Raw genomic sequence first — 104,843 nt, 5'->3', positions numbered from 1 at the left:
GGATAGCGCCGTCCATTTGAGCCGCACCAGTGATCATGTTTTTAACATAGTCAGCATGTCCCGGACAGTCAACGTGTGCATAGTGGCGAGTTGGTGTGTCGTATTCAACGTGTGAAGTGTTGATGGTGATACCACGTGCTTTTTCTTCAGGTGCGTTATCGATTTGATCGAATGCACGAGCTTGACCGCCGAATTTTTTAGCAAGTACAGAAGTAATTGCAGCAGTTAAAGTTGTTTTACCGTGGTCAACGTGGCCGATTGTACCAACGTTAACGTGGGGTTTTGTACGTTCAAATTTTTCTTTAGACATTGATAGTCCCTCAAATGTAATACAAATCGGTGGCAATTCACCACATTAACCAAGTATTATATTTAATATCAATATAATACTAACTTAAAATTAGCTCTGAATGATAACAGATAAAGCTATCGAGTGACAAGCTTTAAAGCAGCCAAATTCGATATTTTTAGAAGTTTAGGAGATTAACAAGAATGGTGCTGATAGGCAGATTTGAACTGCCGACCTCACCCTTACCAAGGGTGCGCTCTACCAACTGAGCTATATCAGCAATTGGAGCGGGCAGCGGGAATCGAACCCGCATCATCAGCTTGGAAGGCTGAGGTAATAGCCATTATACGATGCCCGCATGTTCAAACTCGGCTACCTAAATGCTTCAATTAGCAATTGCTAATGTTAGATGATGGTGGTGGGGGAAGGATTCGAACCTTCGAAGTGTGACACGGCAGATTTACAGTCTGCTCCCTTTGGCCGCTCGGGAACCCCACCCCGAATCTTTTTTAAATTTGTCTACTTAGGAAAATGGTGCCGGCTGCCGGAATCGAACTGGCGACCTACTGATTACAAGTCAGTTGCTCTACCTACTGAGCTAAGCCGGCCTAAGTGCTGCGCATTATGTACTAGAACATTTAAGCTTGCAAGCAAAAAAAACAAATTTTATTTTGTTTGATTAAAAAAAAATCAAAAATATAAAAAAAACCTGAAATATAGACTATTTCAGGTTTTTATTTAATCACATTAATGATTTTAGATTATTTTTTCTTAGTGGCTTTTTTCTTCGGTGCCGCTACACCTTTAGCCGCAGTGTGAATAGCAACATCTTCACTGATATCACCATGGTCTTTATAAGCACGGCCATAATAAGTATCGAGAAGAATTTGTTTTAACTCTGCAATTAATGGATAACGAGGATTTGCCCCAGTACATTGGTCATCGAAAGCATCTACGGCAAGTTGGTCTACTTGTGCTAAGAAAGCTTTCTCATCAATACCAAACTCTTTAATAGAGAATGGAATTTCAAGATCTTTTCTAAGTTGATCTAACCAACCAATTAATTTTTCAACTTTCTTCTCGTCGTTATCCGTTGCGGCAGTTAAACATAGATGATCAGCAATTTCGGCATAACGTCTAACCGCTTGTGGGTAACCATATTGGCTGAAGGTACCTTGTTTAGTCGGTTTATCTGTTGCATTAAAGCGAACAACGTTACTAATTAACATTGCATTAGCCACACCATGCGGAATATGGAAAGCCGCACCAATTTTATGCGCCATTGAGTGACATACACCTAAGAATGATTGAGCAAATGCTACACCCGCTAATGTTGCTGCACTATGGACTTTCTCACGAGCGAGAGGGTTTTTAGCGCCATCTCGATAGCTCGCCGGTAAATAGGCTTTTAATAAGCTTAATGCTTGTAACGCTTGACCGTCAGAAAACTCACTTGCCATGATTGATACATAAGCTTCTAATGCATGGGTAACAGCATCATAACCACCTGCTGCACAAAGCGATTTTGGCATATTCATCACTAAATTAGCATCTACAATTGCCATATTAGGCGTAATAGCATAATCAGCTAATGGATATTTTTGACCAGTTGCATCGTCGGTTACCACCGCAAATGGTGTTACTTCAGAACCGGTACCGGATGTCGTTGTCACACAGATTAATTTAGCTTTTTTACCCATGTTAGGGAAATGACAAGTACGTTTACGAATATCCATAAAACGCAATGCTAATTCATCAAATTTAGTTTCCGGATGCTCATAAAGTACCCACATGATTTTAGCCGCATCCATTGGCGAACCACCACCTAAAGCAATAACCGTATCCGGTTGGAAAGCAGTCATTGATTCGGTACCTTTACGCACAACACTTAACGTTGGGTCTGCTTCAACATCAAAGAATGTTTCACAAATTACGCCATGTTCTTCAAGTTGGTCGGTAATTTGTTTAGAGTAACCATTGTTAAATAAGAATTTATCAGTGACTAAAAAGACGCGTTTAGCACCTTGCTCAATCACTTCATTTAAAGCAACTGGAAGTGATCCACGTTTAAAATAGATAGAACTTGGTAATTTATGCCATAACATGTTTTCTGCTCTCTTAGCGATTGTTTTCTTGTTGATTAAGTGTTTCGGACCGACATTCTCAGATACCGAGTTACCTCCCCAAGAACCACATCCTAGCGTTAAAGATGGCGCTAAATCAAAGTTATATAAATCACCAATACCACCATGAGCCGCAGGTTGATTGATCAAAATACGACATGTTTTCATTTTGCTGCCGAAGTAAGCAACACGATCACGATTGCTGTCTTGGTCAGTATAAAGCACAGAGGTGTGACCCATACCGCCCATTTCAACTAATTTTTCGGCCTTTTCAACCGCTTCAGTAAAGTCTTTTGCTCTAAACATTGCTAACGTTGGCGATAGTTTTTCATGCGCAAATGGTTCAGATAGATCAACTTTGCTCACTTCACCAACCAGTACTTTGGAGCCAGCAGGAACTTTGATTCCAGCCATTTCAGCAATTTTTGTTGCAGGCTGACCAACGATATTGGCATTTAATGCACCTTTATCATTTAAGATAATGCCTTGTACCGCTTTTGTTTCTTTAGCATTTAAAACATAAGCACCATACTGAGTTAATAAATCACGGACTTGATCATATACTGAATCAACAACAACGATTGCTTGTTCAGAAGCACAAATCATACCGTTATCAAACGTTTTAGACATTAATACAGACGCTACCGCACGTTTTAAATCAGCAGTTTCATCAATAATTACTGGTGTATTACCGGCACCCACACCTAAAGCAGGTTTTCCTGAGCTGTAGGCAGCTTTAACCATACCCGGACCACCTGTGGCCAAAATGGCTGCAACATCGTCATGATGCATAAGTGCATTAGATAATTCGATAGAAGGCTCATCAATCCAACCGATAATATCTTTTGGCGCACCAGCTTTAATTGCTGCATTTAATACAATTCGAGCTGCTTCAATGGTAGATTTTTTTGCGCGAGGGTGAGGGGAAAAGACAATTGCATTACGGGTTTTTAAACTAATTAATGATTTAAAAATTGCCGTTGAAGTTGGGTTAGTCGTTGGTACAATACCACAAATTATCCCTAAAGGTTCGGCTAAAGTGATTGTTCCATACGGTTCATTTTCAGCCACAACACCACAAGTCTTGTCATGTCGATATTTATTTAGAATGTACTCAGCAGCAAATAAGTTTTTGATGACTTTATCTTCTACAATCCCCATGCCTGATTCTTCAACTGCTTGTTGGGCTAAAGGGATTCGAGCTGCGGCTGCGGCTGTCGCTGCGGCGACGAAGATTTTGTCCACTTGCTCTTGAGTATAAGTTGAATAAGTTTCTTGTGCTTTTTTCACACGTACCATTAACTCATTTAACTCATTCATGTTGGTTACTGCCATAGATTTCTCCTTGAAATTAAAAAAATAAATCTGGATCGTTTGGCGTCTTCCTTGAATTTAATGCCTAAGCATAACAACAAAACGAAATTGACGTTATCGTAAATCAGTTTATTACTTTATACAATAAGATAATGCACAAAAAACGAATGTTTTTAGCCGAAAAATCATAGCTATTATTAAGTAACCCTATCGAGAAAATAAACTGACACTTTATACCGACGATATTCAAATACTAATTATATTAATCATGGACTTATCGTTTTCACGCAACACCGGCTAACCACTATCAAAAAAGCGCCACTCACATTATGCAAACTAAGATGACTTAGGCTTGCATAACTTATCTAATACATAACTTACTGCCACAAAACCAAAAGTCGCTGTCACGGTAGTAATAGCGCCAAATCCGGACTGACAATCCATTTTTTTGCTACCTTCAGCTTGGCTTTTAGTGGAACAAACCTGACCATTTTGAGCTGGATAAGTTAACTGCTCAGTCGAAAAGACACACGCAATGGCATACTTACCTTTGCTATCTTTATTGAGTTTATAATCATTTTTTAAGCGCTCACGCAATTTAGCCGCTAACGGGTCTTGAACGGTTTTGGCTAAATCAGCAATTTTAATTTTGGTCGGATCTTTTTGCCCGCCTGCGCCACCAATGGTGATAACTTTTAATTTATTTCGCTTGCAGTGCGCTAAAAGCGCAGCTTTATCACGCACGCTATCAATGGCATCAATAATAAAGTTGAAGCGAGGATTTTGTTTCGACCCTAAATAATTTGCAACATTATCCGGACTGATAAAATCATCGATGACATTGACGATGCATTGAGGATTGATCTGTAAAATTCGTTCAGCCATAACAGCAGTTTTAGCTTTACCAATATTGGTATTTAACGCATGAATTTGCCGATTAGTATTGGTGATACACACATCATCCATATCAATTAAGGTAATTTGCCCAATACCACTACGGGCAAGGGATTCGGCCACCCATGACCCAACACCACCAATACCAATGACACAAATATGAGCTTGTGAAAATTGCGTTAATGCCGCTTCACCATAAAGTCTTGCAATACCGCTAAAACGTTGAAAGTAGGATTCTGATTTCATAATTGATTATCGAAGGTGCTTATCGTTAAACACCCAACACTCCAAAAACTTGTTTACCAATAATAAAGATAATTTGCTTTGCTAACTAATTTATACATAAATAATGTCGATATATTCGTTTTCAAGGATTCAAGTTGCAATATATGCTTTGCAAGGCACTTTAAATTTACATCCCGATGATGCGCAACCAGTGGGATATTATTTGTCATTAATTGTATTCGTTTCAATTATTTGTTTTTCCTAAAATATCGCTGGTTAATTATGCTTAAAAAAGAGGAAAAGCAAATGCGCAAACCTAAAAAATTACTCAACGATCCTAACAATGTCAGGCAAGAAGTGATGCAAGGCTTAGTATATGGATATAATGGCAAACTCACTGCAATTCCAAACTACTTTGCCGTTTATGGTAATCACATCACAGATGATCAAGTTGTGGTTATTTCCGGTGGCGGTAGCGGTCACGAGCCAACTTTTGCCGGCTTTATCGGTGAAGGTAGCATTGACGGCTGTGCACTTGGCGAAGTGTTTACCTCGCCCTCGCCTGATCAAATAATCGAAGTGACCAAAGCCACTCATCAAGGTCATGGCGCACTATTTTTATATGGTAACTATTCCGGGGACGGGATGAATTTTGATATTGCTGCCGAAATTTTAGCCGAAGAAAATATTACCACCAAAACCATTCGCGCAACCGATGATATTGCTTCTGCTCCGCTTTCTAAAATCTCAGATCGTCGGGGCGTTGCCGGTATTATGTTTCTTTATAAAATAGCCGGTGCAGCGGCGCAATTGGAAAAATATGATCTTGACCAGCTTTATCAAGTCGTAGCAAAAGCCAATAATAACGTACGCACTATCGGTGTAGCGCTCAATGGTTGTGCTTTGCCTCAGTCGAATAACTTTAACTTTGAACTGGCAGATAACGAAATTGAAATTGGTATCGGTATTCATGGTGAAGCCGGTTTACGCCGTCAAACAATGACCTCCACCGACGATGTGGTTAAAGAGATGATAGATAGATTGTGTGACGATTTACCTTTTGTGCGAGCCGATCGGGTATGCGTACTGATTAATAACTTAGGTGCGATGAGTAATACCGAACTTTTAATTATTGCCAGAAAAGTTGGTATTGAACTCAATTCACGAGGCATAATCAGCCATGATATTGCCATTGGCCATTTTTGTACCTCATTGGAAATGTCCGGCTTTTCGATCACCTTAATGAGATTAGATCAGCAGTTACAACACCTTTATGACTTACCTTGCCAAACCTTAGGATGGAGAAAATAGAATGAACTTGTCACAACTACGTAAAATGATGTTATTTGTCGCCGAAAAAATGGTGGAAAGTGAGCCAACATTAACCGCTTTAGATCAAATTGTTGGCGACGGCGATCATGGTATTGGTATGAAGCGAGGATTTGCGACATTAATAGTACTGTTACAACATGATCAGTTTAAGCCAAATGATATTGGTGATTTTTTCAATCAAGTTGGTACAAAATTAATGACCAGTATGGGCGGGGCTTCCGGCGCAATATTTGGCACTTTATTTAGAGCTGGCGGTAAAAGTATTACTGGTGAGGCAGAATTTAATACCAGCACATTAGCAACACTACTTAATCAAGGTTGGCAAGCTGTCTATCAACGAGGCAATGCTAAACCGGGTGATAAGACCATGGTTGATGCTTTAGCGACTGCGGCAACCAGCGCAAATGAATTATGCCAATTACCCTTGAAAGAGGCGTTACCTAAAATTGCCCAATCAGCAATGGAAGGCGCAGAGCAAACCAAACAGATGATAGCGGTATTTGGTCGAGCTAAAAACTTAGGTGAACGTGCTATTGGTCATATGGATCCGGGCGCTGTTTCAATGGCTTATATTTTAAAATATATGAATGAATATATTCAGATCTCTTAAAAAATAAATCCGCTAACAGTGTTGGCGGATTTATTAACTTATTTGTTTCTGTCATTTAAGCGTGACTTTTCCTCTCTTTCATTATCCATCTACCCTATTGTTTAAATTTTATTTGGGAAGGATATGCCCAACTTTGTAACTCTTGTGGCGGGAATCCACCCGGATCTTTACCACCATTAATCAACAATGCGTGATAATAAATCTCTGCCATTTCTTCAATGTAGGCCGCTTTTAATACCGCTTCATAAGGATCTTTATCCACCGCAATGGCGCCATGTTTTTCCATTAAAATGGCATCGGCTCGCTTAATTGGCTCAATGACACTAGTTGACAGTTCCGGCGTACCAGGGCGACCATATGGCGCAACCGGAATTACGCTGTCTTTTAAATTCAAAATAGCACACTCATAAACAACTGCCGGAATGGGCTTTGCTAATACCGCAAATGCCGTTGCAAAAATTGAGTGGGTGTGTGAAACGGCAAACACATCCGGACGAGCCTTATAAATTTCCAAATGCATCAAACATTCACTAGTCGGTCTTAATCCGGATTGCGCTTCAATCACATTAGCATCTAGATCCATAACCACAATATCACGTGCGGTTAATAGCTGTTTATCAATGGTTGTTGGGGTAACTAGCACATAGCCGGTCTGTTTGTCCCGAACACTTGAATTACCTGCTTTATGTTTACAAAGTCCCCATTCACTAGATTTCTTAGCCATATCGACAACATATTGTTTTTGAATCTCTAACATTTTAACACTCCTTTTTAGGCAAAATATTCATTGATAGCGGGCAAATAATTCCCAAATTTCTTGATTATTTTTGGCTTGGCGTAAATGGGTTGAACCGTCATGAAGTTCTAATAACTCATTTAATTGCGCCAATGCTTTAAGATGTTTTTGTGGATTGTTGGTCGCTAGCACTACAATTAAATCGGCTTGCATATAGCCACCAATATCGATTTTGTCGGGTAACCTAAGTAGCGACATGGCAACTTGATTGACACCATCATCAATACCGGCATGCGCAATAATTAACCCTTCAACCAGCATAATGTAGGGCTGTTCAAATTGGATTTTATTGATCATTCGTTCCAGATAATAACGTTCAATAAATTGCCCGTTTAATAGTGGTTTAGCCGCTAATTCCAGCGCCTGTTGCCATGAGATATCGGCTGTTTGGGCAAGGTAGATATGCTCTTTTTGCATTAAATCCGCCAGCGAAGGGATCTCTTGTTGGTTGATTCGTAGCGGATTGTCATTGAGTTCATCATTATACAGGTAGGCGGTAAGCTCTTTTTGTAGCGCCTTTCTGTCTTTTATATGGGTGAACTTTTCGACAATTAACATCAGTTCTTCAACTTGGATAATGCTTGGGTCAATCCCTTGTAATGTGCCAATAACTTGGTTACGCAATGCGTTTTTATGCAAATTATTCAACGAAGGGTTAACGATAAAGAGCAGTTTATCGGTGGATAAATGGGAGGTTGAAAAAACAATGTCATAATAGTGTTTATACTTTTCAAACTCTCGTTTAGACATGGCATCAGAAAAGTGAAGTTCCGGAAGCAACACCTGTAAAGTCAAATATAAGTAAGTAGAGACTGTGGCGCTATTTTCACAAACAACTATGGCAATTTTCTTTGTTTTAATTTGGTTAATTAGCCCTTCTCGTGTTAACCAGCCGCCTAATAAAACGGTAATAAACGCCACTTCCTCATCCGGCATATTACAATGCAGTATTTTTTCAAATGGCGCTATGGCTTTACGTACCATTTCATGTAAATGCCCGAACTCTTGCAAAACAATATCGTAAACACTGTTGATGTTGGTGATATGGTAACGGATGCGATAATAGGCCGGTTTCCAGTGTTGATAAATACGTTCAATTAATTCACTTTTGTCCTGAAAGGTAATACAGCTGATCTGTTCAAAATTATCGATAACTTCAACTGCACTCTCTAATAACACGGCATCGAGATGAAAATATTTGTCTGATAATGTTTGGATATTGGAACTTTGTACCAATACCGTTAAAAAAATCTGCTCATTCAGATCGGTAATGCCAAAGCGTTCAATTAATTTTTTCATTAATTGAAAATCACGACTGTTTGCTACATCGGTATAGTTTTCCGGCAATAACTCTATTTTTTTGTTGGTTTCAATTCGGTGTAGCATAAAACCAATAAAATAGGTTAATTCTTGCAGTTGTTCATCGGTAAAAACAATTTTTAATTTTCGTTCAATTTCACTAAACACTTGTCCGACTTGTTCTAATCGGCCTTGAGTAATAATCTTATTGTGCCGAAAAATTTTATCGGCTATTGGCATATTAATGATGCGATGAATTAACTTTAATAATAAATAGCGCTTATTAATTTCTGTGCCAACAATGCGATAACCATTTTCACGATCATAAGTTACCTGCATATGGTATTGATCGAGCAGGGTTTGCACTTTTTTAATGTCATTAATCACCGTATTTTGGCTAACGGTCAGCGCTGAGGAGAGATGAATTAATGACAAGCGCTCAGTTCTGGTTAATAAAAAAAATAGCAGCAGATGTACTCTTTCATCTTCTGAATAGATATATCGACCAATAGAAAGCGAGACGGGTTCGTCTCTAAAGGTTTCAATCACGACTTTAGGAATGCTAAATTTTCCGGTTTTAAATCGTTTAATTAATTCAAGATTTGATGACTCAAGAAAATCATTAATCTTTTTTAAGGTATAACTAAGCTGTTTACGGGTTAACCCAAATTTATTTTGCAGCTCTACGCCACTGACACTTGGATTTTGAATTAATGCATTTAAAACAGCATGAATTCTTTTATCAACAACCATATAATTATTAGCCTCTTGCTCGTTATCTGATGATAACGAGCATTACCATCAGTTTGTACTAATTACCTGTTTACAAATAGTCCAGTTTTACTCATCTATTTTCAGATCAACACTATCTTGTTGTGCCTCTTTTTTGAGTTCACGTGCATAAAAGAAATAGCCAGTGCACCAATAAATAGCCAATATCAATGGAACAAAATAGCCTTGTAAACATTGCCATATAAATGAAAATGCATAAGTAAAGACAGGTGCATCAATAGAGCTGTTAGAAATAAGTTGGTTGTTTGGAATATCAATCGCCTTAGTGGCTAAGCCTAAATCGGTAATAATTGGCGCAAATTGCGTTCCGACAAACAGAAAAAATGGCACACCGATGATAGCTAAAATCACCATTCTTAATGTATTGCCTTTGGTTAAAATATAAGCTGGCACAACCAGTGCGATATTAATAATGCCGGCAAATGGTAAGATTTTATTGCCGGGTAAAATTACTGCCCAAATTAAGGTGATAGGAATGGCGACAATTAAAGTAAACCAGATTTCACTTGCTCCACCCATAAACGGCCAATCAAGACCAACAAACAGTTTACGACCGGCAAAGCGTTTATTCATATAATCGCTGATCGCTTCGGATATCGGGGATAGCGCCTGCATAAATAATTTTGAGATCATCGGGAACAGCATTAAAGCGGTCGCCGCTTGTACTCCTAGCATTAAAATGGCCGCCACATCATAACCAGCAATAATCCCAAAAATGACACCTAATAAAAATCCGATTACGTGATTTTCAGCAAATACCCCTAGTTTAGAACGCAAGGTTGCTGCATCCATTGGCTTATTCAAAGCGGGGATTTTGCGTAGTAGAAGATCAAAAGGATAATAAATAGCACTGAAAAATAGCATTCGGTGCGTACAAGTTACGCCCGGAATACCGGTTAACTTTTCGATTCGATGCTGATTAATATCACCGGAATTGAGCTCTAAAATAATTTGCAACGTTGCAACAACAAAAGCCAATATCAGCGCAATTATTCCGCCCACAAGTGGCGTTGCTACGGCAACAACAATAAAGGCAGTAAAAATTTTACCCCATACATTCCATAAATCAGCATTAAACGTATCGGTCTTTTTCAATACCAACATTAAGATATTGACGCCTACTTGCAGTGGAAACATTAAAAAAGCATATGGCCAAGCCCACGAAACATTTGCCATTGTTGTCCAACCACCGTCAACAATACTAAGCTCAATACCAGTTCGCTCCATCATGGTTTGTGCAGCAGCGCCTATTGCGCCAACCATAAAACCAATCAGCATACTCATTCCAACAAACGCAACACCTAGCGTAATGGCAGCCGATGCCCCGTCTCGAAATTTCATACGGACAATTAAGCCGGCAATAAGCATAATGATAGGCACAAATACCGGCGCCCCTAAATTCAAAATATAATTTATAACTGTTCCAAGAAAGTCCATAATTACACTCCTATTTGCAGGCATCGATAATTTTTTGCAGTTCTGCATCCATATTTATTCCGGTTAAAAAAGCAATGCCATTAATAACCGGGATAGGATATGTTTTCTCAATTTTGGTAATGGCAATGTATGCCGCACTGTTTTTAATGTGAGAATCAACCGACTTAAGATCGACAACTTCCACTTTAATATCATTAAGATTTCTCTCTTTTAATAAGCGTGTCACCTTACTTGCAACCGTTTGTGATGTGGCCACTCCACTCCCACATGCAACAATAACCTTTTTCATAATGCCTCCTTATAAATGGATATTTGACGTCAATAAGTTAAAAACTTCATGTTCTGTTTTTGCCTGATATAGCGCCTCTAAAAAACATGAATTTACCAAGCAGGACATCAATTTTTGTAATAAATCAATATGTCCATCTTTTTGGTTAAATCCCAATAGAAAGATAAAATTAGCATCTAAAACATGATCATTATTTGCCATTTCACACCAAGGGATTGTTCCTTTCACTCGAGTAAAGAAAATGAATGGTCTAATAACATGTTCGATATCGGTATGTGGCATTGCCACCACATAAGGTTTGGTCGGTAAAGCGGTCGGAAATAAAGACTCTCGGTGTTTAATCGCTTCTAAGAATGTTGGATTAACATAACCACCACGTTGTAGAATTGAAAAAGTAAAATCAAAAAATTGATTTGAATTTTGGAAGTCTCTATCTAACACAATCAGATCGTTACAAAACAGCTGGTTATTAGATTCATTTTCCATTTCATCCTCCATCATTATGTCGTTAGTCATTTTTAAATCGGGCTGATTTTGATGACTAACTCATACAGTAATTATTTGATGTCATTGATTTTAGGAAATTAAAACAGCGCAGACTATTGGATTTGATACCAAAAAATATCCATAAAATTGCACATCATAGGGATAAAAGTTATCGCTAAAAAAATGCGGGAAATATCTGAAAATAGTTATACCAAGTTAGATAGTTAGATAGTTAGATAGTTAGATAGTTAGATAGTTAGGCAATTGTGATTCTGCTATTAGCAATTTAATAGACAGAATCACAATAAGTATTGAAGGTTATTTAATTTTTGAAAGAGTGAATTGGTGCCGGAATTCGTCCGCCACGATGAATGAAATCAAATGAACTGAATTTACTCAACGGCATCACAGGAGCATGACCGAGTAATCCACCAAACTCAATATTATCACCCACCTTTAATCCCGCAGCCGGAATAATCCGCACGGCAGTGGTTTTGTGGTTAATGACACCGATTGCCGCTTCATCAGCAATAATAGCAGAAATCGTTTCAGCGGAGGTATCACCCGGTATGGCTATCATATCAAGACCAACTGAACACACACAGGTCATGGCTTCGAGTTTTTCCAGATTAAGTGCCCCGCAATTAACCGCATCAATCATGCCGGCATCTTCGGAAACGGGTATAAAGGCGCCACTTAAACCACCAACATGACCACACGCCATTACGCCGCCTTTTTTAACGGCATCATTTAACATTGCCAAAGCTGCCGTTGTGCCATGTGTGCCGACAACTTCCAGTCCCATTTCTTCTAAAATATGCGCAACCGAATCACCAATTGCCGGCGTCGGTGCGAGCGATAAATCTACGATACCAAATTTCACACCTAAGCGCTCTGATGCTTCTTTTCCAACTAATTGCCCCATACGGGTAATTTTAAAAGCAGTTTTTTTAATCGTTTCGGCAACCACATCAAAAGGTTGACCTTTTACTTTCTCAAGCGCACGTTTAACAACGCCCGGTCCACTAACGCCGACATTGATCACACAATCGGCTTCACCAACACCATGAAATGCGCCAGCCATAAAAGGGTTGTCTTCAACGGCATTGGCAAATACAACTAATTTTGCACATGCCATACTGCTATTATCAGCGGTTAATTCCGCCGCTTGTTTGATAATTTGCCCCATTTGCTTAACCGCATCCATATTGATACCGGTTTGAGTTGAGCCAACATTGACCGATGCACACACTCGCTCAGTTTCAGCCAGCGCTTGCGGAATGGATTTAATTAAAATCTCATCCCCTTTGTGATAGCCTTTTTGTACTAAGGCAGAAAACCCACCAATAAAATTAACACCAACGGCTTTCGCTGCACTATCAAGGGTTTTAGCAAAGGCAACATAATCTTTATCATCACTGGCGCCGGCAATTAAAGATATTGGCGTGACGGAAATACGTTTATTGATAATAGGGATGCCAAATTCGGAAGTGATTTGATCCCCAACTTTGACAAGATCTTTAGCTAATGTCGTTATTTTGTCATAAATTTTTTGGCGAGCTTTCTCACCATTACTATCGATACAATCAAGGAGAGAAATACCCATGGTTATTGTGCGGATATCAAGTTTTTCTTCCTCAATCATTTTAATTGTTTCGAGGATCTGTTTTGTTTCCATTAGTCCTATCCTTAAGTAAGAAATGTAGAATTAGAATTGAAATTACAAACGATGCATAGCATCGAAAATCTCTTCTCGCTGAATATTTACTTTTACCTTGAGTCTGTCGCCTGTTTGCGTTAGCGAAGTTTTAACTTCATCAAACGAGACTTTTATTTTGGATAAATCAAGCAACATAATCATGGTAAAATATTCATCCATGATCGTCTGGCTCACATCTAAGATATTGATATCTAATTCAAACAGCTTTTGACTAATTCCCGCAATTATTCCGGTTTGGTCTTTTCCAATGACAGTTAAGATCGTTTTCATCACATACTCCGCACAAAATTCACACAATTAAAAGATATTTATCGAGTTGGTTATAATAACATCTTCAAAAATTATCGAAATAGGAGTAGATTGTTTTTTTCAACAAAAATAAAAATATCATTAGAATAAACTGAAAGGGCGAAGTTATGATAAATTTCCAAAAATCCAATAAATTGGATCATGTCTGTTACGACATTCGTGGACCTATCTTAGATCATGCAAAACGACTTGAAGAAGAAGGTCAAACTATCCTTAAACTCAATATTGGAAATCCCGCCCCTTTTGGTTTTGCCGCCCCTGATGAATTATTGGTTGATGTCATTCGTAATTTACCTTCTGCGCAAGGATATTGCGATTCAAAAGGGCTTTACTCAGCTCGTAAAGCCATTATGCAACACTATCAAGCCAGAGGAATTACCAATTTAGATATTGAAGATATCTATATCGGCAATGGTGTGTCGGAACTGATTGTGCAATCGATGCAAGCACTACTTAATAGCGGAGATGAAGTTTTAGTGCCTATGCCTGATTACCCATTATGGACAGCGGCAATTAGTTTATCCGGTGGCAATGCCGTTCACTATTTATGTGACGAAGAGGCCAACTGGTCACCGGATTTAGAGGATATAAAACGAAAAATCACCCCCAAAACCAAAGGGATTGTGATCATTAATCCTAATAATCCAACCGGCGCAGTTTATAGCAAAGAAGTGTTACTTGAGATTGCCGAAATTGCTCGCCAACATAATTTGCTTATTTTTGCAGACGAGATTTACGATAAGATTTTATATGATGATGCCGTGCATCATTCGATTGCCGCCCTTGCTCCTGACTTATTTGTTGTTACCATGAGCGGCTTATCAAAAACCTATCGAGTAGCAGGCTTCAGACAAGGTTGGATGGCGCTTTGTGGACCTAAACAGCATGTAAAAGGCTATATTGAAGGATTAAATATGCTCGCCTCGATGCGTTTATGCGCCAATGTGCCATTACAACATGCTATTCAAGGTGCACTGGGTGGGTATCAAAGTATAAATGAATTTATTGTGCCGGGCGGTCGTTTATATGATCAATGTATGTTAGCTTGGCGGTTGTTAAATGAGATTCCGGGCGTTTCATGCACCAGACCACAAGGCGCGTTATACCTGTTTCCAAAGCTGGATCAACAAAAGTTTAATATTCACAATGACCAAAAATTAGTATTAGACTTTTTATTACAAGAAAAAGTATTGTTAGTGCAAGGCAGTGGCTTTAATTGGCACAAACCCGATCATGTAAGAATTGTTGCACTGCCACATACCGGTGATCTTGAAGATGCCATTAACCGCTTTGGTAACTTTTTATCTCGCTATAAACAATAAAAAGGTTGCTATGAGTTCCCCCCGCCTAATGCTGGGGATATTTACTTGACTAAATTATAATTTATAAAACGATATCTGTATCTTCTTTACAAAAAAGCGCCAAATATGGCGCTTTTATACATTCCTAAAAAAGAATTATTTTTTCGATTTAGCAATTCTATTACGGATGTTATCAATACGATCTTGATTAGACGGATGGGTACTTAAAATCGAAGCGTTACCACCACCTAATTTTTCAAACGCAGTTGCTAGACCAATTGGGTTAATTTTTCTTTCAGTTAAATAATCAAATGAAAAATTATCAGCATCTTTCTCTTGTTTTTGTGAGAATTGTGAATTAACTACAGCTGCAGCTAAAGCACCAATTTCTGATTGAGAGATTGCTGCTACAGTTGAATTTCCTGAAGATGATGCTGCTTCAAGAGCAATTTCTGTTGCATAAGCAACTTGTAATGCTTTTTTACTATGACCTAAAGCAACGTGACCTAATTCGTGACCTAATACGCCTTGAATTTCGTTATCAGTCATTTTATCCATTAAACCACTGTATACACGCACACAACCGTTAGCCATTGCCCATGCATTTACATCTTTAGTGATATAAACTTTGTAGTTGATTGGCGTACCGTTTACGTTGTTACCTAGTGCTTTAACAATTTTATTTAAACGTTTGGTATAAGCGCTTTTAGCTGGTGCGATTTTAGCTTTCGCATCCATTTGGGCGCAACCTTTTTGGCTCAATGTTCTGACATCATCATCACTAAGTGTTGCTGCGCTTAAACCTTTCATGCCGAGACTAGCGATACTGTCAGCACTCATAGACTTACAGCCAACTAGTGACATTGCTGCTACTAAAGGAAGTGCTACAAGCAATGTTTTTTGATGTGTTTTCATAACCTTATCCTTATATTGTTGTAAATTACATTTGTCTAACTTTAAGTTAGATTTGCAGAATTTTAACGTAATTGTCATAATAATCAACAAATAATTACTTGAATAGTCACAATTTGAGATTTAGACTAATGCCTCTTTTTTTGAGGTACCGACAATGCAACTATCCGATTTTGATTTCACCCTGCCCAAAGAGCTGATTGCCAAACACCCTGCAACAACCAGAAGTGCGTGTCGCCTTTTATCGCTTGATAGTTATACTGGTCAAATTGAAGATAAGGTATTTACGGATATCACGGATATGATTAATGCCGGTGATTTACTTATTTTTAATAACACCAAAGTGATTCCTGCACGCATATATGGCAAAAAGGCATCTGGCGGAAAAATCGAAATATTGATAGAAAGAATTTTAGATGACAACCGTGCGCTCGCCCATGTTAAAGCATCAAAATCGCCTAAAGCGGGAGCACAATTAATCTTAGGGGAAGATGAATCTGTTGGCGTCACCATGCTTGCAAGACATGATGCTCTATTTGAATTGCAATTTCCTGATGATGTTCTATCAATTTTAAACAAAATTGGACATATTCCATTACCGCCGTATATTGATCGTCCTGATGAAGAACAAGATCGCACAGTTTATCAAACGGTTTACAACAAAGTGCCCGGAGCCGTTGCAGCACCAACCGCTGGACTGCACTTTGATGAGCCATTGCTTGAAAAGTTAAAGCAAAAAGGCGTAGAGATGCAATTTGTCACTTTACATGTCGGTGCTGGCACCTTCCAACCGGTAAGAGTTGAAAATATTGAAACTCATGTTATGCATTCAGAGTATGCCGAAGTGCCTGAATCGGTTGTTAATGCGGTATTGGCTTGTAAAGCAAGAGGCAATAAAGTGATTGCAGTCGGTACAACATCTGTTCGAGCCTTAGAAAGCGCAGCGCTAAAAACCGGTCAAATCGCCCCATTTTTCGCTGACACCCAAATCTTTATTTATCCGGGCTATAAGTTTAATGTCATCGATTCACTTATTACTAACTTTCATCTACCCGAATCGACTTTAATTATGCTTGTTTCAGCATTTGCCGGATACCAAAATACCATGCACGCCTATCAACACGCCGTTGACCAGCAGTACCGTTTCTTTAGTTATGGCGATGCTATGTTCATCCATGCAAGCAATAATAAATCGTGATGCGCAGCACTAAGTAAATAGCCAATAGTCTCAATTCGAATAAGACACGTTGGCTATTTAGATAACTTTTCTATCAGCTTACTTAGCGTTTAACTTATTGACAATATTACTTATCCGTTTTGATCTTGAAGGATGAGTCGTTGATCCGGTTACTGAATGAAACGGGATCTTTAAAAGCATATTCACTAAACCTTGCGGATCTATATTTTCATTTACTAATAGCTGTAAAGCATAATTATCCGCTTCGATCTCGTGCTGTTGAGCCGTCTCTTCTTTTGTGAGAATGACCAGCTCATTGGCTTTATTGGTAAACTCAATATAGGGCGCCTGACGAATTAAACTAATGGTATGCTTAAGGGCAACATGCGCTTGTTCATGCGCCAAAACAGCTTGCAACTCGTTATCATCTAACAATTTCATTAACCCACTGTTCACCCGGATGCAACCATTAGCTGTTGACCATGCATTAGGCTGAGTGTCGATATAAACCTTGTAATTTAATGCAATATTGTTGGCTTTTTGCGGTAAGGTCTTAGCCACTGCGTTTAACCGTTTAGTTAACTTGTGATTATCTGCCGCTATAATAGCGCGGTCATCTATCTCAATACACGCTAGTGTAGTTATCGCAAACAGATCATTTTCAGATAATGCCTTAATTTGTTCGGCAGTAATAATCTTAGGCAATTTAGTTTGATCAGTTTGGCATCCAAACAAAAAAAACGTCAATAAAGATAAAAATAGTAAAATTATTGGTTTCAAAAGTGTCTAATTCCTTTCAAATATTGTTTATTCAACCTAAGCACGATAAACTACGCACCGCAAAATAATACGATAACGTATTATATCAATAATTAGCGCCAAACTGTTTATTTGGTCGCAAGAGGTTAACACAAAAAAATGAAATTTGAACTCGATAATACTGACGGCTTAGCTCGCCGTGGACGAATGAAGTTCGATCGCCGTGGCGTCGAATATACTGTTGAAACACCCGCATTTATGCCTGTTGGTACCTATGGCACCGTTAAAGGGATGACGCCTGAAGAAGTTGCTGCAACCGGCGCACAAATCCTATTGGGTAATACTTTCCATTTATGGCTAAGACCCGGACAAGAGATTATGCGTAAACATGGTGACTTGCATGATTTTATGCAGTGGCATGGTCCAATTTTAACCGATTCGGGCGGATTCCAAGTGTTTAGCCTTGGTGATATTCGCAAAATTAAAGAAGAAGGGGTCTATTTCCGCAACCCAATTAATGGTGATTCAATCTTTTTATCGCCTGAAATTTCAATGGAAATTCAATATGATCTTGGTTCTGATATCGTCATGATTTTTGATGAATGTGCACCGTTTCCTGCCGAGTGGGACTATGTCAAAAAATCAATGGAAATGTCCCTACGCTGGGCAAAACGTAGTCGCCAACGTTTTGATGAATTAGGCAATAAAAATGCCTTATTTGGTATAGTACAAGGCGGTATACATCAAGAATTACGTGATATCTCTATTAAAGGATTAACCGAAATTGGTTTTGACGGCTATGCCGTTGGTGGATTAGCAGTTGGCGAACCTAAAGCCGATATGCATCGTATCTTAGAAGGCACCTGTCCACAGTTACCTGCTGATAAACCACGTTATTTAATGGGTGTAGGCAAGCCCGAAGATTTAGTAGAAGGCGTTCGTCGTGGTATTGATATGTTTGATTGCGTGATGCCAACTCGTAATGCACGTAACGGGCATCTGTTTGTCACTAATGGGGTCATTAAAATTCGTAATGCCAAATATAAAGATGACACAACCCCGCTCGATCCTGAGTGTGATTGTTATACCTGTAAAAATTACACGAAATCGTATCTTCATCATTTAGATAAATGTGGAGAAATATTAGGGGCACGGCTCAATACCATTCATAATTTACGTTATTATCAACGCTTAATGGCTGAAATTCGTGAAGCGGTTGCTAATCAACGTTACGAAGAATTTGTTGCTGAGTTTTACCAAAGAATCGGCAAAACCCCCGCCCCTTTCATAAAATAAAAAATTATCATCATAATTTTTAGGGGTAACTATTGACACATCGAGGTTAGCGCAGTATTATGCGCATCCTAACGGCGAGTAGCGCAGCTTGGTAGCGCAACTGGTTTGGGACCAGTGGGTCGGAGGTTCGAATCCTCTCTCGCCGACCAATTTTATATAAAAAGCCTGCTCATTGAGTAGGCTTTTTTGCTATCCGCTTCAGTTTAGAGGATGAGAACCGACGGAGGTTCGAGCCGAGCGCAGCGAGACAACGTTGCTTTAGCAACGGCCCGAAGGGCGAGCATGAAATGCGAGTAATCCTCTCTCGCCGACCAATTTTATATAAAAAAGCCTGCTCATTGAGTAGGCTTTTTTATTTCTGGGGTTTGATAATAAAATTTATCCCATTAATTCTCTTTTTCATTTAACATATATTTTAAATAGCGATAAACTTCACTCTAGCTTGAATCATCAGCTCTAATTGGAGTAATGTAGGTTCGATCAAATCCGTTTTGTTATTTAATTTATGTAATATTAAAGTCTCCATATATCCTCCAATTTGTTTGAAAATAATGTGACAGTCGTTAATGGCGAAAAGCCCACTTCACTAAATTAATTGTTATTTCCATTTTTTCTTTTTTAAATACTCTTTTGGGCTTTCTAACCATGATATTGGAAAAGTATAAATAATTAGAAAAATATATGCTGATAATAAAAGAGGACCATAATCTGGATTAGAACGAACGATACGTTCAAGTTCACATGCAATTATTATTTGAACAGCTAAAGCAACATAATTGAAAACCAACATAATGCGCCTTTGCCATTTCAAACGTTTATTATAGTGATAATCACTTATTGTATATTTTCTAAAGCGATAAGAAATCATAATAGGCATAATTGAGAAAAAGTAATACGTAATGTAAATCAATATAATCATGTGTGTTATTCCTTTTACTTAATAGATCCGTCTTGAATATGGACATCAAAATATTGCCGATATGTAGTACCATCCAGGTGTGCACAATGAATAATTAGGTTGGTCATCTACATTATTTAACATACTTCACTAAATTTATTCTTATTTCCATTTTTTCTTTTTTAAATACTCTTTTGGACTTTCTAAGCAGGATATTGAAAAAAAATTATAAATAATTATAAACATAAATCCCGATAATAAAAGAGGATAATAATCTTGATTAGAACGAACTAAAATTTTAAGTTTACATACAATTATAATTTGAACAGCTAAAGCAATATAATGTAAAACCAACATAATGCGCCTTTGCCATGTCAAACGTTTATTATAATGATAATCACTTATTGTATATTTTCTAAAACGATAAGAAATGATAATAGGTAAAATTGAGAAAAAGTAATACGTAATGTAAATCAATATAATCATTTGTGTTATTCCTTTTACTTAATAGATCCGTCTTGAATATTGGCAACAAAACATTGTCAATATGTCCCCCCCTAGTGCGTGCACTATGAATAATTAGGTGGGTCATCTACATCAGATTTTTAACCTGTAATCCTTTTACTATTGCACAGCTATCTACAATATTCTCTATATTATCAATCTCTTCTGGATTTTAAGTATATAGATTCACCTCATCAAGCTCATTATTTTAAAAAAATATTTTTGCTTTGTTCATAAATTTTACTTAAATACATAACATCACTTAATATTTCACAACTTAACAACTATTTATCTTTATATGAAAAAAGCCTGCTCATTGAGTAGGCTTTTATATTTCTGGGGTTTGATAATAAAATTTATCCCATTAATTCTCTTTTTTATTTAACATATATTTTAAATAGCGATAAACCTCACTCTATGTTCAATGCAAACTATTTTGTTATTTAATCTATGTAACATTAAAGTCGGCGTATATTCTCCAATTTGTTTGGAAAGTAATGCAATCGTTGTTAATAGTGGAAAGCTAACTTCACTAAATTCATTATTATTTCCATTTTTTCTTTTTTAAATACTCTTTTGGGCTTTCTAACCAGGATATTGAAAAAAAATTATAAATAATTAGAAATATAAATCCCGATAATAAAAGAGGATAATAATCTTGATTAGAACGAACTATAATTTTAAGTTTACATACAATTATAATTTGAACAGCTAAAGCAATATAATGGAAAATCAACATAATGCGCCTTTGCCATTTCAAACGTTTATTATAATGATAATCACTTATTGTATATTTTCTAAAATGATAAGAAATGATAATAGGCAAAATTGAGAAAAAGTAATACGCAATATAAATCAATATAATCATCTGTGTAATTCCTTTTACTCCATGGAACCTTCTTCAATATGCCCATCAAAATATTGCCGATATGTAGTACCATCCAAGCGCGTGCACAATGAATAATTAGACTGGTCATCTATATCAGATTCTCGACCTGTAATCCGCACTACTATTGCACAATTATCTACAATTTTCTCTATATTATCAATCTGTTCTGGATTTGAAATATATAGATTTGTATCACCATTCTCTTTATCTTTAACTAATATATTTTCAGCCTCTTGATAAATTTCATATAAAGATAAACTATCACTCATTATTTCAGAACTTAACAACCATTTATTCATCTGTCTATATGCTTGTGTCAAATCCTTTCTACCATAATGAAATAATTTGAATTTTGCTGGATTAGTACGATTGTACTGATTAATTGCAAAACTTTTATCAATTTTAGGAACTAATTTAAGTTTACCATGTACGGATAGACCTATATCAACTAAATCATACGCCAAAGAACCTGCCTCTTTAGACATTCCCAATCTTACCGCAGCATCTTGATACACTGATTTTATAAAACCATCCTCATCGGTTATCCCTTCATAAATACTATTAGCTCCATGCGCTGCTATATATGAGCCAAGTATAAAACCCACACCAGTTGTGCACATTGCAATCCCAGTCACCATCAAGCCTGCACCACCTAAAACATTTAGTCCCCTAAGAGCCCAATGAATACTTTGATCCAATAAGCTCTTTTCTTCAGATTTTATCGCTTCCGAGCCTTGTTCATAACTCATAGCTCCGCTTTCGACTTGATTTACAATGTTTGAGGCAAAATTATCAATATCATCAATAAAATCTTGTTTTATATCATCATGGTAAAGATGTTTTTCACAAACTTCATGCGCACAATTAAGTAAATTTTGAGCGTCAAGACGAATCTTTGTTTTATCTTCATTTGATGCTACTAATGATTTAATTTGTGTGTGAATATCATTTTGCGCAATTGTTGAAAACGCATTATTAATAGGATTTGACTTATTTGTATAATAGGAGGCTGTTACATCAACAAATATCAGACTTTTGGTTGCAATAATTCGATTAACACCGATAGGACGACATCCACATGCAATAATACACCCATCATAAGCAGCTGGTTTGCCTTCAACGATTAGTTTATCAGTCGCCTCAATAATTTTTCCAGAACCTTTACACTTAGGGCATGAAGCATAATCCCCTAAACATGCTATAGCGTCGATATGGTTAAAACCTAGAACTGATGACGAAATAACTTTACCACCGGTTGTTGTATCATCACCTATTACAGCAATTTTTTTACTCATTATAATATTTTCATTTAACAAACTTCGAACAAATAATACTATATCAAATGAATTAAAAAACAAACTAAAAAACTTTATTTATGCGATTTTATAGCAGAATAAATTATTATAACTGATTGAAAGATTAGGCAATATCTTATTTGCAACACCTCTTTATACATAATTTTACACCTTGGTATGAAGAAAAAGTTTTAATCTGTAAAATAAAATACTTATTGTTTAATAGTTTGATTTATGTCACGTATAGTAATTAGTAACGTTAACCTTATTATCTACTAGTAATTTATTCAAAAACCGTGAAATGAATTTAAGTATGGTTAGTAATCAAGAGCCGATTGTTTAAGCTGTTTTTTAATCATTATTATCGATATAATATTTGTACTTTAAAAAAATATTTTTTATCCATTTACTAAAAATGTTATCTGTATCACAAAACAGATAAATTTTATATTAACTTTGATAGCGCTATCACATTTCTATTATTTTTTCATTTCTATTATTTTTTCATTTCTATTATTTTTTCATTTCTATTATTATGCAGATTGTGCAATATGTTGATTAGAACATACTATAATTTTAAGTTTACATACAATTATAATTTGAACAGCTAAAGCAACATAATTGAAAACCAACATAATGCGCCTTTGCCATTTCAACTTTTTATTATAGTGATAATCACTTATTGTATATTTTCTAAAGCGATAAGAAATCATAATAGGCATAATTGAGAAAAAGTAATACGCAATGTAAATCAATATAATCATGTGTGTTATTCCTTTTACTTAATAGTTCCGTCTTGAATATGGACATCAAAATATTGCTGATAATTTATCTTTATATAAAAAAAGCCTGCTCATTGAGTAGGCTTTTTTATTATCTCTTTTATTATTTTTTATTACAAACTGGCTCGTGATTTTATGATCGGTAAAAACTCCGTGCTTTCTGATTTAATTGGCTCCCCATTTTTTAATTTATTTAGCAATAACGCCGCCGTGTATTCGCCAATTTGTTTAGACGGTAACGCAACAGTGGTTAACGGCGGAAAGCAGACTTCACTAAACTCATTATCACCAAAACCGCTGACTGCCAATTGATAAGGAACTCGAATATGTCGCCGTTGACACTCATATAGCACACCGCAAGCTAATTCATCGGTGGTACAAATTAACGCATCAACCTCAGACCAGTTTAACAAAATATCGGCAAGCAACTGTGCGCCGGTACTAAAGTTCGCTGGTTTGGCGGCATGAATGATACGATGAGTCGGCAAGTGATAATTAAGCATCGCTTTATGCCAACCATGTAAACGCTGTTGAAATAGATGATATTGCTGATTTGCACAAAGTAAGGCAATATTTCGATACCCTTTATTAATCACATGCTCTGTTAATTTATACATCGCTAAACTATCATCATAGCCAACATCGACATCGATTGATTCATCATATTTTTTACCGATATTCATTACGGTGATTGTTTTATTTTGAACAATTTTTTTTATCAGATCATCATTTTCAACATAAAACAGCAAGACAGCTTCAAGATTATGGCTATAAAGCGTCTCTAATAATTGGGACTCTTGTTTATGATAATGATAAGATTCAATGATAAGCGTGGTATACCCCTCTTTAGCTAACTGTGTCTGTAGCGAATCAAGCAATATTCTTACGGAATAATCATAAATTCGAGTGGTAATAACGGCAATCACTCGATTGGCGCTGGCTGATGCTAATAAACTGGCGGCGACATTCGGCTTGTAGCCCAATGTCTCAACAGCTAATTGAATTTTATGTCGAAGCTTATCTGATACCCTTTCCGGCGTGCGTAAAGCCCGAGAGACCGTCATTGTTCCCACGCCAGCATATTTAGCAACATCAAATAAAGTAATCTGCCCTGTATTTCGACGTTTTTTAGTATCCTGCATCTTTCATCCCGATTGAATTTGATTTATATATTCATTTACGCATACAATTTTTGCTGTAAAGATAGTAAAAAACAGAAGATTACTCAATAATCATCTACAATGCATCAAGCAGTTTATAGCTAAATTATGACTTTTTTCTAATTCTAGTATGTCAAAGCGGAATAGTTTAGAATTAATACATTAAAAATGTTATCTATGTCACACAATCGAAAAAAAATTTTCTAACTTTGATAGCGCTATCACATTTCTGACAATTTTTGATTTCTATTATTACTTAATATGATAATTTTCTAACCGATTATCAAAATGATTAACGGTCTTAATGGAGGTAAAATGTTAGGTACATGGTTAACTAATGAAACAGTCAATGTTGTTGATTCAGTCGAAGATTGGCAAGAAGCGATAACACTTTGTGCTGAGCCATTATTAAAGAATAAAACAATTACATCAGATTATATTAAGGCTATTTTTGAACTACACAAATCAATAGGTCCTTATTATGTTTTGGCACCCGGAATTGCAATGCCTCATGCAAGACCAGAACAAGGCGTAAACCAATTAAGCCTATCGATGTTATTGGTTAAACAAGGCGTTAAATTTAATTCAGAAGAAAACGATCCAGTCTATTTAATCACTCTATTAGCCGCTAACGATAGTACCAGCCATATCGAAATGTTAACTCAATTGGCGGCACTGTTTGGCGAATCTGACGATATCCAGAAAATTTTCAATGCACAAAATCGTGATGAAATTTTGGCGGTTATCAAACAATATTAATTTCCAACGTATAAGTAAAAGGATAAACAATATGAAAATTATGGCAGTTTGTGGCTCAGGCCTTGGTAGTAGTTTTATGGTTGAAATGAATATCAAAAAAGTCCTCAAAAAACTTAATATTGATGCAGAAGTGACCCATGCAGATCTTGCTTCGGCAACGCCAGATCAAGCAGACCTGTTTGTGATGACAAAAGATCTTGCCGCCAGCTCCGGTATTCCAGCCGATAAATTAGTTGTACTAAATAATATTATTGATATCAACGATTTGGAAGCAAAACTCGTTGAACATTTCGCTAAGCAATGATCAAATCATGAGGTGTTGCTATGATTCAAGAAATAATAAAATTTATCGTCGATATTTTAAAAGTGCCCGCAGTATTGGTGGGGCTGATTGCTATGGTGGGGCTGCTTGCTCAACGCAAATCATTTGCCGATACGGTTAAAGGAACGATTAAAACTATTTTAGGTTTTTTGGTTTTAGGTGGCGGTGCAACGGTACTTATCAGCGCAATTACGCCATTAGGCATCATGTTCGAACAAGCGTTTAAATTACAAGGGATCGTTCCAAATAATGAAGCCATTGTTTCTATGGCATTAAATGAGTATGGTACGGCAACAGCCCTAATTATGGCGTTTGGCATGATTGCAAACATTATTGTGGCACGCTTTACTCGCTTAAAATTCATCTTTCTAACCGGTCACCATACTTTTTATATGGCTTGTATGATCAGTATTATTTTAACTGTCTCTGGGTTTAAAGATTGGCAATTAATCTTGACAGGGGCATTAGTGTTAGGATTGATTATGGCGTTTTTCCCCGCTTTAGCGCAACCGCAAATGCGTAAAATTACCGGAAATGATGATGTCGCATTTGGTCACTTTGGTACACTAGGTTATGTTTTAGCTGGCTGGCTTGGCATGGCGGTAGGAAAAGGGTCACGTTCAACCGAAGAGATGAACTTACCGAAAAACTTAAGTTTTCTACGAGACAGTTCCATTTCAATTTCATTAACGATGATGATTATCTACCTTATTTTGGCAGTATTTGCCGGTTCGGACTATATTGAAGCCAATCTAAGTAATGGTGATAATTATTTAGTTTATGCCATTATTGAGGCAATTACGTTTGCCGCAGGCGTCTTTATTATATTGCAAGGTGTGCGCTTAATACTTGCTGAAATTGTCCCGGCATTTACAGGGTTTTCTGAAAAGTTAGTCCCAAATGCAAAACCAGCTTTAGATTGTCCTGTCGTCTTCCCTTATGCCCCTAATGCCGTATTAATTGGCTTTTTATTCAGCTTTTTAGGTGGATTAGTCGGATTATTTGTTCTAGGTCAACTTAACGCTGTGCTCATTTTACCGGGCGTGGTTCCACATTTCTTCTGTGGTGCAACTGCTGGCGTATTTGGTAATGCAATGGGTGGACGTCGAGGCGCAATGCTTGGCGCATTTGCCAATGGTTTATTAGTGACATTTTTACCGGTGGTATTATTACCGGTTTTAGGATCACTTGGTTTTGCCAATACCACGTTTTCTGATGTCGATTTTTGTGGCGTCGGCATTATTTTAGGTAATATGGCAAAATGGTTTAATAAAGATGTCATTATGTGGATTATTATTGCTATCTTTGCTTTATTAGTCGTTTACAACTACACTGTCAAAACTAAGACAGATGAGAATGAAAACCAATAATAGTCAATAACCCTAAACCCTATAAAATGCCGGACAAAGATGTCTGGCATTTTATTATTGACTAAACTGTAATGAATAATCGATGATAACCGCTTAGCGTGATAGTATACTGACTTTAACGCTCATTTATCGCAATTTTTGCCCTAAAATTAGCCGAAGTGCAATAAACAAATATAGTTACGCTATGGGTAGCCCGAACGCATTTAATGGAATAAATCATGACAACCCCAAACACCGATACTATCTATGTCAATCAAAATGTATATTTAACAGCGCCAAATACAATTTATGCAACAGCGCTATACTCAGTCATCGATGCCAATCGTGATAATTTTAGCCAATTTATGGCCTGGCCTAAGTGGGTAAAAAATCGTTCTGACACTGAAAAATTTTTGAGCGACAGTTTAATTACGCATCAACAAGATATCAGTAAAACCTACATTATTCTATTTGAAGATAAGCCGGTAGGTATCATTGCTTTTAACCAAATTGATAAAGCAAACAAAACGGCTTATATTGGCTATTGGCTTGATAATCAAGCACAAGGTAAAGGGATTATCACGCAATCAACGCTGGCATTAACCGAATATTACGCTGTGAATAAAATGATTAAACGTTTTGTTATCAAATGTTCAGTAGCCAATGATAAAAGTAATCGGGTAGCTAAACGTTGTGGCTTTGAGCACGAGGGAGTACTTAAGCAAGCAGAATATTTAAACGGTACTTTTTATGACCAAAATCTGTATGCACTAATTTCATCTTATCTCTAAAATTGGGCACAAAAAACCGACAGACTGAAGTGACTCCATAAAGTTGGACTCTTTTGTTAAGCGGCTTGTAAGGCCTGATTTCGATATTCTACCGGAGTCAGGCCTTTTAATCATCGTTTTATCAGATTATTGCGGTTCATCAATGACTAAACAGGCAGCCATAAAAGACTAAACCGGCAATAATACACATCAACATGACAACAATCATATATTTGGTTTTCGCTTGATAGTTTTTCATCTCACCGAGTGAAAGATCTTTATCTTTATTTTTTCGGTGATAATAGTAGTACAACGGTAAGCCAATTAACGTCAAAATAATTGAAGCAATGCCGTTTGTTGTTTGATAAACCAACATACCATAAATCACATAACCGGCACCTAAAATTGCAATAATCGGAATAATTGGATAGCCGATAACTTTATAACTTCTTGGTACATCAGGATATTTTTTGCGAGCAATAATCACTCCGACAAATGTTAATAGATAAAATACCCATATTGAAAACATCGAAATTTCCGATAAGCGATCGGCATCGAGCAAGGTGGAATATAAGAAAGAGAAGATTACCAGCACAATAATAGCATTAATTGGCGAGCGACTATTTTCATCAAGGGTACTTAAATAACGCGCACCGACGATCGTTCCCCGCTCTGCCATACTAAAAATAGTGCGGGATAATGTCATAATATAACCATTAATACCGCCTAAAATTGAGATCATAATTCCCACAGCAACTAAGTTTCCACCTAAATGCCCGAACATACGTTGCGATGCCACCGCAGATGCATCATGACCGAGCGAAACCATCTCCTGCACCGGGAAAATTTTAAATAAAGCAATATTGATACAGGCATAAACCACCACCAAAAAGATAATGCCTAAAATAATCGCCTTAGGTAACACTTTTGCAGGATTATGAATCTCACCGGCAACCGATGCCACTTGCGCCCAACCGTCATAAGCAAACAAGGTCGCTAAAATCGCCACCGCAAACGGTGCATAGGTTTCGATACCTTGTCCGCTGGCACTAAACAACGCAACTTGACCGTTACCTTTCAGTAAGCCAAATACAGCTAACAGTAATATCGGAATAAGTTTGCAAACGGTGGCAATAGTTTGCAGATAGCCCGCTTGTTTAACACCAATTGAATTGATTATAGCAATAAAGCCTAACACACCGGCACTTACAGCCATTCGGTAGGCATCATTAATACTGAATAAAAGGCAAAAAACCGAACTGAAATAGCCGACTAATGCCCCCACTAATGACGGTGCAAATAATACGGTTATCATCCAACCATAAAGGTGGGAAACTTTATCGCCGTAAATTTTTTCTAAGTAAACCAGCATGCCACCGGTTTTCGGAAACATGACACCCAATTCACAAAGGGTTAATCCGCCACAAATTGAAAAAACGCCACCAATGATCCACGCCAATAGCGCAAGGTTATAATCGCCCGCAACTTCCAACACCGCAGGAGGTTTCATAAATGCACCGGCACCTAAAACCATACCGACAACCAGTGATAACGCAGAGACTAACCCCAGATCTTTGCGCAATTTATTTTCTAAATTGTGTTCAGACATAACTATCCCCTAAACAGATAAATATACTAGCAAAATTCGCCTATAATAGGGCTTTATAGATAAAATACAAGAAAGATTGATGATATTTGACAAAATAAGATGACAATGCAAGCAAAATAAAGGTTGAATTATTTAAAAGCAACAAAGCCAGCAATAAGCTAGCTTTGTTTTATTTTGGCTGAAATTAAAAGATTATTACCCTATTTTTGCTTTTTCATCTTCATATCAATAACCATACGACCCCGGATTTTACCGGCTTTCATCTCTTCAATCATTTCGTTGATATCTTCTAATGGGCGTTTTTCAACAATAGGCACCACTTTTCCTTCGGCGCTGAATCGGAATGCTTCAGCCAGATCTTCACGTGTACCCACCAGTGAACCTAAAACTTGAATACCGTCTAACACCGTTTTCGGGATACTTAAGTCCATGGTTTCTGAAGGCAAGCCTAACGCCACCACACGCCCTAACGGACGCACAGACTCAATTGCCTGATTGAATGCAGTTTTAGTAACTGATGTTACAACGGCACCATGTACGCCACCGCCAGTATGCTCTTTAATATAAGCACCCACATCCGGTACTTTTTTCGGATTGACAACTAAATCAGCGCCCAGCTTTTTGCACAGCTCTAATTGACTGTCACTATTACTGATCGCAACAACTTTATTATTGAAAACATTCTTACCATATTCAATAGCCAGCGTACCAAGCCCACCAATACCAAAAACGGCAAGCCATTGGCCCGGTTTGGTGTCCGCCACTTTAATGCCTTTATAAGTTGTCACACCAGCACAAGTGACGCTGGTTGCTTGCGCCGGATCTAAATTGTCCGGGACTTTCACAGCATAATCCGCTTTCACAATGCACTGCTCTGCCATTCCACCGTCAACGCTGTATCCTGAATTTAAGGCGCTGCGACAAAATGTTTCATTACCTGATATACAATACTCGCAAGTCCCACAGCCGGCATGGAACCAAGCGATACTGACCCGATCTCCGACTTTTAAGCTTTTTACATCTGGCGCTATTTTGGTCACAATCCCTACACCTTCATGACCAATCACCCGACCAGGTTTTTTACCAAAATCGCCGGATGCGACATGGATGTCTGTATGACAAAGACCACAATATTCAACCTCAACTAAAGCTTCACCCGCTTCTAAAGGACGAACCGGAATATCTTTAATCTCAACTTGACCATCGCACTCTTGTCTAATTACAGCTGCTTTCATTTCTTTCTCCTAAATATTTAAAAATTCAAAACCAAATTGGTTGTATTTTAGACTATTTATTAAAAAAAAATATGCGCTATTTCACAAATATCAATAAAAAGAAGAATTATTTTTAACGTTATACCGATAAGCGATATTTACATTAAACATCTAAAAATAATGATGATAATAAAAATTCTACAAGTTAGCCTCGCGAGTAAATATATAACTAAAAGTAATATAAATATGCGATATCGGCATTTCTCAACGTTACTAAAAATTTTTATAGTGAAATCCTAAAAATTTCATAGTGATAAATACCGAAAATATGGTGACAACAATTGTAAGGAGCATACATGAAATTATTCAATATCAAACAAACATTTATTATAGGATTACTCTCAATTTTGTTACCATTTTATTCAATGGCGGATGAAAAAACACCGCAACGAGGTGGAACACTAGTTGTCCATTATTCAGGAGAACAAAGAGTTCTCAACCCAGCTTTACGCGCGTCAACGGGGGTATATGAAGTATCAGGAAAAGTAGTTGAATCATTAGTCGATCTCGATGCAGATGGCCAAATTGTTCCTGTTCTTGCTACATCATGGACTTCCTCACCGGATGGAAAAACAATAACATTTAAATTACGTGAAGGCGTCAAATGGCACGACGGTAAACCATTTACATCACAAGATGTGAAATATAATGCACTAGAGTTTTGGAAAAAAAGATTAAATTTCTCAACTACATTACAACTTAATTTAACCTCTGTCGGTACACCTGATGACCATACAGTGGTATTCAATTATTCTCGTCCAATGCCATTAGATTTACTATTAAGAGCTTTAGTTGATCTTGGCTATGTTGTTCCCAAACATTTGTACGAAGGCACCGATGTATTAAATAATCCTTATAACACAGCACCTGTAGGGACTGGGCCATTCAAGTTCGTTGAATATCAACGAGGACAACATATTATTGTTGAACGCAATGCTGATTATTGGCGAAAAGGATATCCTTATTTAGATAAAATAATCTGGCGCATTATTAACGATAACTCTTCAGCATCAGCTGCACTTGAAAGTGGACAAATTGATTTAAGTGCCTACTCAAAATTAAGCCTTGCTGATATTAATCGATTCAAACAAAACTCAAAATTTGAGGTTTTAACAAAAGGTTCTCAAGCAAATATTTTCAATAATACTTTAGAATTTAACTTCCGCAATCCGATCATTGCTAACCTAAATGTTCGCAAAGCAATTGTTCAATCACTCGATATTCCTTTCTTCATCGATGACTTTTTATACGGATTTGGTAAGCCTGCAACCGGTATTATTCCATCATCAAACGTTTTTTACCCTAAAGACAGTAAAATTGTTTACTCTTTTGATAGAGAAAAAGCTGAACAATTATTAGATGAAGCAGGTTATCCACGAAAAGCTGACGGCACTCGTTTTACCTTAAAATTAGTCCATATTAATAATGGTGAAGATGTTCCACTTTTTGCAACATTTATCCAACAATCTTTAGCTGAAATCGGCATTAATGTGGTTATCGTTAATCTCGACACTGCTGGCGCTTTAAATGCCGTTTATAAACTCCACGATTTTGATATTGCAACAGGGTGGCACCAATATAGAGGCGATCCGGCAGTTTCGACAACTGTTTGGTTACGTTCTGGCAGTCCTGAAGGAGCGCCTTGGACAAATCAATATGGCTGGAAATCAGATGCTGTCGACCAATTAATCGATAGTGCCGCAACTGAAATAGATCCAGTCAAACGTAAAGCACTTTATGGTCAACTAGTTGATGTCGTGAATACTGAACTACCACTCTGGTTCGCAACAGAACGTGAATTCATCTCAGTGATTAATAACAAAGTACACAATCATCATAATACAGCACGTTGGCCATCAAGTAGTTGGTTTGATGTATGGATAGAACACTAAGTTAAGGTGAAATGATGACGCATATACTGACTTTAGCACTTAGACGATTATTAACCACGATTCCAGCACTGGTTATCATACTAATTGCGCTATTTTTATTATTACAATTGGCGCCTGGCGATACAGTGGATGCTTTACTTGCCCAAATTGGTGGTGCCGAGTCAAGCGTTATTGATGAAATGCGTCATCATTATGAACTTGACCAATCAACAAGTTCACGATTAATCAATTATTTATGGCGATTAGTTCATTTAGATTTGGGGCAATCAGCAATATATAATAAGCCAGTTAGCCATATGATCTTAGAACGTTTACCGGCTACATTACTATTGATGGTTTGCGCAATGTTCTTAGCGTTTACCTTCGGTACAATCCTTGGCATTTTATCCGCTCAAAAAGTGAATCGTTGGCCAGATACACTCATTTCAGTACTGGGACTAATTTTTTATTCAACACCTTCATTTTGGTTAGCTCTCATGGGAATTGTCTTCTTCTCAATTTATTTGAATTGGCTACCACCTAGTGGGTTTGGCAGTATCGGCGAATCATTAACGGGTATTTCAGCATTTTTTGATATTGCATGGTATTTAATCTTGCCAACTACTACCCTAGCTTTAGTTTATCTAGCAATCTATTTACGCATTATGCGCGCTTCATTACTTGAAGTATCGACCTTAGACTTTGTAAAAACAGCTAAAGCGAAAGGATTAAGTAGCCGCCAGATACTGGTTAATCACATACTACGTAACGCCATGTTACCAATGATAACACTAATCGGTCTACAAGCAGGCACCATGTTAGGCGGTTCGGTGGTTATTGAAACCATTTTTGCCATTCCAGGATTAGGACGACTTGCCTATGATTCTGTAGTACAAAGAGATCTAAACACTTTACTTGGCGTAGTATTTGTTTCAGCAATACTCGTTATCATTATTAATTTTATTGTCGATATGCTTTACGCAAAGCTCGATCCACGCATTACAGGACATTAATGATGGCGATATTAAAAGACTATTTCCGTAGCCCAATTGCTAGAATTGGTACAATTTTACTGTTATTAATTATCATAATTGCATTAAGCGCAGATTGGTTTTTTCCTGGCAATCCGCTTCGCTTAGCGGGTCGCCCATTACAATGGCCTTTTACAAATCCTAAATTTATCCTGGGAACAGATCAAGCAGGAAGAAATATCGCTGCCCAGCTTTTTCATGGTGCAAAAGTATCACTGATTATCGGACTTATCTCAACATTCATAGCAATTATTATTGGTGTGGTTATTGGTGCCATCTCAGGATTCTACGGAAGATGGGTTGACGACATACTGATGCGCCTTACAGAAGCATTCCAGATTTTACCTAACTTTTTACTATTACTCGTTGCTGTTGCGGTATTTGGTTCAACAATCAATATTGTGGTGATTGCAATTGGTGTTGTTTCTTGGCCACCCGTTGCAAGGTTAACTCGAGCAGAATTTTTATCATTACGCAATCGTGAATTTGTTCAGGCGGGAAAAACCATAGGCATGAGCTCAACTAGACTCATGTTTAAAGAGATTTTACCAAACGCATTACCGCCAGTAATTATGTATGCCAGTGTTATTTTATCAACCGCGATATTAATGGAAAGTGCGCTAGCTTTTTTGAGCCTTTCCGATCCCAATATTTCATCATGGGGGAATCTGGTCGGTAATGGACGACTAGTATTACGTCAACAATGGTATGTTTCAGCTATTCCTGGCATTGCAATATTGCTAACCGTTTTATCTGCATCATTAGTTGGACAAGGAATAAATGATGCACTCAATCCAAGGTTAAAAAAACGATGAATCAAAAAAGACTATCAATTAAAAATTTAACCCTAGATTTGCCTCATGGTTCGGATCGGAAATATGCGGTTAATAATGTCTCACTAAATCTTTATGCTAACGAAATCCTATGTATTGTTGGTGAAAGTGGTTCGGGTAAATCTTTATTATCCAATGCAATCATGGGATTATTACCTGACGGTATTATTGCTTCTCAAGGTGAGATTGATTACGACGGAAACAACTTACTCACTTACCATGATGAACAAATGCGTAAAATTCGTGGTGCGCATATTGGTATGGTTTTCCAAGACCCGATGACTGCGCTAAATCCATTAAAAACCATCGCTAATCAAATTAGTGAAATGTTCACTATCCACACTAAGTTAACTAAACAAGAGATAAACCAAAAAGTTATCCAATTATTAACGGATGTGCAAATGCCCAATCCACAGTCTGTTGCTAAAGCTTATCCACATCAACTTTCTGGTGGTCAGCGTCAACGAGCCATGATTGCTATGGCATTAGCATTAGAACCCGCTATTTTGATTGCTGATGAACCAACAACAGCTTTAGATGTCACAACTCAAGCATGCATATTGAAATTGATACGTGAACTACAATCACGTAAAGGTACCGCTGTATTATTCATTACTCATGATTTTGGTGTAGTTGCTGATATTGCAACTCGTATTGCGGTTATGCAGAAAGGACAACTCGTTGAGCAAGGCTTAGCGAGTGACGTATTAAATTCGCCAACACATCCTTATACACAAGCGTTAATAGCCGCTGTCCCTCCCCTTACTCCTGGGGATGTTCAACGTATTAATAAAGAGATTATTCTTGAAGTGAACAACCTATTAAAAACGTATCACAATCATAGCTTTTTTAAGCAAAACCGACGTACAACCTATGCGGTTAATAATGTTAGCTTTAAGTTACATAAAGGGAGTACTTTAGGCGTTGTGGGAGAAAGCGGCTCAGGTAAATCAACGTTAGCCAGATGCATTATTAAATTATTAGAAATAGACAGCGGTCAAATCAACTTTGAAGATGTAGATATTGCCAATTTAAAAGGGAAAAAACTTAAACAATATTCACGCCATATTCAGATGGTCTTTCAAGATCCCTATGCGTCATTAAATCCACGTCGAAAAGTCGGCGATCAAGTTACGATTGGACCAATACTTCACGGAACAAACAAACACGAAGCAATCAAAAGAGCAAAAGCGTTATTCAACATGGTGGGATTGGAAAGCGAGGCATTAAACCGTTATCCTCATGAATTTTCAGGAGGACAAAGGCAACGAATAGGCCTTGCTCGAGCATTAGCATTAGAGCCGAAAATATTGATTGCTGATGAACCGGTATCGGCGCTTGATGTTTCAGTTCAGGCACAAGTTCTTGAACTATTAACGCAATTACAAAAAAAGCTGGATTTAACGGTTCTATTTATCACCCATGACCTGCGAGTTGCTGCACAAATTTGTGATCATATTATTGTAATGAAATCAGGAAAAATCGTCGAGCAAGGTATCGCATCACAAGTCTTTCTAAATCCGACAGCATCTTATACCAAAGATCTACTTGATGCGGTTCCTGGTAAAGGATGGAATCCACATCGATTAATTGATATGTCGCCCGCTATTCATATTTAAGGAGTGAATATAATGACAACACTTAGTCCACAAATTGATCATGTTGTAATCACCGTATCAGATCAGCTCGATCAAGCAAATTCTCAATATCAAAAACTGGGATTCACAACAACCCCAAGGGGCCACCATTCACTAGGAACAAGTAATAATTTAGCGATATTTACGACCACATATCTTGAGCTTTTAGGTTTTGAACCTCAAAATGCGGGTAAAGTAGATAAAAGTTGGTGTTTTGCTGACGGGCTAACTGGATTAGTTTTCAAAACCAAAGATGCCAACAAACTTTATCAACAACTTGTTAGCCAAGGTATAAAAGTTGAGGGTGACGGTCCTAAATCCTTTTTTAGACCTGTCGAATTAAATGATGGCACTAAACCAGAGGCGCGTTTTAAAACCGTCAGATTAGACCCTTCCTATACACCAAATGGACAGATCTTTTTTTGCGACCAACTGACTCCGGAACTGGTTTGGCGTAAAGAGTGGCAAACGCACCCAAATGGTGTAATAAATATTAATCAAGTCATTATTGAAGCTCAAAAACCCCGTTCCTCAATTAACTTGCTTGAAAAAACTTTCCCTTCAGCAAACATTATCGAAATTGACGGAGGCGTACGTCTAAAAGCTGAAGATAAATTTATTGATTACCTTACACCAAATGCAATACAGCATCTTTTTGGCTCGTCAGTAAGTAAAGCGAATAACGACCAAGATCGTAAAGTTGCTTTAGGCTTCACAACAAAATCATTAGCGCAAACCCAACAAGCACTAGAAAAAGGAAAAATTAAATACAATTTACAAAATGATACGATTATCGTACCTGCCAGTGAAACATATGGTGTAGTTATGATTTTTAGCCAATTATAAATAGGAACTATGAGTATGAGTACAATTTTATTTATAGGTAGTGGCCATATGTCTGAAGCGATTATTAGCGCTTTGATAAAAAATAAAACATATCAACCCCAAAATATATTAGTGAACGATATTGTTAAATCTCGCTTAGACTATTTACATTCAACTTATGGCGTTACCCCAACTGGCAAAATCGTCAATGCAGATATTATTGTATTGGGAGTTCGACCTCAAGATGCATGGCGTAACATTGTTCAACAATTGGATGTTAAAGAGACTATTATCATTTCAATCATTGCTGGAGTAACAATTGCCCAAATAAAACAATCCTTAAAAGTTGATCTTCCTGTTATTAGAACAATTCCAAATACACTTACCGATACAGGTTTTGGTTATTCAGGTATTGCTACCGATGAGAATGATCAGGCTGTTGCAAAACAAAAATCCGTCACCCAATTCTTCAAAAGTTTTGGTAAACTTGAATATATTGACGAATCACTGCTTGATATTTTTACTGGCTATGCCGTTGCAGGACCGAATTATATTTATTATTTTTATGAATCGTTAGTTGATGCTGGAGTTTTAGTTGGATTGCCCCGAGATATGGCCAAACGCATTGCAATTGAAAATTTACACGGCGCAGCCTCAATGCTTCAATTAAGTCAAAAACATCCAAGGCAATTGCTTGATATTAATAACTCGCCAGCCGGAGTTGGAATGCATAGTTTGTATGAACTAAATAATAGTGATTTTGCCGCAGGGTTACAACGAAGCGTGAAAGCTGGAGTCATTCGAACTATTGAGCTGGGAAAAAGCAGTAAAATTGATTAAAAACAATAGTTGAGGAACATAAAAAAACCCCGTTCCTCAAACTTTTTATTGCCTATTGAGTTTTATGAGATGTCTTTTGCTACATATTTTTGAGTATTATTATTAATTAATAAAAAAAGCCCAATTAATGTACCTAGTAAAAATAGCCCTACAACATAAATTGCCGGCGCCATTTTACTCACAAAATCACTAAAAAATGAGATTAGTAATGGCGTTAAACCACCCGCAATGGCATACGCCATATTAAAGGAGAACGACACACCGCTATAACGAACCGAAGTTGGAAAAACTTTCACCATAAAATAAGCAAACGATCCAACAATACCGACGCTAAAGCCCGCTAGCGGATAGGTAATAAATAGTAGCTGAGCGTTATCTAATGAGCCAAAAAAGATCGCTATCATCACTGCGGCAATAATACAACCAATTAAAAGCACTTTAGCGAGCGCAAATTTGTCCATCATCATGCCATAAAAAGTACAACTAATAATCAACCCGATAATGGCTAATATATTACCTTGTAACGCTTCTATAGCCGAGTAGCCAAACTGTTTTTGTAATAATATTGGGGTCATGAGCATTATCACCATAATGCCTGCTGACAACACCCAAGTAAGTAACATTGATAGTATGGTTTGCGGCAGATATTGGGTTAAGACAGTGACTACCGGTAATTTTTGGGATTGTTCTTGCTGTTTACGTTTTTGGATCTCAAGAAAAATTGGGGTCTCTTTCAACCAACGGCGTAAATACATCGCAATTAAGCCAAAAATACCGCCGATAATAAAGGGTATACGCCAACCCCAATCAACCATTTGTGCTGGAGATAAGCTTTTATTCATGACGGTTGAAACTAACGATCCAAGTAAAATACCTAAACTTAATCCGCTGGTTAAAATGCCGCAGGCTAAACCGATTTTATTTCTGGGAACATGCTCAGCCACAAATGTCCATGCGCCCGGCACTTCGCCGCCAACGGCTAAACCCTGACAAAGTCGCATGAGCAGGAGTAATATCGGCGCAAAGATACCAATACTGGCATAAGTGGGTAAACAACCAATAAACAAGGTGGGTAGTGCCATAAGCAAAATACTGAGTGTAAACATTCGTTTGCGACCAAACAGATCACCAAAATGCGCCATAACAATGCCACCAAACGGGCGAATCAGATAGCCAGCGGCAAAAATACCAAAGGTTTGTACTTGACTTAGCCATTGCGGCATATCTTGCGGAAAAAACAGATGACTAATGGTGATAGAAAAAAAGACAAAAATGATAAAATCATAAAATTCTAAAGCCCCACCCAGAGCAGAAAGCGCAAGCGTTTTATAGTCTTGATTATTGAGTTTGCGCAATGGAGCGTGTGAAACAAAGTCTGACATAGTAATCCTTGCAAATTATTGTTTACAAACAGTCGGTTATGCTGCCTTACTATACCCGAACGTCTTTTTATTGTGAAGAAATTATCATTTGAAACCTGTTTTATTAATGACATAATAGTGACATCAGTTATCATATCAACTAATTAAATCAATTAAATGTAGAATTGGATTGAAACTAGCACAAATGATTAATAAACGGTCATTCATCCAATCTATAATAATTTCTCATTATTAAATGGAGAGTTGAAAATGGCTATAAAACGTATTTCTCGCGGCAAATTTAACCGTATGCAACAATTATCAAACCAAGATGGTGTGATTGCCGCTTTAGCTATCGACCAACGCGGCTCAATGGTCAAAATGATGGAAGCCGCAGTCGGTAAAGATCGTTATCACGTTGATATGGTCTATGAATTTAAGGAGCTGGTTTCTCAAGAATTGACGAAATATGTCAGTGCAATTTTACTTGATGAGCAATACGGTTATAAAGGCATGGCAGCCAAAAATGAGAATGCCGGATTAATCATGTCGTATGAAAAAACAGGCTATGATGCCAATACGCCGGGACGTTTACCCGATATTTTGCCCGAAGACTCACTCCAACGCCTTATCAAAAAAGGTGCCGATGCTGCAAAAGTATTGGTTTACTACAATCCCGATGATCCACAAGATATTTTAGATAAAAAGCATGCATTTTTAGAACGCTTAGGCAACGAAGCAAGAGCAGCCGATATTCCTGTTTTTGTTGAGCCAATTGTCTATGACAATCAAATCACCGATGATAAGAGCCCCGAATTTGCCAAAATTAAACCACAAAAAGTGATTAAAACCATTGAAGAGTTTACTAAAGATCACTATTACATCGATGTGTTAAAAGTTGAAGTACCGGTACTTTTCAAAAATGTCGAAGGCTTTAATGATAATAACGTTGTGGTTTACTCCCAAAAAGAAGCAGCAGACTATTTTAAACAAGCAAGCGATGCTGCTACTCGTCCTTTCATCTATTTAAGTGCCGGCGTACCGACGAAGACTTTCCATGAAGAACTAATTTTTGCCGGTGAACACGGCGCTAAATATAGTGGTATTTTAGGTGGTCGAGCTACATGGTTTGAAGGTGTTGCCGCTTATGCTAAAGGTGGTAAAGATGAGCTAAAACGTTGGTTAGATAAAACCGGACGTGAAAATGTTGAACACCTCAATAAAATTTTAAAACAATATGCTACCCCTTGGTATGATATCTACGGTGGTAAAGATAATATCGAAGTAATCGATATTAAATTGGGTAATTAAGGACGTTAGATTTTATTATTAATGGATTAAAAAAAAGAGTACAAGTTTTCTTCCTATTTTGCTTGTACTCTTTCCCCCGCAGGAATCGAATGCAATCTGCAATAACGACAATCTTAAATAGCTCTATCAAAAAATAGATCCACGCCGCTATCTGCCGCCATAGATAAAAGATAGGCTTTTATTTTCGGTGGAAAAGTTAACCCTTTCACGCAGGTTAAATTACGTAGCACCGGAAATAAGCAAATATCATCTAACGATAGTTCGCCATTACACGCATTTTGCGAAACAATAACAGCGTCAAACTGGTTTAAAATTTCACTCACCGCTAAAATTAATTTTTCACTTTGAGCTAAACACTCGTCGATAGAACCAATTTTTGCCACTTTACTGTTAATAAAATAATCAATCGCACTTTGGGTGGCAAATTCCGCTAACCCTAGCTTGATATAACGAGGGATTTCAAGCTTATAATCATATTGCTGTAGCTGTTTAATCAAGTCGGCTATTTGGGGAGATTTAGTGCCGGTTAAAATAGGCTTACCATTGTTATTATCAATATATTCGACGATATCTAAACTTTCCGGCATATAACTACCATCCGCTTTTTGCAAAATCGGCGCCATTTTTTTGCCAATCATCTTTTCGGGCGTTTTAAAATCATCACTCAGCAAAACATGTTGCTCAACGGGTATATGTTTTAAACCAAATATCATTCTTGCTCTTACACAAAATGGACAGTGCTCATAGATATACAGTTTCATTTTCGTCTCCTTAAGGCATCTATACCCCAAAACAATAAAGCTAAGGCTACAAACATGAGGAAAACGATACCGGCAGCAAGCAAAGCTTTGGGATAACCAATGCGAGTAACATTGATAAATGGATAGGGGTATCGATTAGTATAATAACCACGCACAAAAATATAAACCCCATAAGCCAACAACGAAAGCGCTGAACCCATTACGACCTTAAAATTGATACGCCTAAATGGTCCCCAAATCAGCCAAGTCAATACAGCCAGAGCAGGCGCAATAACATGTAAACTTTCATTGGCAAACCGGGCGATGCTGTTTGGTGGTATATGGATCTTTCTTAAAACTAAATTATAAACAATAGCCGTAATGACCACACCAATTAAGCCATTTAGCCGAATCACCTTAAAACCATATCGATCACATTGAGGATTTAAGCTTAAAAATATGCAACTTACCGCTAACAGAATATTTGAAAGCACAGTAAAAAAACTGAAATAATATTCAAGGCGCCCTAATGGTGATTTTGGTTGCCAAGGGCGAAGTTGGATATGCCAATAGGTATAGGTCTCAATACCAATTACAAAAAAAATATATAACGCAATAAGACAATAGATATTTCGTTTCAACATGATCATAAAGTGAACAGCCCAAATTTTGGCAGGAAGTATATATCAGAAAATAAAAAAAATACAAAACAATGTATAAATTAAAATCCTTTTAGCAACGTTTGACAAGAAGTTTCAGAAATACCCTATGTTTAAGTATAAAAATGGGTAAATTTATAGCAATTTAAGCTCAATTGAATGAGCTTCGTCTAATCTTATCGCCGAAACTGCAACTTGACTCTTGTTGGTATATAATAGTTGCAATACGTGTCATAAAGAGCAGGCTTTTTATGTCTGAAAAAGATATACCACCACAAAATAAAATGTTAATTGAACAGTTTTTAGATTCAATTTGGTTAGAACGCAATTTAGCCGAAAATACGGTTGAATCTTACCGGCACGATCTATTTGCATTAAGCCAATCGCTACAACAGCAACAAGTTAATTTTGTCAACGCACAAACGCATAACTTGCAAGAATTTTTGATGTCGAGAGTCAATGCCGGTTACCAAGCCAGTAGTTCAGCTCGGTTACTGAGCGCAACTAAACGCTTTTTCCAGTACTTATATCAAGAAAATTATCGCACTGACGATCCGTCAGCGGTTTTATCCGCGCCCAAACTACCGAAAAAGCTCCCGAAAGATCTCACTGAATCACAAGTTGATGCTTTACTTCAATCGCCTAGTATAGACGATCCAATCGAATTACGTGATAAAGCCATGTTAGAAGTGCTTTATGCAACAGGTTTGCGGGTTTCTGAATTAGTTAATTTAGAGATCAGTGATATTAGCCTTCGGCAAGGAGTGATAAGAGTTATCGGTAAAGGCAATAAAGAACGGCTAGTCCCGTTAGGGGAAGAAGCAGTCTACTGGCTTGAATTCTACTTTAAATATGCCCGTAATGATCTGTTAAAAACCGGGCCAATTGATATCCTGTTTCCCAGTCGATTGGGCAAAAAAATGACACGACAGACGTTCTGGCATCGGATAAAATATTATGCCATACTAACCGGGATTAATATTGACTCGCTATCTCCCCATGTACTACGGCATGCGTTTGCAACACATTTGCTTAATCATGGTGCCGATTTGCGTGTTGTGCAAATGTTACTTGGACATAGTAGTTTATCCACCACGCAAATTTATACACACGTGGCAACAGAGAGATTAAAACAGTTACACACTAAACATCATCCTCGAGCATAAAAGTTCAAAAAATAAGGGTAATTGAATGAAAAAATTAGTTTTAGCTTTAGCATTAATTTCAACCTCTGCGCTTGCAAGCAATAGTGATATTTTAAAAAGCTTCGAAAAACTGGGGTACAATTCCAATACAATAAAAATTAATAATTCGCCGATAAAAGGCTTAAAAGCGGTTACCACAGATGACGGAATATTTTATGTTACTGCTGATGGGAAATATCTAACACAAGGTCCTTTTTATAACGTTGAAGGTGATGAACCGGAAAATATTGCCAATAAAGATAATTTAAATGCCATTAAAAAAATTGAAAAAGATGCAATCGTTTATCAAGCTAAAAATGAAAAGTATGTCATTTGGGTTTTCACTGATTATACATGCCATTACTGTAAATTACTCCACGAAAATATTGATCAATATTTAGATGCGGGCATTTCTGTTCACTACTTTGCCTTCCCACGAAGCGGTGTTAATAGTGAAGCAGGAAAAAATATGCAGTCAATTTGGAGCGTAGCTGATCGTAAAGCAGCCTTTGACGATGCTTACAAAGGCAAAAAAATCTCACCAGCAACAAGCATGGTACCTTACGTCACCCAACAATTTGATGTGGGTAGAAGTTTAGGTATTTCTGGTACGCCAGCTATTGTTTTGCCTGACGGACAACTTGTTTCGGGTTATGTACCGGCCGATAAGTTAATTGAAATTTTAGATAAAAAAAATCCTTAAAATATTTCAATTAATTAATAATTTAGCACTAATTTAATATCCATGTTAGCGCCAATGCGCTAACATTTACATTATGAGAAAAAATAGATTATTACATCGTCCGTTACCGCAATCGCTCCCGGAATTACCGAAAGATATTCCGCAACTATTGCAGCGAATTTATGCACTACGAGGCGTGAAATCAATAAAAGAACTTGACTATACCACACGCAATTTAACCGGTTATGATAATTTAGATGGTATCAATGATGCTGTCGAATTGCTTTATCAAGCAATGAAAAATAATCAACGTGTTATGATTGTCGGTGATTTTGATACCGACGGCGCAACCAGCACCGCTTTAACAGTCAGAGCCCTAAAAAAAATGGGGTGCCAATTTGTTGATTATATTATACCTGATCGTTTTCAAGACGGTTATGGTTTAAGCACCAGTGTGGTTGAGAAAGCCATAGCTCAAAAAGCCGATCTTATTGTGACTGTCGATAATGGGATATCTTCATTCGATGCGGTTGAATTTGCCAAACAATCGAATATTGCGGTTATCATCACCGATCATCACTTATGTCCGGAGCAGTTACCTAATGCTGATGCCATAGTCAATCCGAATTTGCCTGATTGCGCTTTCCCTTCTAAACATTTAGCCGGCGTAGGTGTGGCGTTTTATTTAATGCTGGCTTTACGGGCTAAATTGCGCAAGGAAAACTGGTTTGCTAGCAATAACTTAGAAGAATATAACATTGCCAGCTTACTGGACTTAGTGGCTTTAGGAACGATTGCTGATGTGGTGCAATTAGATCATAACAATCGTATATTAGTACATCAAGGAGTCAATCGGATTCGTTCCGGCTATTGTTGTGCTGGTATCAAAGCATTATTGCAAGTTGCGAAAAAAGAGGCGGCTTGTTTTACCTCTATCGATCTTGCTTACTATATTGCGCCGCGCTTAAATGCCGCAGGAAGAATGGATAATATGTCATTGGGAGTGGAATTATTACTCTGTGATGATTTTGACACCGCCATTAAACAAGCAACCGAACTTGATGCGTTAAATAACGATCGCAAATTAATCGAACAAACAATGCATAAAGAAGCGTTATCGCTTATTGAAAAGATAGAAACACAAAAAGCGGCAATTCCTAGTGCATTAGTTGTTCATCATCCACAATGGCATCAAGGGATTATTGGGATATTATCGGCTCGGTTGAAAGAGAAATACTATCGGCCAGTGATTTCATTTGCTTCAACACAAGACGGTCTATTAAAAGGCTCCGGCCGATCGATTGCCGGTTTACATTTGCGTGATCTGATTGAACAGTTAGATCAGCTTCATCCTGATCTTTTAGTCAGCTTTGGTGGACACGCTATGGCGGTGGGTTTGTCTATTCGAGAACAAGATTTAGCCCATTTTACCGACAGTTTTGAAGCACTGGTTGATCAAGTATTAAATGATGAACTGCTTGAACAAGTGATTGAAACCGACGGTGAGATAGCCGGTCAAGATTTCAATTATGCTATAGCCAAACAGCTAAAAGATTCCGGCCCATGGGGAGAAGGCTTTTCCGAACCAATTTTTGACGGTGATTTTATCGTTCACAGACAGCAGTTATTTGCCGAAAAACATCTTAGATTAGTACTGGAGCCCAAACAAGGCGGACCCATTATTGAAGGGATATATTTCAATGCTGATACAACTAAATGGCCTGATCAGTCAATCAAAAATGTAACAATCGTTTATCACTTAGGTGTCGATGAGTTTCGAGGCAATCAAGCTGCAAAATTAATGATAAGGCATTTATGGCCTATCGCATAAGCCATAAAAATCGACTATAATTAACGAAACTACTTCAAAAAACCTATTTAACCAAACTGGTAACAAAACCATTATTTTTTACTACAATTTATACAAAGTTAAGGACTAAAAATGCATATTCATATTCTTGGTATCTGTGGCACATTTATGGGAGGAATTGCATTAATAGCCCGCTCACTAGGTCACAAAGTCACCGGTTCAGACAAAAATGTTTACCCGCCGATGAGCACCTTATTACAACGAGAAAATGTCGAAATCATTGAAGGCGACGATCCTGCGCAATTAAATCCTACACCGGATTTAGTTATCATTGGTAACGCATTATCACGGGGTAATCCTTGTGTGGAATACATTTTAGATAATAACATTCCTTATATCTCAGCACCGCAATGGTTGCATGACAATGTATTAAAAGATCGCTGGGTGATTGCGGTTGCTGGTACTCATGGTAAAACCACTACCGCCAGCATGGTAAACTGGATCTTAGAACAACAAGGCTTTAAGCAAGGCTTTGTTATTGGTGGCGTACCTGGAAACTTTGACATATCAGCCAGATTAGGCGAAGGAAATTTCTTTGTTATTGAAGCTGACGAGTATGACTGTTCGTTCTTTGATAAACGCTCCAAATTCATGCACTATTGCCCGAAAACGCTAATAATGAACAATTTAGAATTTGACCACGCTGACATATTTGATGATCTCAGCTCAATTCAAAAACAGTTTCATCACTTAGTGCGCTTAGTGCCAAGTAAAGGTCTGATTATTGCACCACAAGAAGATGTCAATCTTAAACAGGTATTAGCCAAAGGTTGTTGGAGCGATCAAATATTTACTGAATCGGAAACAGGTTGGTTAGCCCAACGAATGAATAACGATGCCAGCCACTTTGCGGTCTACTTTAATGGTAATAAAGTAGGCGAAGTTCGATACTCTTTAGTTGGTGAACATAATATGCACAACGCCATAATGGCTATTGCTGCTGCCAACAATGTCGGGGTTAAGGCTGAAGATGCTTGTCAGGCATTAGGCTCATTTATCAATGCCAAACGACGTTTAGAGTTATATGGTCAAGTGAATAATATTGAAATTTATGATGACTTTGCGCATCATCCAACCGCAATTTTAGCGACGTTAGAAGCATTACGCAGTAAAATTGGTGCTAATCGCCGAATTTTAGCCGTACTCGAACCACGTTCCAACACCATGAAACTCGGTATATCTAAAGATGAGCTTGCACCGTCGCTTGGGCGGGCTGACGAAGTTTACATGTTCCAACCGGAACAGTTACCTTGGTTGGTTGTTGATGTTGTTGATGCCTGTATTCAACCGGCTTATTGGTCGGGCGATATCGATCTTTTAGTTGAAATGATCACAAAATCCGCAAAACCGACCGACGCCATATTGATTATGAGTAATGGTGGTTTTAATGGTATTCATAAAAAGATTTTAGATAGTCTGGAAAAACAACAAATTAAAAATCAGCAAGACAAACCCTTGTTAATCAAATAGTCGTTTTCACCCCTTCAAAGATATGCCACAGCGTGTGGCATATCGTTACCAACAAGGAGGCTGCATGCAATACTTAGTCACCTCGTCTGAAATGCAGCACTATGATGCTCATACTTCGCAAACAATCGGCTTGCCTTCACTAGTGTTAATGGAACGAGCGGCATTAGCGGTCGCCAATCAACTTCAAACTGAAGATTTTAACCTAAGCAGAGTTGCGCTCATATGTGGTTATGGTAACAATGGTGGAGACGGCATTGCCGTTGCGCGTTTACTCAAATTACAACATATCGATGTGACAGTCTATTTAGTTGGCTTACCTAATAGTGCATCGGCTCAAACATTACAGCAAATTAAAATCGCTCAGCACTATCAAATCCCTGTCATGACATCGTTACCCGATTCACTTTCGTCCTATACAACGGTTGTCGATGCTATTTTCGGTATCGGTCTTAATCGCAATGTTAGTGGTGAATTTTTGCGGGCTATTGAGCTGATTAATCAAAGTCATGCCGATGTGCTGGCGATTGATATCCCTTCCGGCGTGTGTGCCGACACCGGAAAAATATTAGGTGCGGCGGTAAAAGCGAAACAGACAGTAACCTTTGCCTATTCTAAGCTCGGATTATCCTTCTATCCCGGCCTTGAGTTAGCCGGCAAAGTAACGATTGCCGATATTGGGATTTATGCCGACAAACCGGCTTCGCATTATACTTTCGAGCAAGATGATCTCGATAAATTATTACCGGTACGAGCAAATGACTCCCATAAAGGCTCTTATGGTAAAGTATTGACAATCGCCGGTTCGCAAAACATGTCCGGTGCCGCTTACTTATCGGCTAAAGCCGCCTATCGAGCCGGCGCCGGGTTAGTACGTATTTACACACCAATTTGTAATAGCACTATTTTATTATCCCAACTCCCCGAAGCATTATTATCGCCTTTTACACCAAATCACGTTAATTTTACTGAACTTGAAACATGGATAAATTGGGCATCGGTAATTGTTATCGGCCCCGGTATGGGGGTATCAGATGATAGTCATCAGATTTTATCTTACGTGCTTAACCATGCGGCCGTGCCAATTATTATTGATGCTGACGGACTTAATGTGTTATCGCAAGATTTGTCATTACTTAAGCAAGCCAAATCGCCCATTATCCTTACACCACATTTAGGTGAAATGGCCAGCCTAACCAAACGCGCTATCGATGAAATTAAACATAACTTAATCGCAACAGCAAAAACTTTTTCGCAAAAGCACAATGTCATTTGTGTGTTAAAAGATGCTAAGACCGTCGTTGCCCAACCTCACAAACCGACTTATATTAATCAATCGGGTAATAATGGTATGGCAACGGCTGGATCAGGTGATGTGTTAACAGGCATAATAGCCGGACTCATTGCCGGTCATTTACCCGCCGCTCAAGCAGCCCCAGTAAGTGTTTACTTGCACGGTTTGGCTGGTAATAAAGCAGCTGAAAAATTAAATAAATACAGTTTATTAGCTTCTGATATTATCGAAGGTTTAACCCATATACTACCCAATTAATCCCAAAATAACAGGCTCGAAACCCAATGCATTATCTCTATATTGAGGATAACTCATGAATGAAACAACCGAAATGGTTGCAATGTTATGTCGCAGAATAAAAATGGCAAGAATTGAAAAAAATTTATCACAACAAGAACTTGCCCAAAAATCTGAGCTTGGCATAGCAACCATTAAACGCATCGAAAGTGGTGAATCCATTACTTTACATACACTGATTAACGTACTAAAAGGATTGGGCGAGCTTGATCAGCTCAATAATTTACTTGCCTACAATGAACTGATGCATCATACATCAACTGAGCAAGCTAAACGAAAAAGAAAGTTACGTTCAATAAAAAGTGAAAAAGTCGATATGCTGGCCAATAATGATTTTTTACGTTCTAAAGTCAATACCATGCGCTGGAAATATTAACTTTGATCGCTTCAATTCGCCAAATTGTTAGTCGGCGAATTGAAGGATTAACTTATCGCAGTTAACGGCAAATTAACTACAATGAACGGTAATTGCCAGCCCGCCTCGTGATGTTTCACGATATTTAGCGTTCATGTCTTTACCGGTTTCATACATGGTTTCAATCACCTTATCAAGCGACACTTTGGCAACGGTTGTGCGTCTTAAAGCCATACGAGTGGCATTAATTGCTTTAACAGCGGCGATAGCATTACGCTCAATACATGGCACTTGTACTTGCCCGGCAACCGGATCGCAAGTTAAACCTAAATTATGTTCCATGGCAATTTCAGCGGCCATACAAACTTGTTGCGGATTCCCACCTAAAAGCTCAGCAAGCCCAGCGGCAGCCATGGAGCAAGCAACACCAACTTCACCCTGACACCCTACTTCTGCACCCGATATTGAGGCATTTTTTTGATAAAGCTGCCCAATTGCTCCACAAGTTAAAAAGAAACGCATTGAGATATCCGGCGTAACAGGATTAATAAACTTATCATAATAGGCAAGCACCGCAGGAATGATCCCACATGCACCATTAGTTGGCGCCGTGACAACCCGCCCACCGGCAGCATTTTCTTCACTCACCGCTAAGGCAAACATATTGACCCAATCAATAATGACCATAGGATCGCTGATAATATTATCTTTGGTGGTCGATAATTGACGGTACAAGGAAAACGCTCGGCGTGGCACTTTAAGCGGGCCGGGTAATAACCCTTCGGTATTCATGCCCCGTTTAATACAATCTAAAATAGTCTGCCCGACACGATGAAAATAGTCTTCAATCTCTTCATAAGAGTGCAATTCCAGCTCGTTTTTCATCATAATACTGGAAATGGATAACGAATTATCTTCACACGATTTTAATAGCTGTGCGGCAGTCGAAAATGGATAAGGCAACAAAACCGGATTTTGCTCTTGCTGACCAAATTGCGCCTCTTCAACAATTTTGCCCCCACCAACAGAGTAGTAAGTTTTTTGAAACAGCAGCTCATCGCCATGATAAGCGCTTAATGTCATACCGTTTTCATGTAATGGTAAAAATTTAGAATGAAAAACCATACACTCAGCTAGTGGAAAATCAATTTCATAACGATTGTCATAAATCGATAACCGATTAGTCTGACTAATTTTTTCAATAAATATCGGGATGTTATCAATATTGACGGTATCGGGTTTTTCACCAGCCAGCCCCAGAATAATGGCGATATCGGTCTGATGCCCCTTACCGGTTAGTGATAATGAACCATAAACATCTGCTACAATTTTGGTTACAGACGGCATCAACCCTTGACTTATCAGCTCATCGACAAATGCTTTTCCAGCTCGCATTGGTCCGACTGTATGTGAACTTGACGGCCCAATACCGATTTTAAATATTTCAAATACCGAACTCATATTTTTCCCTTTTCAAAGCCCAATGTAACTGAGCCTTTTTGATAAAAACTTTATAGATTACTCAAACAAATTGGATAACAAACATCTGTGTTAAAAGCTTAACAACCACCAGTTAGGACAAAACGCCTCACGCTTAGAATGAAAAATTAGGACTGCTTTATAACACAATTGCTATCAACTTGAAGAATATTTATCCGCCTATTAACCTAAGCGGATTTTTTCTTTAAATGGTCATCATTACTGATAAATTCAAGCTTAAAGCAAATTATAAATCGCTGCTGAAATAGCAATCAAACCCATAATGACAATAAATACATTACTTAATTTGCCACGATACTTAGCTAATGCCGGTAATTTGTTGATCGCATACATTGGCATTAAAAACAGCAGTATCGCTAAAATTGGACCACCCAATGATTCAATTAAACCTAAAATACTCGGATTAAGTGTGGCTGTTCCCCAGGCCGTGATAAACATAAAGCCAATGGCAATTTTATCTAATTTTGCCGGTGAAATTGTCTTATCACAGCTACGCAGTGCTTTATTAACCACGCCATTAAAGCCCTCTTTACCCCCTAAATAGTGGCCTAAAAATGATTTCGCCATTGCAATAAACGCAATTGGGGGACCAATATACTCAATAACAGGTGAATTAAATCGGTTTGCCAAATAAGATAATGTCGAAATATTTTGTGCTTTTGCATCCAACAGCTCAGCAGGGGTTAAGCAAAGTGCACAGCTAAACACAAAAAACATGACCGTTACAACCATCATTATATTACTTGCAGCAATAATTGTAGAGCATTTTGGTTCAGCGTAAACATCGCCATACTCTTTGCGTTTAGCAACGGCTAAAGAAGAGATAATTGGAGAGTGATTAAATGCAAATACCATAACCGGAATAACCAGCCACAGCGTCATTAAAATACTTTGACTGCCGTCACTACCGGCCCCACTTAATGATACGTTAGCAAAAATTTCACCATTCCATTCCGGAATTAAAAATAGCGCTAAAATCATCAATACAGCAATAAAAGGAAACACTAAAATCGACATCACTTTGACAATCAGCTCTTCACCAAAGTGAACAATCGACATTAAAAAAGCGACTAATACAAAAGATAATAACGCCCTCGGTATCGATGCCATGCCTAATTGATGTACCATAAAGCTATCAACAGTATTGGTGATACCAACGCTGTAAACCAATAAAATCGGGTAGATAGCAAAAAAATAGAGCACCGTGATAAAGTTGCCGGCAGTTCGTCCAAATGCCTCTTCAACCACCACTGTAATATCGCCTTCAGGTTTTTTACCCGATAAAACAAATCGACATAACGCTTGATGAGCATAAAATGTCATCGGAAAGGCAAGGACTAACATCACCAATAGTGGAATCAAGCCCCCGACACCGGCATTTATTGGTAAAAACAGAACGCCAGCCCCGATTGCAGTGCCATACAGACTTAGCATCCATAAGGTATCACTTTTACGCCACTTAGGTAATTTTACCCCATTGGTACCCCCAACAACATCTTTGTTTTCTACAGCATTATCCATATAAAATTCTCCTATACCTAAAAATTTGGGCGTATGATATCAATTTAACAACGTTACTAAAGTGATCTACATCACACAAATAAATAAAAAATTAAATATAATCAATGAGATAAACATATCTTTTTTGATACTTAGCCAATTTCCTAATTACTAAGGCATCATTTTTGATACGAAATGCATAAAAATCACTATCCTAATTACATAAATCTGTAGGTTGATCTAACTAAACTCGTTTAAACCAATTATGCCACTGCAAAAAAAATAACAATAAAATTACTTTAGTGTTACGTTAGGTACTGCTAAACTAGCTAACATTTTTATTATATTTATAGATAAATTATTTTTTCAGGATAAACGTATGCGAACCAGTAAATATCTTCTTTCTACGTTAAAAGAAACGCCTGCTGATGCTGAAGTCATTAGCCATCAATTAATGTTACGTGCCGGAATGATCCGCAAAGTTGCCGCGGGATTATATACTTGGCTACCGACTGGTTATCGTGTGCTAAAAAAAGTTGAAAACATTGTTCGTGAAGAGATGAATAAAGCCGGTGCGATCGAAGTGCTAATGCCGGTTGTTCAACCTGCCGATATTTGGCAAGAGAGCGGACGCTGGGAACAATATGGTCCGGAATTATTAAGAATTAAAGATCGTGGCGATCGTGATTTTGTCTTAGGTCCAACCCATGAAGAAGTCATTACTGATTTAGTGCGTAATGAAGTGAGTTCATATAAACAATTACCGCTAAATATTTATCAAATTCAAACAAAATTCCGTGATGAAGTTCGCCCAAGATTTGGCGTGATGCGATCACGTGAATTTATTATGAAAGATGCTTATTCGTTCCATACCACTCAAGAATCGCTTCAAGAAACTTATGATGATATGTATAAAGCCTATAGTGCGGTATTTACTCGTGCCGGATTAAACTTTAGAGCGGTGCGAGCGGATACAGGCTCAATTGGTGGTAACTGGTCACACGAATTTCAGGTATTAGCTGACAGCGGCGAGGATGATATTGTTTTTTCAACCGAATCGGATTACGCTGCCAATATTGAAATGGCACAAGCATTAGCTCCAACGCAAACTCGCCTTGCGCCAACAAGCGCCATGACATTAGTTGATACGCCTAATGCCAAAACTATTGAGGAATTAGTCGAACAATTTGAATTACCGATTGAAAAAACGGTTAAAACACTCATGGTTAAAGCAAGTAAAGAGAGTGGGCACCAGCTAGTTGCACTATTAGTCCGTGGTGACCATAGTTTAAATGAGATTAAAGCAGAAAAGATTGATATTGTGGCATCTCCTCTTGAATTTGCGACCGAAGAAGAGATACGGGCAATTGTTAAAGCTGGACCAGGATCATTGGGACCAATTAATCTCAATATGCCAATTATTATTGACCGTGATGTGGCTGTAATGAGTGATTTTAGTGCGGGCGCCAATATCGATCATAAGCACTACTTTAATATCAACTGGGAACGTGATTGCCCACTTCCTCGCATCGAAGATATTCGTAATGTTGTTGAAGGAGATATCAGCCCGGATGGTAAAGGCACGCTACAAATAAAACGAGGTATCGAAGTTGGGCATATTTTCCAACTGGGTACTAAGTACTCACAAGCAATGAAAGCCACTGTACAAGGTGAAGATGGTCAAAATCATGTGATGATCATGGGCTGTTATGGTATTGGTGTAAGCCGTATTGTTGCTGCTGCCATTGAGCAGTGTCATGATGAACGTGGGATTGTATGGCCGGAAGCGATTGCGCCTTTCAGTGTTGTGATTATACCTATGAACATGCATAAATCAGAAAAAGTACAAGCAACGGCTGAAAAGCTCTATGCCGACTTGCAAGCTGCTGGCATAGAAGTACTATTTGATGATCGTAAAGAGCGCCCGGGCGTTATGTTTGCTGATGCTGAGCTTATCGGTATTCCACACACCATTGTCATTGGCGAAAGAAACTTAGATAACGGCGAAGTTGAATATAAACATCGTGCCGGTGGTGATAAAACGCTGGTAAAAGTTGAAGATATCCTTAGCTTTATCCAAAAACGCCGTCAGTCAATTTAACACTGAATCAATTATCGAAGATGAATTATAAAACACAACATCTAATAGCAAACTATCCAAGCATGCTAAAACAATTGGTGATGCTATTATTGTTGTGTTATTTAATTTTGATTACCGCCGGTTGCCAGTTGCCGAATAAAAACCAGCTGGAACTACCCGGCAATTTTCATAAAATTTCTGATGATGTTTATCGCGCCGAACAACCAACAACGAAACAGCTACAGAATCTTAATGAGCTGGGCTTTAAAACTATCATTAATTTACGATTATTGCACAGCGATCGTGGTAGATTAACCGATACTAACCTCTCTGAGGTTTGGGTTAGAATGCGAGCCGGAGATATCAATGATGAAAACATGATTGAAGTGCTGACCGCTATTGCCAAATCCCCTAAACCGATTCTGATCCATTGTTGGCATGGTAGCGATCGCACCGGTGCAGTCAGTGCGATGTACCGTTTGGTTTTTCAAAACTGGACAAAAGAGCAAGCAATAAACGAATTGATGCAACCGGAATTGGGTTATCACAAAAAAGCATACCCCAATATCATACAATATCTGAAACAAGTGGATGTTGAAAAAATCCGTGCAGTCGTATTTCAATAATTCATTTTAGGTATAAAAAACCGTTCAAGTTCGCCTCAATACGCATTTTATGCTTTTTTAGGAAAGGTTATTAAAATTCAGTGTGGTATTGTCTTTTTTTCAGCTAAAATAACTGCCTATCACTCCTATGATTATGGTTGAAAAGAATGTTAAAGAAAGCAATCGCATTAGTTTTATCAAGTACATTATTATTACAAAATAGCGCTGTCGTCTACGCGAATAACATCTCCCTACCGGATATCGGCACCGCTGCCGCTTCGACCTTAAGTATTGGTCAAGAACTGGAAATGGGCGATTACTACATGCGAATGCTTCGAGCCAGTGCGCCAATCATTAACGATCCGGTTTTGAACCAATATATTAATGAGATTGGCAAAAAGTTAGTGTCAAAATCTGAATCCGTGCAAACCCCTTTCCATTTTTACATTATGCGAAGCGATGTGCTAAATGCTTTCGCCTTTTTTGGTGGAAATGTGGTGATTCATTCTAAACTTATATTAGATACCGATAACGAAAGCCAACTCGCCTCCGTTATGGCGCATGAAATTGGCCATGTTACTCAACGCCATTTGGCAAGAGCAATGGAAGCACAGAATCGTAATAGCCCTTATGTCTGGGGAGCTACGTTAGGCTCGTTATTGCTTACTTTAGCCAATCCTGAAGCTGGCATGGCAGCCATGACCGGCACGATGGCAGGATCGCAACAAAGCATGATAAGCTTTACTCAATCAAATGAACAAGAGGCCGATCGTGTCGGGCTTAGAACATTAGTTAAAGCGGGTTTTGATCCTAACGCTTCATCTGAATTTTTACAAAAACTCGCCGATCAAAGCCGTTTTACCACTAAACCGCCAGAAATTTTATTGACTCACCCCTTACCCAATAGCCGTTTAAGCGATGTTCGCAGCCGTTCCTTACAGTACGGTAAAAAAAATGTCTCCTCGTCAATAGACTACTATTTAGCCAAAGCACGACTTGCTATTCTTTATAACTCAAGAAATAAAAACATTGCTAAACTCTTGATTGAAGATTACAAAAAACTTAATACGCCACAAAGTAAAGTAGCCATTATCTATGCCAATGCGCTGGTTGATAATCATAATGGCAATAATCAGAAAGCTAAAGAGCAACTACAACCATTATTAGATAATGATCCAAACAATATCTGGTATATCGATTTAATGACCGATATTGATTTGGCAATGAATAATGGCAGCAGCGCTATTACTCGCCTGCAAGCGGCACTGAAACATTCACCGAATAACGCGGCATTAAAGCTTAACCTTGCAAATGCCTATATTAAAACGAAAAACTATCAGCAAGCAGCCAGTTTGTTACATCGTTATACCTTTGATAACAGTGATGATCAAAACGGCTGGGAATTACTGGTACAAGCTTACGGTGGCTTAAATTCACGCGCGCAAGAAATGAGCGCTCAAGCTGAAGTACAAGCGTTAGACGGTGATTTTGAAGGGGCAATTAATATCTTGCAAAATGCCAAACGTCAAACCAAAAACAATCAGACTTTAATTTCAAAGATTGATGCAAGAATTAATCAAATACAAAAACTACAAAAACGCTATGCGCCTTATCGAAGATAAAAAATAGCAAAACATCTCCAGACGACATTCACGATGAGTCTGGAGAATAAAATCACACTATTTTTGGTTTAAATGATCGACATTATTGAAGAATTTAACTGAAAATTGACCTTCTGTCTGATCATCTGATTGCTGATAGTTCACCACGCTAATACTGGTATTTAACATTCGTGGGAAGTAATCCTCGTCACGATGCAACCGCCAGTCACCGCCATTTAGAACGCAAAGCAATAAGCGCAATACCGTGCCATGCGAAACCACAAGAATGTTACCATTTTGTTCGGGTGCATTTTGCACAATGGTGGTTAATGCGTTTTTCATTCGGGATAGCACTTCAAGGTAGTTTTCACCTTGATTGACACTTGCATCAAAATTAGCCGGATCGGTTAAATAAGTATTAAATTCCGGGACTTCTTTTTTCAGCATAGGAACATGCTGACCTTCCCAGGTACCAAAATCCATTTCCCGAAGATCGGCAAGTTCAAATGTTGGTATCACATTATCATTTTCATGAATAATATAATCTCGAGTTTCCATTGCTCGTTGCTGAGGGCTGGAATACGCCTGCATAAAAGGCACATTTTTTAAATGCTGTCCGGTCACTTTAGCCCCTAAAATACCGTCTTGAGTTAAAGGAGAATTTTGCGATCCTTGCATCTGATCTTTAATATTCCACTCAGTTTGACCGTGTCTTATTAGATATAAATTTAGATCTTTCATTCGTGCTTACTACCTTTTAATTTTATGATTTTGACTGTTGATGTTTATCTTTTCTCAGCAATGCCAAACAAGTTTGCAAAGTCTCATCCATCGGCGCTTGTAGTTGCATTGGCTCTAAGCTTTTGGGATGAATAAATTTTACATTGGCAGCGTGTAAAAATAATCGATTCAACTCGGTTTTATTTAATAATACATCAAATTGATGACAACCATACCTGTCATCAAAAGCAATCGGGTGTCCGGTATATTGAGTATGCACCCGAATTTGATGCGTTCGCCCTGTGACAGGACTTGCTTTTATCAATGTGGCACATTCAAACCGCTCTTCAACTTTAAAGCGTGTTTCTGAAGGTTTACCATTTTTATCGACTTTAACGACTCGTTCACCACTTTTAAGCACATTTTTAAGCAACGGCGCTTGCACGACTTTGCATTCAGAAGGCCAACTGCCTTTGACTAAAGCAAGATAGTTTTTGGTCATCTGTTTTAATCGGAGTTGTTCATGCAGTGCTTTTAAAGCTGAACGTTTTTTAGCAATTAACAGCACACCCGAAGTTTCACGGTCGATACGGTGAACTAATTCAAGAAATTTTGCTTCTGGTCTTAACGCACGTAATCCCTCAATAACGCCAAAACTCAGCCCACTACCGCCGTGCACCGCGATGCCGGAAGGTTTGTTAATGGCCAAAATGACCTCATCTTCATAAATAATCGCTTTTTCTAAATCAGCCACTTTGTTGAGCTTAGTTGATATTTCCGGCGCGGGCTTTTCTGACACACGAATAGGCGGAATACGAATTTCATCCCCGATATTTAACTTATATTCGGGTTTTATACGTTTTTTGTTAACCCGCACTTCCCCCTTTCTCAATATGCGATAAATCATACTTTTTGGGACACCTTTTAAATGTGTGATCAAAAAGTTATCGATACGTTGAGTCGCATTTTCTTCAGATATCGTCACAAAAGTAACGTTTAATTTTTTTTGTGGGGCGTTTGTATGCATATAGGTGATAACTCGTTGATAATTGCTTCCCAATAATAATCCAGACTTTGAAAATGATTAGTTAATATATTCATTTTTTGTTCAAAATCATCAAAATAGTGTGCTCTATTTTTTTTATCATTTTTCCAATTATTTAAAAATAATTCATAATAATAAATAGAGAATAGAAATTGAAATAATCCAACATTTAATATAATTTTTTTCTTATTTGAAGGAAAAAATAAATAAACGTGATGATTAGTAATATTATATATTATCTTTCCATTTTCACTATCATCTAAAATTAATTCATTATTATTGAGATAGTTAGTTTCTTTTGTAAATTTAAAATCTAATTCTGTGGAGTTGGGTAAACCGATATTAAATAGTATTTCTGCATCTTCAATATTTAAACTATCTCTTAAATCATTGTTATCGTTTTTTATAATTAAATTATCTTGAAAAAATAATTTGATTTGCGCTAGTTGATTTGTCATTCTTCTTCCATTATTACTAGGAAAAACCGGTTTTTTGCAAATATTAAATTTTCAATATCTGCTTAAACTTTTTAAGTTTCTTTTGTTAAATCCGGATAGTCATAACTTTGATTAATTAGAGATGATGAGTCCACTATCAATGAGTAAAAGTCGTTTTACATTATTGAAAAATCCTCTACACTACCGCTAACTTAATAATAGAACATTTTCCAATACACTCACTGATGAATGATTATAACGGAATACGGGAGAATAAAATAGTATGTTAGCATTGCTCAATCAATACTCACGTGGAAGAATAGCATGGGCGCTATTATTTTTATCTACAGCTGTTTTTGAAATAACCGCACTCTATTTTCAACACGGTTTAGGGCTAGCCCCTTGTACGCTTTGTATTTATCAACGATGTGCAATTTACGGCATCATGTTAGGCAGTATTTTCGGATTAATTGCCCCCCAAAAGCTAATTTATCGCCTATTGGGTATTGCAATTTGGTTATATAGTGCCTATAAAGGTTTGAACTTAGCCATGTATCACGCCCATTTACAATTTGAACCCAATTTAACCGACAGCTGTGCTATAAACGTTCAATTTCCAAGTTGGCTACCATTAAATCAATGGTTTCCAAGCATGTTTAATGCTTATGGTAGCTGCGCTGAAAAAATATGGTCATTTTTAACCATTGAAATGTCACAATGGATGATTATCATTTTTGCCTGCTATATTATTGTCGGTATCATTGTCCTGTTTTCCCAAATTTTCCCAACAGCCAAAAGCTCGACGTGGCATAAATAATATTAGACTGGCACTTTTTGCCGAGTTTGTTAGAATGTGTGACAATTTTATTTTACAAATTGTCACACACAAATGCTTTTGGAATATCATCCGCCTACTGATCCGTGGCTTTCAATTCTATATCAAGATGATCATATTGTGGTTGTTAATAAGCAATCTGGTCTGCTATCTGTTTCGGGTAATAAGCCTCAATTTATTGACAGTATTATTCATCGTCTACAACAAAAATATAGTTATGTTGAATCGGTACATCGTTTAGATATGGCAACCAGCGGTATTATGGTCGCTGCGCTATCTAAACTTGCCGATCGTGAAATTAAGAAACAATTTAGAGAACGGATTCCGAAAAAAACTTATATCGCTGTTGTACATGGGCATATTGAACAAGATTGTGGCCAAGTTGAACTGCCTTTGATTTGTGATTGGCCTAATCGTCCACGGCAAATGGTTGATATGGAAAACGGTAAACATGCATTAACCGAATATCAAGTCGTTGCTCGCAATAGTGACAACACCACACGGGTTGAGTTATACCCGTTTACTGGTCGTTCGCATCAATTACGAGTACATATGCAAGCTATCGGACACCCAATTTTAGGCGATAAATTTTATGCGCACCCAGAAGCTTTTGCGATGTCGAAAAGATTGCTATTACACGCACAATCACTCACGATTAATCACCCTAAAACCGGGGAAAGCATGACATTTACTTGTGAACCGGAATTTTAAACCGCTAGGTAATCAGTAACCATTTAACTGACTAAAATAGCCTAAACAACATCAATCAATTAAGGAGCAACAAAATGCAACAAATTGTTTTAGCAACCAATAATCAAGGTAAGGTCAATGAGTTACAAACGCTATTAGCCGACGCCGGTTTTAATATTGTTGCGCAAAAACAGTTCAATGTTCCGGACGCTGAAGAAACAGGTTTAACCTTTGTTGAAAATGCTATTTTAAAAGCTCGTCATACTGCAAAATTAACCGGTTTACCCGCCATTGCTGACGACTCAGGATTAGTTGTTCAAGCGCTTAATGGCGCTCCTGGGATCTATTCGGCTCGTTATGCCGGTGAGCATGGCAACGACCAGAGTAATAATGAAAAATTACTCGATGCATTAAAAAATGTCCCGCCGGAAAATCGGCAAGCTTACTTTTATTGTGCGCTGGTATATTTGCAACATGAAAACGACCCAACGCCCATTATCTGTTTAGGTAAATGGGATGGTGTTATCTTAAATGAATTAAAAGGCGAAGGTGGTTTTGGTTACGATCCGCTGTTTTATATACCGCAACTCAATTGCACAGCAGCGGAGTTAACCAAAGATCACAAAAGCCAGATATCACACCGTGGATTAGCGCTTAAGCAGTTAATTGCCCAAATTAAAGCTAAGCACTAAAGCATCATGTTTTGCATGATTGTTTATACACAAAATTGCACAACAAGAAGTAAAAAGTATATACTTAAGGCAACAAATATGCTGGAGTTGTTATCATGATTTTAATGATAGTAAGTGGTCGTTCAGGTTCCGGAAAATCGATTGCGTTACGTGCATTAGAGGATATGGGGTTTTATTGTGTCGATAATATCCCGCTTGCACTATTACCACAATTAGCCGATTCATTAAAAAACAACAATACCCCTGTTGCCGTTAGTATTGATATCCGAAATTTACCCGCCAATTTTGACTTTAATCACGATGTATTACAGCGTTTACCGGCATCGGTAACCCCCGAAATTATCTTTTTCGATTGCAGTCGAAACACCCTTATTCGCCGTTACAGTGAAACAAGACGCATTCACCCTTTAACCAATCAAAAATATTCGTTAGAAGAAGCTATCGACCTTGAAGAAAAATTTCTGGAGCCATTAAAATCGCACGCTAGCTTAGTGATTAATACCGATAATCTTTCGGTACATGAGCTATCAAGTATTTTAAGATCTCGAATTTTAGGTAAAAAAGAGCGTGAATTAACTATTATTTTTGAATCGTTTGGCTTTAAACATGGTTTGCCGGTCGACGCCGATTTCGTTTTTGATGTGCGCTTTTTACCCAATCCACACTGGGATATCAATTTACGAGCCCTAACCGGATTAGATGAGCCGGTTAAGCAATATCTGTTAAAACATGACGAAGTGACCAATTTTATCTATCAAACAGCCAATTACCTTAAGCAATGGCTGCCTCTTTTAGAAAAAAATAACCGCAGTTATTTAACCATTGCTATCGGTTGTACGGGTGGTCAACATCGTTCGGTTTTTATTGCTGAGCAGTTAGCGGCGTTTTTCCGGGCGCAAAATAAACAAATTCAAGTTCGTCATCGCACGCTGGAAAAAAAGTAACCGCTACTGTTTGGTTAGCATAAACTGACACAATAGCTCAAATAATTGTCGATATTTGTCGAGTAGTTTTTCTAAGTAAAGTGGGTTTTGCGTAGGTAACTCCGGGGCTGGAATTAACTCGCTGATTTTAATTAATTCAATATCATCGGGTAAATTTGCCAGTTTAGATGTTAGTACATTCACCGTTTGTGGATGAGGATGACCAATTGCAATTGCCACGCCATGCTTGCGCGCAACGTTAATTGCTGATTCAAATTGCTGGCCGATTGCGGTTTCAGTTATTTTATCATCTAAAAAGACATCTCGCTCAAGAACGGGAATAGCGTACTGGCTTGCCGCCTCTTTGGTTTTAGTTCTACCGATTGTCTTACTATCTAAAAAAAACATTGAGTAGTTGCTTAAGGCTTTCATCACATGATTCATACCCGTAAGATCCGAGGTCATCAAACTCCCCATATGGTTATTGACACCAATTGCATAAGGTACACGCTCTACTGCATCGGTAACAATTCGACTCACGACAGACTCTTCCATATAAGGAAAAAGGGTATCTTTCTCGAGCGGTTGTTTTCCTGTAGGTGCCATAGGTAAATGAATAATCACATCATTACCATGCTGATGAGCTAGCGTTGCAATCTTCTGTGCATTTGGAGAATTAGGTAAAACAGCGATAGTAATATTGGGTGAAAGCGCAATAATTTTCTGTTCGTTACTTTGCCGATAACCAAAATCGTCGATAACCAAAGCGAGTTTTGCCGCCCAAACACAGTGGACATTAACGACCATTAAGCTAAAAAAAATAAAATGTACTAAACGTATCATCATTTTAACCACCCTCTTGGATCAAGCGCTTTACCGTCTCGCCTAATTTCAAAATATAAGCTTGGCGTATTTTGCCCGCCGCTTGAACCAACTAAAGCAATAGGTTGATTGGCATGAATTTTATCCCCAACATCAACTAAAACTCGTTGATTATATCCATATAAGCTCATATCGCCTTTACCATGTTCCAGTGCAACAACAAAACCATATCCTTGTAACCAACTGGCAAGAATAACTCGCCCATCTGCAATCGCTTTTACTTGTGTTCCGTCATTAGCATTAATTACCATTCCTTTCCAATGAAGTTCACCTTGTAAAGACTCACCAAATCGATGCGCAACAGTTCCGCTAACCGGCCAATCAAATTGGTGTCCGGGCTGACCAATACCACTGACACGAGCCATTAAACTGCGTTCGTCAGCGCTAAGTGTATAGTTTGTATTTTTCTGTTTTGCCTCAATGTGTTTTGCTTGTCTGGCTTCTTCTTCAGCAATAAGACGGCTCTCTCTTTCTGCCTGAGCAATTTTAGCTTGTAGTTTGGTTTCGTTTTCTTTTAGCTGAGCCAATTTTTGCTCATTTATTTGCATCGACGATTCAAGCGAGTTAATGGTTTTTTGCCGATCTTTTTGATTTTTCACAAGCCCGACTTGCTCTTGTTTCTGTTTGGTTTGTAATGCTTTTTGCGTAGTGAGTTTTATTTGTAACGCCGCTTTTTTATCGTTAAGTTGTAATTGCGTTTCACGCAGGGCATTAATTTGCTGCTCTCTTGCCTGATTGATATAACGATAATAGGTAATTAAACGTTCATTGCGATCGTTCTCTTCACTGGCAAAAATAAGTTCGAAACCGGTACTTTTTCCCAATTTAAACGCACTTTCAAGCTGTTTAGCTAATACCTGCCGTTGTTGCGTTTGTTTAGCGCTCAAATCATCGATTTGTTTAATTAATTGGTTGATTTCAGAATTGAGTTTTTTAAGTATGGTGCCATTTTTTTCAATGGATGTGAGTAGTTTGGCTATTTGTGTTTCTTGTTCTTTAAGCGCATTAACTAATTGTGTTCGCTCTTTTTTTTGCTCAGCTAAACGGGTTTCTTGCTCTTCAATGGATTGACGTATAATTTGTAATTGCTGATTATCATCAGCATACAAAAAACTAACTTTCATTAAGCAAATTAGCGTTACGACGACAATTTTGTTATGAATAGACATGGCGTTTGAATTTTTAGTTTATTACCAAGCAATTAAGATAGTTTTACTATACCGATAAATAAGCCAATATGCAAAATGAAAACAGTATCAAATCGGTTAAACAATATATTAAATTATATAATGATTAGGCATTTCACAAGCTTGAATAAAAAGTATAAAATACAGCACTATTTAAATTATTGAAAAATCAATTCAACCATTAAAGATAACATCATGCAAAAGTTTAATGTCAAAACCTTTCAAGGGTTAATACTTACGTTACAAGATTACTGGGCTAATCAAGGTTGTACGGTAATTCAACCGTTAGATATGGAAGTTGGCGCCGGCACCTCTCATCCGATGACCTGTTTACGTGCACTAGGACCTGAGCCTATCAATGCCGCTTATGTTCAACCTTCACGCCGCCCAACCGATGGTCGCTATGGTGAAAATCCCAACAGGTTACAACATTATTATCAGTTTCAAGTTATCTTAAAACCGTCACCAGAGAATATCCAAGAGCTCTATTTAGGATCACTCAAAGAGCTAGGACTCGATCCAACAATTAATGATATTCGTTTTGTCGAAGACAATTGGGAAAACCCTACGTTAGGCGCATGGGGATTAGGCTGGGAAGTTTGGTTGAATGGTATGGAAGTGACTCAGTTCACCTACTTTCAGCAAGTAGGCGGGCTTGAGTGTAAACCGGTAACAGGCGAAATAACTTATGGTTTAGAACGCTTAGCGATGTATATTCAAGGTGTCGATAGTGTTTACGATTTAATCTGGAGCGACGGTGCTTTTGGTAAAACTACCTATGGCGATGTGTTTCATCAAAACGAAGTTGAACAATCGACTTACAATTTTGAATATGCCAATATCGACTTTTTATTTTACTGCTTTGAACAACATGAAAAAGAAGCAAAATTTTTACTTGAATTAGAAAAACCTTTACCGCTACCTGCTTATGAACGAATTTTAAAAGCTGCACATTGCTTTAATTTACTTGATGCCCGTAAAGCGATTTCAGTAACTGAGCGACAACGCTATATATTGCGGATCAGAACATTAACCAAAATGGTTGCTGAAGCTTATTACGCCTCGCGTGAAGCACTTGGATTCCCGATGTGCCAAAATTCACCGTCAAACGAAAATGCATCATCTAAGTAGGAAGATAAATATTATGCAAAAAACATTTTTAGTGGAAATTGGTACAGAAGAGTTACCACCAAAATCACTCCGCACATTAGCGCAAAGTTTTGCCGCTAACTTTATTGAACAACTGGATATTGCTAATTTAGAACATGGTGAAGTACTTTGGTACGCATCGCCACGGCGTTTAGCGTTAAAAGTATTAAATTTAAATGATACTCAGCCCGATAGCCAAATTGTTAAACGTGGCCCGGCAGTGAGTGCCGCTTTCGATCAAGCAGGCAATCCAACCAAAGCGGCAGAAGGTTGGGCTCGTGGTTGTGGTATTAGCGTCGATCAAGCTGAGCGTGTGCAAACCGACAAAGGTGAATGGCTATCTTATACCCAATATCAAAAAGGTCAGGCGGTTGTTGATCTCTTGTGTGATATGGTAAAAGCCGCGCTGAGCAAATTACCAATACCTAAACCGATGCGCTGGGCGGCTCGTCAAGTTGAGTTTATCCGCCCTAGCCATACTGTGACAATGCTATATGGTGATGAGCTGGTTCCCGGCACAATTTTAGATATTCAATCAGACCGCATTATCCGTGGTCACCGTTTTATGGGTGAACAAGAGTTTACCATTGATCATGCTGATCAGTATCCGGACATTCTTGAGCAGCGTGGTAAAGTCATTGCTGATTATGACAAACGTAAATCAATTATCAAACAGCAAGCACAAGAGGCGGCAGCTAAACTTAACGGTAAAGCAGATTTAACCGAAAGTTTACTTGAAGAGGTCTCATCTTTGGTTGAATGGCCGGTTGTGTTAACGGCAAAATTTGAAGAGCGATTTTTAGATGTGCCGGCCGAATCACTGGTGTATACCATGAAAGGCGATCAAAAATACTTCCCTGTTTATGATAATCAAGGCAAATTACTGCCGAATTTTATTTTTGTTGCCAATATTGAATCAAAAGATCCACAAGTGGTGATTGCCGGTAATGAAAAAGTGGTGCGCCCACGTTTAGCCGACGCCGAATTTTTTTATAAAACCGATTTAAAACAGCGTTTAGAAGACCGCTTACCTCGCCTTGAAACCGTGTTATTTCAACAACAACTTGGCACCGTTAAAGATAAATCATTACGAATCGAAGCACTGGCCGGTTATATAGCCGAGCAAATTGGCGCTGATGTTGCTAAGGCCAAACGTGCCGGAAAATTAACTAAGTGTGATTTAGTCACTAATACCGTGTTTGAGTTTCCCGAAACGCAAGGTATTATGGGACGATATTTAGCCATAAAAGACGGCGAAAGTATTGAAGTTGCCACTGCCATTGAAGAACAGTATAAACCACGTTTTTCAGGTGATGAATTGCCGAGCACAAACGTATCATGCGCGGTTTCAATCGCTGAAAAAATGGATACCTTAGCGGGTATTTTTGGTATCGGTCAACACCCTAAAGGCGATAAAGACCCGTTCGCATTACGCCGTGCGGCAATCGGTGTTTTACGTATTATTGTTGAAAAAAGCTTACCTTTAGATTTGCTTGATTTAACAAACTATGCGACATCACTATATGGCGATAAGTTAAACAATAAAAACGTTGTGACCGATATTGTCAGCTTTATGCAAGGTCGCTTCCGAGCATGGTATCAAGAGCTTGGTTTTGCAATCGATACCATTCAAGCGGTGTTAGCACTTAATCCAACTAAACCGGCTGATTTTGATGCCCGGATTAAAGCTGTTACCCATTTTAGAACGCTACCGGAAGCCTCTTCACTGGCTGAAGCCAATAAACGGGTTTCAAATATTTTATCGAAAGCACAAGTGCAAATTCCCGATACTATTAATACGGCATTATTAGAAGCCGGAGCAGAAGGTGAATTAGCGAAACAAGTGGTGATATTAAACGATAAGTTAGCACCTTATTTTAATGAAGGTCGTTATCAAGATGCGTTAGTTGAATTATCATCATTAAAATCACCTGTTGATGAATTTTTTGCATCAGTCATGGTGATGGCTGATGATGAAAAAATTAAACTCAATCGCTTGGCCTTGTTGAAGAAACTGCAAAATTTATTTTTAAAAGTTGCCGATATCTCTTTATTACAAGCATAACAACTATCTTATTTATAATAACAAGTGGTAATCAAGCGATTGCCACTCAGTGGATATAATATGAACAAACAATCAAGTTTAAGATTTAATGAAGTTTTCAAGCAAACTATTCATTTTATTAGCAATCGAATTGGGACGATTATTATTACCTGCATCATTTTTGGTGTATTAATGACATTGGCTATCAATAGTTTCTTTTATCAAGAATTACTAACTGAATTTGAAACTAATCCTGCTGTTATTATCTATCCCTTTTTTCAGTTTTATTTAGTTCACACGTTTATAATTGCAATCATTATTGCAATGATTTATAGTTTTTCTCACTGTGATAATTTAAATATCAATAAATTAATATCTAACTCAGTAGCAAAATTTTTTCAGTTATGCGTTTTTTATTTACTATTTATTGGGGTGATATTATTTCCTTTAATGATCGTCATTTTTTTATTACAGCATGTATTGTTATTACTATTTCCCCAACAAGGTGAAACGATATTTGACCTAATGATGACGATTGTTTCTTTAATTTTTCTATTTGTATTTTATTTTTATTGCGCATCTATCGTTGAACCTAAACAAAAAAGATTTAAGGATCTTTTTGCCGATGCCTTTAATTTTAGGATAAATCTTAAATCAGCAACAGCAATAATGTTCATTTGTTATATTGTTTGTGTCTGTGTTGTCTTACCACCGGTATTAAACTCACTAAACGCTGAAAATTACTTTGTTGTTATGAGTATTTTATTTTGTTTGACTTACTTTCTGATTTTTGTGTTGATAAGCTTTTTTTATCGTTTCATCACTTTACAGACCAATAATCAAACACCTGTATCGAAAAAAGATGAAGATGATCAGCAGTATAACAGTCTTATTTTGTAATCACTTTGCTTACTCGCTGGCTTTCCGTCAGCGGGTTGTTAAAGTTAGTTATTCAACGATTAAGGCCAATATCCGGATTAAATATCATGACACCTGCGATAAATCTTCTCAAAAAGCACAATATTCGTTTTCATCTTCATCAATATGATCATGACCCCAAACAGACACATTTTGGTCAAGAAGCCATTGATAAACTTGATCCTGATTCAAATGTAGTTGCCGGTCAAATATTCAAAACGCTCATTGTCAATTTAAATGGTGACAATAAAACATTTGCTGTTTGTGTTGTACCGGTTAATACCCATTTGGATTTGAAAAAAGCCGCTAAAGCGCTCGAATGTAAAAAAGTTGAGTTAGCCGATCCAAATTTGGCACAAAAAATTACCGGTTATTTGGTGGGTGGGATAAGTCCATTAGGTCAAAAAAAGCAATTACCCACACTCATTGACATAAGTGCAAATCAATTCGAAACGATGTTTATATCAGGTGGGAAACGTGGTTTAGAAATTGAGATTGCACCGCAAGCATTGGCAAGTATAGTAAATGCTAAATTGGTTGATGTTAGTGTTTAAACCAAAACAGTTTTAACCGGATAAATAGGGGTTATTAAATCAGGAAGAAGGAATAAAAGATAAGATAAAACTATAATATTTTACGGCGTAAAAAAAGTTAATAGGCCACAAGACTAGGTCTTATGACCTCTAGATATCTTCTATCAATAAATCGACAGAAAATAAGCAAACAATTATTTGATTGCTTCTTTTAAGCTTTTACCAGAAACAAATGCTGGTACTTTACTTGCAGCAATTTTAATTTCTTTACCTGTTTTAGGGTTACGACCGGTACGAGCTTTACGAGCATTAACTTTAAACGTCCCAAAACCAACTAATTGAACTGGTTCACCTGCTTTTAATGATTCAGTTATAGCAGCTAAAGTAGCTTCTAAAGCTGTCTTTGCAGCAACTTTAGTTACACCAGCTTTGCTAGCAATTGCATCTACAAGTTCTGTTTTATTCATGGAGATATCCTTACATATTTATTTTATTGTTAATGTTGACATGATAAACAAAGTTAAAAAAACTTTGCAGCTGTAAACGTCTTTCAGACTACATTACTAGTAAATGTAGTCTATATTTCTCTAATGTTAAAGAAAAATTTATTAAAAAATAAAAAAAACACCCATTAAATGACTTGATTGCTCAAAAAAACACCAATATTACTGATTTTTTCAGACCTTATATCCGTCTTTAAGCCTTTTATTAAATCGATCATAACATTATTCTCATTACATAATAATCTAAATATCTCCCATTGCAAATCAAATTCTTCAATAACATCAGATAATTTTTCTTGCTCGCTTTCAGATAGAGAAATATTCGATTTGGTCATCTCAAATTCGGCAACGGTAGTGGCCGATATGCTGCTGACTTTAGCGGTATGTTCAGCGATCTCACCACTTAAATAGGAGTGCAAGATTTCACTTAATGCATGACAAGCATCAATCGCCGGATAAACCATATAAGGGCTATCTTCAGTAACGGTTGGAATAATCGCTTCTAATTTTTCAAGTTGTAAATCGAAGTTAATTTTGGCATCTTGAACTAAGAGCGACTCCCAGATTAAATCTAGAATTTTTTTGAAGTTTTTGGCATCTTGTTCACACTGTTGTAAATTACAATAATAAACAAAGTTTGGATACATTCGTTCACACAAGCAAACCATAAATAATCGTTGTTGCCAATCTGCTAATTTTTCCACTCTTAATTGGACGGGATTTTTAATCATAATGAAACCTTTTGGACTGACGATGTACGGCGTCAACTAAATATTGTACATGCTCTACCGGAATATCGGGCAAAATTCCATGACCCAAATTAAAAACATGCCCATTATTATAGCCAAATTCTGATAAGAGTGATTCAACATTTGCTTCAATTGTCGGCTTATTGGCATATAAAACCGTCGGATCGAGATTACCTTGCAGCGCAATTTGCCCTTTATTGGCAATTTGACTTAAATTAACCGTCCAATCGACACCAACTGCATCACAGCCCGAACGTATAATGGTGTCTAACCATAATCCGCCACCTTTGGTAAATAATGTCACTGGTACATAAGACGTGATATCCTCACTCTTTTTACCTCGTTTTAATTGTGACAAAATTAGCTGCATATAATCTAATGAAAACGTTTGATAAGCTTGATGAGATAACACGCCGCCCCAAGAGTCAAAAATCATTACCGATTGCGCGCCAGCTTCAATCTGAGCATTAAGATAGAGTGCAACACTGTGGGCTAACTTCTCTAATAAAAGATGCAGGGCTTTTGGTTCGCAATAAAGCATCTTTTTGATTTTACTGAAAGATTTGCTGCTTCCCCCTTCAATCATATAAGTGGCTAATGTCCATGGGCTACCGGAAAAACCAATTAACGGCACTTTTCCATTTAAGCTTTTTTTGGTTAAGCTAATTGCATCAGTAACATATTTAAGTGATTGATTGGGATCGGGAATCGGCAATTTTTCGATATCAGATAATTGAGTAATTGATCGGCTGAATTTAGGACCTTCTCCCGCTTCAAAATAGAGACCAAGCCCCATTGCATCAGGAATCGTTAAGATATCAGAAAAAATAATAGCGGCATCAAGATCAAAGCGTTGCAGTGGTTGTAAAGTGGCTTCGCAGGCCAGTTCAGGATTTTGACACATGGTCATAAAATTTCCGGCTTTGGCTCTTAATTGCCGATATTCAGGCAAGTAACGCCCCGCTTGACGCATCATCCATATTGGCGTGTAGTCTACCGGTAAACACTGCAAGGCACGTAAATAACGATCATTTTGTAATTGGCTCATTTTATCGACTCTTTAATAGAAGATATTACGCTGTCAAAAAGTTTCAGTAAAGCACCATGTATCATAAGCACATGTCTCAAAAGTAATATATTTCAAATGGTTATACCTAAAAAATAATATGTTTCAGTAAAAAAGCTCAATACCCTTTGTATATTATTTCTTATCTTGCGGCTGTGATAATGTTCGCTGAGCATAACTAATCAATGTTTCTGAGATATTTTGCATGACACTGCTTTCCGGCGCAAAGCGATGCCAGTAAAGCATACGTCTTTGGTATAAACCTTCAGTTAAATTGACCAGCTCACCGGTTTTTAATTCCTGCTCAACTTGCAACATTGGGATCATACAGCACGCCGAACCTTGTTTAGCTAGCTGAACAAAAGCCTCAGATGAGCTAGTGATATGGCAAATCACACTGCCGGGGGTAAGATTAAAATTCTCTTGTAAAAACGCTTGATGCATATCATCCAAATGGTCAAAAGCCACCGCCGGCGCTTTTAATAGCGATGAGCGAGTCACGCCGTTAGGAAAGTATTTTTTAGCAAATTCCGGAGAAGCCACAAAAATATAGTCAAGCGCACCTAATCGATCCGACAAACAGCCAGGCAAAGGGTTGGCTTGAATACTAATGGCGGCAACAACGGTACCTAATCGCAATAGCTCTAAAGTATGCTCTTCATCTTTGACTTGAATGTCAAAACGTAAGATATTTTTGTCCAAAACTGGCTTTAACGCAGGTAACACCCACGTTGCTAACGAATCGGCGTTAATGGCAATAGAGAGTGATAACGGCGTTGAATTTTGTTCATTGTCACCTAACCACTGCTGTTCTAACAATTCGACTTGATGCAATAATCCTAAAAGATGCTCACCTTGTTTAGTCGCTTTAGGCGGAATTGTTCTAACCAGTAATTGTTGGCCAAAAAAGCTTTCTAGTTGCTTGATACGTTGTGAAACCGCAGGTTGGGTAATACACAGTTTATCAGCCGCTCTTTCAAATCCTCGTTCTTTTATTACCGCATCTAATGCTTGTAATGCTCTATAATCTGGACGCTTCATAATCTCTTTACTAATGATTTGACCACAGCTTGGATAGTCAAGCTATATTAATTTTGCAAAAAAATTTAAACAGAACTTAAAATTAACATATTTTATAAAAATACTAATGATTTTTGCTTTCCAATTGGTTACTATGCCATATCTTCAACAATTTTGCTTTCAAAATTTTAATTTTTTAAGAAAAATTATACTTAAGTACGGTGATATCATGACGCAAGATGAATTAAAAAAAGCGGTGGGCTGGTCAGCATTAAAATTTGTTAAACCCGGCACACTAGTTGGTGTTGGCACAGGATCGACAGCTGCTCACTTTATTGATGCTTTAGCGACGATGAAAGATCAGATTAAAGGCGCTGTCTCAAGCTCGGAAGCATCGACCCAAAAATTAAAAAGCTATGGTATCACAGTGTTAGATTGTAACGATGTTGATAGTTTAGATGTCTACGTTGACGGTGCTGATGAAATTAATCATCAGTTACAAATGATTAAAGGCGGTGGCGCTGCGCTAACTCGTGAAAAAATTGTCTCAGCATTAGCCAAACAGTTTATCTGCATAGTTGATCAATCAAAAGTTGTTGATGTGCTAGGTAAATTTCCGTTACCGGTTGAAGTGATCCCAATGGCTCGCTCATATGTGGCAAGAGAGCTATTTAAACTCGGCGGAAAACCGATTTATCGTCAGGGTGTGATAACTGACAACGGTAATGTCATACTTGATGTCCACGACCTTGTCATTTCAACACCAACAGAACTTGAAGACCGCATCAATGGCATTGCCGGTGTGGTAACGGTTGGATTATTTGCCAACAAAGGCGCCGATGTTGCTCTAGTCGGTACGCCAAATGGTGTGACAGAATTAAGATAAAGCCTATTGCGCAAGCTGGCAGTAAGTAACAATGATATAAAAAAGAAAGAGAGAGGAAAAAATGGTTGTTCAGGCGTTAACCAAAGATGAAAACAAATTTTTATTGCTTGAAGGGGTGCACCCGACTGCGATAGAAACACTCAAATCAGCAGGCTTTACCAATATTGAGTATCATAAAAGTGCCTTATCGCAATCCGAGCTGATCGAAGCATTAAAAGATGCACGTTTTATTGGCATACGTTCCCGAACAAACTTAACCAAAGAAATCATCGAAGCGGCACCAAAACTAGCCGGTATTGGTTGTTTTTGTATCGGCACCAATCAAGTGGATCTCGATGCCGCTGCGGTAAAAGGAATACCTGTTTTTAACGCCCCCTTTTCCAATACTCGCTCAGTCGCTGAATTAGTGCTGGCCGAAGCCATTTTACTGTTACGCCGGGTACCAGAAGCGAACGCTAAAGCACATCAAGGAAAATGGAATAAAATAGCCACCGGATCGCATGAAGCTCGAGGCAAAAATCTGGGAATTATTGGTTATGGACATATCGGCAGTCAATTAAGTGTGCTAGCTGAATCACTGGGTATGAACGTTTACTTTTACGATATTGAAACCAAATTACCATTAGGAAATGCCAAACAGATAGCCAGTATCAAAGAGTTACTCGCTATGAGCGATATTGTCAGTATGCACGTGCCGGAAAACGCAACCACAATAAAAATGATCAGTCACACTGAGTTTGACATGATGAAACCCGGCGCAATTTTAATTAACGCCTCACGTGGTAAAGTGATTGATCTGCAAGCATTAACGCAAGCGCTTGAAAGCGAAAAAATTAGCGGCGCAGCAATTGATGTTTTCCCAACCGAACCAGCCAGCAATAGCGATCCTTTTGATTCACCACTATGCAAATTTGATAATGTGATTATTACCCCCCATATTGGCGGATCCACAACCGAAGCGCAAGAAAATATCGGTATCGAAGTGGCGACAAAACTCGCCAAATACTCAGATACCGGCGCCACCCTATCGGCGGTTAACTTCCCGGAAGCATCATTACCGATTCCGGCAAAAGGATCCAGCCGTTTTATCAACATTCACCATAACCAGCCCGGCGTACTAACCGCAATCAACACCCTATTTGCCGAACAAGGCTTAAATATCTCAGCCCAGTATCTGCAAACCGATCCAAAAATTGGTTATGTGGTGATTGATATTGATCGCGTTGAGCAAAACAAAGCCGAAGAGTTATTAGTAAAACTTAAAAACGTCACCGGCACAATTAGAGCCAGACTCCTATTCTAATCACAACCCACGCAAGTGAACTGAGCGTCACTTGCGTAAAAATGCCAACCGCTAACCTTTCACCAAAGCCAAAAAATGCTTGTCAAGAAGTTTCAGAAAATATAGGTGTTTAAGCAAAAAACACAAATCCTTGACAAGAACTTTCAGAAAATACCCACGTTTCAGTATAAAATCAAAAAGTTTTAGATATTTCAAAAACATCCTAAACCCCTTATTCAGCTTTCAAGGGCGCTCTATATATGTTCCCGAGTTTTCGTATTTTCTAAACAGCTTATGCAGCCGTGAAGAACAGAAACAAAAATGTATGACGGTGCAAAATTTTCTAAACGGTTTATGCAGCTTTCAAGTTATCAAGTCACTCAAAACCAGATCAGAAGGTTTTCTAAACAGCTTATGCAGCTTTCAAGTAGAAACTTACATACTATAAACATCGTTTATAAAAACATAAAGGGCAATTTTAGGTTTAAAAACCCTTTTTTTTAGCGCTTTTGCAATATATTGATTTTTAATAGTTTTATTTTTAGCTAAAAAAAAGGGTTCATAAAGTTTGTATTTTCAATTCCACTACTATTTCTAAACGACTTACCATTACCTTCCACAAAACAAACAAATGGACCAACCCGCACCTTCACAAAGCGCCGACAACTGAGCGAGGTTAGCACGCCAAACAAGGATGTTTGGCGAGGCGCTGCTTTGTCCGGAACAAATCAGCGCCGGTGCGTTAAGACCTAACGAAGGCGGAAGGCAGTCGAAGACCGCTTTGGGCGGTGCTGCGATGGGGTTATTAGGTGGATTTCGCATAAAATCCCCCTAATTCGGACGCCGACACCGAAAATAAAATATCAATCAATTAACAGCGTCCGAAACCTGCGGACTAAAAACCCACAACATTTAACTAAATTAAAAAACCTTGTCAAAAACTTTCAGAAAATATAGGCGTTTAAGCAAAAAACACAAACTCTGACAAGAACTTTCAGAAATCATAGGTGTTTAAGTAAAAAACGGTAATGGTAACCAAAGCCGCAATAAATAGTCGCATGCACGTATTTGGCTTATTAATAAGCTATAAAAAAGAACAACTACACTACGCCGTTAGCTATCAGCGACCTTAACTTTAATAACTTTGATGTTTCGCTCAACAAGGGCATCATAATATTTATCATCTAAATTATCATCGGTAATAATGGTATCAACCGCACTTAAATCACACACCACATTGGGACTACGGCGGCCAAATTTTGAAGAATCGGCAAGTAAAATTAACTTAGCAGCGGCTTTACTCATCGCAACACTACCATGATAGCTTTCGTTAAAGGTTGTCACGCCACCGACCAAATCTACACCGTCAGCTCCCATAAACAGTTTATCAAAAGTATAGGATTCAAAAGCGGCAATCGCTGAAGCATTATTACTGTGAAAAGAGGCTGATTTACGGCGAAAGGTGCCACCGGTTAGGATAATAGTTTGATCGTTATCATTCGCCACCAGCTCATTTACCATATGTAAGCTGTTAGTCATAATAGTGAGATTATTAAATTGGGCTAACATGGGGATCATCTGTGCCACGGTGCTACCGGCATCAAAAATAATTGAATCACCTTCATGAATTAGTTTAGCCGCTTCGGCTGCTATCGCCTTTTTTGCGGCGGTATTGATGTAAGTTTTATGGTCAATGGCTCGATCGCCAATCTCCCGATTTAACATAGCACCGCCATAAGTTCTTAAAACTAAACCACTTTCATTCAGTTGGGTAAGATCTTTACGAATGGTTGTACCGGTCGTTTGGAAATGGGCAACCAATTGATCAACACTTACTTGCCCATGATTTTGCAGATACTCTAAAATTGCAGTTTGTCTTTGCTTTACCTTCATGCTTAGATTCCATCATCATTATTAGCAGATATAAGAACTTATTTCGAAAATTATTATACTTTAAAATAAAAGAAAATACTTTTCATAATAAAAGTTTATTACTAATTATTTGCAGTAAGGGCGACACGTAATGCACTTTGTGAGGCAAGATCGTTTGGAAAGTATTGTATTGGATCGATTTGAGTGATCGATAAGCCATGTAAATCGCTCATCGCTTTTGGTAAAGCAAAAACGGTAATGCCCTTCATGATAACAGAGTCGATAACTACTTGATTTTCATCTAATGATAAAGCAATTAACACTCTAGGTTTAAAGCGTTTGGTTTGACTACGACCGACACCCAAATAAGTGCCCTTTTTCATGGCTAAAAATGCTTGATTGAAACGTCGAATCTGCACCCAGCTAAACACAATTTGGGTGCACCATGCAATAAAAGCCAGCACAATTAAGGTTGTTGTCATATTCATGGTGATCTCCGTTGATAAGCAAGGTAAATAGATGCGGCGAAAGCAATTGGTTTTGCTTTCGCGCGCTATTTTAACTAGAACATCACTTGTCCACCAGTAATATTAATGGATTGCCCGGTGCAGTAAGAGGCTTTATCGCTGGCATAAAACAGTAATACATTTAACACATCTTGATAATCACATCCTCTTTTGAGTGGCACTTTGTCAATATAGACTTGCTCAACTTCGCTTTCGGCAATACCTAATTTTTTCGCATATTGTGGGATCAATGATTGGAACATTGGCGATTTGATTAAATTGCCTAACATCAGTGAATTGACCGTAATGCCATAATCAGCCAGATCGAGCGCTAGCGATTGAGTTAATCCCACCCCACCGAATTTAGCCGCACTGTATCCGCAATTATGTTTGCTGCCGACTTTTCCTGATTTTGAGTTGATTTGAATAATGCGGCCGGCTATTTTGTGTTTTATCATCAATTTAGCAAATTCACGTGCACATAGAAAATAGCCGGTTAGATTGACATCAACCGAAAGTTGAAAATCTTTTAAGCTAAAATCGGTAATTGGTGCCGCTTTGGCCACCCCTGCACTATAGACAATTAAATCAACCCGATGAAAGGTATTATCGACATCTTGCGCCAGTTTAACGACACTTTCTTGATTGCCGGCATCAACCTTAAATCCTTGTGCCGTACCTGCACCATGTTTTTGATTAATTGCTTCGGCCACTTTGTTAGCATTATCTAAATTTAAATCCGCAACAACCACTTTATAACCGGCATCAGCAATCCCCAGGCTTAAAAATTCCCCTAGCGTTTGCCCGCCACCAATAACAACTGCAACTTGTTTCATTTTATATTCCTTAATTATTTACAATGCTAATTTCATCACCCACAAAAAGTTGAGCGGGTATGTCGCCTTTTACATGTACTGTTCCGGGTAATTCCGCTTGGCTACTACCGTCAAATCTTAATGTGATGTGACCCAATTGACGAAAATTGATGTTAGCGACATCGCCAACAGCTGTGATGTGATAAAGGTGCTTGCCTAATTGGAGTGTTTGCCCAACTTGCAGATCGTGTTTTAAATCGTCATGACTATGCACAAAACAGTAATCCGCCAAATCTGCCGGCGCGCCATTTTTAAACAGAATTAACATACCGTCAGCTAACGCTTCTTGAGCAAATTTACCGATTAGATCGATTTTTGAATGATAAATAACATTAGACATTATTAACCTTCTTTATTTGTAAGTTCTTAATCCAAAAATTTCTATTTTTTCCGCTACTTTTAGCAGGGATGAAATTCATCCCCGTGCTTTTGTTCATACCATTTAATGATAGATAAAAAACGAGACTGCCCATGCAATAAGTACCGTTGGTGCGCCGGTCAGAAAACGGCTAACTAAAACAGCAGGTACCCCAACACGAACGGTATCTTGTTTAGCTTCCGCTAGCGATAAGCCAACCGGTATAAAGTCACATGCCGCTTGAGCATTAATGGCAAACAGTGCCGGTAATGCTAAATGAGGCGGAATATTACCCAGTCCAATTTGAACGCCAACTAAGGTGCCAATCACTTGCGCAATAACGGCGCCGGGTCCTAAAAATGGTGAAAGTAGTGGGAATGAGCAGATCAACGCTAAAATGATTAACCCTATCGGATTATTTGCCAAAGGCACTAAACCATGGGCAATAAAGTCACCGAGTCCGGAGGCAATGATGATCCCAATAAGCGCTGAAACAAATGCCATAAAAGGCAGTATTGTTTTCAATACGGTATCTATCGTGTCACGGCCAGCTTGGAAAAATACCGCTACCCCCGATCCCATACCAATCCCGATTTTGGCTAACAGACCGTCACTTTGTTCGGTGATTTTTTTACTGCTGTCGTATTGCTTATAGTCGGTTGATTTTTGCTCTTCATCTATGATTGGCGGATTAGCTGATGCGTGATCGGCCGCATCACTTTGCTTTTCAATCAGTTGGATGTTATTGGGTTTGACTGCCGACACATAGATATCTTCCACAATATATTGCGCTAAAGGTCCGGATTTACCGGTGGCATGAATATTAATTGTAGGTACACGATTTTTAGGGTAGATACCACAACGCAAGGTACCGCCACAATCAATGACAGCAACCCCGATCTCTTCTTTTGCCGGCTCGCCTTCTTTAAAACCGTCGATAGCTTCCCAGCCGGTTAATTCTACTAATGTGTCAACAATTGCTGGTCTTGTACCGGCGGCGATATACACAATTTTTTTACCTGCAATAACCGGCAATTCTAAAGGGCCACCCCAACCCGCTTCGCCTTTTTCAATTCGAATAAATTTAGCCATTGTTGTATTCCTTCTTATAATGATTGATAAATATTTAGAGATGAACTTTTCTGTCTAATTTGATACCCATTTTTTTCTCAAAAATGGCGGTACAAAAGTCAGTTATCCAACCCCTAAAGAAGTTAGTGACAAGACCAACAAGAAAATAGCTAACCGCTAGCGGTCCTAATGGAAGATTTAATTGGGTTAAACCAGCGGCAATCCCTAAATAGACAAACAGCTCACCGGGATTAACGTGGGGAAATAGCCCATTCATGGAGTGGCAACTATAGGAAGAAGCTGCATAATAACTTGGCTTGTAAAACTCTGGCATAAAGCGACCTAAGCTTAATGTCATTGGATTACAAAATACAAATGTGCCAATTAAAGGTAATAACAGATAGCGTGAAATCGGATTACCGGCACAAGCTTGCGCTAAACGCTCAATCCGATCTTGCCCAATAAATTTAATTAGCGCATTCATCACAACGAGTAACGAAATTAACAATGGCAAAATGGCTGTTACCATGCCCACAAACACTTTGCCGCCCTCTTGGAATAAACCTATGAACCATTCGGCTCCAAACGAAATTGCATCAATCATATTGTCTCCTATTGAGTTAAATTTCGAAGGAATAGTAACAACTTTAAAAATCAAAAACTTTTAACTTTGTCACATTTTGAAATATTTTCTTTTATTTTGAAAGAAAATATTTAAAACAAAAGTTAACTTTAAAAGTTTTACAGATTCATAGATTGCTAAAATAGCAGTGATAGTCAACAATAGCTGTTTTTTATTGGACTTTGCTTCATAGTTAGCGTAATTTGATACTACAAAGCGTTTTTATTATAAATTTAGAGGAGAATCTAATATGGCTAAAAGCACTAAAAGTACCAAAAGTACGACTTCTGCAAAAAGGCTCCAACAAAAAGCAATTTTGTTTCCAACTGATTTAGGGCAAAAAGCATCAAGAGATATTTCCGGCGCAATGAATTCCGTTTTGGCAGATGTATTTGCCCTTTATTTAAAAACTAAAAATTTCCATTGGCATGTCAGTGGTCCACATTTCCGTGATTACCACTTAATGTTAGATGATCATGGTGAAGAATTATTTGCAATGACAGACCCTATTGCAGAACGTGTACGTAAATTAGGTGGTACTACATTACGCTCAATCGGTCATATCTCAAAATTACAAAGTATTTCTGATAATGATGCTGATTTTGTTGAACCGTCTGATATGCTTGCCGAACTTTGCCAAGATAATATTAAACTCACCGAGCGCATGCGTGTTGCTCATGATATTTGTGATAAATATAACGACTCAGCAACAGCAAGCTTGATTGAAGAGTGGATTGACCAGGCTGAACGCCGTGCATGGTTCTTATTTGAAACCGGTCGTCGACTTGATTCATCTGGTCACTAAACAAGTATTATGCTCAATTATTACAACCCATAAGAGACACATTTGTGTCTCTTAATTCAAATTTAAGGGGTCGACAAATGAGTAAAAAAATTGCTGTATTGGTTGGAAGTCTGCGTAAAGATTCGTACAACTTAAAAGTTGCTAAAGTTTTACAACAAATTGCCCCACCTTCTTTATCATTATTAATCATTGAGATCGGCGATCTGCCGTTATATAACGAAGATATCGATACCGACAACCCTCCCGCTTCTTATACCCTTTTCCGTCAAGAAATTACCGATTGCCAAGGCGTCATTTTTGTCACACCGGAATACAATCGTGGATTACCGGCAGTAATTAAAAATGCGATCGATGTTGGCTCTCGCCCTTATGGTAAAAATGCCTGGGCGAAAAAACCTGCGGCGGTGGTTTCCGTATCACAAGGTGCGATCGGCGGTTTTGGTGCTAATCATCAACTACGTCAATCTTTAGTCTTTCTTGATATGCCTACCTTACAACAGCCTGAAGCGTATATCGGCAATATCAATACTGCTTTTGATGAAAACGGTAATATTAGCGAAAAAACCAAAGCATTCCTTTCACAAATTATTAATAGTTATGCCAGTTGGATTGAAAAGCTAAGCTAATAAGCCTTTCTTTTACCATTCACAGTCAATATAATTGACTGTGTTTAATCCGTTCGCTGGTAAGAATTGCTTTATGACACTGTTTTTTCCCAAAAATGAACAAGAATTACTAAATCGAGCCAAACTGGTTGCCGGCTACAGCTTTGGTGAAATAGCACAATATTTAAATATTGCAATTCCCGCTAATTTAAACAAGCAAAAAGGTTGGGTGGGTAATTTGCTTGAAACATTTTTAGGAGCGAATGCCGGCAGTAAAGCACAGCAGGATTTTGCCGACTTAGGCATCGAGCTTAAAACCATTCCGGTTGATAAACAAGGTGAACCGTTAGAGACCACCTTTGTCAGTGTCACACCGCTCATGGCAAATTACGGCGTTATTTGGGAAACCAGCCACGTAAAATATAAACTTAATAAAGTCCTTTGGATCCCAATCGAAGGTGAAAGATCCATTCCCCTTGCTGAACGTAAAGTCGGCCACCCTATCTTATGGACACCCACTGCCGAGCAGGAACAGCAACTTAAACAAGATTGGCAAGAATTAATGGATATGATTGCTCTAGGACAAGTTGAAAAAATTACAGCCCGTTATGGCACTTATTTGCAAATTAGACCGAAAGCGGCTAACGGCAAAGCATTAACCCAAGCAATTGGCGAACACGGGCAAATAATATTAACCCGACCAAGAGGCTTTTATCTAAAAAAAGCATTTACCCGACAAATCCTCAATTGTGTCATCAACGATTAAATATTTTGTCGCCTAATACAGCTTTTTCCCAAAAAACTTCAATCGTTCAATTTTCTAACTGTTTTTATCTAACCGCTTTTCTCTCTAACACTACTCATCTTTTAAGCACTCCTCCTGAAAAATTAGTCTTTTGATTTTTATGATTATTCTATAAAAAAGGTCTTCCCACTCCCCACACCTTGCCAAATAACAAAGCAAATAGCCTAGTCTCAACAATTTTTAATCTTTGCGATTGTTTTTTGTCGCAATGAGTTTCAGCTTATAACCGGTTGTTTAGTGTCGCACTGTAACATTTTGATGCTTACTTTCGTTAAATTGTGATCCCCAACACAATTACAAAACAATGTTTTAATTATAATAAATTTTAGTTTCAATATTGTTTAGGGAGTAAGTATATGGACCTATTTTTAAATATTTTTGGGCAACCTGCGATTATTATCGCTTTAGTCGCTTTTATCGGTTTAGTTTTACAACGGGCTAAATTATCGAAGATTATTACCGGAACGCTGTTATCTTTTATTGGATTTGTCTTAATTAAGACCGGTGGCAAGATACTTGGTGGCGTATTGGTGATGTTTAGTAATATGTTTACCCACGCATTTGGCATGCATGGCGTAGTACCAAGTAATGAAGCTATCACTGCCTTAACAATGGAGTCTTTGGGCGCAAGTGCGGCATTTATCTTATTTTTTGCCATGATTATTAACTTGTTATTAGCCCGTTTCACACGGTTTAAATCGATCTATTTATCGCTGCATCTCATTTTGTTTATGGCATTTTCCTATACTGCGGTGCTTAAAGGTATGGGCTATGACGGTGTGATTATCGTGGCTTCTGGTGCCATAATTATTGGCTTTTATATGGCAATATTTCCTACTTTGCTCTCTCGCTTTAGCCAAAAAATTATTGGCCATAACGATTATTGCATAGCGCATGCCGGCACTATTTCTTACTTGATTGGCGCCTATAGCGGTCGGTTAATTGGCAATGCCAAAAACGATATTGAGCAGATTAAAATTAACGACCGTTTTAGCTTTTTAAGGCAAGCTGATGTAGCAACTTTTATCACGATGTTTGTTTTGTTGTGCCTCTCTGGATTATTTTCACAACCGGAATATTTAAAACAGATATTGAAGAATAATACCTTTATTATTTTTGCTTTGGAGCAGTCAGCTATTTTTGCTGGCGGTTTATATATTGCTAAAAAAGGTGTGGCTATTTTTACCGAAGAGATTATTCCGGCTTTTAAAGGCTTTGCACAAGTTGTTGCGCCCGGTTGTGTGCCAGCCGTTGATCCTATGGTGTTGTTTGATAAAGCGCCAAACTGTGTGTTGGTCGGGTTTATCGTCAGCTTTTTTACTGAAGTGGCTTGCGTGGTGATTTTTCCTTTTATTGGTTTGCCCATTATTATTCCGGGAATTATGGCAAGTTTTATAACTGGCGGAACGGCAGCTATTTTTGGTAATTCAACCGGCGGGGCGATAGGTGCAATAATTGCGGCGTTTATCAATGGGTTATTATTGTGTATTTTACCGGCTTTAGCATTACCACTTTTCGCCTTTTTAGGGGTTGAAGGGGTCACTTTTGCCGATCCGGATTTTACCACGCTTTCACTGCTAACCGAAGGAGTGATGAAACTGTTTCATTAATATTATAGGTGCGCCATTTAGCCTATATTCATTGTATCAATTAGCAATTGGCTAGGTAAAAAAAGTCCGCCGAAGCGGACTTTGGGTTGAGGCAATTATAAAATATCTAACATTAAAATTTTGGAATTACGCTGATAGTTGTACAACTGTTTCTTTTTAATCGGTAAATCATCGACTTGAGCAGGATTAAAGCCTTTTTCTCTAAACCAATGAATGCTGCGGGTTGTTAAAACAAAGATTTTCTCTAATCCTAAACGATTAGCACTTTCAGCGATTTTTTCAATTAACAGATCGCCTCGTGAGGAGTTACGATATTGTGGATGAATGGCAACACAAGCCATTTCACCCATTTTTTCATCCAGATATGGATAAAGCGCAGCGCAACCAATTGTCATGTTATCCCGCTCGATTATGGTAAATTTATCAATTTCGATCTCTAATTGTTCTCTTGAGCGTTTAACTAAAATCCCTTGCTCTTCCAGTGGGCGTATCAGCTCTAAGATGCCACCGATATCGTTAATGGTTGCTTGGCGAACTTGTTCGGAGTGTTCCATGGCAACTTGCGTTCCAATCCCGTCCCGAGAGAATAACTCTTGTAAAATCGAGCCATCAACCAGATAACTCACTAAATGACTGCGCCGTACACCATTACGGCAAGCCTTCGATGCTGCACGTAAAAAGCGAGCTTCACTCGATAAGTGTTTTCCTTGTAGCGCTTTTTGATCGACGTAATTATCGGCATCGATTGGAAACAGATCAGTAATAACATGCCCTTGTTCATCAAGCACACCTTGTTCGGCACAAAAGCTAATCAGCTTATCGGCTTTTAGTCGAATGGCAACCTCTGCTGCGACATCTTCTGATGCTAAGTTAAAACTCTCACCGGTAACAGAAACTCCCACCGGTCCTAACAAAACAATCGAGCCTCGATTTAATTGTTCATCAATCGCTTCACCATTAATCCGGCGAATTTTACCGGTATGACAATAATCAATGCCGTCATCAACACCAAGAGGCTGCGCAATGACAAAATTACCACTTACCACATTAATATGCGCACCTTGCAACGGGGTATTATTCAAGCTCATCGATAAACTGGCGGTAATGTTAAGCTGTAATAGCCCGGTGACCTGTTTGACGATGTCAAGGGTGGGAGCATCGGTGATGCGGGTGTTTTTATAGTATTTCGGTTCGATATTGTGTTGTTTTAGTGATTCATCAATTTGATTACGAGCGCCGTTAACAATGACCAGTTTAATGCCCAGACTATACAGTAGACCAATATCGCTAATGATACTTGAATAATTATTACTTTTTAGAACAGCGCCGGTTAATAAAATAACAAACGTTTTTCCATGATGTGCATTGATATAAGGGACGCTATGCCTTAACCCTTCAACTAATTCAGTTGTTCTTTCTTTCATCATTACAACCACCAAAATGAATATTTATTCAGATTTTGTGTATTTTTATTCATTTTTAGCCAATTAGCAAGTAATATTTGTTAAAATATAGACAATATTCAGTGCTAACTTAGCGATAGCAAAGGGCAACGAAATTCGGCAAAGTTCAGGTTAGATAATGTTTAAAGGCGAAATAAGGTTACATTACCAATAGTTAAAAAGCACACCTTTTTTGTGGTGTGCTTTTTTATTGAGATAATAGAAATTATTTTAAATAGTGGTGTTAAATATAGTTATGATCAACTAAATACAATTCTCTGTCACCCCTATTTCAGCGTGAATATTTTGCTTATTTTGTCACATTAAAAGTTTTACGATAACGCATCAGCACAATCAGCGCCATTACCGTTCCTAAACCGGCAAAGAAGGCATCAGTAAGCATAACGTAACGCAAACCATACATCGTTGATACCCAGCCGATTATAAATGGAATAACCATGGTGGCAAAGCTTGAAGAGGTAAAGAAAATACCCAATACTTTACCTTTACCGGACGGGAAAAACTCCGCCATAGTGGTGAGTGCCAATTGTAATACGCCGCCTGCTGCGGTAAATCCAAGCACAAACCCGCCGACAATACACATCATTGGGGTAGGATAAGAATACAGGGCGATCAGCATAAAGGTAGACAGTAACGGATAGAGCACCACAATATAAACAGGTCTAATTAAGCTTTTAACTAAAATTGATGTTAAAAAGACGCTAGCAAGTGTACCGATACCATACGCAGAAAAAGCTTTAACGGCACCCGCGGCATCCATATCTGCAACCGTTTGTGAAAAATCTTTCAAACATGAAGAGACTAAATAAAATGTTGCCGTTGAGGTAAAACCAATGACAATAAAACAGATTCCTTCGATCATTCTATTTGAATTCTGTTTCAACGTTGCAGGATTTTTTTCAATGGTTTGCAGGTCTTTTACTTCCTCTTCTGGGGTAATTTTATGGTTAGGGAATGGCATTTTAAGCACGATTAGCGCATTTAAAGCCAGAACAACACAGCAGAAGATAAATGACCAACCATAATACCCCTGGCTTGCCATAATAATCCCCATAATCAACGGTAAAACCGATTGACCAGCGGCAATCGCCGCTTTAGTGAGAATAGAAGCCGATCCCGGTGATTTCGGGAATGATTCCATTAATGCTGGGTATGTACCTGCATCAAGTGTTGAGTTGGCAATACCGCCTAATACGGCAAACAAGAAGGCAATATCAGCGTTAGGGCTAAATAAAATGCCAAGCAAGAAGCCAATATAAAATAATCCACCTAAGGCAATAAATGGTTTACGTCCATACTTATCTGATAATGTTCCCATGACAAATAACACGAGTAAACGACCAACACCTAATCCCATCATCACGTTGTAAACACTCTGTTTTGCCTCACCAATTTGGCTCAGCTGATCGGGCGTGAGTGCATCTTTAGCGATATTAAACAGATACGCTACTTGCGGATTAAATTGCGCGGCTAAATAGTCAATATTTAAACCAAGAATGATTGCGCCCATTCCATGCACAAAATAGTTCATATACATACAAACCGCTGTGCCTAAATATTTATTCTTCATCTATTTACTTCCTATATAAATTATGTAAAAACGCCTGAGTTTTTATTACAAAAGTAGGCGAGTATTTTGTAATTTTGTCTCTTTTTGCGATTTATATTTTGTTGATATCAATAACTTTTTTAAACCGATAAAAAACAATCGATCCTAAAATGACACTTAAAATAGCGATAAAAAAGTCGAGCAAAATTGCGTAACTAACGTTAGTCATTGCCAGTTTCGGTACAATACGTGGTATAACAACGAAAGTCAGTCCACTAAAGGTGTACATACAACCGACCGCTAATCCTTTACGGGTTGGGAACATTTGCTGCATCACAACCAGTGTGAGTTGCAATACGCCACCAGCAGCAGTAAAGCCCATGCCGATAGCGGCAATAAGGCACATTAATGGTGAAATATTGAAATAAAATAAAATCAGAACAATGGCAGATAGCGCCGGCAATATAATGATACAAAAGATCGGTTTTAAGAATCGTTTTACGATAAATGCTGTTGCAAAAACCGAAATGATCGAAGCCGTACTGTAACAGCTAATCAGCAGGTTGGCGTCATCATCAGACATATTTACGCTTTTCATTGCGATAGTGGGTAACCACTGTAAGATAACAACGAAAGTTGCTGTGGTGGTAAATCCCATCAGCGTTAATAAAATGCCTTCAATTTCAAATCGAGGCGTAGCTTTAAAATAGTCCCCTGAACCTTTACTCCCTTTGATAGCGGTGTCTTTATGCGGAAATTTTTGCGGGAGTATTAATAAGCAATTAATTAAGAGATAAAAAGTGAACCCCCAAAATGCCCAGCCATACCATATGTGATTGGAATGAAAAAATGTGACAATAAAAGGAAGGACTAAAGAACCAATTGAGATAAATGCTTTAATCAGTACGCTTGCTGAGCCTGCCGAATTAGGAAAACATTCCGTTAATGCCGGCATTGAACCGGTATCTAAAAATGAGTTTCCGGCACCGACTGCAACAGCTAAACAAAAGGCGACATGAATATTAGTACAAAAAGTCATGCCGATAAAGAAAATGGCATAGCAACTCATACCTAATAAGATAAACAGTTTTCGCCCAAATTTATCTGATAATAACCCGCCAATAAACATTAGACTTATCTTACCAATTCCAATACCGGAAGCGATATAGCCAAGATCAACAAGATCGGCATTGAGTTGGGTAAACAGATCTAGGGAGAATTGCATTATTACTATCAGCGCAATACTTTGAATAATATAATTAGCATAAATTGAACCGACAATTCCATATGAATTGACCTTTCGATTATCCATTGGTAATACTCCATATTTTAAAATTGAAAACTTTAACTACATTCAATATACAAGTATCAATATTAATCTGAAAGCGATAAGTACAAATTTATTGCTAAAATTTAACCTGCGTCACATTTATTTATAGATTTTAAACTATTTATAAAAAAAATAGCATGTTTTTGCGCAAGAATTATTCTTATACATAAAATTATTTTATAAGATTAGTAAAATCTATTCTTTTTTATTATCAAAAAAAATACCACGTTTAGGCGGCATTTTTAATAATGATCATGATAAGAATGATGATTAATATTAATTTTGTAATACTGTTAATATTTGAGCGAGAATCTGACTTTCATCCTGATCGACATTGATAACATGATGTGCTGCATCATGATAGAGTGGTAAGCGGTCAGCTAATACTTTTTCCATTTCATCAACAATCGATAAACCTGTCAAAGAGGGGCGCTGGGCAACATTTGGGTCTTTCATTAAACGAGCCGCTAGCGTTGCAGCTGGCGCAGAAAGAAAAATCACAATGCCATTTTCTTTCATAAAATCTCGATTATGATCAGCCAGTACCATTCCCCCGCCAGTTGCAATAACACGATTGGGCTTTGTTGTATCAACAAGTACTTGGCTCTCTCTTGCACGAAAACCTTCCCAACCCTCTTTTTCAACTATTTCAGCAACGGTTTTTTGTGTGGTTTCAAGTAGATGACAATCTGTATCAATAAAAGAATACGCTAACTTGTTGGCTAACATCTTTCCCATCGTGGTTTTGCCTGCGGCTCTTGCACCAACTAAAAAAATTGTATTATTCATTTTGTGTCCTTTTAGATATACAGATCTCACAATATGCTAACTATGCTAGTGATTCACTTGCCATTTTGCAACATTTATTTTACATTTTATTTGATAAATATTTAACTTTATGAATTTATTTAAATTAATCATAAAATAAAATGCTCAATTTTGTAAACTAAAGTTTACATCGTTGATTTTTACAATCTGCTATACCCTATTATGGTTGCCAATTAGCACAGTTTTTCTAAGCCACGAAAATAGAGTTCAGTGGCTATGGATTGGTGCAATCGCCATTGAATAACGTCAAGATCGGGATTGACCTTTTTAAACTCGGCATAAGTCATAAAATAACGAATCGTATTGCTACCGACGCGATCATTAATGCTATTAATGATGATATTGATTTTGTCACTTCGCAATCTTTTCAGTTCTTGCATGGCATTTGCCACCGATTCCGGCACAGGTATTGAACCGTTTTCCCATTCATGCCATGTGCTAGCATCCGTTTTACCAATATATTCACTTGCCTCTGGCACTTTTAACATCAGAAAACGACGATATGCCTGTAATTCTAAATTGGTCATAATGACTCCTTTTGATAACATTTTTCATTTATACAACTCGCTAACACCCTATTTATTTTTCAATAGTTGAGCTAAACAATTAGAGTGAAGTGTATAAATTTATTATTGATGCACCAAACGATTTCGGTTTGATGCATACTTTTTTGATCTATTTTTCAGCTAAAGCATCGATGACCGCTTGTTTGGCTTTTTCAGAAAGGTCTTTTCCTGTCCAAATTTTAAATTGCGCATTTGCTTGACCTATAAACATTTCACGCCCTGATATCGAGTCCCAGCCAGCTTTTTCTGCTGCTTGTCGGAATTTTGTATTATAAGGGGTGTAGACAATATCATAAGCCACACCTTTGCCTTTAAACCAATCTTGTTCGTAAGGTGTTTGATCTTCAAATTTACCTTTCATTCCTAGCGGTGTTGAGTTAATAATAATTTGTGCTTCAACTTTATGACGATCTTCCCAGGCAACAACCTTGAGGTTGAACTCTTTGGCTAAAGCTTCCGGTAGATCGGTTACAATATCGGTAACGGTGATATCGGTATAGCCTAGATCATGCAATCCAACCACAGCGGCACGCGCTGCGCCACCGGCACCAAGTAATAAAACTTTTTTATACTCTGGTGGTAGCTTTTTCTGTTCAAGGGGCTGCATAAAGCCAACAATATCTGTGTTATCACCACAAAGCTTATCGCCATCCCAATAAACTAAGTTCGCTGCTCCAGCTTTTTTTACATGTTCAGTTACTTCATCTAAATAAGGGATAATTGTTTGCTTATGTGGAATGGTGACACATAATCCCCTTATATTAAGTAATCTGACCGATTTAAACAGAGTTGCAATTTCTTCTGGTGGGGTAGGAAATGGGACTAAAACTGCTGGAATGCCATAATCTTGAAATGATGTCGTATGAATTAGTGGGCTCATACTATGCCCTAAAGGATAACCGATAATGCCGTATATGCTATATGGCGTGAACTGGCTCATATAATCTCCTTGAAAGTTAGAAAATTAAAGCGAATAAATAAAATCTTTATCAAGAGTATTAAAGCATATTTATTATAAAATTAAATCATTTTTTCTTAATTTATAGATACAGTTAATGTTTTGTTTTATAACAATATGTTTAATATATAAAAAATAATTATTCCGACTTATTGACTGAAAATTTTCTGACTTGCAAGGCGATGATCGTAGCCTGATTCTATTTGGCATTTGTGCCAAATAAAATCAATCTGATTTGATGCTACCTGCAATATTGTTAATTATTGGCTCTCACCGGCCAAAGATTGCATCATCGCTATGTTCGATTAAAAAGTGGTAAAATTTTTGTGCCGCAGGCAAAAGTGGTCTGTTTTCCATGGTGGCAATAAAGATATCTCTTTTTTGATAGTTTTTACTCATCGGCACCAGCGTTACGTTAAACTCTTCAGGTATCAACACTCTTGGCATAATACCGATACCATAATTGATTGAAACTAATCCCATCATGGCACCTTCTGTTTCTACTCGACAAGCTATATTGGGTTTTACCCCTGTTTTATATAACATCTCATCAACGACATTTTTCATTCCACTCCTTTCGGTAAATAAGATTAGCGGTTCGTTAATCAGATCTTTTAAATCGAGTTTTTTACGTTTCGATAACGGGTGATCGTTAGAAATTATAAACACCAGTTCTTGTTTAGTTAATTTTTGAAAATGAACATCGGGTTCATCTTGTAAACGGGAACAGATCGCAATTTCATATTTTTTTGCTTTCAACCCTTCAATAATATTTTGTGACATTCCTTCATAAAATGAGAAAGTAATATTTTTATTGTCCGGTTGATCTAAGAAAGCTTTAATGATTTTTGGCATGTAATTGGTACTTATAGAATAGATGAAAGCTAGCCCGATATGCCCATGCGAAACGCTGGTTAGCTCTCTAACAAATTGTTCACCTTCTGACAAAGCGCTTAAAGCTTGTTCTACATAAGTTAGATACTGCTTACCCTCTTTTGTCAGTTCGACATTGCGCCCTCGTTTTTGAAACAGTTTGATTCCTACTTCTTTTTCAAGTTCTGAAATTGAATGACTTAAACTAGGTTGGCTAATGGAGAAATATTCTGATGTTGATGTGTAATGTTGTGTTTTAGCCAGTACCTGAAAGTACTTTAATTGTTTTAGATTCATGTCATCAAACTCTCTTAACTGATCTGTGCCCAAGACAGTATAGGAGAATTTTAGATTTACACAATATTTGTCGATTATTTAAATTTACCTTGTCGCTACTTATTTTTCGCATAAAATAAGATAATACTTGAGAATCTTTGCATAAAAGCGTATACTTCGCTACCTCATTATTATGGGTGTAGTGTGAGAGGTTAGTCTGCTTCTCAGATAGACTGCAGCAAACTAAAAGCCTGACGAGGTTAATTCCATTAACATATTACGCCCAAGGCTTAAGCATAGAAATTTCGGAGAATTATTGACATGTCACGAGTATGCCAAGTAACAGGAAAAAAACCTTTAGTAGGGAATAATCGTTCTCATGCGATGAATGCTACTAAACGTCGTTTTCTACCAAATCTTCAAACTCACCGTTTTTGGGTTGAGAGTGAAAAACGTTTTGTAAAATTACGTATATCTGCTAAAGGTATGCGAACTATCGATAAAAAGGGTATTGATGCAGTTTTAGCTGAACTTCGTGCCCGTGGTGAAAAGTACTAATAAGGAAACCATATCATGGCTAAAGGTGTACGTGAGAAAATTAGATTAGTTTCTTCTGCTGGTACCGGTCATTTTTATACCACTAGCAAAAATAAAAGAACAATGCCTGAAAAAATGGAGATCAAAAAATACGATCCTGTTGTTCGTCAGCACGTTGTTTATAAAGAAGCTAAAATTAAATAATTTTACTTTTAAATAAAAAAACCCAGCTTAAGCTGGGTTTTTTTATATATATAATTGTGCAAATTAGATTAAGTTAATAAAAAAGCTCCAATTAACTGAAGCTTTATAAATTATAATGATGTTTTATTTTAAATATTGTTGCTCATATGCTCTTGCTTTTTTATCATCAAAAACATGTTCCCACCGAGCGATAACGATAGCAGCCAATGCATTACCCACAACATTCACAACTGTTCTACCCATATCTAAAATACGCTCAACACCCATAATATAACCAATACCCTCGATTGGTATACCAACACTACCAAGTGTAGCTGATAACACTAAAATTGAAGCGCCTGGTACACCAGCAATCCCTTTTGATGCTATCATTAATGTGATAACGATGATAATTTGATCGAGAATACTTAAATCCATACCAAATAATTGCGCGAGAAAAATAACAGTTATACTTTGATATAGTGTTGAACCATCAAGATTAAATGAATATCCAGTCGGGATAACAAAACTGGTAATCGCTTTTGGTGCGCCATAAGCTTCCATTTTTTCAATGATCTTAGGCAAAGCTGTCTCGGAGCTTGCCGTTGAAAACGCAATAACGAGTTCTTCTTTTAATATTTTTAATAAGGTAAAAATATTAAATCGGCACAATTTACAAACTAAACCTAATATGACCAAGGTAAATATAATCATTGCTGAATAGACCGTTAAAATCAATTTCAGTAATGGTAGTAATGAAGCAAAGCCATATTTGGCAACGGTTACTGTGATTAAGGCAAATACCCCAATAGGTGCGTAACGCATAATCATATTTGTTACTTTAAACATTGTATCTGATACCACTTTTAATAAGAATAAAAATGGATCACGCTGTTTATCAGGTAACGACATTAAGCCTAAGCCAAAAAAGACACAGAAGAAGATAACAGGTAAAACTGCACCATCAGACATTGCTTTAAAGATATTAGCCGGAATCATGTCTAAAATCATAACAATTAAACCATGCGGTTTACCGCTAAGTTCTTCAGCTGCTTTCGTATATTTACTAATATCTGCTGAAGCTAACGTTGAAGAATCTATTCCCGCGCCAGGTGCAAAGAAATTACCCCAAAAAAGACCTAATAAAATAGCAATAGTGGTGATAACTTCAAAATAAAGAATAGTTTTAAAGCCAAGCATTCCTAAACGTTTTGAACCACCAATGCCTGCTATACCTAACGTTAAAGTACTAAGAATAATTGGCAATACAATCATCTTAATTAAACGGATAAAAATATCACCTGCAGGTTGGAAAATATTAACAATGGCAAATTGATAATATGAATGTAATTCATGATTAGGATTTGCTAATTCATATAGAAAAGCACCTGTCACTACACCTAAGATCAAGGCAATTAAAATTTGCCATGCAAGATTAGTTAAGATTTTTTTAATAAAAAATGACATCTCATACGATTCCTTTTGAGGTTTTCTAAAACAAAAAAGGATTAGTTTTTCACTAATCCTTTTAATAATAAAGATTTATTCTTCGGATTCCTGTGCGGAATCACCCAGCTCCTCATTTTGCTGAGATAATTCCGAATCTGCCTCATCCTCAGTTTCAGCAATTCGCTGTAATCCGACCACTTTCTCGTTATCCGCTGTACGAATTAACATCACGCCTTGCGTATTTCGACCAACAACACTCACTTCTGATACACGAGTACGGACTAATGTACCGGCATCAGTAATTAACATGATTTGATCCGTTTCTTCAACTTGTACTGCACCAACTACTGCACCATTTCGCTCACTGACTTTAATCGATATTACGCCTTTAGTTGCACGTGATTTAGTTGGATATAATTCTTGTTCAGTACGTTTACCATAACCATTTTGCGTTGCAGTTAAAATTGCACCATTTCCACGAGGAACAATAAGTGAGACAACTTTATCATCGCCCTCTAATTTTATTCCTCTAACACCTGTTGCCGTTCGTCCCATGCAACGAACTTTATTTGCCGGGAATCGAACAACTTTACCATTAGCTGAAAATAACATAATGTCTTCTGTATTAGAGATTTGAGACACTTCGTCATCATTGTCTGCCTCATCAACGATTAAATCATCATTCAGCTCTTCATCATCAACGATATCAGATGTTTCATTGTTGGTTAAATCAACGCCGATTAATTCGTCATCATCACGTAAGTTAATCGCAATAATTCCACCACTGCGAGGGCGGCTAAATTCAATAAGTGAAGTTTTCTTAACCGTTCCTTGCGCGGTTGCCATAAAGACGCAATGTTCATCATCAAATTCCCGAACAGGCAAAATGGCAGTAATGCGCTCATCTGCTTCCAGTGGTAATAAATTGATGATTGGTCGACCACGTGATCCACGGCTGGCTTCCGGTAATTGATAAACCTTCATCCAATACAATCGCCCACGGCTTGAGAAACATAAAATAGTGTCGTGAGTATTTGCCACGAGTAATTTTTCAACAAAATCTTCTTCTTTGATTTTGGTCGCTGACTTACCTTTACCACCACGACGCTGAGCTTCGTAATCTGATAATGGTTGATATTTTACGTAACCTTGATGCGATAACGTCACAACAACATCTTCTTGAGCGATAAGATCTTCAATATTGATATCTGCGCTACTTGCCGTGATTTCAGTTCTACGAGCATCTTGGAATTGGTCACGAACAGCTTCAAGCTCTTCGCGAATCACTTCCATCAATCGTTCCGGGCTTGATAAGATAAATAATAGTTCACCAATTAAAACTAATAGCTCTTTATATTCATCAAGGATTTTTTCATGTTCAAGACCAGTTAAACGGTGTAAACGTAGATCTAAAATAGCTTGTGCTTGCGCTTCAGATAGGTAGTAGTGACCATCACGAATACCAAATTCCGGTGCAAGGTCTTCCGGACGAGCGGCATCATCACCGGCTTTTTCCAGCATAGCGGCAACATGGCCTAATTGCCAAGCTTGCGCTAATAATTTGGCTTTCGCTTCCGCTGGCGTTGCTGCCGCGCGGATTAACTCAATCACTGGATCGATATTGGCCAGCGCAATAGCGAGGCCTTCTAACACATGGGCACGCTCACGTGCTTTACGCAGTTCATAAATGGTACGACGAGTGACCACTTCCCGACGGTGAAGCACAAATGCTTCAATCATTTCCCGTAAGTTTAATAGTTTTGGTTGACCTTTATGTAAGGCTACCATGTTGATACCAAATGAGACTTGTAATTGCGTCAGTGAGAAAAGATTGTTTAATACCACTTCACCAACAGCATCTCGTTTGATTTCAATGACAATACGCATACCGTCTTTATCAGATTCATCACGTAATGCAGAAATGCCTTCGACTTTTTTGTCTTTAACTAATTCTGCAATCTTTTCAATAAGCTTTTTCTTGTTAACTTGATAAGGAATTTCGTTAACGATGATTGTTTCACGACCGGTTTGGTCATCGACTTCAACGGTAGCTTTAGAACGAATATAAATAATACCACGCCCGGTACGGTAAGCATTTTCGATACCTTTGCGACCATTGATTAGCGCAGCAGTTGGGAAATCCGGACCTTGAATATGCTCCATTAATCCTTCAACTGAAATATTTTCATCTTCGATAAAAGCAAGACAACCATTGATAACTTCAGTTAAATTATGAGGTGGAATGTTGGTTGCCATACCAACGGCAATCCCGGATGAGCCATTAATTAATAAATTAGGGATACGTGTTGGTAACACATCGGGGATCATTTCTGAGCCGTCGTAGTTAGGCGAGAAGTCGACCGTTTCTTTATCGAGATCGGTTAGTAATGCGCCTGCGAATTTTTGCATGCGAATTTCGGTATAACGCATCGCCGCCGCTGAGTCACCGTCAACCGAACCGAAGTTACCTTGACCGTCGACAAGCATATAGCGTAACGAAAACGGCTGAGCCATACGCACGATAGTGTCATAGACAGCAGAGTCGCCATGTGGATGATATTTACCGATCACATCCCCTACAACACGTGCAGATTTTCGATAAGGTTTATTCCAATCGTATCCGGCCTCATGCATGGCAAATAAAACCCGTCTATGTACCGGTTTTAATCCGTCACGCACATCAGGTAATGCACGCCCGACAATAACAGACATTGCATAATCAAGATACGAGGATTTCAATTCATCTTCAATATTAACGGGGGTTATTTCTTTGGCTAGTTCGGTCATAACACCATGTTCTCTTATTAATTTAAGTCATCAAATCAGCCTATAATTATAGCACAAAATCACTATAAATGCAGAATTAAACTGATTTAATTTCAACTTATTCACCATGAATAAACAATGTGTTTTCAATTAATTGGCATAAACAGTTTAAAATCATGGCATGCATTTCATATGCCATGACTTTTTTGTATGACGGAATTCGAATTTCGATATCATTTTGCCCCAGTAAACCAATAACTTCACCGCCATCAAAAGCGGTCAAGGCAACAATTTTCATATCTTTGATTACCGCCTCTTGTACGGCTCGAATAATCGATCGGCTATTACCTTGGCATGTAGAGATAACTAAGGTATCGCCTCGATGACCGAGTGCTTGAATTTGGCGAGCATAGACTTCTTCATGATTACTAATAGCACTGAGTAACACATTATCAGAGACTAACGCAATAGCAGGAATGCTCGGTCTTTCTATATCCATACTGGTAATTAAACGTGAGGTAAAACTTTGCACATTTGCCGCCGCAGAGCCATTGCCACAACTCATTATTTTATTCCCGTTTAGCAAACTCTCGACAATAATATTAGCAGCTTTTTCTATGGAAGAACCGAGTGACTCAGCCATGACAATTTGTGTTTGAATACTTTCTGTAAAATAATTTTTAATTAAGTCTTGCACGTTTTTCACCTAAAAATTAAAACGCATTGATAATCCATTTCTGGTTTTTACCGGTCACGGCAAAAACATCAAATCTAAATTCGGTTTCTTCTATGTTTAAATTATTCGATATCATCCAAAGTTGTGCCGCTTGCCTAATTTTGGCTTGTTTAGACGGCGTAACTGTCGTTTCAGCTTCACCAAAATTAGCATTTTTACGGTAGCGCACTTCAACAAATACAAAACACTGTTTGTCACGCATAATTAAGTCAATTTCACCTAAGCGACATCGACTATTTTGTGCAACGAAAACCAGCCCTTGTTGAATTAAAAATTGGCAAGCAATTTGCTCATAATGCTTGCCAATATTTTTATTCTTCGTTTGTTGTGTTGGTTGATGCTGCAACATAAGCGTACTGTTGCCAGGATAACGAACGTGTAACTTCACATTGGTTACTGGTAGATAATTTCCCGGTCATACCGTTTAGGAAATCAGCTTGATAAGAGTCTAACTGATTAAAACGATTCGCTAGTCTCCATGCATCAATTCCCATTGCATACAATCGTAATAATGAATAATCTTTTTGAATATTACCCGGTACCATTGTTGTCATACTATCAGATAAGTTTACTATCATTGGAATATCGGCATACTCGGTTTGATTCATATCATAATTAAAATCGTTTGATCGATTAGCGGTATGGCTTTTAGAGCTGGAATAAAGTAATACGGAGCTCGATGCATTACCCACAGTTTTACCCGCACCCATATCAAGCATTGGTTTAATTAATGTCATTTCATCGTATGAAGCGTAAACATAAACGGCATCAAAACCAGAAGCTGAACCTGCATAGGATGCATCATCAGCAAAAACCGGACTACCTGTTAATCTAATTCCGACATTGCGATTCATATTTGCTCTTAGCGAGCTTGCATTAGCAAAATATTGAACATAGGCTTGCGAACTGTTTGCCGATAGTTGTGACCACTGTTTAGCAAAGCTTTGTGCAACCCGGCGACCTAAATCGGTTTGTGGTACAAGTAATAGTGGTCTTGTTTTATTTTGCGCATAAATATGGTTAGCCGCATCTATGGCTTCATCTTCCGGCGATAATGCAAAATAGCACATCTTGTTTGTCGTTGCGACGCTATTATCAACTTTATTAAGCGCTAAAACCGGAATACTTGGGGATAACTGTTTTATTTTTGTAACGTCATCTTTCAACAAAGGCCCCACGATTAATTGAACATTTTGGTCTTGAGCTTGTTGAATTAATGACTCCATTGGGGCAGATGATGTATCTAAGATAACCATGTCTTGCTGTGGTTCCTGTGGATAAAATTTAATAGCATCCACATAGCCTTGGCGAATAGTAGTACCAAATATGCGTGAAGACCCATTTAATGGCAGTAATAATGCGACTTTTTTAGCATTTGCATTATCTACCGAAATAGACTCTTCACCGGTTAAAGAAGGAATAAGTAATTTAGCTGGATGATCCGGATAACGCATCGCCCAATCTTTAATCGCTTGTATTAATATTGCATTTTGATTTTGAGCGTTCGCTGCAATGGCTTGACCGTTTTCATCATCTTGTTTCACCGGCACTGGTCGATTGTTTAAAAACACAAACGCTAAATCAACCCAACCTTGCAACGTCGTTTCATTGTCGTAAACGCTAATTGAACTTAATTGATTTTGAGTTAGTTTTTTGAAGAAATTAAAGGTATTGTGAATCACTTGCTTTCTTTGCTGATCAGTAGCAAATATTTCAAGATCGATATAATCATGGGCTTGTTGATTGATATTTTTACTTTTTGCATCAAACGCTAATTTTATACTGTAGTAACGATATAATTGACGATTATTTAATTCTTTAACATTTAATTGGTTGAGGTCAAATGATTTACTGGTTTTAACAGCAATTTCACCTAATAATAAGAGTTTTTCATTTTGCTGAGCAACATTGAGATCGGTTAGTTGAGATAAGATCGACTTCGCTTGTGAAATTTTATTTTCTTTCACTAACGCTCGCACCGCCAGTAATTGCCAGTTTGTCTTAGCTGAACCGGTCGCAGAATCTACCTGAGATAAATAATAAGCAGAATCTTTAGTCTCATCAAAATCAGAAGATTTTTTTGATATATTGAGTGTACAGCCAACCAGTAATGCATATAGTGCTAATATTACAATAGCATATAAGGATTGTTTTAATTTCATACCCATTCTCTTGTAATTTGTTATCTTAAAATTCTTTATTGATAAACAGTTTTATTTATCAATGACAATGACGCCAGTTTATTGCCACTCTTAGTTGGATTTATTTTCTAGCGCTTAATAAAACGGTGATTAATTTTTTTAAAGACAGTGCAATTAATATTTCAAGATTAAAACATATCTTTCTATTAATAATCTGTCATTTGACAATCAATTGTATTAACGGAAATAGTGCTATGCCGTATTACATACAATAGAGTTTAAATGGTAAGCTTTTTAAGCACAAATTTAAAGCTATAATATTTCACTTTACCCTGATTATTGCGTTAATTTTAGTCAATAGCGCACTTTTTTATTATTCTACTGTTTAATTCGAATAAATAAACATCACTAACTGTCAAACAAAATCTTAATAATTCTTAACAATTTAGTTTACGATTGTTTAAATTATTAAAAATTGACCAGTTAATAGATTTCGCTTTAATCACGCCGAATTGATATTATAATCGGCGCTTTTTAACAGTTACCTCAATTATTAGCCAATGGCTAATTAAGCGAGCGATAATCAAGTTATTAAATTCGTTTGCTATCCCCAAATTCTTTGTACATGCACGGTGATCTCTTCGCGATCATGATAAAGCTGTTTTGCCTGTATTTGTACATTAATCTGATGATTTTTCAGTTGGTTATGTAGTAGCTCTAAATTTTGTTTGACTTCTTCATAACGCTTTTTCATAGGTAATTTGAGATTAAAGATCGTTTCTCGACACCAACCATTGATTAGCCACTTTGCAATTAACTCAGTCACTTTAGCGGGTTTTTCAACCATATCACAGACCAACCAATAAATATTATGTTTTTTCGGTTCAAATTTAAAACCATCCTCACGAAAGTGTTTAACTTGACCGGTTTCCATTAATTTTTCATTCATTGGTCCATTATCGATGGCATAAACCATCATACTACGTTTAACTAGCTGATATGTCCAGCCGCCCGGGCAAGCGCCAAGGTCGACGGCATTTAAGCCGCCTTTTAAGCGTTCATCCCACTCTTCATAAGGAATAAAAATATGAAATGCTTCTTCCAATTTTAAGGTTGAGCGAGACGGCGCATCAGACGGAAATTTCAATCTTGCAATACCCATATAAAAAGGCGAGTTGTTTTGGCTTAATGAATAGCCAACATAACAGCTATGGTTATTGATAAATAATAAGTGAATAACCGGGCGTGAAGGATTTTGCACTTTTAGTAGAATTCGCTTATTTCTCAGAGCCTGTCTGAGCGGAACAGTAAATTTACGGCAAAACCCCGCTAACGCTTTACCTTCATTGGTATCAGCAACTTCAACCCGCAAATCGCCCGCTTTTTCGACACATCCGGTTAGTGCATCGATTATTGGTGATATGCGATCGTTGGTTGGCAGATCTGTTAGTAGGTCACCAGATACAAACATCTGCCTTGCAAAGATAAGTGTTCTAAATGATAACGTTTTAATTAAGCGCTGTGCATCTTCAGGTTGATAGCATTCAAACACGACATAACCACTGTTATCTTTTACTTTGGCAAAACCGTATATCTCATGCTGTGTGGCTTTATCGGTAATTTCTGCTGCACACTCTTTTTCAAATCCACAACGGCAATAGAGAATAATTTTATTAAGTTTTTGCATATTTCGTTTTGACTCTTTTAACCAACAATTTCAAATAACCTGTTTTAGTCAGATTGAACACTATCTGTGTATAACGGCGCTTCACCTTTTGGACGAGTTTTAAATCGTCGATGTAACCACATATATTGTTCGGGAGCTTTTAAAATTTCCTGTTCGATAGCTTTATTCATAAAGGTTGCAGCTTGAACATCATCATCGACCGGATACCCTTCAAGTGGCGGTGTAACATACACGGTATAATGACCATTTTTTTCACGTTTAGGGGTAAATGGAATAATAGCCGGGTGACCGAGTTTAACTAAAATGCGCGTGCCAATGGTTGTCGCTGCTTTTTCAACTGAAAATAGTGGCGCAAACACGCTATTTTTAGGTCCGTAGTCATGATCGGGGGCGTACCACAGTAATTCGCCATTTTTTAACGCCCGAACCATTCCTTTGGTGTTATAGCGATCTAACATATATTTATTTGATTTCAAGCGGCCTTTAAGCTGAACATAATCCATTACCGGATTATCGTTTGGTCGGTAGACCCCAACTCCCGGATGGCTCATACCTAAAATACGGGCACCTAATTCAAGTGTTAAAAAGTGGATGCCAATAAGCAGTACACCCTGCCCCGATTGCTGTATTTGGGTAATATAAGAATCACCGACAATCGAGGATTGTTTAGCTAGCCGTTTATCTGACCAAAACCAAGCGATTCCTGTTTCGAAAATAGCAACACCAGTTGAAATAAAATTTTCTCGCAACAATTGGTCTCGTTCTTGCTGGGACTTTTCAGGAAAACAGAGCTTAAGGTTTTGTCTGGCGGTCTCTTTACGTTTACCTATCAATTTCATGGAAAGCAAGCCTAGACCTTTACCAATTTGATAAATGATTGGATAAGGCAATAAAACGATTAGATACAAAATACCAATACCAAACCACGTTAACCAGTAACGAGGGTGTAATAAACGTTTTGAAAAAATGGGGCGTATTTCCTGATTTTGATTCATATTAAGATCAAATAATTATTTAAACAAAGTAGATTATTATATACCAAATCTTGATTTAAGAGGCAGAAAAATAACATGCCCGAGGGCTGCTTTAATCCATCATCAAGATAAGGCGTTTGCATAAAGCTAATGATTTGAAACAGATGTTAGGGATTAAATTGATTAATCCCTATTGTGAAATTTAACACATTAACAGCGCTATTTTTATACTCAAACGTATACTATTTCTGAAACTTCTTGACAAACAATTAGACTGCAACCGGTGCTTTAATTGCCGGATAAGGATCATAATCAACGATGTCAAAATCCTCGAAGACATAATCGAAGATTGTCGGTGGTTTACGTTTGATAACCAGTTTTGGTAACGTTCTTGGTTCACGAGTTAACTGTAAATGTGTTTGCTCCATATGATTTGAGTAAAGGTGAGTATCGCCGCCTGTCCAGACAAAATCACCGACTTCTAAATCACACTGCTGTGCAATCATATGCACAAGAAGTGAATAGCTAGCAATATTAAAAGGTAGACCTAAAAAAACGTCACATGAACGCTGATAAAGCTGACAAGAAAGTTTACCTTGTGCCACGTAGAATTGGAAAAAAGCATGACAAGGCGCTAAAGCCATTTGATCAAGCTCACCCACATTCCAGGCTGAAACAATCATCCTTCTTGAATCCGGGTCATGTTTAATTTGTTCAATCAGTTGCGAAATCTGATCGATTTGACGCCCGTCGGCAGCTCCCCATGCTCGCCACTGTTTGCCATACACAGGGCCTAAATCACCATTTTCATCAGCCCATTCATCCCAAATGGTCACTTTGTTATCTTGTAAATACTTTATATTGGTATCGCCTTTTAAAAACCAAAGCAATTCGTGGATAATTGAACGTAAATGACATTTTTTGGTGGTGACCAATGGGAAACCATCTTGTAAATTAAATCGCATCTGATGACCAAAAATAGATAAGGTCCCTGTTCCTGTTCGATCTGATTTAGGTGTTCCTTCATCTAAAATTTTTTGCATAAGTGCTAAATATTGTTTCATGGTTTTATGGCCTTTTTATTAAATCTGTAAGCATATAAAAGAATGAAAATACCACCAAAAATCATTGGTAGGCATAAAATTTGTCCCATACTAATGATGTTTAAAAATAAGCCCAACTGTTCATCGGGTTGTCGGTAGAATTCAATGACAAATCTAAACACACCATAGCAAAGCAAAAATAGACCGGATACACTGCCGGTTGGTCGAGGTTTGCGAATAAATAGATTTAAGATGATAAATAGAACAATTCCTTCAAAAAACATTTCGTAAAGTTGAGATGGATGTCTTGGCAAGATACCATTCAATTGCGAATAAAGCGAGTACCACTCAGGGTGAGACTGCACAAACATAAAATCAGCATGAGCAGATGTCGGAAATAACATGCCAATGGATGAATTGGTAACACGCCCCCACAGTTCGCCATTGATAAAATTACCAAATCGACCAAACATCAATCCGATTGGTACCAACGGTGCAACAAAATCAGCTACTTGCATAAACGTTTTGCCCGTTTTTTTAGCAAAAATTGCTATTACGCAGATGGCGCCAATTAAGCCTCCATGAAATGACATTCCCCCTTCCCACACTTTAAATAGCGTTATAGGGTCGTGCATAAAGGCTTCGAAATTGTAGAAAAAGACATAACCTACTCTTCCACCAATAAAGAGCCCTAAAAAGCCCCAGAAAAGGAGATTTTCAACTTGTTGTGCTGTCCATTGACTATCGGGTTTACTCGCTCGGCGTTTTGCCAGAAAAAGCGCACCAACTATGCCAAATAGATACATCAAACCATACCAATGCAAAGAAATAGGACCTAATGAAAGTGCAACTGGATTAAAATCCGGAAATTGTAAATATTGATTCATTTTTTTACACGCTGTTTGTTTTTTCGTTTATGAACAAAGAAATTAAATCGTTTCTTTTTAGAAACATTTGCTACAGGTAAATCCGATTCAGACTGTATGGTAAATACAGATAAGCAAAATTCTTTCATTGCTTTTCGGTATACATCCCGTTTAAAAGCAATAACCTGTCTAATAGGGTACCAATAGCTTACCCATTTCCAATCATCAAATTCCGGGGTAGAAGACATGTTTAGATTAATCACCGACGGATCAGAAATAAGCTCTAATAAAAACCATTTCTGCTTTTGTCCAATACAAACAGGTTGATTTTCCCAACGAATCATTCTTTTGGGTAATTTATAACGAAGCCAACCATTAGTTACTGACAAAATTTTTACATCTTTTGGTAATAATCCTACCTCTTCATTAAGTTCTCGAAACATTGCCTGCTCAGGCGTTTCGTTTTGTTTTATTCCGCCCTGAGGAAACTGCCAAGAATTTTGCCCGTAACGACGAGCCCAAAGTACTTGACCATACCTGTTACAAATAACTATTCCTACATTTGGACGGTAGCCATCATTATCGATCACTGACTACCTCAAAAAATTTATTTTTTATATAGCTGAATTGTTTCATACATACAGCAATAAATAAATAGAAAAATGATGTTAAACGTATAAATATGCTGTTATTCAGATGTTTTTTTCGCTAATTTGATAATCGTCACGATGTTAATCACCGCAAATGTGATTTCAATAGCCAGACTACCGAGTGAACCTATCACTAAACTATAGATTATCCATAATGCACTACTGAGTAAGATCAGTAAGCGCATTTGCTGTTGCCGAAAACGAAAAAGCGCAATGGTTACCAGTGTCGTACCGATAACAGAGAAATAGTGAATAAATTGCGTGCAGTCGGGCGTAGTGAGAAAATAAAATATCCACATTAGGGCTATAAAAAACAACATTGCCAACAGGCTTTTGGTATATGCTGAGGTAATATTTCGGAAAATATTGATAATATTGAGGATAGCTGCAGGATAAGATTCGGGACCCAGCAGGTAAAAATGCAGTGTCATAATGATATTGACTAGGGTTAATTGATTACGAAAAGCGCTATCTTTACGTTGTAAAAAAGCACTTACGCCAACAAGATAACCTAATATTCCAACCAACTGAGGAACTGTTGTATATTTTTGAATAAAATCAGATCCAAAAAACTGATATAAATACTCCAGATTATCCATCGTTCACTCCTTAGACAAATGGATTGAAATTATACGATCTTTGCGTAAATCATTTAACCTAAATATTTAAACGATAAGATGCAAAAAAGCCCAGCATCTCTGCTGGGCTTTCGCTCTAATTTAAAAGTCTGGCGGCACCCTACTCTCACATGGGTAATACCCACA

Annotated in this window: 97 protein-coding genes, 5 tRNA genes and 1 other RNA gene; 44 read left to right on the top strand and 59 right to left on the bottom strand. The window is 37.7% G+C overall.

Translation table 11 applies throughout. The features are described from left to right. The 7 genes from J3U74_RS10190 to tcdA all read right to left on the bottom strand — a co-directional run. The coding region (locus J3U74_RS10190; RefSeq protein WP_267337976.1) for a GTP-binding protein at positions 1-310 on the bottom strand (310 nt) is incomplete at its 3' end. A 183-nt stretch (positions 311-493) separates the two neighbouring features. Then, a tRNA-Thr gene (locus tag J3U74_RS10185) sits at positions 494-569 on the bottom strand. A 3-nt stretch (positions 570-572) separates the two neighbouring features. Then, positions 573-647: transfer RNA gene (locus J3U74_RS10180), tRNA-Gly, on the bottom strand. Between the two features lie 55 nt (positions 648-702). Beyond that, positions 703-787, bottom strand: a tRNA-Tyr gene (locus J3U74_RS10175). A gap of 34 nt (positions 788-821) precedes the next feature. Next, positions 822-897 (bottom strand) — tRNA-Thr (locus tag J3U74_RS10170). A gap of 153 nt (positions 898-1,050) precedes the next feature. Next, entirely contained in the window at positions 1,051-3,747 is a 2,697-nt protein-coding gene (adhE, locus tag J3U74_RS10165; protein WP_220218840.1) for a bifunctional acetaldehyde-CoA/alcohol dehydrogenase, read from the bottom strand. 315 nt (positions 3,748-4,062) lie between these two features. Next, a complete protein-coding gene (gene tcdA, locus J3U74_RS10160; protein WP_267328978.1) occupies positions 4,063-4,866 on the bottom strand; it encodes a tRNA cyclic N6-threonylcarbamoyladenosine(37) synthase TcdA in 804 nt (267 codons plus the stop codon). A gap of 285 nt (positions 4,867-5,151) precedes the next feature. Here tcdA and J3U74_RS10155 point away from each other — a divergent pair, with 285 nt between their 5' ends. Beyond that, positions 5,152-6,156: a dihydroxyacetone kinase subunit DhaK gene (locus J3U74_RS10155; RefSeq protein WP_267328979.1), complete on the top strand. Its 1,005-nt coding sequence runs from the start codon at positions 5,152-5,154 to the stop codon at positions 6,154-6,156. A 1-nt stretch (position 6,157) separates the two neighbouring features. After that, on the top strand, positions 6,158-6,787 hold the full coding sequence (gene dhaL / locus J3U74_RS10150) for a dihydroxyacetone kinase subunit DhaL (RefSeq protein WP_267328980.1): 630 nt from the start codon (positions 6,158-6,160) through the stop codon (positions 6,785-6,787). A gap of 94 nt (positions 6,788-6,881) precedes the next feature. On the opposite strand, the gene J3U74_RS10145 is transcribed toward dhaL, so the two are convergent. The 7 genes from J3U74_RS10145 to J3U74_RS10115 all read right to left on the bottom strand — a co-directional run bounded on the left by J3U74_RS10145 (position 6,882) and on the right by J3U74_RS10115 (position 13,876). Then, positions 6,882-7,544 (bottom strand): class II aldolase/adducin family protein, encoded by a 663-nt coding sequence (locus tag J3U74_RS10145; RefSeq protein WP_267328981.1) that lies wholly within the window; start codon positions 7,542-7,544, stop codon positions 6,882-6,884. 27 nt (positions 7,545-7,571) lie between these two features. Continuing rightward, positions 7,572-9,635 carry a BglG family transcription antiterminator gene (locus J3U74_RS10140; protein WP_065562055.1) on the bottom strand — a complete coding sequence of 688 codons (2,064 nt, stop codon included), beginning with the start codon at positions 9,633-9,635 and terminating at the stop codon, positions 7,572-7,574. A gap of 87 nt (positions 9,636-9,722) precedes the next feature. Further along, complete coding sequence (locus tag J3U74_RS10135; protein WP_220218835.1) at positions 9,723-11,111, bottom strand: PTS galactitol transporter subunit IIC; 1,389 nt, start codon at positions 11,109-11,111, stop codon at positions 9,723-9,725. Positions 11,112-11,121: 10 nt separating this feature from the next. Further along, entirely contained in the window at positions 11,122-11,400 is a 279-nt protein-coding gene (locus tag J3U74_RS10130) for a PTS sugar transporter subunit IIB (protein ID WP_220218834.1), read from the bottom strand. A 9-nt stretch (positions 11,401-11,409) separates the two neighbouring features. Further along, positions 11,410-11,886, bottom strand: a complete 477-nt coding sequence (locus J3U74_RS10125; protein ID WP_267328982.1) for a PTS sugar transporter subunit IIA — start codon at positions 11,884-11,886, stop codon at positions 11,410-11,412. A 322-nt stretch (positions 11,887-12,208) separates the two neighbouring features. After that, a complete protein-coding gene (locus J3U74_RS10120) occupies positions 12,209-13,564 on the bottom strand; it encodes a PFL family protein (protein WP_267328983.1) in 1,356 nt (451 codons plus the stop codon). Positions 13,565-13,606: 42 nt separating this feature from the next. Next, positions 13,607-13,876 (bottom strand): ACT domain-containing protein, encoded by a 270-nt coding sequence (locus J3U74_RS10115; RefSeq protein ID WP_065562050.1) that lies wholly within the window; start codon positions 13,874-13,876, stop codon positions 13,607-13,609. 146 nt (positions 13,877-14,022) lie between these two features. Here J3U74_RS10115 and J3U74_RS10110 point away from each other — a divergent pair, with 146 nt between their 5' ends. Then, the gene (locus J3U74_RS10110) at positions 14,023-15,237 is read left to right on the top strand and encodes a pyridoxal phosphate-dependent aminotransferase (RefSeq protein ID WP_220218832.1); all 1,215 of its coding nucleotides are present in this window, start codon (positions 14,023-14,025) and stop codon (positions 15,235-15,237) included. A gap of 135 nt (positions 15,238-15,372) precedes the next feature. On the opposite strand, the gene J3U74_RS10105 is transcribed toward J3U74_RS10110, so the two are convergent. Next, entirely contained in the window at positions 15,373-16,131 is a 759-nt protein-coding gene (locus J3U74_RS10105; protein WP_267328984.1) for a M48 family metallopeptidase, read from the bottom strand. Positions 16,132-16,285: 154 nt separating this feature from the next. Here J3U74_RS10105 and queA point away from each other — a divergent pair, with 154 nt between their 5' ends. Next, positions 16,286-17,326 carry a tRNA preQ1(34) S-adenosylmethionine ribosyltransferase-isomerase QueA gene (gene queA, locus J3U74_RS10100; RefSeq protein ID WP_267328985.1) on the top strand — a complete coding sequence of 347 codons (1,041 nt, stop codon included), beginning with the start codon at positions 16,286-16,288 and terminating at the stop codon, positions 17,324-17,326. Between the two features lie 78 nt (positions 17,327-17,404). On the opposite strand, the gene J3U74_RS10095 is transcribed toward queA, so the two are convergent. Next, on the bottom strand, positions 17,405-18,085 hold the full coding sequence (locus tag J3U74_RS10095; RefSeq protein ID WP_267328986.1) for a M48 family metalloprotease: 681 nt from the start codon (positions 18,083-18,085) through the stop codon (positions 17,405-17,407). A gap of 138 nt (positions 18,086-18,223) precedes the next feature. Here J3U74_RS10095 and tgt point away from each other — a divergent pair, with 138 nt between their 5' ends. The 3 genes from tgt to J3U74_RS10080 all read left to right on the top strand — a co-directional run bounded on the left by tgt (position 18,224) and on the right by J3U74_RS10080 (position 19,674). Beyond that, positions 18,224-19,360, top strand: coding sequence for a tRNA guanosine(34) transglycosylase Tgt (gene tgt / locus J3U74_RS10090; protein WP_267328987.1), 1,137 nt, complete (start codon positions 18,224-18,226; stop codon positions 19,358-19,360). A gap of 72 nt (positions 19,361-19,432) precedes the next feature. Continuing rightward, a tRNA-Pro gene (locus J3U74_RS10085) sits at positions 19,433-19,509 on the top strand. A 40-nt stretch (positions 19,510-19,549) separates the two neighbouring features. Next, a non-coding RNA gene (locus J3U74_RS10080) (RtT sRNA) lies at positions 19,550-19,674 on the top strand. Between the two features lie 284 nt (positions 19,675-19,958). Here J3U74_RS10080 and J3U74_RS10075 read toward each other — a convergent pair. From J3U74_RS10075 to J3U74_RS10065, 3 genes are all read right to left on the bottom strand, one after another. After that, positions 19,959-20,279, bottom strand: coding sequence for a hypothetical protein (locus tag J3U74_RS10075; protein WP_267337975.1), 321 nt, complete (start codon positions 20,277-20,279; stop codon positions 19,959-19,961). A gap of 1,365 nt (positions 20,280-21,644) precedes the next feature. Further along, entirely contained in the window at positions 21,645-22,946 is a 1,302-nt protein-coding gene (locus J3U74_RS10070; protein WP_267328926.1) for a DUF4225 domain-containing protein, read from the bottom strand. A gap of 895 nt (positions 22,947-23,841) precedes the next feature. After that, positions 23,842-24,870, bottom strand: a complete 1,029-nt coding sequence (locus J3U74_RS10065) for a LacI family DNA-binding transcriptional regulator (protein WP_267329295.1) — start codon at positions 24,868-24,870, stop codon at positions 23,842-23,844. Between the two features lie 333 nt (positions 24,871-25,203). On the opposite strand from J3U74_RS10065, the gene J3U74_RS10060 reads away from it, so the two are divergent. The 4 genes from J3U74_RS10060 (at position 25,204) to rimL (ending at position 28,109) form a co-directional block, all read left to right on the top strand. After that, the gene (locus J3U74_RS10060) at positions 25,204-25,647 is read left to right on the top strand and encodes a PTS sugar transporter subunit IIA (RefSeq protein WP_267329296.1); all 444 of its coding nucleotides are present in this window, start codon (positions 25,204-25,206) and stop codon (positions 25,645-25,647) included. Positions 25,648-25,678: 31 nt separating this feature from the next. Continuing rightward, entirely contained in the window at positions 25,679-25,951 is a 273-nt protein-coding gene (locus J3U74_RS10055; RefSeq protein WP_220218824.1) for a PTS sugar transporter subunit IIB, read from the top strand. A gap of 20 nt (positions 25,952-25,971) precedes the next feature. Continuing rightward, positions 25,972-27,339, top strand: a complete 1,368-nt coding sequence (locus J3U74_RS10050; RefSeq protein WP_220218823.1) for a PTS ascorbate transporter subunit IIC — start codon at positions 25,972-25,974, stop codon at positions 27,337-27,339. 218 nt (positions 27,340-27,557) lie between these two features. Then, the gene (rimL, locus tag J3U74_RS10045; protein ID WP_267329297.1) at positions 27,558-28,109 is read left to right on the top strand and encodes a 50S ribosomal protein L7/L12-serine acetyltransferase; all 552 of its coding nucleotides are present in this window, start codon (positions 27,558-27,560) and stop codon (positions 28,107-28,109) included. A gap of 139 nt (positions 28,110-28,248) precedes the next feature. Here rimL and J3U74_RS10040 read toward each other — a convergent pair whose 3' ends face one another. Further along, complete coding sequence (locus tag J3U74_RS10040; RefSeq protein WP_220218821.1) at positions 28,249-29,697, bottom strand: APC family permease; 1,449 nt, start codon at positions 29,695-29,697, stop codon at positions 28,249-28,251. A gap of 200 nt (positions 29,698-29,897) precedes the next feature. Further along, on the bottom strand, positions 29,898-30,932 hold the full coding sequence (gene adhP, locus J3U74_RS10035) for an alcohol dehydrogenase AdhP (RefSeq protein WP_220218820.1): 1,035 nt from the start codon (positions 30,930-30,932) through the stop codon (positions 29,898-29,900). 335 nt (positions 30,933-31,267) lie between these two features. Between adhP and J3U74_RS10030 the strand changes: the two genes are divergently transcribed. Genes J3U74_RS10030 through J3U74_RS10005 form a run of 6 tightly spaced genes read left to right on the top strand, consistent with a single transcriptional unit; the run spans position 31,268 to position 38,008 of the window. Continuing rightward, a complete protein-coding gene (locus J3U74_RS10030) occupies positions 31,268-32,863 on the top strand; it encodes an ABC transporter substrate-binding protein (protein WP_267329298.1) in 1,596 nt (531 codons plus the stop codon). Positions 32,864-32,877: 14 nt separating this feature from the next. Next, on the top strand, positions 32,878-33,855 hold the full coding sequence (locus tag J3U74_RS10025; RefSeq protein WP_267329299.1) for an ABC transporter permease: 978 nt from the start codon (positions 32,878-32,880) through the stop codon (positions 33,853-33,855). Between the two features lie 2 nt (positions 33,856-33,857). Continuing rightward, positions 33,858-34,688: an ABC transporter permease gene (locus tag J3U74_RS10020; RefSeq protein WP_220225593.1), complete on the top strand. Its 831-nt coding sequence runs from the start codon at positions 33,858-33,860 to the stop codon at positions 34,686-34,688. Next, the gene (locus J3U74_RS10015) at positions 34,685-36,325 is read left to right on the top strand and encodes an ABC transporter ATP-binding protein (protein ID WP_267329301.1); all 1,641 of its coding nucleotides are present in this window, start codon (positions 34,685-34,687) and stop codon (positions 36,323-36,325) included. Before J3U74_RS10020 ends, J3U74_RS10015 begins: the two co-directional genes overlap by 4 nt. Positions 36,326-36,337: 12 nt before the next feature. Beyond that, positions 36,338-37,189 (top strand): VOC family protein, encoded by an 852-nt coding sequence (locus J3U74_RS10010; RefSeq protein WP_267329302.1) that lies wholly within the window; start codon positions 36,338-36,340, stop codon positions 37,187-37,189. Between the two features lie 15 nt (positions 37,190-37,204). Beyond that, positions 37,205-38,008, top strand: a complete 804-nt coding sequence (locus J3U74_RS10005; RefSeq protein WP_267329303.1) for a pyrroline-5-carboxylate reductase family protein — start codon at positions 37,205-37,207, stop codon at positions 38,006-38,008. 62 nt (positions 38,009-38,070) lie between these two features. On the opposite strand, the gene J3U74_RS10000 is transcribed toward J3U74_RS10005, so the two are convergent. Next, positions 38,071-39,390, bottom strand: coding sequence for an MFS transporter (locus J3U74_RS10000; RefSeq protein ID WP_267329304.1), 1,320 nt, complete (start codon positions 39,388-39,390; stop codon positions 38,071-38,073). 255 nt (positions 39,391-39,645) lie between these two features. On the opposite strand from J3U74_RS10000, the gene J3U74_RS09995 reads away from it, so the two are divergent. Continuing rightward, the gene (locus tag J3U74_RS09995; protein WP_366518702.1) at positions 39,646-40,680 is read left to right on the top strand and encodes a tagatose 1,6-diphosphate aldolase; all 1,035 of its coding nucleotides are present in this window, start codon (positions 39,646-39,648) and stop codon (positions 40,678-40,680) included. Positions 40,681-40,793: 113 nt separating this feature from the next. Here J3U74_RS09995 and grxB read toward each other — a convergent pair whose 3' ends face one another. After that, entirely contained in the window at positions 40,794-41,441 is a 648-nt protein-coding gene (grxB, locus tag J3U74_RS09990) for a glutaredoxin 2 (RefSeq protein WP_267329306.1), read from the bottom strand. After that, positions 41,438-42,070 carry a Pr6Pr family membrane protein gene (locus J3U74_RS09985; RefSeq protein ID WP_220218810.1) on the bottom strand — a complete coding sequence of 211 codons (633 nt, stop codon included), beginning with the start codon at positions 42,068-42,070 and terminating at the stop codon, positions 41,438-41,440. Before J3U74_RS09985 ends, grxB begins: the two co-directional genes overlap by 4 nt. 275 nt (positions 42,071-42,345) lie before the next feature. On the opposite strand from J3U74_RS09985, the gene xerD reads away from it, so the two are divergent. From xerD to J3U74_RS09955, 6 genes are all read left to right on the top strand, one after another. Further along, positions 42,346-43,245: a site-specific tyrosine recombinase XerD gene (xerD, locus tag J3U74_RS09980; RefSeq protein ID WP_416379778.1), complete on the top strand. Its 900-nt coding sequence runs from the start codon at positions 42,346-42,348 to the stop codon at positions 43,243-43,245. A gap of 25 nt (positions 43,246-43,270) precedes the next feature. Next, positions 43,271-43,966 carry a bifunctional protein-disulfide isomerase/oxidoreductase DsbC gene (gene dsbC, locus J3U74_RS09975; protein ID WP_267329308.1) on the top strand — a complete coding sequence of 232 codons (696 nt, stop codon included), beginning with the start codon at positions 43,271-43,273 and terminating at the stop codon, positions 43,964-43,966. Positions 43,967-44,039: 73 nt separating this feature from the next. After that, the gene (gene recJ / locus J3U74_RS09970) at positions 44,040-45,776 is read left to right on the top strand and encodes a single-stranded-DNA-specific exonuclease RecJ (RefSeq protein ID WP_267329309.1); all 1,737 of its coding nucleotides are present in this window, start codon (positions 44,040-44,042) and stop codon (positions 45,774-45,776) included. A gap of 111 nt (positions 45,777-45,887) precedes the next feature. Beyond that, on the top strand, positions 45,888-47,285 hold the full coding sequence (mpl, locus tag J3U74_RS09965; RefSeq protein ID WP_220218806.1) for a UDP-N-acetylmuramate:L-alanyl-gamma-D-glutamyl-meso-diaminopimelate ligase: 1,398 nt from the start codon (positions 45,888-45,890) through the stop codon (positions 47,283-47,285). A gap of 64 nt (positions 47,286-47,349) precedes the next feature. Beyond that, positions 47,350-48,834, top strand: coding sequence for an NAD(P)H-hydrate dehydratase (locus J3U74_RS09960; protein WP_267329310.1), 1,485 nt, complete (start codon positions 47,350-47,352; stop codon positions 48,832-48,834). A gap of 55 nt (positions 48,835-48,889) precedes the next feature. After that, entirely contained in the window at positions 48,890-49,249 is a 360-nt protein-coding gene (locus tag J3U74_RS09955) for a helix-turn-helix domain-containing protein (protein WP_267329311.1), read from the top strand. Between the two features lie 72 nt (positions 49,250-49,321). Here the strand turns inward: J3U74_RS09955 and J3U74_RS09950 are convergent, their stop codons facing one another. Both J3U74_RS09950 and J3U74_RS09945 read right to left on the bottom strand, forming a co-directional pair. Further along, positions 49,322-50,689 (bottom strand): L-serine ammonia-lyase, encoded by a 1,368-nt coding sequence (locus J3U74_RS09950; RefSeq protein WP_220218803.1) that lies wholly within the window; start codon positions 50,687-50,689, stop codon positions 49,322-49,324. Between the two features lie 255 nt (positions 50,690-50,944). Then, complete coding sequence (locus J3U74_RS09945; RefSeq protein ID WP_267329312.1) at positions 50,945-52,249, bottom strand: serine/threonine transporter; 1,305 nt, start codon at positions 52,247-52,249, stop codon at positions 50,945-50,947. Between the two features lie 358 nt (positions 52,250-52,607). On the opposite strand from J3U74_RS09945, the gene proS reads away from it, so the two are divergent. The 3 genes from proS (at position 52,608) to J3U74_RS09930 (ending at position 56,535) form a co-directional block, all read left to right on the top strand. Then, on the top strand, positions 52,608-54,329 hold the full coding sequence (proS, locus tag J3U74_RS09940) for a proline--tRNA ligase (protein WP_220218801.1): 1,722 nt from the start codon (positions 52,608-52,610) through the stop codon (positions 54,327-54,329). A gap of 62 nt (positions 54,330-54,391) precedes the next feature. Beyond that, positions 54,392-54,934 (top strand): fused DSP-PTPase phosphatase/NAD kinase-like protein, encoded by a 543-nt coding sequence (locus tag J3U74_RS09935; RefSeq protein ID WP_267329313.1) that lies wholly within the window; start codon positions 54,392-54,394, stop codon positions 54,932-54,934. Positions 54,935-55,071: 137 nt separating this feature from the next. Then, positions 55,072-56,535: a M48 family metalloprotease gene (locus tag J3U74_RS09930; protein ID WP_416379777.1), complete on the top strand. Its 1,464-nt coding sequence runs from the start codon at positions 55,072-55,074 to the stop codon at positions 56,533-56,535. 57 nt (positions 56,536-56,592) lie between these two features. Here J3U74_RS09930 and J3U74_RS09925 read toward each other — a convergent pair whose 3' ends face one another. Genes J3U74_RS09925 through J3U74_RS09915 form a run of 3 tightly spaced genes read right to left on the bottom strand, consistent with a single transcriptional unit; the run spans position 56,593 to position 58,737 of the window. Beyond that, positions 56,593-57,255, bottom strand: a complete 663-nt coding sequence (locus J3U74_RS09925) for a histidine phosphatase family protein (protein WP_220218798.1) — start codon at positions 57,253-57,255, stop codon at positions 56,593-56,595. Between the two features lie 22 nt (positions 57,256-57,277). Next, complete coding sequence (gene rluC / locus J3U74_RS09920; protein WP_220218797.1) at positions 57,278-58,261, bottom strand: 23S rRNA pseudouridine(955/2504/2580) synthase RluC; 984 nt, start codon at positions 58,259-58,261, stop codon at positions 57,278-57,280. Continuing rightward, a complete protein-coding gene (locus tag J3U74_RS09915) occupies positions 58,231-58,737 on the bottom strand; it encodes a hypothetical protein (RefSeq protein ID WP_220218796.1) in 507 nt (168 codons plus the stop codon). Before J3U74_RS09915 ends, rluC begins: the two co-directional genes overlap by 31 nt. 262 nt (positions 58,738-58,999) lie before the next feature. On the opposite strand from J3U74_RS09915, the gene dsbB reads away from it, so the two are divergent. The 4 genes from dsbB (at position 59,000) to rapZ (ending at position 61,877) form a co-directional block, all read left to right on the top strand. Then, positions 59,000-59,533: a disulfide bond formation protein DsbB gene (dsbB, locus tag J3U74_RS09910; protein WP_220218795.1), complete on the top strand. Its 534-nt coding sequence runs from the start codon at positions 59,000-59,002 to the stop codon at positions 59,531-59,533. 72 nt (positions 59,534-59,605) lie between these two features. Then, positions 59,606-60,262, top strand: coding sequence for a bifunctional tRNA pseudouridine(32) synthase/23S rRNA pseudouridine(746) synthase RluA (rluA, locus tag J3U74_RS09905; protein ID WP_267329315.1), 657 nt, complete (start codon positions 59,606-59,608; stop codon positions 60,260-60,262). Positions 60,263-60,336: 74 nt separating this feature from the next. Further along, on the top strand, positions 60,337-60,933 hold the full coding sequence (locus J3U74_RS09900) for an XTP/dITP diphosphatase (protein WP_267329316.1): 597 nt from the start codon (positions 60,337-60,339) through the stop codon (positions 60,931-60,933). A 95-nt stretch (positions 60,934-61,028) separates the two neighbouring features. Continuing rightward, positions 61,029-61,877 carry an RNase adapter RapZ gene (rapZ, locus tag J3U74_RS09895; RefSeq protein ID WP_220218792.1) on the top strand — a complete coding sequence of 283 codons (849 nt, stop codon included), beginning with the start codon at positions 61,029-61,031 and terminating at the stop codon, positions 61,875-61,877. 3 nt (positions 61,878-61,880) lie between these two features. Here rapZ and J3U74_RS09890 read toward each other — a convergent pair whose 3' ends face one another. Both J3U74_RS09890 and envC read right to left on the bottom strand, forming a co-directional pair. Next, a complete protein-coding gene (locus tag J3U74_RS09890) occupies positions 61,881-62,702 on the bottom strand; it encodes a divergent polysaccharide deacetylase family protein (protein ID WP_267329317.1) in 822 nt (273 codons plus the stop codon). Further along, positions 62,699-63,907 (bottom strand): murein hydrolase activator EnvC, encoded by a 1,209-nt coding sequence (gene envC, locus J3U74_RS09885; protein ID WP_220218790.1) that lies wholly within the window; start codon positions 63,905-63,907, stop codon positions 62,699-62,701. Before envC ends, J3U74_RS09890 begins: the two co-directional genes overlap by 4 nt. A 213-nt stretch (positions 63,908-64,120) precedes the next feature. Between envC and glyQ the strand changes: the two genes are divergently transcribed. From glyQ to ybaK, 4 genes are all read left to right on the top strand, one after another. Then, entirely contained in the window at positions 64,121-65,056 is a 936-nt protein-coding gene (glyQ, locus tag J3U74_RS09880; RefSeq protein WP_220218789.1) for a glycine--tRNA ligase subunit alpha, read from the top strand. Positions 65,057-65,066: 10 nt separating this feature from the next. Then, complete coding sequence (gene glyS, locus J3U74_RS09875; RefSeq protein WP_416379779.1) at positions 65,067-67,139, top strand: glycine--tRNA ligase subunit beta; 2,073 nt, start codon at positions 65,067-65,069, stop codon at positions 67,137-67,139. Between the two features lie 60 nt (positions 67,140-67,199). Beyond that, the gene (locus tag J3U74_RS09870; RefSeq protein WP_267329320.1) at positions 67,200-68,018 is read left to right on the top strand and encodes a hypothetical protein; all 819 of its coding nucleotides are present in this window, start codon (positions 67,200-67,202) and stop codon (positions 68,016-68,018) included. An 86-nt stretch (positions 68,019-68,104) separates the two neighbouring features. Beyond that, the gene (gene ybaK, locus J3U74_RS09865) at positions 68,105-68,590 is read left to right on the top strand and encodes a Cys-tRNA(Pro) deacylase (RefSeq protein ID WP_267329321.1); all 486 of its coding nucleotides are present in this window, start codon (positions 68,105-68,107) and stop codon (positions 68,588-68,590) included. A 173-nt stretch (positions 68,591-68,763) separates the two neighbouring features. Here ybaK and J3U74_RS09860 read toward each other — a convergent pair whose 3' ends face one another. The 4 genes from J3U74_RS09860 to J3U74_RS09845 all read right to left on the bottom strand — a co-directional run bounded on the left by J3U74_RS09860 (position 68,764) and on the right by J3U74_RS09845 (position 71,928). Further along, positions 68,764-69,036, bottom strand: a complete 273-nt coding sequence (locus J3U74_RS09860; protein WP_220218785.1) for an HU family DNA-binding protein — start codon at positions 69,034-69,036, stop codon at positions 68,764-68,766. A 164-nt stretch (positions 69,037-69,200) separates the two neighbouring features. Then, complete coding sequence (locus tag J3U74_RS09855) at positions 69,201-69,803, bottom strand: YjaG family protein (protein WP_220218784.1); 603 nt, start codon at positions 69,801-69,803, stop codon at positions 69,201-69,203. Continuing rightward, the gene (gene hemE, locus J3U74_RS09850) at positions 69,796-70,869 is read right to left on the bottom strand and encodes a uroporphyrinogen decarboxylase (RefSeq protein WP_267329322.1); all 1,074 of its coding nucleotides are present in this window, start codon (positions 70,867-70,869) and stop codon (positions 69,796-69,798) included. The genes J3U74_RS09855 and hemE overlap by 8 nt, the downstream gene beginning before the upstream one ends. Positions 70,870-71,022: 153 nt before the next feature. After that, positions 71,023-71,928, bottom strand: coding sequence for a LysR family transcriptional regulator ArgP (locus J3U74_RS09845; RefSeq protein WP_220218782.1), 906 nt, complete (start codon positions 71,926-71,928; stop codon positions 71,023-71,025). Positions 71,929-72,136: 208 nt separating this feature from the next. Between J3U74_RS09845 and rpiA the strand changes: the two genes are divergently transcribed. The 3 genes from rpiA to J3U74_RS09830 all read left to right on the top strand — a co-directional run bounded on the left by rpiA (position 72,137) and on the right by J3U74_RS09830 (position 74,910). Then, entirely contained in the window at positions 72,137-72,793 is a 657-nt protein-coding gene (gene rpiA / locus J3U74_RS09840; RefSeq protein WP_267329323.1) for a ribose-5-phosphate isomerase RpiA, read from the top strand. Positions 72,794-72,854: 61 nt separating this feature from the next. Next, positions 72,855-74,096, top strand: coding sequence for a phosphoglycerate dehydrogenase (serA, locus tag J3U74_RS09835; RefSeq protein WP_220218780.1), 1,242 nt, complete (start codon positions 72,855-72,857; stop codon positions 74,094-74,096). A gap of 673 nt (positions 74,097-74,769) precedes the next feature. Then, entirely contained in the window at positions 74,770-74,910 is a 141-nt protein-coding gene (locus J3U74_RS09830) for a hypothetical protein (protein ID WP_267346934.1), read from the top strand. A 278-nt stretch (positions 74,911-75,188) separates the two neighbouring features. Here the strand turns inward: J3U74_RS09830 and srlR are convergent, their stop codons facing one another. The 6 genes from srlR to srlA all read right to left on the bottom strand — a co-directional run bounded on the left by srlR (position 75,189) and on the right by srlA (position 79,361). Then, positions 75,189-75,968 (bottom strand): glucitol operon DNA-binding transcriptional repressor SrlR, encoded by a 780-nt coding sequence (gene srlR / locus J3U74_RS09825; protein ID WP_220218779.1) that lies wholly within the window; start codon positions 75,966-75,968, stop codon positions 75,189-75,191. 101 nt (positions 75,969-76,069) lie between these two features. After that, the gene (locus tag J3U74_RS09820) at positions 76,070-76,435 is read right to left on the bottom strand and encodes a transcriptional regulator GutM (RefSeq protein ID WP_220218778.1); all 366 of its coding nucleotides are present in this window, start codon (positions 76,433-76,435) and stop codon (positions 76,070-76,072) included. Positions 76,436-76,509: 74 nt separating this feature from the next. Then, positions 76,510-77,289, bottom strand: coding sequence for a sorbitol-6-phosphate dehydrogenase (srlD, locus tag J3U74_RS09815; protein WP_267329031.1), 780 nt, complete (start codon positions 77,287-77,289; stop codon positions 76,510-76,512). Positions 77,290-77,299: 10 nt separating this feature from the next. Then, a complete protein-coding gene (locus J3U74_RS09810; RefSeq protein WP_267329032.1) occupies positions 77,300-77,668 on the bottom strand; it encodes a PTS glucitol/sorbitol transporter subunit IIA in 369 nt (122 codons plus the stop codon). Positions 77,669-77,770: 102 nt separating this feature from the next. Continuing rightward, a complete protein-coding gene (locus J3U74_RS09805; protein ID WP_267329033.1) occupies positions 77,771-78,778 on the bottom strand; it encodes a PTS glucitol/sorbitol transporter subunit IIB in 1,008 nt (335 codons plus the stop codon). Between the two features lie 34 nt (positions 78,779-78,812). Then, a complete protein-coding gene (gene srlA / locus J3U74_RS09800) occupies positions 78,813-79,361 on the bottom strand; it encodes a glucitol/sorbitol-specific PTS transporter subunit IIC (RefSeq protein ID WP_220218774.1) in 549 nt (182 codons plus the stop codon). A gap of 268 nt (positions 79,362-79,629) precedes the next feature. Between srlA and J3U74_RS09795 the strand changes: the two genes are divergently transcribed. The 4 genes from J3U74_RS09795 to J3U74_RS09780 all read left to right on the top strand — a co-directional run bounded on the left by J3U74_RS09795 (position 79,630) and on the right by J3U74_RS09780 (position 83,204). Further along, the gene (locus J3U74_RS09795) at positions 79,630-80,184 is read left to right on the top strand and encodes a Dps family protein (protein WP_220218773.1); all 555 of its coding nucleotides are present in this window, start codon (positions 79,630-79,632) and stop codon (positions 80,182-80,184) included. Between the two features lie 77 nt (positions 80,185-80,261). Beyond that, positions 80,262-80,810, top strand: a complete 549-nt coding sequence (locus J3U74_RS09790; RefSeq protein WP_267329034.1) for an NADPH-dependent FMN reductase — start codon at positions 80,262-80,264, stop codon at positions 80,808-80,810. Between the two features lie 73 nt (positions 80,811-80,883). Next, positions 80,884-81,555 (top strand): DNA mismatch repair endonuclease MutH, encoded by a 672-nt coding sequence (gene mutH, locus J3U74_RS09785; RefSeq protein WP_267329035.1) that lies wholly within the window; start codon positions 80,884-80,886, stop codon positions 81,553-81,555. A gap of 395 nt (positions 81,556-81,950) precedes the next feature. Further along, entirely contained in the window at positions 81,951-83,204 is a 1,254-nt protein-coding gene (locus J3U74_RS09780) for a PTS ascorbate transporter subunit IIC (protein ID WP_267329036.1), read from the top strand. A 95-nt stretch (positions 83,205-83,299) separates the two neighbouring features. Here the strand turns inward: J3U74_RS09780 and argA are convergent, their stop codons facing one another. The 7 genes from argA to J3U74_RS09745 all read right to left on the bottom strand — a co-directional run bounded on the left by argA (position 83,300) and on the right by J3U74_RS09745 (position 91,068). Then, complete coding sequence (gene argA, locus J3U74_RS09775; RefSeq protein ID WP_294834426.1) at positions 83,300-84,628, bottom strand: amino-acid N-acetyltransferase; 1,329 nt, start codon at positions 84,626-84,628, stop codon at positions 83,300-83,302. A 328-nt stretch (positions 84,629-84,956) separates the two neighbouring features. Continuing rightward, on the bottom strand, positions 84,957-86,237 hold the full coding sequence (locus J3U74_RS09770; RefSeq protein WP_267329038.1) for an MFS transporter: 1,281 nt from the start codon (positions 86,235-86,237) through the stop codon (positions 84,957-84,959). A 91-nt stretch (positions 86,238-86,328) separates the two neighbouring features. Continuing rightward, positions 86,329-87,528, bottom strand: coding sequence for an MFS transporter (locus J3U74_RS09765; protein ID WP_267329039.1), 1,200 nt, complete (start codon positions 87,526-87,528; stop codon positions 86,329-86,331). Between the two features lie 294 nt (positions 87,529-87,822). Then, positions 87,823-88,335 carry a shikimate kinase AroL gene (aroL, locus tag J3U74_RS09760; RefSeq protein WP_220218765.1) on the bottom strand — a complete coding sequence of 171 codons (513 nt, stop codon included), beginning with the start codon at positions 88,333-88,335 and terminating at the stop codon, positions 87,823-87,825. A gap of 212 nt (positions 88,336-88,547) precedes the next feature. Continuing rightward, on the bottom strand, positions 88,548-88,901 hold the full coding sequence (locus J3U74_RS09755; protein ID WP_267329040.1) for a DUF1870 family protein: 354 nt from the start codon (positions 88,899-88,901) through the stop codon (positions 88,548-88,550). A 148-nt stretch (positions 88,902-89,049) separates the two neighbouring features. Next, complete coding sequence (aroE, locus tag J3U74_RS09750; RefSeq protein WP_267329041.1) at positions 89,050-89,880, bottom strand: shikimate dehydrogenase; 831 nt, start codon at positions 89,878-89,880, stop codon at positions 89,050-89,052. A 288-nt stretch (positions 89,881-90,168) separates the two neighbouring features. Next, positions 90,169-91,068 (bottom strand): LysR family transcriptional regulator, encoded by a 900-nt coding sequence (locus J3U74_RS09745; RefSeq protein WP_220218762.1) that lies wholly within the window; start codon positions 91,066-91,068, stop codon positions 90,169-90,171. Between the two features lie 300 nt (positions 91,069-91,368). Here J3U74_RS09745 and rpmB point away from each other — a divergent pair, with 300 nt between their 5' ends. Beyond that, a complete protein-coding gene (rpmB, locus tag J3U74_RS09740) occupies positions 91,369-91,605 on the top strand; it encodes a 50S ribosomal protein L28 (RefSeq protein WP_220218761.1) in 237 nt (78 codons plus the stop codon). 15 nt (positions 91,606-91,620) lie between these two features. Next, positions 91,621-91,788, top strand: coding sequence for a 50S ribosomal protein L33 (gene rpmG / locus J3U74_RS09735; RefSeq protein WP_034884348.1), 168 nt, complete (start codon positions 91,621-91,623; stop codon positions 91,786-91,788). Between the two features lie 123 nt (positions 91,789-91,911). On the opposite strand, the gene gltP is transcribed toward rpmG, so the two are convergent. The 11 genes from gltP to J3U74_RS09680 all read right to left on the bottom strand — a co-directional run bounded on the left by gltP (position 91,912) and on the right by J3U74_RS09680 (position 104,678). Continuing rightward, on the bottom strand, positions 91,912-93,222 hold the full coding sequence (gltP, locus tag J3U74_RS09730; protein ID WP_370634042.1) for a glutamate/aspartate:proton symporter GltP: 1,311 nt from the start codon (positions 93,220-93,222) through the stop codon (positions 91,912-91,914). An 87-nt stretch (positions 93,223-93,309) separates the two neighbouring features. Next, positions 93,310-96,003 (bottom strand): DNA topoisomerase (ATP-hydrolyzing) subunit A, encoded by a 2,694-nt coding sequence (gene gyrA / locus J3U74_RS09725; protein WP_267329042.1) that lies wholly within the window; start codon positions 96,001-96,003, stop codon positions 93,310-93,312. A 97-nt stretch (positions 96,004-96,100) separates the two neighbouring features. Continuing rightward, positions 96,101-96,679 carry an SIS domain-containing protein gene (locus J3U74_RS09720; RefSeq protein ID WP_267329043.1) on the bottom strand — a complete coding sequence of 193 codons (579 nt, stop codon included), beginning with the start codon at positions 96,677-96,679 and terminating at the stop codon, positions 96,101-96,103. Positions 96,680-96,695: 16 nt separating this feature from the next. Next, positions 96,696-97,067: a YraN family protein gene (locus tag J3U74_RS09715; protein ID WP_220218757.1), complete on the bottom strand. Its 372-nt coding sequence runs from the start codon at positions 97,065-97,067 to the stop codon at positions 96,696-96,698. Then, positions 97,030-98,880, bottom strand: coding sequence for a penicillin-binding protein activator (locus J3U74_RS09710; RefSeq protein ID WP_267329044.1), 1,851 nt, complete (start codon positions 98,878-98,880; stop codon positions 97,030-97,032). The genes J3U74_RS09715 and J3U74_RS09710 overlap by 38 nt, the downstream gene beginning before the upstream one ends. Before the next feature lie 583 nt (positions 98,881-99,463). Beyond that, positions 99,464-100,546 (bottom strand): 23S rRNA (cytidine(2498)-2'-O)-methyltransferase RlmM, encoded by a 1,083-nt coding sequence (gene rlmM, locus J3U74_RS09705; RefSeq protein WP_267329045.1) that lies wholly within the window; start codon positions 100,544-100,546, stop codon positions 99,464-99,466. A gap of 44 nt (positions 100,547-100,590) precedes the next feature. Beyond that, positions 100,591-101,541 (bottom strand): Kdo(2)-lipid IV(A) acyltransferase, encoded by a 951-nt coding sequence (locus J3U74_RS09700; protein WP_220218754.1) that lies wholly within the window; start codon positions 101,539-101,541, stop codon positions 100,591-100,593. A 248-nt stretch (positions 101,542-101,789) separates the two neighbouring features. Then, positions 101,790-102,584: a thymidylate synthase gene (gene thyA / locus J3U74_RS09695; RefSeq protein WP_267329046.1), complete on the bottom strand. Its 795-nt coding sequence runs from the start codon at positions 102,582-102,584 to the stop codon at positions 101,790-101,792. Beyond that, entirely contained in the window at positions 102,581-103,450 is an 870-nt protein-coding gene (lgt, locus tag J3U74_RS09690) for a prolipoprotein diacylglyceryl transferase (RefSeq protein WP_220218752.1), read from the bottom strand. Before lgt ends, thyA begins: the two co-directional genes overlap by 4 nt. Further along, complete coding sequence (gene rppH, locus J3U74_RS09685) at positions 103,447-104,019, bottom strand: RNA pyrophosphohydrolase (RefSeq protein WP_220218751.1); 573 nt, start codon at positions 104,017-104,019, stop codon at positions 103,447-103,449. Before rppH ends, lgt begins: the two co-directional genes overlap by 4 nt. Before the next feature lie 98 nt (positions 104,020-104,117). Beyond that, positions 104,118-104,678: a YgjV family protein gene (locus J3U74_RS09680; RefSeq protein WP_267329047.1), complete on the bottom strand. Its 561-nt coding sequence runs from the start codon at positions 104,676-104,678 to the stop codon at positions 104,118-104,120. Positions 104,679-104,843: the final 165 nt, after the last annotated feature.

Origin of the sequence: Gilliamella sp. B3892, from assembly GCF_026536305.1 — a bacterium.
In the GTDB taxonomy this organism is placed as follows: Bacteria; Pseudomonadota; Gammaproteobacteria; order Enterobacterales; family Orbaceae; genus Gilliamella.
This window is presented reverse-complemented; position numbering and strand designations above follow the sequence as displayed.

Bases quoted from the DNA above. Each gene is read 5' to 3' on its own strand.
- adhE (WP_220218840.1), bottom strand. From the start codon at position 3,747: ATGGCAGTAACCAACATGAATGAGTTAAATGAGTTAATGGTACGTGTG.
- tcdA (WP_267328978.1), bottom strand. From the start codon at position 4,866: ATGAAATCAGAATCCTACTTTCAACGTTTTAGCGGTATTGCAAGACTT.
- J3U74_RS10155 (WP_267328979.1), top strand. From the start codon at position 5,152: ATGCGCAAACCTAAAAAATTACTCAACGATCCTAACAATGTCAGGCAA.
- dhaL (WP_267328980.1), top strand. From the start codon at position 6,158: ATGAACTTGTCACAACTACGTAAAATGATGTTATTTGTCGCCGAAAAA.
- J3U74_RS10145 (WP_267328981.1), bottom strand. From the start codon at position 7,544: ATGTTAGAGATTCAAAAACAATATGTTGTCGATATGGCTAAGAAATCT.
- J3U74_RS10140 (WP_065562055.1), bottom strand. From the start codon at position 9,635: ATGGTTGTTGATAAAAGAATTCATGCTGTTTTAAATGCATTAATTCAA.
- J3U74_RS10135 (WP_220218835.1), bottom strand. From the start codon at position 11,111: ATGGACTTTCTTGGAACAGTTATAAATTATATTTTGAATTTAGGGGCG.
- J3U74_RS10130 (WP_220218834.1), bottom strand. From the start codon at position 11,400: ATGAAAAAGGTTATTGTTGCATGTGGGAGTGGAGTGGCCACATCACAA.
- J3U74_RS10125 (WP_267328982.1), bottom strand. From the start codon at position 11,886: ATGGAAAATGAATCTAATAACCAGCTGTTTTGTAACGATCTGATTGTG.
- J3U74_RS10120 (WP_267328983.1), bottom strand. From the start codon at position 13,564: ATGGAAACAAAACAGATCCTCGAAACAATTAAAATGATTGAGGAAGAA.
- J3U74_RS10115 (WP_065562050.1), bottom strand. From the start codon at position 13,876: ATGAAAACGATCTTAACTGTCATTGGAAAAGACCAAACCGGAATAATT.
- J3U74_RS10110 (WP_220218832.1), top strand. From the start codon at position 14,023: ATGATAAATTTCCAAAAATCCAATAAATTGGATCATGTCTGTTACGAC.
- J3U74_RS10105 (WP_267328984.1), bottom strand. From the start codon at position 16,131: ATGAAAACACATCAAAAAACATTGCTTGTAGCACTTCCTTTAGTAGCA.
- queA (WP_267328985.1), top strand. From the start codon at position 16,286: ATGCAACTATCCGATTTTGATTTCACCCTGCCCAAAGAGCTGATTGCC.
- tgt (WP_267328987.1), top strand. From the start codon at position 18,224: ATGAAATTTGAACTCGATAATACTGACGGCTTAGCTCGCCGTGGACGA.
- J3U74_RS10075 (WP_267337975.1), bottom strand. From the start codon at position 20,279: ATGATTATATTGATTTACATTACGTATTACTTTTTCTCAATTATGCCT.
- J3U74_RS10070 (WP_267328926.1), bottom strand. From the start codon at position 22,946: ATGAGTAAAAAAATTGCTGTAATAGGTGATGATACAACAACCGGTGGT.
- J3U74_RS10065 (WP_267329295.1), bottom strand. From the start codon at position 24,870: ATGCAGGATACTAAAAAACGTCGAAATACAGGGCAGATTACTTTATTT.
- J3U74_RS10060 (WP_267329296.1), top strand. From the start codon at position 25,204: ATGTTAGGTACATGGTTAACTAATGAAACAGTCAATGTTGTTGATTCA.
- J3U74_RS10055 (WP_220218824.1), top strand. From the start codon at position 25,679: ATGAAAATTATGGCAGTTTGTGGCTCAGGCCTTGGTAGTAGTTTTATG.
- J3U74_RS10050 (WP_220218823.1), top strand. From the start codon at position 25,972: ATGATTCAAGAAATAATAAAATTTATCGTCGATATTTTAAAAGTGCCC.
- rimL (WP_267329297.1), top strand. From the start codon at position 27,558: ATGACAACCCCAAACACCGATACTATCTATGTCAATCAAAATGTATAT.
- J3U74_RS10040 (WP_220218821.1), bottom strand. From the start codon at position 29,697: ATGTCTGAACACAATTTAGAAAATAAATTGCGCAAAGATCTGGGGTTA.
- adhP (WP_220218820.1), bottom strand. From the start codon at position 30,932: ATGAAAGCAGCTGTAATTAGACAAGAGTGCGATGGTCAAGTTGAGATT.
- J3U74_RS10030 (WP_267329298.1), top strand. From the start codon at position 31,268: ATGAAATTATTCAATATCAAACAAACATTTATTATAGGATTACTCTCA.
- J3U74_RS10025 (WP_267329299.1), top strand. From the start codon at position 32,878: ATGACGCATATACTGACTTTAGCACTTAGACGATTATTAACCACGATT.
- J3U74_RS10020 (WP_220225593.1), top strand. From the start codon at position 33,858: ATGGCGATATTAAAAGACTATTTCCGTAGCCCAATTGCTAGAATTGGT.
- J3U74_RS10015 (WP_267329301.1), top strand. From the start codon at position 34,685: ATGAATCAAAAAAGACTATCAATTAAAAATTTAACCCTAGATTTGCCT.
- J3U74_RS10010 (WP_267329302.1), top strand. From the start codon at position 36,338: ATGACAACACTTAGTCCACAAATTGATCATGTTGTAATCACCGTATCA.
- J3U74_RS10005 (WP_267329303.1), top strand. From the start codon at position 37,205: ATGAGTACAATTTTATTTATAGGTAGTGGCCATATGTCTGAAGCGATT.
- J3U74_RS10000 (WP_267329304.1), bottom strand. From the start codon at position 39,390: ATGTCAGACTTTGTTTCACACGCTCCATTGCGCAAACTCAATAATCAA.
- grxB (WP_267329306.1), bottom strand. From the start codon at position 41,441: ATGAAACTGTATATCTATGAGCACTGTCCATTTTGTGTAAGAGCAAGA.
- J3U74_RS09985 (WP_220218810.1), bottom strand. From the start codon at position 42,070: ATGATCATGTTGAAACGAAATATCTATTGTCTTATTGCGTTATATATT.
- dsbC (WP_267329308.1), top strand. From the start codon at position 43,271: ATGAAAAAATTAGTTTTAGCTTTAGCATTAATTTCAACCTCTGCGCTT.
- recJ (WP_267329309.1), top strand. From the start codon at position 44,040: ATGAGAAAAAATAGATTATTACATCGTCCGTTACCGCAATCGCTCCCG.
- mpl (WP_220218806.1), top strand. From the start codon at position 45,888: ATGCATATTCATATTCTTGGTATCTGTGGCACATTTATGGGAGGAATT.
- J3U74_RS09960 (WP_267329310.1), top strand. From the start codon at position 47,350: ATGCAATACTTAGTCACCTCGTCTGAAATGCAGCACTATGATGCTCAT.
- J3U74_RS09955 (WP_267329311.1), top strand. From the start codon at position 48,890: ATGAATGAAACAACCGAAATGGTTGCAATGTTATGTCGCAGAATAAAA.
- J3U74_RS09950 (WP_220218803.1), bottom strand. From the start codon at position 50,689: ATGAGTTCGGTATTTGAAATATTTAAAATCGGTATTGGGCCGTCAAGT.
- J3U74_RS09945 (WP_267329312.1), bottom strand. From the start codon at position 52,249: ATGGATAATGCTGTAGAAAACAAAGATGTTGTTGGGGGTACCAATGGG.
- proS (WP_220218801.1), top strand. From the start codon at position 52,608: ATGCGAACCAGTAAATATCTTCTTTCTACGTTAAAAGAAACGCCTGCT.
- J3U74_RS09935 (WP_267329313.1), top strand. From the start codon at position 54,392: ATGCTAAAACAATTGGTGATGCTATTATTGTTGTGTTATTTAATTTTG.
- J3U74_RS09925 (WP_220218798.1), bottom strand. From the start codon at position 57,255: ATGAAAGATCTAAATTTATATCTAATAAGACACGGTCAAACTGAGTGG.
- rluC (WP_220218797.1), bottom strand. From the start codon at position 58,261: ATGCATACAAACGCCCCACAAAAAAAATTAAACGTTACTTTTGTGACG.
- J3U74_RS09915 (WP_220218796.1), bottom strand. From the start codon at position 58,737: ATGACAAATCAACTAGCGCAAATCAAATTATTTTTTCAAGATAATTTA.
- dsbB (WP_220218795.1), top strand. From the start codon at position 59,000: ATGTTAGCATTGCTCAATCAATACTCACGTGGAAGAATAGCATGGGCG.
- rluA (WP_267329315.1), top strand. From the start codon at position 59,606: ATGCTTTTGGAATATCATCCGCCTACTGATCCGTGGCTTTCAATTCTA.
- J3U74_RS09900 (WP_267329316.1), top strand. From the start codon at position 60,337: ATGCAACAAATTGTTTTAGCAACCAATAATCAAGGTAAGGTCAATGAG.
- rapZ (WP_220218792.1), top strand. From the start codon at position 61,029: ATGATTTTAATGATAGTAAGTGGTCGTTCAGGTTCCGGAAAATCGATT.
- J3U74_RS09890 (WP_267329317.1), bottom strand. From the start codon at position 62,702: ATGATGATACGTTTAGTACATTTTATTTTTTTTAGCTTAATGGTCGTT.
- envC (WP_220218790.1), bottom strand. From the start codon at position 63,907: ATGTCTATTCATAACAAAATTGTCGTCGTAACGCTAATTTGCTTAATG.
- glyQ (WP_220218789.1), top strand. From the start codon at position 64,121: ATGCAAAAGTTTAATGTCAAAACCTTTCAAGGGTTAATACTTACGTTA.
- J3U74_RS09870 (WP_267329320.1), top strand. From the start codon at position 67,200: ATGAACAAACAATCAAGTTTAAGATTTAATGAAGTTTTCAAGCAAACT.
- ybaK (WP_267329321.1), top strand. From the start codon at position 68,105: ATGACACCTGCGATAAATCTTCTCAAAAAGCACAATATTCGTTTTCAT.
- J3U74_RS09860 (WP_220218785.1), bottom strand. From the start codon at position 69,036: ATGAATAAAACAGAACTTGTAGATGCAATTGCTAGCAAAGCTGGTGTA.
- J3U74_RS09855 (WP_220218784.1), bottom strand. From the start codon at position 69,803: ATGATTAAAAATCCCGTCCAATTAAGAGTGGAAAAATTAGCAGATTGG.
- hemE (WP_267329322.1), bottom strand. From the start codon at position 70,869: ATGAGCCAATTACAAAATGATCGTTATTTACGTGCCTTGCAGTGTTTA.
- J3U74_RS09845 (WP_220218782.1), bottom strand. From the start codon at position 71,928: ATGAAGCGTCCAGATTATAGAGCATTACAAGCATTAGATGCGGTAATA.
- rpiA (WP_267329323.1), top strand. From the start codon at position 72,137: ATGACGCAAGATGAATTAAAAAAAGCGGTGGGCTGGTCAGCATTAAAA.
- serA (WP_220218780.1), top strand. From the start codon at position 72,855: ATGGTTGTTCAGGCGTTAACCAAAGATGAAAACAAATTTTTATTGCTT.
- J3U74_RS09830 (WP_267346934.1), top strand. From the start codon at position 74,770: ATGTTTGGCGAGGCGCTGCTTTGTCCGGAACAAATCAGCGCCGGTGCG.
- srlR (WP_220218779.1), bottom strand. From the start codon at position 75,968: ATGAAGGTAAAGCAAAGACAAACTGCAATTTTAGAGTATCTGCAAAAT.
- J3U74_RS09820 (WP_220218778.1), bottom strand. From the start codon at position 76,435: ATGAATATGACAACAACCTTAATTGTGCTGGCTTTTATTGCATGGTGC.
- srlD (WP_267329031.1), bottom strand. From the start codon at position 77,289: ATGAAACAAGTTGCAGTTGTTATTGGTGGCGGGCAAACGCTAGGGGAA.
- J3U74_RS09810 (WP_267329032.1), bottom strand. From the start codon at position 77,668: ATGTCTAATGTTATTTATCATTCAAAAATCGATCTAATCGGTAAATTT.
- J3U74_RS09805 (WP_267329033.1), bottom strand. From the start codon at position 78,778: ATGGCTAAATTTATTCGAATTGAAAAAGGCGAAGCGGGTTGGGGTGGC.
- srlA (WP_220218774.1), bottom strand. From the start codon at position 79,361: ATGATTGATGCAATTTCGTTTGGAGCCGAATGGTTCATAGGTTTATTC.
- J3U74_RS09795 (WP_220218773.1), top strand. From the start codon at position 79,630: ATGGCTAAAAGCACTAAAAGTACCAAAAGTACGACTTCTGCAAAAAGG.
- J3U74_RS09790 (WP_267329034.1), top strand. From the start codon at position 80,262: ATGAGTAAAAAAATTGCTGTATTGGTTGGAAGTCTGCGTAAAGATTCG.
- mutH (WP_267329035.1), top strand. From the start codon at position 80,884: ATGACACTGTTTTTTCCCAAAAATGAACAAGAATTACTAAATCGAGCC.
- J3U74_RS09780 (WP_267329036.1), top strand. From the start codon at position 81,951: ATGGACCTATTTTTAAATATTTTTGGGCAACCTGCGATTATTATCGCT.
- argA (WP_294834426.1), bottom strand. From the start codon at position 84,628: ATGAAAGAAAGAACAACTGAATTAGTTGAAGGGTTAAGGCATAGCGTC.
- J3U74_RS09770 (WP_267329038.1), bottom strand. From the start codon at position 86,237: ATGAAGAATAAATATTTAGGCACAGCGGTTTGTATGTATATGAACTAT.
- J3U74_RS09765 (WP_267329039.1), bottom strand. From the start codon at position 87,528: ATGGATAATCGAAAGGTCAATTCATATGGAATTGTCGGTTCAATTTAT.
- aroL (WP_220218765.1), bottom strand. From the start codon at position 88,335: ATGAATAATACAATTTTTTTAGTTGGTGCAAGAGCCGCAGGCAAAACC.
- J3U74_RS09755 (WP_267329040.1), bottom strand. From the start codon at position 88,901: ATGACCAATTTAGAATTACAGGCATATCGTCGTTTTCTGATGTTAAAA.
- aroE (WP_267329041.1), bottom strand. From the start codon at position 89,880: ATGAGCCAGTTCACGCCATATAGCATATACGGCATTATCGGTTATCCT.
- J3U74_RS09745 (WP_220218762.1), bottom strand. From the start codon at position 91,068: ATGAATCTAAAACAATTAAAGTACTTTCAGGTACTGGCTAAAACACAA.
- rpmB (WP_220218761.1), top strand. From the start codon at position 91,369: ATGTCACGAGTATGCCAAGTAACAGGAAAAAAACCTTTAGTAGGGAAT.
- rpmG (WP_034884348.1), top strand. From the start codon at position 91,621: ATGGCTAAAGGTGTACGTGAGAAAATTAGATTAGTTTCTTCTGCTGGT.
- gyrA (WP_267329042.1), bottom strand. From the start codon at position 96,003: ATGACCGAACTAGCCAAAGAAATAACCCCCGTTAATATTGAAGATGAA.
- J3U74_RS09715 (WP_220218757.1), bottom strand. From the start codon at position 97,067: ATGTTGCAGCATCAACCAACACAACAAACGAAGAATAAAAATATTGGC.
- J3U74_RS09710 (WP_267329044.1), bottom strand. From the start codon at position 98,880: ATGAAATTAAAACAATCCTTATATGCTATTGTAATATTAGCACTATAT.
- rlmM (WP_267329045.1), bottom strand. From the start codon at position 100,546: ATGCAAAAACTTAATAAAATTATTCTCTATTGCCGTTGTGGATTTGAA.
- J3U74_RS09700 (WP_220218754.1), bottom strand. From the start codon at position 101,541: ATGAATCAAAATCAGGAAATACGCCCCATTTTTTCAAAACGTTTATTA.
- thyA (WP_267329046.1), bottom strand. From the start codon at position 102,584: ATGAAACAATATTTAGCACTTATGCAAAAAATTTTAGATGAAGGAACA.
- lgt (WP_220218752.1), bottom strand. From the start codon at position 103,450: ATGAATCAATATTTACAATTTCCGGATTTTAATCCAGTTGCACTTTCA.
- J3U74_RS09680 (WP_267329047.1), bottom strand. From the start codon at position 104,678: ATGGATAATCTGGAGTATTTATATCAGTTTTTTGGATCTGATTTTATT.